Source organism: Aquirufa antheringensis (assembly GCF_023921165.1).
Classification (GTDB): domain Bacteria; phylum Bacteroidota; class Bacteroidia; order Cytophagales; family Spirosomataceae; genus Aquirufa; species Aquirufa antheringensis.
This window is the reverse complement of sequence record NZ_CP049835.1, coordinates 2116467-2231809: the sequence shown is the minus strand read 5'-3', so window position 1 is coordinate 2231809 and position 115343 is coordinate 2116467. Positions and strand designations below refer to the sequence as shown.

The window sequence follows — 115343 nt, the reverse complement described above, 5'->3', positions numbered from 1 at the left end:
GAAAGAATACGGTGAGAAATTATCGGAAGGAAATAAAACGGCGATCGAAGGTGCTTTGGCAGAATTAAAAGTGGCTCACGCTTCTCAAGATTTAGCTGGTATCGATGCTGGATTAGAAAAATTAAACACGGCATGGACAGCGGCATCTCAAGAGATGTATGCTGCAGGAGCTGAAGCAGAAGGCGGTCAAGCAACTCAATCAGCAGATTCAAATGGATCTGACGGAGGAGCGGAAGACGTTTCTTTTGAAGAAGTAAAATAAGCCTAAGCGGTAAATAAAAAGCCCGATCTGTTCTAGATCGGGCTTTTTTTATGCCACATCTCTACTCTCTTATCTATTATCTACAATCCCGTCCCACAACTTCAGCCTAACCTGCAATGACTCCACTGCAGCCTGAGTCGCATTCTGCCACTTAGAATCATCGTTACCACACAAATGTTCCATCATCTTATAGGCTAACTCACTGTGGTGACCACCATCTACTTCGATATGACGCTCTAAGTAATACACTAAAGTTTCTACTTTATCCGGTGAATCTCTTTTTAATTGATCAACAATGACTTGAAACATCTCCGGAATAATGTCCTCTCTACCAAAAGTAAATATGGCCGCAATCTCTTCTATACTTCTATTCTGAATAGATGAAAAAGTAAATGTTAAGAAAGCCTTAACGGATTCAGGGATATTGGATTTAGGGATAGCCAGTAATAATTCATCCAAATTCGCGAAAGATCTTAACTCCTGTAAGAAAGGAGAGGGCATAAACGACAATTCCTCCATCGCTCTTAAGTAAAGTTCAAAATGGCTGATGTAAACACCATTTTGATCCACATCGGACTCTTCCCCTAATACAATCTCATTGATTAAATAACGAACTTCTGCTGGGCCTTTGGGATTCCAAGGCACATCAACAGAGGTAAATTCCTGTTGCAACTTCTTTACTAGGGACATAAAGTCCCATACAGCGAAGACATGGTGCTTCATAAATACCTCAAGTTCTGCGGTACTTTGAATAAAGGAATTGATTGGATGATGCACTAAAGCATCACGTAAAGGGGAAATTTGTTCTTTTAGGCGGTTGATTTGTGTACTCATACTATTCGTGAATGGCACGATCTCGAAGATGCAATCGCTGACCGTTTCTGTTATTTTTTAGGGTTAAAATTTCGGCCATAATGGAGATCGCAATCTCTTCTGGTCCTTCTGCACCTATATCCAGACCAATCGGTGTCGAAATAGGTAATAGCGTAACTAAATCCTGCTTGAAATGGTTTTGGAGCTTTTCAAATCTTTTTTTAGGCCCTAGAATTCCCACATAGGCTGGTGTAATAGCAGCGGAGAGCAATTTTTCCAAAATCTTTACATCCTTTTCCAAATCATGCGTCATCATCACCAGAAAATCAGAAGATTGTACAGGCCAAAGTTCCTCATAACTATAGCGCCCCTGAACAGTAAGATGCGATGCCATTTTGGACAATATCCCTACCCAATTCACGCGCCAAGCCAATCCACTCGCTTGCTGAATAAATCCTTGCGCATCGAATTGATTCCCAAAGACCCATACTGTCATAGGCGCTGGCAAATACTCCGTAAAGACACCATCCGACCATTCACTTCCATGTGAAGCAAATGCATCATCTAATTCAATTTTAAAATTAGCCGATAAATGCATCTGTAAAGTATGAGCTACATTTCCTTCTAAATGACTCTTTAAAGCTTCGACCAGCGCATTAATTTGATCCTGAAATGGATTAATATGAATTTCAATGACTCCTTGACAACCTAATCCAATACCTAAGGCAAACGGATCTTCCTCCCGAGTGTCGTAAGTAATCGTTTTATAATTTTGCGAAAACAAGGCCAATTGCGCCTTTTTTAAAATATCCCCCTCTAAACAACCGCCTGAAATTCCACCCCACCAGTTTCCATCTTCTGCGATCAACATTCTCGCTCCGGGACGACGGTAGGCGCTACCCTCCACACGAACCACGGTTGCTAAGACAAATTTTAACCCTGACTTTTGAAGGTCTTTTACTTGTTGAATGACCGTATAAAGCTCTTTCATAGAAGTGTAGGTAAATGGTGAGAAAGGATATCACACACGCGATCAATCTCTTCATTCGTCGTGAAATAACCTAGACTAAAACGGCCGCTAGCTAACGCATCTTCGTCTGAGTGCCCTAGTGCTTTTAGTACATGCGAAGGTAATTCAGTTTTAGCATTACAAGCTGAACCATTCGAAAACGCTAAGCCGTTTAATACTTGAAACATTTTTTCCCAATCAGCCCCTTTTAGCGTAAAATTAAGAATGGATGGAACGGAATTTTCAGGAGAATTAATCAATGGGAGGTAACTAGAAAGACGCTCTTTGGCATCCTGGTAAAAAGAAGCTTTAGAAAGCCAGTCAGGAATCATCTCCACAGCCTTTGCCAACCCCACGATTAACGGAACTGGTAAAGTACCAGGTCGTAAACCTCGTTCCTGCCCACCACCATAATGAATTGGCTGTAAAGGAACTCGAACAATTAAAGCACCGATTCCCTTAGGGCCATAAATCTTGTGTCCACTAAAACTTAGAAGATGTGGCAATTTAGTCAGCGAGAGTTTTCCTATGGCTTGAGTTGCGTCTGTGTGGAAACAAATACCACGAGCTTCACAAAGGCGCAATACCTCCTCATAGTCTAAAATAGTCCCTACTTCATTGTTGACTAACATTAGAGAAATGAATATCGTCTCTGGACGAATGGCTTTTTCAAGTTCCGCAATATCCGTCAAATAAGTCACCGACCAACCTTCGACCTCTAAGGCATGAAACACCTCTAATACAGCCTTGTGTTCCATAACACTCGTAATGAGGTGTCCTTTCGGCTTTCCTTGCAGAAAACCACGTATTGCTAAGTTAATAGATTCAGTGGCGCCGGATGTAAATACGACTTCGGAGGGTTTTACTTGAAAATAGGTTGCTAATGTTGCACGAGACTGCTCCACCGCTTCTGCGGCTCTCCAACCATACAAATGGGCAGATGAACCTGCATTTCCAAATACTTCTGTAAAATAGGGGAGCATAGCCGAAAGCACCTCCGGGTGAACCGGAGTAGTCGCTGCATAATCAAGGTAGATCGGCTGATGCATCATAGGACAAATATAGGCACAAAAAAAAGCCCCGAAAAATTCGAGGCTCTCTTTCTGTTGAAACAAGAATTACTTCAAGTTCTTCACAACTGCTTTGAAAGCTTCAGGATGATTCATCGCTAAGTCAGCTAAAACTTTACGATTTAAAGTCATTCCAGATTTATTGAATTTACCCATGAACGCTGAGTAAGAAAGACCTTCTTGACGAGCTGCTGCATTGATACGTTGGATCCATAAACCACGAAAATCTCTTTTCTTAACTTTACGATCACGGTATGCGTATTGCAAACCTTTCTCTACTTTGTTTTTTGCTACTGTCCAGACATTTTTTCCGCGACCGTAGAATCCTTTCGCTAACTTAAGGATTTTCTTTCTTCTAGCTCTTGAGGCTACGTGATTGACACTTCTTGGCATAATTTTTTGTTTTTTGAAATGAGGCGAATCGGTTGATTACTTGAGCCTTCTTTCTGGTTTAACAATAACTTAAATTCTAATTAAAGACCTAACAATAAGTTAACGCGGTCCATATCAGATGGGTGAACTAAAGTAGCGTGAACTAAATTACGCTTTTGTTTAGTTGTTTTTTTAGTTAGGATATGGCTATGAAATGCGTGTTTACGCTTAATCTTACCAGTTCCCGTTACTTTGAAACGTTTTTTCGCTCCAGAGTTAGTTTTAATTTTTGGCATTGTTTGATAATTATGTAAAAATTAAATTTTGAAATTTGGAATGCAAAAGTAATGAAAATTACCCTATAATTCCAGCATCCGTATGAAAATTATTTCTTGATAGCTTTAGGGGAGAAGATGATGCTCATACGCTTACCTTCTAATTTAGGCATATCGTCTGGCTTACCTACATCTTCTAAACCTTTAGCGAAATTCAAAAGCAACATTTCACCACGCTCCTTAAACACAATCGTTCTACCCACAAAGTGCACGTAAGCTTTCACTTTAGCACCTTCTTTTAGGAAATTAACGGCATGTTTTAATTTGAAATTGAAATCATGCTCATCCGTGTTAGGACCGAAACGAATCTCTTTAATGACCGTTTTCGTGGCATTGGCTTTGATTTCCTTCTGTTTCTTCTTTTGATCATACTTGAATTTAGCATAATCGATGATCTTACAAACAGGAGGGACTGCTTTAGGAGAAATCTCCACAAGATCTAAATTCTGAGCTCCAGCTAATTCCAAAGCCTTCGCAAAGGGATAAACTCCCACCTCAATATTCTCGCCTACTAAACGAACCTCCTCTACACCACGAATTAACTGATTAATGCGGTATGGCTCTTCTTCTCTTCTGTTTCCTCTGTAATTGTTATTCGGGCGTAAAGCCATAAAATAAAATGGGTTTAATATAGATTAAATCGAAAGCTAAATCAAAATTAACGCAATTGCAAGCAAAAAGCGCATAAGCTCCTATTTTTCATAGGTTAAGGACTGGATTTCTTCTTGTGCCATCGCGATGAAAGCGTCCAAAGTCATCGATCCCACATCTCCGTCACCTTTCTTACGAACGCTGACAATACCTTCTGCTTGTTCCTTTTCACCTACTACAATCATGAAAGGCACTTTAGCGATTTCCGCATCGCGAATTTTACGCCCCATCTTTTCATTCCGGTGATCTACATACCCACGTAAATCTTTCTCTTGTAAGCGTAAGTACAATTCGTTCGCATAATCCTCGTATTTCTCAGAAATAGGAAGAACAGCGATTTGATCCGGTGATAACCATAGAGGGAAATTACCCGCAGTATTCTCGATTAAAATAGCCACGAAACGTTCTAATGAACCAAATGGTGCACGGTGAATCATGACTGGACGGTGTTTCATATTATCTGAACCCGTATATTCTAATTCAAAACGTTGTGGTAATTGATAATCTACCTGAATGGTACCTAACTGCCACTTACGACCCAAGGCATCTTTCACCATAAAGTCAAGCTTAGGGCCATAGAAAGCCGCTTCGCCGTATTCAATTACGGTAGGAAGACCTTTGGCTTCTGCTGAACGAATAATCGCTGACTCAGCCCGATCCCAATCTTCATCGTTACCGATGTACTTTTCTCTGTTCTCTTTATCACGCAAAGAAACTTGAGCTGAATAGGAATCAAAACCTAAGGCTTTGAACACATATAAAACCAAGTCAATTACCTTCATAAACTCGTCCTCTACTTGATCAGGACGACAGAAAATGTGCGCATCATCTTGAGTAAAGCCTCTTACACGCGTTAAACCGTGCAATTCACCACTTTGCTCATACCGATATACCGTACCAAACTCCGCTAAACGCAAAGGCAAATCCTTGTAAGAACGAGGCTTTGTCTTGTAAATCTCGCAGTGGTGAGGGCAATTCATCGGTTTTAAGAAGAATTCCTCATTTTCATCTGGCGTACGAATGGGTTGGAAAGAATCCTTTCCGTATTTCGCATAGTGACCAGAAGTCACATATAATTCTTTGCTCGCAATGTGCGGTGTTATGACAGGAGAATAACCCGCTCTTACCTGCGCACGACGTAAAAAGTTTTCTAAACGCTCACGCAATAATGTGCCTTTAGGCAACCACAAGGGTAGACCCATGCCTACTTTCTCGGAAAAGGCGAACAATTCCATTTCCTTACCGAGTTTACGGTGGTCACGGCGTTTAGCTTCTTCTAATAAGGTCAAATATTCTTCTAATTCTTTCGCTTTAGGGAAAGTGATCGCATAAATACGCGTTAATTGCTTTCGTTTTTCGTCGCCACGCCAGTAGGCTCCAGCCACAGAAAGTAATTTGACGGATTTAATAAAACCCGTATTAGGGATATGTGGTCCACGGCATAAATCCGTGAAATTACCTTGGTTATAAAAGGTGATCGAGCCATCAGCTAAACCATCAATTAATTCTAATTTGTATTCGTCGCCCTTCTCTTGGAAATAAGAAATGGCATCAGCCTTAGAAACAGACGTACGAACATATTCATTTTTCGTACGTGCTAATTCCAGCATTTTATCTTCGATCGCCTTGAATTGATCTGAACCAAATTCTTGCTCTCCTAAGTCGATATCGTAGTAAAAACCGTTTTCAATAGCTGGCCCGATACCAAATTTGGTACCTGGATACAAAGCCTCGATCGCTTCTGCTAATAAGTGAGCAGATGAATGCCAAAAGGTCTTTTTCCCATCTGCATCATTCCAGGTTAACAATTGTAAAGCTGCATCTGCTTCAATAGGAGTGGAGGAATCCACTACTTCACCATTTAAATTAGCCGCTAACACGTTACGTGCTAAACCTTCTGAAATAGACAAGGCTACTTGAAAAGGAGTGATTCCATTTTCAAATTCTCTTACTTGTCCGTCGGGAAATGTAATTTTGATCATTCTAAAAAATTTGTGCAAAGGTACAAATTAAGGCGCAATGTATTGAAATGCGCACCTGATTAATTTTGAGATAAAGAATCTGACGAAACAGCCAGTGAATCTGAAGCAGATTCTGCGCGCTTGATGGGTAATAAACCTTGTTTGGCTAAATCAAAATACACCAATTCCGCTTGCAAGGATTTCGTTTTAGGATATACTTTAAGCACCTGTTTATAGACCAAAGCCGCCTGAGAATATTTTTTCATTTTAACCAAAAAACGAGCCCAATACCGCATAAAATAGGGATCCATCGGGTATTTCTTCAAACTAGCTAAAATGAGTTGCTGGTAGCGCAAGGAGGCAAGCTTTTGTAAAGCCTGATCATAAAACACATAGACTAAAGGCGATTCATCTGCAGGCTTAGTATCCATCAAAGTATAAAGTCGAACAGAATCTGAAACGGCATACTCTTTCACAGCCTTAAAGACGGCCTTATCAAGGGTCGGCAAATGCTCGGCATTAATTTTCTTTATATAATAGCGGCCTAAACTCATCTGCTTTGTGGCAACATAATTTTGAGCCAGTAAAAGACTATTTTGTGGAGAATTCCAATCCGTAATTTCAACCAATTTCGCGCGATCAAGCGAAGTAGAATAATCCTCTACTTTTTGCTTAATCTGGGCTGAAAGTGCTAAATAGGCAGGCTCGCCGGGATTATCACGCAAGGATCTTTCTAGATCCTGGTCCGCTAAACCATAGGCATGCAGAGTCACATAATTTTTCGCACGTAAATAATACAAGTTCGCACTCGGCTGATCTTCCAGTTGCAGGGTTAGAAATTGAATGTTCTTTTCCGCTTGCTGACCTACGGAAATGGCTTGCTGATCTGGTATCTTTTCTCCTTTAGAATCTGGGGAACTTTGGCAAGACCATATAAACAAACACCCTAAAAAGAATACTCTTATAGCCATTTTAATACAAAATCAATCATCCAACGTACTTTCACGCCGTAAGGAGGATAGAAGTTTTTCAGTAAATTAGTTCGTTGAATGACCACTGATTTTTGGTTAGAAAATTCCACAAAACCATAGTGACCACCTGATTTACCAATGCCTGAGTGATTTACTCCACCAAAAGGCAATTCATTATGCCCAAATTGAATCAAACAATCATTGACGACTGACGTTCCCGAACTCGTATGATCCAAAATGTAGTGATTAAACTCCGCATTAGTCGAAAACACATACAAAGCCAGTGGTTTATCTCCCTGACGAATGCTTGCTGTGACTTGTAATTCATCTTGATAGGACATCACCGGTAGGATAGGGCCAAAAATTTCCTCCTGCATGATGCGCATCTCCGGAGTGCAATGAATCAATACAGTAGGCTCAATAAAGCAATCGTCCGCATCGGTCTTTCCACCAAACAACACTTGTGCCCCTTTCTCTTTCGCATCCTCTAAAAGCGAAACGATGCGATCAAAATGACGGCGATTCACAATCCGGGCATAATCTTTACTTTTGGCTACGTTCTTTCCGTAAAAAGTTTCAACCGTCGCCTCTAACGCTTTCAAAAATGAATAATAATTCTTCTCATGAAGATAGAGGTAATCTGGAGCGATGCAGGTTTGGCCATTATTCAAGAACTTACCCCAGGCAATTTTCGCTGCAGCCTCTTCCACATTCACATCAGGGCCCACAATCGCAGGCGATTTACCCCCTAATTCAAGAGTTACGGATGTCAAATGCTTGGCAGCCGCTGCCATCACCACTTTACCAATTGCCGGACTCCCAGTGAAAAAAATATGATCAAATTTCTGCTCTAATAAAAAAGTAGATACGGAGGCATCCCCCTCAAAAACAGCTACTTCACTCGGATCAAATAAGGATGAAATCATCTTTTGAATAAATGCCGCGGTGGCAGGGCTCAATTCTGAAGGTTTCAAAATCACCGCATTTCCGGCCGCAATGGCATGCACCAAGGGACAAATCGACAAATTAAATGGGTAATTCCAAGGAGAAATGATCAAACAAAGCCCTTTAGCTTCGTACTGCACTAATCCTTTCGTTCCCAAAAGCATCAGGGGCGTTGAAACCGATTGAGGCTTCATCCATGACTTCAAGTGCTTAATGGTATGGTTAATTTCTCGCTTTACACCTAACATCTCCGCTATCACCACTTCAGAAGCTGGCTTCTTAAAATCAGCATATAAGGCGTCACACAATTCGTTCTTGTGTTGCATCAAATAGCTTTCGATTTTGCGTAATTTCTCCATTCGCTCGGTAGCAGAAGAAGTAGATAAACGCAATAAAGCGGATTTCTGAAGGCTCAGAACGTCTAAAATTTGATTTTCCATCGTTAAAAAATGAATTGCAATTTTTCTTCTAATTCGTCAAAATAGTAATTGTTCCCACTGGGTTTACGTAGCGAATGTCCGGCTACATACCATAATCCATCTCCTGGATAAACAGCTAAACTAGCCGATTTACAGTTCTGATTCGCCTTGTCTGCAGAGAATTCAGCAATAAAAACGTGGTTCATTAAATCTTGTAATTCATCCCAATTAGCAAAGGTTTTCTGTCCTTCTTCACTGTCTTGATACGTAAAACTCAAGGAGGCAAAAGACATTTCACCCTCGATCTTACGCCAATTTCCTTTGCGATCCATGAATTGAAATCCTAAATAAAGCGGTAATTCACGACCATCGATTTCGAACATCGCTTGCATAAATTCTTGAATTAACGATTCCTGAGGCTCTAAATACAAGGGCACGTTGGGTGTTGTGTCATTCGCTTCCAACGTAATAAAAGGCTCCTGGTCTTTAGGGGAGCAAGATCCTGTCACATATTCTTGGAAAGCAGACATCAAACGATCTCGCCAAACCAAAGGCAATTCACCTTCATAAGTCCAGCTATCATCAGGCACCAAACCATCCGCAATTAATTCTTCACGCGAAAAATCCGAGCGATCAATGTATTGAATTTCAATTGCCACCGAGGGCTTGTCTGTATCAAATTGCAAAAAAGAAAATACAGCTTCTAAATGATAAGGCGCTGGCACATTAATGGGCGACTCATAGAATAGTTTGAAGCTGCGGGATAATTTATTCGGGTTCATCTAAAGGGAATTAAGATACAAAGCTACGGTTTTCGCCGTATCAATTTTAGCACTCGCGGTTTTAATAAAAGAAGGAAGGCAAATGATTTCTTTGGGAATCTCTGCAGAACTGAGCAGCCCCGGCTCTACGGAAAATGACATAGGCATGGAGGATTCCAAAAACAAAACCAATTTATTTCCCCAAAATGCGTCCGGAATTCCAGCCACGAAAAGGGGCAAGGAGGTCAATGAACGATATACTTGTTCAATTTTCTCTGGTTGTAACTTGATACCGCCAGAATTAATGACACGATCTAAACGTCCTTTTAAGACAAATTGACCCGCGGCCACCAGTTCAACCACATCTCTTGTCTCTATCCATTTGTTTTCGGTCGTCGGAGCACAAATCAATAAACAATCTTCGTCAGTCTGAGCGATTTGGACACCTGGCAATGTTTGAAAATAGGACTGATTCCAAGTCCTGTAGGCAATATGGGAAACCGTTTCGGTCATACCATAAGTTTCATAAACAGGAAAACCGTAGTCTTTTCGCAAGCTATCTGAGACAGATGCACCTCCTAAAAGAATACCTTTTGCCTGTTTAAAATAATCGCTGAGGTGAATTCCTGAATCGAGCATAGTCGCCCACTGCGTGGGAACAAAAGAAGTTAAATGAATGTCAGTCGGAGGAATATGGCTTAAGGGGTTTTGGCAAGGTTCGACTAAAATCAAAGATAAATCGTGTACCAAAGCACGTATTAAGACCATTGCTCCAGCTATATACAGAGGAGAAAGGGATAACAAAGCCGCATCTCCTTTTTCTAATTTCAACCAATCTCCAGTCATCTTCGCCGAAACATACAGGCGCTCACGAGATATTACAATGAGCTTTGGTTCTCCCGTTGAACCTGAAGTATGAAAGGTAAATTCCGTTTGACCCGTTCGCCAAGCCTGGCAAAAAGCAAAAACTTGCTGTTCAAATTCTGTTTCAGCAACAGGGAAATCCAAGAAGAGTGAAGCCAGGTGGCGCATATAATTAGAGAATCTTTCCAAAATTAACCAAACATTCTCTAATTTCGTAGGTTAATAAGGGTACACCCTTTAGCAAGCCCCATTTATGTCAGAAGAAGCATTTTTTAATCCCATCAATCCTGATAAAGTAGCCGAAAATCCAGGTTTACTACCGTATGCTCATACAGCAGGAGGAGCGGTTATTAAACCGGACGATATGGGTAAGGTGAAAGGACGTTCTATGCTAGCCATGCGCCAGCAAACGGATCGCCAAATGAACCAGTTGTATGAACAAATGGAGGTTTTGGCACGTCAGGCGAAATTATTAGCCGATCGAAAAGAAATATCCGAGCGCATTTATGATGCTGCCATGGGATTCGAACCCATCATCAGCGAAACCTATTATTTGTACGAAAAAGAGAATGGAGCAGACCTGCTTTCTCTGGTAGCACCAGAAGAATGGGGCCGCTCATTCAAATACAGCCGTTTTTTAGCTAAAGTAACTTTATTAGCCGACCATACGTGGGAGGTTGAATACAACGAATCAAACCAGTAAATCTATGATCTCATCTTTTCCTTGGGAAACCATTAAAACCTACGAGGATATCTTATTTCAATTCTATAATGGAATTGCTAAAATCTCCATTAATCGCCCGCACAAACACAACGCATTTACGCCATTAACGGTGCAGGAGATGTCTGAAGCGATGGAGTTAGCGCGTCAGGACACACGGGTGGGTGTAATTATATTAACAGGTGAAGGTGGAAAAGCTTTCTGCTCTGGAGGCGATCAAAGTGTTCGTGGAGATGGAGGATATGTAGGGAAAGACGCGGTGCCTCGTTTAAATGTGTTAGATCTTCAACGTCAAATCAGAACCATTCCGAAGCCTGTGGTGGCGATGGTGGCTGGTTGGGCGATAGGTGGCGGACATGTTTTACACGTCATCTGTGACTTATCGATAGCCGCAGAAAATGCACGTTTTGGACAAACAGGACCTAATGTAGGTTCTTTTGATGGAGGTTTTGGTGCTTCTTATTTAGCACGAGTAGTAGGTCAAAAGAAAGCAAGAGAAATCTGGTTACTTTGTGATCAATATGACGCGTCAGACGCGCTTCAAATGGGATTAGTGAATAAAGTAGTTCCTTTAGAAGACTTGGAAAAAACGACGGTGGAGTGGTGTGAGAAGATTTTGGAAAAAAGTCCTTTAGCGCTTCGCATGTTGAAATCTGCGTTCAACGCGGAATTAGACGGACAGGCGGGTATTCAAGAATTAGCCGGTAACGCCACACTCTTGTATTATTTATCTGACGAGGCCAAAGAAGGTAAGAATGCCTTCCTCGAAAAGCGTAAACCAGACTTCTCTAAATTCCCTAAATTCCCCTAAATATGAATTATTGGTTAGTTAAATCAGAACCGTTCAAATATTCTTGGGATGATTTCGTTAAGGAGGGGAAATCTGTTTGGGATGGGGTGCGAAATTACCAAGCCCGGAATAATATGATGGCGATGAAAAAGGGCGATTGGGTCTTTTTTTACCATTCAAACGAAGGGATGGAAGTAGTAGGTTTAGCCGAAGTGCAAAAAGAACATTTTCCAGACCCGACCACGGAAGATCCGCGTTGGGTGGTAGTCGAATTAATTCCTGTGAAAAAATTCGCTAAAACCGTAACCCTGAAAACGATGAAAGCTGACGATCGCTTATCCGGTCTAGCACTCATCAAACAATCCCGTTTATCGGTAACGCCCGTCGCAAAAGCAGAATTCGATATTATTTTAAGCCTAGCTGAATAACAGATGAAATCGATCCGTCTACTCTTTGTTTTACTTCTTTGTAGCCTAGCGGCAAACGCTCAAGAAATTAAGCGAATTGAGATTCCTATCGCAGGACAATTAGAAACCTTTTCCATTCCTTTAGGGGAAAAAGGGGTTATCGTATTAACACAAGTAGGCAAATCAGAATTCAACATTCGTAAATTCAACACGAATTTAGAGCAAGTTTGGATGAACCAGGGGAGTATCGAAGGGAATCTTGATTTTGTCACGCATTGCTACGATGGAAATAATCTATACTTACTATTCAGTCGATTTAAAAGCAACAATTATTACATCGTTCGTGTTAACCCGACTGATGGTAAACTAGAAAAATTCCAAATTTTCTCGGTAGAAAAAATGGAAATTTCAAACTTCAAGGCTTTAAATCAATCGCTCTTTATCGGAGGAATTGTGAATAATACCCCGGTTATTCTTTTTACCAATTTAAGTGAAAAAAGAACGCGCATACTTCCAGCTGTGGTTAACGGACAAGCAGAAATCCAGTCCATGGATTTAGATACGACACAACAGCAAATCAATGTGGTCTATTCCGTAGGTAAAAAGGCAAAGAACTACCAACTAATTTTGAAATCCTTTGATGAGGATGGAAATCAATTAGGGCAAATTACGATGAACCCGAAAGAGGAGTACGCTCAAATGAATGCTAAATCCACTCAACTGAACGATTCCTTGCAGGTAGTAGTGGGTACCTATGGCCACAAAGGCTCTATTGGATCCTCTAAAGGACCTAGTTCTCAAGGATTGTATTTCAGTTCCTATCTGGATGGTGATTTACAGGAATCCAAGTTTACAAGCTTTACCCAGTTTACGAACTTCTTTAATTTCTTAGGTGAAAAGCAAAAGAATAAACAAGAGAAAAAGATTAAATCGAAAGAAGAAAAAGGGGAGGAGCTTCGATTGGATTATCGCTTATTAATGCATGAAATCATTAAAAAAGGGGACCATTATATCGTCGTAGCGGAAGCCTTTTATCCGGATTATAAATATGTGAATTATTCTCCTTTTGGTGGAACCTTAGGAATGCTAGGTGGCGGACTCTATTCTCCTTGGAATATGCTTTATAATCCCTATCGTTGGGGCTACGGAAATTACGGATTGTATTCGCCATTTTCCAGCTATTATAGCCCATGGGGATACAGAGGATACAACTCCTATAGTAATTCACAGCAATTTGATGGTTGGATTTATACCCACGCAGTCATCGCTGAATTAGATGAAAAAGGTAACGTATTGTGGGATCAATCCATCGATTTGAATAATATCAAAGAGGATAAGTTGATTCAAAAAATAAAGACCTCCTTACATGGAGATATGTTGACTTTATCTTACCAAAGAGGGAACAACATCATCTCTAAATACATCAGCGCACAAGGTCAATCGGGCGATGAAAAAATACAAGAATTAAGTACTCAAAATGAGGGTGATAAAATCCGCCGTCAAGAAAAATCAGATTTACATTATTGGTACAGCAATCACTTTATCGCTTCAGGCAACCAAACCATTAACAATTCAGAGGAAGGAAGACGCTCCGTTTATTTCCTAACTAAAATCCCATTGAACCCCTAAAATTTGAAAAATTCAGCTTCTATTGCCATTGAAACACCCGCATTTTGGGGTAAAAATTACGAATTAATTGACTCCGGTGGGTTCGAAAAGCTCGAGCAATTTGGGGCTTTTGTGGTGAGACGTCCGGAGCCACAGGCGGTTTGGCAAAAATCATTATCTGAAGAATTTTGGGCTAGTAAGGCGAATGCTTATTTCAAAAAAGAAAAGGGAAGCAATGAACGCGGTGTTTGGGAAGTAAAGAAAGGCGTACCGGATAAATGGTTTATGCCGTATCAATCGGAGACTTTGGATCTAAATTTTAAGATTTCCTTGTCCTCCTTCAAACACGTGGGGATATTTCCGGAGCAAGCATCGAACTGGGAGTTTTTGGCAAAAAACATTCCTTTGTTAAAAACACCGAAGCCTAAAATCCTAAACTTATTCGCCTATACAGGCGGTGCGAGTTTAGCCTGCAAGCAGGTGGGCGCTGATGTCACACACGTGGATTCGGTAAAACCCGTTTTATCCTGGGCAAGGGAAAATATGGAAGTATCAAAGCTAGACAACATCCGCTGGATGGCAGAAGATGCGCTTAAATTCGTGAAACGCGAAGCCAGACGTGGTAATTTCTACCAAGGTATCTTGTTAGATCCTCCAGCCTATGGACGCGGTCCAGAAGGAGAAAAATGGGTATTAGAAGAGCAAATCGATGATATGTTACGTTCTGTGAAGGAGATATTAGATCCGAAAGAACACATCCTTTTAACGAATGTCTATTCCTTAGGCTTCTCTACCTTAGTTGTTGAAAATTTAATGAAAGGTATTTTCAATGTGCCCGAAAAGGCAGAATCAGGAGAGATCTATTTGAACGATGAATACGATAAAAAACTCCCCTTAGGAGTCTTTTATCGCTATCTATATCAGTCTTAGTTTTTCGGATAAATCACGCCTTTAGCAGCTAAAAGCGTGTTTTTCATTAAGGAAACGATGGTCATAGGACCTACACCTTTGGGTACAGGCGTAATATATGAGCATTTAGGAGCTACATCATCGAAATCCACATCACCCTTTAAAGCAAAGCCTGATTTCTTTGTCGCGTCTTCTACGCGTGTTAAACCTACGTCGATCACAACGGCTCCCGGTTTGATGTGTGCTGCTTTGATAAACTCTGGTATACCCAAGGCCGCAATAACAATATCCCCTTGAGAACAAATTTCTGCTAAGTTAGTCGTTCTAGAATGCGTTAAGGTAACCGTGCAGTTACCCACCGGGTGATTACGCTGCATTAAGATGGACATCGGTAAACCCACAATTTGAGAGCGACCTACTACCACGCAATGCTTTCCTGCTGTTTCAATCTTGTAATAAGCTAATAAATCCAACACTCCTTGCGGAGTGGCAGAGATATATGCCGGTAATCCTTTTGCCATGCGACCTATATTGATCGGATGGAAACCATCAACGTCCTTAGACGGATGAATCGTTTCCATCACTTTATCTGGATTAATGTGCTTTGGAAGTGGTAATTGAACGATTAAACCATCCATATCCGGATTGTCGTTCACTTTTTGAACCTCTGCTAATAAATCAGCCTCAGAGATCGATGGATCAAAACGCAACAGGGTAGAGGCAAAACCTAGTTCCTCACATGACTTCACTTTATTGGCCACATAGGTTTCTGAGGCGCCGTTGTTACCCACGAGTATAGCCACGAGATGAGGGGCTTTTTGGCCCGCAGCGACCATTTGTTTTACTTCTTCACCGATCGCGACTTTCATCGTTTCAGCGACCATCTTTCCATCAATAATCTGACTCATATGCTTATTTTTTACGTGCTTTTTTAGGTGCAGGAGCCGCGTCGCCAAGCGCTAAACACTCCTCCAATGTTAAATCTGCTGGTTCGGTTCCTTTAGGGATCTTTACATTGCGTTTACCGATTTGGATATACGGCCCATACATTCCATTTACCACTTTTACCGTTTCATTTTCCGCAAATTCCTTAATAAACTTATTCGCTTCCACTTTACGCTTCGCTTCGATTAATTCAATCGCACGAGCTTGATCAATGGTAGCTAAATTATCCGTTTTGGCTAACGAATAATATTTGCCATTGTGTTTTACATAGGGACCAAAACGGCCTTTACCCGTCTCAATCAAGGAATCCTCAAAATACCCTAATCCACCTGCTTCCGCATCTTTCAAGGCTTGTGCAATCACGGCAATCGCTTGATCCATTTCAATCGTGAAGGGATCGTGGGTATCTGGCAAACTCGTAAACTTGCCATCGTATTTAATATAAGGACCTAATTTACCAGCACCAATAATTACCGGCATATCGTTATGAATACCCACTTCGCGAGGCAATTTAGGGCGTTCTAATAAGGCCAAAGCTTCTTCAAAAGTCAATGTACTCACCGATTGCGTCTTCATTAAATTCGCAAAAACTGGTTTTTCTTCCTCAGAAGATTCTCCTAACTGTACAAAGGGTCCAAATTTTCCCAAACGAACCGATACTAAACGTCCCGTTTTCGGATCTACACCTAATTCACGTCCACCACCCACAGAACTGCGGTTGATAGATTTAGAATCTTCAATCGTTTGGTGGAAAGACTTATAGAAATTCTTCATTAAGACGGTCCACTCTAATTTACCTTTAGCGATGTTATCAAATTCATCCTCCATCTCCGCAGTAAACGTATAATCGACCACGTTTTCGAAGTTTTCGACTAAGAAATCCGTCACCAAAGTTCCGATATGTGTAGGGAATAATTTCGCTTTTTCCGTACCCACCGTCTCCGTTGCCTTATTCCCAGCAATTTCGTTGTTCGAAAGTACCCAAGTTTGGAATTCACGCTCTCTTCCGGGGCGATCTTCTTTCACCACATACGCACGCTTAATGATGGTGGAAATGGTGGGAGCATAAGTCGAAGGACGACCGATCCCTTTTTCTTCCAAAGCCTTCACTAAACTCGCCTCCGTATAACGTGGCGCAGCACGAGTGAAACGCTCTTGCGCCTTCATTTCATCTAATGCTAATACTTGACCGACGTTCAAAGGAGGCAACATATCTTTGTTCTCATCCTCTTCCTCGTCATCCTTGCCTTCTAAATAGGCCTTCAAGAAACCTTCAAAAGCAATCACTTCTCCTTGAGCAGATAGAAGCTCTGGAGTGGTTGAAATATCGATCAAAGCGGTCGTACGCTCAATCAAGGCGTCTGCCATTTGCGACGCAATCGCACGCTTCCAAATTAATTCATATAAACGCTTCTCGCGTGCATCACCTGTGATACTGTGGTTCGCAAAATCCGTCGGACGGATGGCTTCGTGAGCCTCTTGCGCACTTTCTGATTTGGTTTTAAATTGACGACTGTAGTGGAATTTAGCGCCATAAGCTGATTCAATTTCCGCTTTCGCCTTATCACGCGCTTCTTGCGATAACATCGTAGAATCGGTTCGCATATAAGTAATACGACCTGATTCGTAGAGTTTTTGGGCGACAGACATCGTAGTCGCCACGGCAAAACCTAGTTTACGAGAAGCCTCTTGTTGTAAGGTAGAAGTTGTAAATGGAGGTGCAGGAGATTTTTTCGCCGGTTTCGTTTCTAAGCTTTTGATGCTAAACGCAGCGCCTACACATTTTTTCAAGAAGTCTAATGCATCATTTTCTTTGGCAAAAGCCTTCGATAATTCTGCTTTCAACACTTTTTTACCCGGTAAATCAAAATGAGCGACTACTTTAAAAGTGGCCACCGCCTCGTGATTTTCGATTTCACGCTCGCGTTCTACAATTAACCGAACCGCTACCGATTGTACACGACCAGCTGACAAACCTTTTTGCACTTTAGACCAAAGAACCGGCGATAATTCGAATCCAATCAAGCGATCCATAATCCGACGCGCCTGCTGTGCATTCACTAAATCCATATCAATGGTACGTGGCTGGGTGATGGCTTGTAAGATAGCAGGCTTCGTAATTTCGCGGAAAACAATGCGCTTCGCGTTATCCTTTAATCCTAATGCTTCTTTTAGATGCCACGAAATCGCTTCTCCCTCCCGGTCGTCGTCCGTCGCTAACCAGACCTCCTCAGATGATTTCGCTAGACTTTTTAACTCAGAAATGACTTTGGTTTTATCTGCAGACACCACATAAGTAGGAGCAAAATCATTCTCCACATCAATAGCCTTATCTCCTTTAATAGGCAAATCGCGTACGTGACCAAAAGAAGACTTCACCACGAAATCCTTTCCCAAATATCCTTCTATGGTCTTCGCTTTCGCTGGAGACTCAACGATGACTAAATTTTTTGCCATTATGCTGGTTAAAAAATGAAATTCTTAAAATGACCTCAAATATAAGGGCTCTAAATTTAACAAAGAGGCAAAATTTGACGAAAAGCTAAAAAAAATTATTCTGGAATATTTCCAATGCGAATTCTTGAATTAATATTTACTCGAAATCCGATGTAACTAAATTGACCATTGATAAAGTTAGCAATCGCCTCTAATCGAAAGATCTTGAACACCCCATCAAGACCATATCCAACCTCATTATAGAGTAAATTCTGATTCTGAACATAATTAGCGTTAGCAATTAACACTTCCTTTACGTACAATTTTTTCATTCCTAATAAAGGCTTTAACCATAGATTAGAAAATTGAAAGAAGCTCAGTGCTTCGACATAAGCTCCGGCTGTGGAATTTGCATAATGATTCACATTCAATCGCTGATTTGTACCAGAAGTAAAGTTTTGGTAATAACCGACTAAACGCTCCGAAGCTAACATTTCCCCCGCCTGAATTAAGTTTAACGAACCATTATAATGTTTAAAATCGATAAAATAAGCTGGTTTATTTCCAATAAAAGTCCCTGCATTAATTAATAAGCCCATCTTAATCCAAGGGTTCACTTCAATATTATGTAGATAAGACAATTCCACTTGATTAAAATCAGTCAAAGATCCACCCACGTCTTTCCACCCAGCCCGGTATTTCGCTAATAACAGGGGAGAGGAACCCCAATCCGTCAGACGCGTATTCGCTCGGTAACTTTGAGTCAAAAAGGGCCTAAAACCCACTTGTAACTGAGTAATAAAAGATTGATGGGTCGCAAATCCTTCCTGGGTATACTCTGAATTCGTCGGATTATTCGGCTTAAAGTCGCGATTCAAGAAGTTAATCCAATAATAATCCGTTGTGTTATCCATCTGTGAACGTTCCGAATATTCGATTAACGATTTCAAAAAGAAGCGAGCAGAGAAGCGTTTAGTGAAATTCAGCGAAGTGAATTTAGAACGATAAATCTTCATCTGATTGTTCTTCAACAACAGCGTTGACAGTGAATTCATCTCGGGAGAGATCGTATTCTCCGGATTATACTGCGCCACAAAATCCCCATTAGTCACGGTTAGATCGAAAGAATCACCTCGATAGCGTAATCTAACTAGACCCGAGTTTCGGTTTATGCCAAAAGCTCTCCGTCCTAAAACTTCTGCCTCTAACATATGGTAACGCGACCAATGCTTTCTGAAAACTAAAGCTGTATTAGCTACAAATCCTTCTACCGTATTAAAATTGGAATCAAAAACCGGCGATTTATAATAGATTTCAAATGGATAATAATCACGCTTGAATTCCCCAAAATAAAAGGACTTACTTAAAATCAACTGAGATGGATTAAAAGGGGTTACTTTAAAACTATCAATCACCACCTCGCGATTCTTCATTCCCGGAACTTCTGTAAAAAATGCGGGATCCAATCCTATATTTGTTTCAGCCGTTTTATAATAGACTGAATCAATCATCACTAAATTAGAGGTGGGACGTTGCTTCCACTTTCGTAATAAGGATCCGTGTAAATTGGTCAAAAACTGGTTTGCATAGGTTTCATCAAAAGCAACGGCAGAGATATTTAATGTTTCTTTGGCATTTTTGGGCTCTTCAAATAGGCTAGCTTCAAATTTCCATTCTGACGGTTTCCCTATCGTTTCTTGATCCCATACATATTCGCCATCACTTCCTAATAAACCCGCTAAGAGTCGAATTTGCCCCTTTTTAGGAATCCATTTTCCTTGAAAGTTTTGATTTTGCAAATCAAAAGAATAATCGATTGCATCTGCAAATACAGCCCCTTCAAATCGCACCAACCAACCCGCTTCATCTAAGGTTAATGTTCCCTTAAATAAACGGTCGCGACGTATTTTAGGCACTACTTGAAATTGATAGCAAGCTTTACCTTCGACTAAGGTGTCTCCTTTAAAATTAAAATGGTAATAGGATTTCGCTTGATAACTCAAAGGTGAGACGCAGGACGTTCCCACATAATCTTGGTAAAAATCAGGCCAAAGAAAAAGCGTAGGTTTCGTATACTTCTTATGAAAAGTCTGAACAGATTCAATACCGTGGATTAATTGATTCAAATGACCCACTTGCACTTCTGATATGGTTTGATTCCCATACCATTGCCCCATTTGAATCCCTTCTTTAGCGACTAGTCGCTTGCGAGCAATACCAATAACCTGATTAAATCGTGCCTTTTCTTGCACCTTAACACGCATCTTAAAAGAACCAATGGACTTACCATGTTCCTCAGCGGAACTCAAAGCTCTGTCTAGTATGGAAGCAGGACTGAGGGATTGCGCTTGACTTTCATTTGGATCAAAATGAAAAAAACATCCAATCAAAAGCAATATTTTCAAATAGTTCAAGCGATGTGGATCTTAAAATGTTCAAATAGTCCTATTATAAATAGGTTAAATCAAGCAATAAAACAAAGTTCCTAATAATTCCCTAACAAAGGAAATGTTCTCATAAAATAGTGGCAAAATTGAAGCTAATCTATTAATTTTGTAAACATTTTTTACCAAACACTTTTACCATGGCCTTTGACATTGAAATGATTAAAGCTGTTTACGATCGCATGCCGGCTCGCATTGCTGCGGCTCGTGCGTTAACAGGTAAACCGCTTACGTTAACTGAAAAAATTCTTTATAGCCATTTATGGGAAGGAACAGCTTCTTCTGCGTATGCAAGAGGTGCTTCTTATGTAGATTTTGCACCAGACCGTGTGGCGATGCAAGATGCAACTGCTCAAATGGCCTTGTTACAATTCATGCAAGCAGGTCGTCCACAAGTGGCCGTACCTTCTACCGTGCATTGTGATCACTTAATTGAAGCAAAAGTAGCCTCTACTACGGATTTAAAAGTAGCAGTGGATAAAAATAAAGAGGTTTATGACTTCTTATCGTCAGTTTCTGACAAATACGGTATCGGTTTCTGGAAACCAGGTGCAGGTATTATTCACCAAGTAGTATTAGAAAATTATGCTTTCCCAGGCGGAATGATGATCGGAACGGATTCACACACGGTTAACGCGGGTGGTCTTGGAATGATCGCCATCGGTGTAGGTGGAGCAGATGCTTGCGATGTCATGGCAGGTTTAGCTTGGGAATTAAAGTTCCCTAAACTAATTGGTGTTAAGTTAACAGGTAAATTAAATGGTTGGACATCTCCTAAAGATGTTATCCTAAAAGTGGCAGGTATCCTGACCGTAAAAGGTGGAACGGGTGCAGTCGTTGAGTATTTCGGCGAAGGCGCGACTTCTATGTCATGTACTGGTAAAGGAACGATTTGCAACATGGGTGCTGAGATCGGTGCTACTACGTCTACTTTCGGTTACGATGCTTCTATGGCGCGTTACTTAGAGTCGACAGGACGTGCAGATGTCGCTGCTTTAGCGAATGGTGTTAAAGAACATTTAACAGCAGATCCAGAAGTGTATGCAAACCCAGAAAAATACTTTGATCAAGTAATCGAAATCGATTTAGATACATTAGAACCTTATTTGAACGGTCCTTTCACACCGGATTTAGCTACGCCTATTTCTAAAATGAAAGAAATGGCAGAGAAAAACGGCTGGCCTACAAAAATCGAAGTAGGTTTAATCGGTTCTTGTACTAACTCTTCTTATGAAGATATCGCGCGTGCCGCTTCTTTAGCGAAGCAAGTAGCTGCGAAAGGATTGAAGACGAAAGCACAATTCACGATCACTCCTGGTTCTGAATTAGTTCGTTACACGATCGAGCGTGATGGTTTCATCTCGACATTTGATTCTATCGGAGCCACGGTATTCTCCAATGCTTGTGGACCTTGTATTGGCCAATGGGCTCGTCCAGGTGCAGAAAAAGGGGAGAAGAACACGATTGTTCACTCGTTCAACAGAAACTTTGCAAAACGTGCAGATGGTAACCCGAACACGTTTGCTTTCGTAGCTTCACCAGAAATGGTCACTGCTTTAGCGATTGCGGGTGACCTAACGTTCAATCCATTAACGGATACGTTAACAAACGAAAAAGGAGAACAAGTAAAATTAGACGCACCTACGGGAGACGAATTACCTAAATTAGGTTTCGCTGCGGAAGATGCAGGCTATCAAGCTCCTGCAGCCGATGGTTCAGGCGTTCAAGTGAAAGTATCATCTACGTCTGATCGTTTACAATTATTAGATCCATTCGCAGCATGGGAAGGTTCTGACTTGAAAGGGTTGAAATTGTTAATAAAGGCCAAAGGTAAATGTACTACGGATCACATCTCGATGGCAGGTCCTTGGTTGAAATACCGTGGTCACTTAGATAACATTTCGAATAACATGTTAATCGGAGCGGTTAACTTCTATAATGAGAAGACGGACAACGTGAAGAATGCATTAACAGGTGAATATGGTCCAGTTCCAGCTACTCAGCGTGCTTACAAAGCAGCTGGTGTAGGAACTATTGTAGTAGGAGATACAAACTATGGAGAAGGATCATCTCGTGAGCATGCTGCGATGGAACCACGTCACTTAGGTGTTCGTGCCGTTTTAGTGAAGTCATTTGCTCGTATCCACGAAACCAACTTGAAGAAGCAAGGGATGTTAGCCTTAACTTTTGCAAACGAGGCTGATTACGATAAAATCCAAGAGGATGATTCTATCAACATCGTAGGTTTAGGAGGCTTTGCTCCTGAAAAATCATTAACGATCGAATTAGTTCACGCGGATGGTAGCACAGATAGTTTTGCTGTGAACCACACGTACAATGAGCAACAAATCGAATGGTTTAAAGCTGGTGGTGCCTTAAACATCATCCGTGCATCCGTAAAATAATTTGAAATAGGGGCGAAATTGCTTAATTTTGCCCCTTATTATTTAAAATAAGCCCTAACAAACCCATGGCAGCGATTAACGCAGTTAAAATATTTTCTGGTTCTGCATCTAATTATTTAGCAAAGGATATTGCGAAGTATTATGGAAAAGATTTGGGCGCAGTAACGAACCTACGCTTCTCAGATGGTGAAATGTCACCTAGTTTTGATGAATCAGTGCGTGGTTGTGATGTGTTTATCATTCAGTCTACATTCCCCTCTGCGGACAATTTAATGGAGTTGTTATTAATGATTGATGCTGCTAGACGCGCGTCTGCTCACTATGTAACAGCTGTCATTCCGTATTTTGGGTATTCACGTCAAGATCGGAAGGATCGTCCACGGGTAGGTATTGGAGCTAAATTAGTGGGTAATTTATTGACAGCAGCTGGAGCTGATCGTTTAATGACGATTGACTTACACGCTGGTCAAATCCAAGGTTTCATGGACTTCCCAGTGGATCACTTGGAAGGAAATGCCATCTTCGTTCCGTATTTGAAATCATTAAATTTAGAGAACATTCTTTTCGCATCACCCGATGTGGGAGGCGTTGTTCGCACACGTAACATGGCCAAATTCTTCAATGCGGAAATGGTTATTTGCGATAAGCACCGTAAACGCGCTAATGAAATTGCTTCCATGCAATTAATTGGAGACGTGAAAGGCGCAGATGTAATCCTAGTCGATGACTTAATTGATACTGGTGGTACCTTATGCAAAGCCGCACAATTAATTATGGATAAAGGAGCAAATTCAGTAAGGGCGGTTGTTACCCACCCCGTTTTATCAGGTAAGGCGTATGAAAACATTTCTAATTCTGTTTTGACAGAGTTATTGGTGACAGATACCATTCCTCAGAAACAAACGTGTGACAAAATTAAGGTACTTTCAGTAGCTGAGCTTTTTGCGAAGGCGATTGGTCGTATCCGTGATCACGAATCTATCAGTTCATTATTTATTAAATATTAATTTCAACCGTTTCTAGGGGATAGCCAATGTGCGAAAGACTAGAAGCATTAACAAAAACAAGATGAAAAAATTAGAGATTGTAGGGTTTAAAAGAGCGAATCTCGGTACGAAGAGCGCAAATGATTTACGTAACGAAGCAATGGCACCCTGTGTATTATACGGTGGTTCTGAGCAAGTTCACTTTGCTGTTCCAATGATCCTTTTCCGTGAATTATTATATTCAGCGGATGTATACGAAGTTGAATTAAACATTGAGGGTACGAAATACCGTGCGATCTTACAAGATGCACAGTTCCACCCTGTAAACGAGATGATCTACCACGTAGACTTCTTGGAAATCCAAAAAGGTAAAGCGATCAAGATTGCTGTGCCTATTAAAGTAACTGGAAATTCTCCAGGTGTTATCAAAGGGGGTAAAATGGTGCAAAAATTACGTAAGGTAACTTTACGTGGTCAAGCAGAAAACATTCCTGATTTCGTAACAGTTGATATTTCTGGTTTAGACTTAGGTCAAACAGTCAAAGTAAACAAACTACAAGTGGAAGGATGTGAGATCTTAAATCCAATGTCTAACCCAGTAGCAACAATCGATATCCCAAGAGCATTAAGAGGTAAAATCAACGCTTAATTTCAAACGGATTCACAGATTGATAGATAAAGAAAAAGCCCCGCAAATGCGGGGCTTTTTTAATGCCTATAGATATAGGAAACTATTTCTTCGCCACCATCGCTTTCACGATAGGAGCTTTCTCCATCTTCGTTGCAGAAGCGTGATCGTTATCTCCTACGTGAATGTAAGGAGCAATCACTAATGAAACGATGGACATCAATTTAATCAAGATGTTCATAGATGGACCTGACGTATCCTTGAATGGATCACCTACGGTATCACCCGTTACAGCCGCTTTGTGTGGCTCTGAACCTTTCTTATACGTTTGACCATCGATTAGGACACCTTTCTCAAATGATTTCTTAGCGTTATCCCAAGCTCCACCTGCGTTCGATTGGAAAATACCCATCAATACACCTGAAACCGTTACACCTGCTAATAGACCACCTAAAACTTCTGGTCCCATCGTAAATCCTACTAACACGGGAACGATTAAGGCAATCGCACCTGGAAGGATCATTTGGCGAATAGAAGCTTCTGTAGAAATAGCTACACACTTCTCGTATTCTGGTTTTGCTTTGTATTCCATGATACCTGGAATCTCACGGAATTGACGACGAACCTCGTTCACCATTTCCATAGCTGCTTTACCTACTGCTGAGATACACAAAGCAGAGAAGATGAATGGAATCATTCCACCTACAAATAAACCAGCTAAAACATCTGCTTTATAAATATCGATGTGGCTGATACCTGCGATACCTACGAAAGCTGCGAACAAGGCTAAAGAAGTTAAGGCTGCAGAAGCAATAGCAAAACCTTTACCCGTTGCTGCTGTTGTATTACCTACCGCATCTAAGTTATCTGTACGATCACGTACTTCGCTAGGCAATTGAGACATCTCTGCAATACCACCCGCGTTATCCGCGATAGGACCGAAAGCATCGATTGCTAGTTGCATCGCTGTTGTAGCCATCATACCTGCAGCAGCGATAGATACACCGTAAATTCCGGCAAAGTGATAAGAACCGATGATACCTGCTGCCAATACTAAAATAGGCAATACCGTTGATTCCATACCTACCGCTAAACCACCAATGATGTTAGTCGCATGACCTGTACCTGATTTTTGAACGATTGAATCGACTGGACGCTTGCCCATAGCCGTATAGTATTCCGTAATGATCGACATTAAAGTACCTACCACTAAACCAACGATAATCGCATAAAACACATCCATGGAAGTGAAAGTGGTACCACGAAGTGTTAAATACTCTGGTAAGATATTCTTCACTAAGAAGTAAGACGTTACGAATGTAATCGCAATAGAAGTGTAGTTACCTACGTTCAATGCATTTTGAACGGATGAAGTTTCACTAGAGATACGAACAAAGAAAGTCGAAACTAACGAAGCTAGTAAACCTACACCTGCAATTAACATCGGTAATAAGACTGGAGAGAAACCTCCGTAATTATCTGTTACCGAAATTTCTTGACCTAATACCATCGTCGCTAAGATAGTCGCTACATAAGAACCAAATAAATCGGCTCCCATACCTGCTACGTCACCTACGTTATCACCTACGTTATCTGCGATAGTGGCAGGGTTACGCACATCATCCTCCGGGATACCTGCTTCTACTTTACCTACTAAGTCAGCCCCTACGTCAGCTGCTTTCGTATAAATACCACCACCTACACGCGCGAATAAAGCGATAGACTCAGCTCCTAAAGAGAAACCAGCTAATACTTCAATCGCCGTTTTCATCTCTACTGAAGTCAATGCTTGACCTTGTGCGAAGATTTGATAGAAAGCAATAAATAAACCGCCTAGACCTAAGATAGCTAAACCTGCTACACCCATTCCCATCACGGATCCACCTGTGAAAGAAACATTCAAGGCTTTCGCTAAAGAAGTTCTAGCTGCTTCAGCCGTACGAACGTTCGCCTTTGTAGCTACGATCATACCGATATAACCTGCGGTAGCAGAGAAAACTGCTCCAATTAAAAACGCAACGGCAATTAAAGGGGAGGAGTGAATCGGATTTTCCGGTGTTCCCTCTTGTGATCCTAACCAAGCTAATAAAATAGCGGTGGGAATCGCGAAATAGGTTAAAATTTTCCATTCTGCTTTTAAGAAGGCAATCGCACCATCTGCGATATAACCAGCCAACTCTTGCATTTTTTCATTACCGGCATCCTGTTTAGATACCCAATTAAACTTCCACGCTGTGTACAGCAATCCTACTAAACCAAAAGCAGGAACTAAGTAAACAATTTGATTCATAAAGGTTGATTTAGATTATTCCAAAAAAATTTAGCACAATTTAGGTAAATGTGTGCAAATAAACAATTAGAAAGGCAATCGGATCAACACTTTCCATTTTTCAGGCACAACCGTTCCTATCGGATACACTAAATCCAAACCCAAAATTTTCCCTATTCCAGTCAAGCCATAACTAAGCTCTTGGTACTGAATCGTTTGAGAATTCAACGATGTCTGAAGATAGGAATAACCTACTTTTTCCTTTAGGCCATAAAGCGATAAAAAAGGGTTTTGAGTGAGGATAAATTTCCTAGGTTCCCAAGTTATGAATGCTTTTAGATGATCTCCAGGATTCGAAAGGGCATAGTAGGGTAAGGCTAAAAAACTCGATTCACCTGAAGACACTAGCACCTCATTTCCTTTAAAATGTTGGTAATCGATTAAAATAGATGGCTTATGAAGGAAATGAGCAGCTGAAATACGGTAATTAATCGATCCCCAATTCGCTAAAGGAATTCGTTGAGAAACTTGAAATGAGACTTTACTATAGGCATCATCTCCCTGTGCTTGCTCAAAGGTGCTCGTTATAGTAGGCCCCGATTCGTTCGATAACCACCTGGATCCATTGTATCTTCTCCATGTCGCGAAAGGCTGATATCTGATTAAAATGGAGCCATACACTTGTTTACTCGTTGCAAAAGGGAGTCCATTTGACTCAAATTGACGCTCTTTATGAAACAATCCATTTTCCTCCTGATTCACCAGACTTGTACGAGATCGCAACTCCAAAACCGTATTCAAATTCCACTTAGCATTCAATTGTAGTGCATAAGAGGCCTTAATGAAATCTTTTTGGTATAACTTGATATAATTCTGTGACAAGAATAAGGCATAGAAAAGATTAACAGCGGAAGAAATGGGCTCTGTTGAATTAACTTGTTCAATGGTAGAACCACCGGCTAATTGCATTCTTTGGCGATTCTCATCCCAATTTCGCTCCACATAGGCCATCCCGTTCCACGCTTTTCGAGAGAAAGCATAGCGAACATCGAATCCTGTCCCCCAATAATCCGCCAAGCGATAGGTATGTCGGTAATGCAAACCTCTGCCTACTGAATATCCATCTACAGCCGTATAACCCGGCTGAAAACCACTGAGCGTTAATCTAGCCCCTAAGCCTTTTTGACCGTAATTATATACACGACCTCCCCAAATATCCCCATAACGAAATCTTGGCAATGCATTCACCGAGTCCTTTAAGCGTTTCTTTTCGTCTTGTACAGATAAGCTATCAGCCTCTTTATAGCCTTTCGCTTCAGCATCTGTCAATGGAACTTGACGTTCCGCCTCCCAGTATTCCTCCTTTTTAATAGAGGCGGATGAATCAACAGTAATGGTATAATCTGAACTAAACTCTTCCTTTTTCTCTTCCTTATCCATTTCTTTCAGCACCTTCTTCAGCTTTTTACGCGTCAATTCTTTTCCCAAAGCCAGCTTAGGGGAGGCTATTTTTTCTTTATTGATTTCTTTGGCCCAATCCTTATGTAGGCGTTCCTCGATGATAGTAGGCTTAACCACAAAAGCCGGATTCACTTTAATCGAATATTCTTTCACCTGTGTGATGTAGCGAAATATGGCTCCAAAACCCATCGCATCAAAATTCACATTCACATCATAATTAACGGGCATCCAAACACCTTGAAACAGTGCATTCTGCTGCTGAAACGTGTAATAACCCTGGGAATTACGGAAAGCTAAACTGAAAGAATAAATACTCCAAGTATCTTCTACTATGGAGAGAGTACCCTCAAACAAATCATCTGAGGTTGATTTAGGCTTGACTTGAATCTTGGAAACCGTTTGGCCATTCAACTGAAAACTACCTAAATAAGCGAATTTATAGAAGGAGAATGCGGATGGGGAAATAGGGGATACCAGAGAGCCCCAAACCTTAGGTTGATAAAAATTCGTTTGCGTGATTCGTAAATTAGGTGCCCCGGAGTTTTTCAAAACAGCGGGAAGGTTGTTCCGATTCGACAAAACTTTCTCATCAATCTTATTGGGTCGAGTGTAAGTAATCTGATTAATTCCTTCTAATACATAGGTGGAACCCACTTTTATACCTGCTTCCTTTTCCATCTTCTTACCTACAAGGGCATTCATGACCTTAGAAATAGAAGTAATTTTACCTGCTCCTTTGACATAGCCTTTGGCCGTGTATCGATCAATCTCTTTTAAGTGAAAAGGAGCCATGGAGATCATCCGCCGCATCATGCCAATGGCAGGATCCTCTTTTAAACCTCCTACATTGACATCTTGAAGTGTGATGGCTTCTTCTGAAAGTACCACATCGAGTGAAACATCTCCCGCAATCGAAACTTGATGCACTTTGGGTGTATGTCCTAAAAAGCGAAAAACCACCTCGTGCTCTCCCTTAGGTAATTGAATGGCGTATTTACCCTCCTCATTCGCTAAAGTCCCCTTATTCAAGTCACTCACCCAAATCGTTGAAAATGGCATCAATTCGCCCTTATTCGAACGAATAGTTCCGCTAAGTGTCTGTGCCTGAAGGCCTATGCAAGTACTAAGAAGGAGTAAAAATAATTTCATAAGGCAAAAGTAAACGAATGGCGCTAATTCAATTGAATATTTTGACGAACGGCGAGCAGTTAACAAGAATTAACGTAATTTTGTGCGCTATGGGTTATACGCATCGACAACTCTTCCAGAAATTTATGGCGCCCACCTCGGACGCACCTTTGGCATTAGAAATAACCAAAGCGGAAGGCGTATATATGTACGATACCCAGGGGAAATCTTATATGGATTTAATCTCTGGAATTGCCGTGTCGAATGTGGGGCATCGAAACCCTGCCGTCGTTAAAGCCATTAAAGACCAGGTAGATGCCTATATGCATTTAATGGTCTATGGAGAATATATTCAAAGCCCACAAGTGCAACTCGCCGAGGCATTAGTTAAATCCACGGGCTCTGAGTACTTAAATCAAGTCTATTTCACAAATTCGGGAACTGAGGCTGTAGAAGGAGCCATGAAATTAGCCAAACGCTATACAGGCAGAACGGAATTCATCTCTTGTTTTAACGCTTACCATGGTGCAAGTCAAGGAGCTTTGTCCATCGCGGGTGATGAAAACTTCAAAAATGCCTTTCGTCCCTTATTGCCCGGTATCAGCCATATTCACCATGGTTGCATTGCTAATCTCACTAAAATAACCGAGAAAACAGCTGCGGTAGTGATTGAGATCGTAGCAGGGGAGGCTGGTATTAAAACGGCACCCACAGCCTATTTTCAAGCTCTACGCAAGCGATGCGACAAAACCGGAACCTTATTGATAGTAGATGAAATCCAATCGGGTTTTGGGAGAACGGGTACATTCTGGGCTTTCCAGCCCATGAATATCGTTCCAGATATACTTCTCACGGCTAAAGGAATGGGCGGAGGAATGCCGATAGGGGCCTTTTTAGCCAATGAGGAAGTGATGAAAACCTTGAGTTTCGAACCCGTATTAGGCCATATCACCACTTTTGGAGGACATCCCGTTTCGTGCGCGGCATCCTTAGCTACCCTCCGCTATATCATGGATGAACAGTTAATGGCTCAAATACCTGCTAAAAGCAATCAATTCAAAAGCCTTTTACAACATCCGATTATTCACGAAGTGCGGGGAATTGGATTTATGCTAGCGGTGGAGATGCAGGACTTTAAGACCGTGAAAGCCGTGATAGACGAATGTATTCTGAATGGCCTAATAACCGATTGGTTCTTATTTTGTGATAATTCACTACGCATTGCGCCGCCTTTGACCATTACAGAAGAGGAAATAAAAATAGCCTGCAACATCTTGTTACAGGCTATGAATAAAGTGTATTCGCTTAAATAATTAAGCGTGCTTTAATAAAGTTTCAGCTAAAACCGACTTAGGGATATTTCCTCCTACTAAACGTTCTACCATTTCACCCTTTTTGAATACCATCAAAGTAGGGATAGAGCGAATACCTAAAGAAGCAGGTACTGCTGAATTTTGATCTACATTCATTTTCGCTACAATCGCTTGACCTTCTACATCTCCCGCTAATTCTTCCACGATTGGTCCGATCATTTTACATGGGCCACACCACTCTGCCCAAAAATCTACTAAAACTGGTGTATCAGTGCCGATTAACTCTTGAAAATTAGCATCTGTTGCCTCTACGTATTTTCCCATTGTTTGATATATTTTATAAAATTCAAAATTAAAACAAAACCGGCAGAACAATTAGTTCCCGGATTAAAATTTTTACGAAATTAACTTAAAGCCCACATTTTCAAGCTCTTTAAGCTCAGAAATCAAGCCTTTACCAATGCAAACCTGCATTTTACGCGATAAAAAGTCCATCCCGATTTTCTCGTGCTCATCATACACCTCTAAGGTCAACTTCTTATCACCTTTATTTCGCTCTAACGTTTCCTGCAATAAATCCAATAAAGCAGGAGTCAACCGATTTAAGTCTAAACGCAATTTGATCTCTTTTGTTCGATCGGATAAGATTTCTGACAACAATTCGATGGATTGAATCTTGAAGACCATTTGGTCCATATGGCGATTCTTCAATTGATACGAGCCATTTATGAACAATAAACGGTCTTGTGCAATGAAACGTTCAAACTGGATATAATCCTTCGAGAACAAGGCGAACTCATAATTACCTGCATAATCCTCAATCGTAAAAATCATAAACTGATTTCCATTCGCAGAGGTTCTAACGTTTACTTTGGTAACGATACCGGCAAAAGTCTGTGCTACATTCGGACGTAATTCTAATTGACCCGTATTCGAATTACAGAAATTAGCGATCTCTGTTTTGTATTCGTCCAAAGGATGACCAGAAATATAAACGCCCACCACTTCCTTCTCATTCTTCAATTGCTCCATCACAGACCAAGGTTCAGCAGTAGGGATCTTAGGCTGAGCGATGTCATTACCCGTTCCAGCTCCTAATTCACCAAAAAGGGAAGCAGTAGCTTCTGCCTTCAATTCTGCCATACGGGACGAATAGCGAACAATTTTCTCAATAAAATTCGTATTATCCTGTGAATCGATAGCAAAATAATGAGATCGAGCCACTTCAGTAAAACAATCAAATGCCCCAGCAAGTGCAAGCGATTCTAAACTCTTCTTGTTTACCTGACGTACATTGATTCGAGAAACGAAGTCAAAAATATCCTTGTATTCGCCATTTTTCTGACGCTCCTCCACAATTGCATCAACCGCCGCATCACCCACACCTTTGATCGCACCTAGTCCGAAACGGATTTGGCCTTTCTTATTCACCGCAAACGAGCGAGAGGATTCATTTACATCCGGAACTAATAAAGATAAGCCCATCCGCTTGCACTCATCCATGAAGAAAGTGATCTTCTCAATGTTACCTAAAGAGTTCGAAAGTACCGCCGCCATAAACTCAGGTGGGTAGTTTGCTTTCAGGTAACCTGTTTGGTAAGCTACTAAACCATAGCAAGTTGAGTGGGATTTGTTAAAGGCATATTGAGCAAATGCTTCCCAGTCCGTCCAAATCTTATCCAACTTGTCCACAGGGTGATTATTCGCCGCGCCGCCTTCCATGAACTTACCCTTCATCTTATCGATGGTGGCTTTGTCTTTTTTACCCATCGCCTTGCGAAGTACGTCGGCGTCACCCTTCGTAAAATTCGCTAGCTTCTGGGAGAGAAGCATTACTTGCTCTTGGTAGACCGTAATTCCGTATGTATCGCTCAAATACTCCTCCATTTCTGGTAAATCGTATTCAATCTTCTCGCGACCGTGTTTACGGGCAATGTAATTCGGAATGTAGACCATCGGACCGGGACGGAACAAGGCGTTCATCGCAATTAAATCAGAGAATTGATCGGGCTTAAGATCACGTAAGTGTTTCTGCATCCCAGGGGATTCAAATTGGAAGGTACCGTTCGTTTCGGCTCTTTGGTATAATTCGTAGGTTGTTTTATCGTCCAAAGGTAGGTCATCCAAGATGATCGTCTCATTGTGGTTCTGCTTGATTAAGCGAACGGCCTCTTTCAAGATAGAGAGGGTTTTTAAGCCCAAAAAGTCCATCTTAATTACCCCCGCATTCTCAATTACCGAACCGTCGTATTGCGTAATCAATAGACTCACATCTTTCGAAGTAGCTACCGGCAATATATCCGTTAAATCAGAAGGTGCAATGATGATACCCGCCGCGTGAATACCTGTTCCACGAACAGAACCCTCTAAAATTAGCGCATTTTCGATTACGGTAGCTGGCAAACCACCAGCTTCCTTAATGCGACGCAATTCCTTAACCTGTTCTAATTCTTCCGGATTAAGTCCTTCCTTATCGGCTAAACTCTTATCACCCGTCAAAGCCGCATTAAAAATACGGTCTAGTGTAATTTTCGGTTTCTCCGGAACCAGTTTCGCTAAGGCATTGGATTCCTGCAAGGGGAGGTCTAGAACGCGAGAAACGTCCTTAATAGACATTTTCGCAGCCATCGTACCATAGGTCGCAATGTGCGCTACTTGGTTTTTACCGTATTTATCTACGACATAGTCGATCACTTTTTGGCGGCCCTCATCATCAAAGTCCGTATCAATATCGGGTAAGGACTTCCGATCTGGATTCAAGAAACGCTCAAAAAGGAGATTGTACTTAATGGGGTCAATGTTTGTAATTCCCAAACAATAAGCCACCACTGAACCCGCCGCTGATCCACGACCTGGCCCCACATAAACGCCTAAATCACGTCCAGCACTAATAAAATCGGCTACAATTAAGAAGTAACCGGCAAAACCCATCGTTCTGATGGTATGTAACTCAAAGCGCAAACGCTCTTCTACGACCTGGTCAATATCGATGTAACGCTTTTTAGCGCCTTCCATCGTGATGTGCTCCAAATAATCATCCTGACTTAAGAAAGTAGACGGGATTTGGAAATTAGGCAACATCACGTCTTTCGTGAGTTTCAGTGTCTCCACTTTGCCCACAATCTCATTCGTATTATCAATCGCCTCAGGTACATGCGACCAAAGTTTGGTCATTTCCTCTGTCGTCTTGAAGTAAAATTGATCATTATAGAAAGCAAAGCGCTTTCCTTTCATATCAAAATCACCTTCAATATCCTTGTAAGTAGGAGTAGCCTGCTTTTCGCCCGTATTAATACATAATAGAATATCGTGTGCGTTGGCATCTTTTTGGTCCAAATAATGGCTATCATTCGACGCAATCACCTTCACATTATACTTCTTCGCAAAACGCAACAAGACTTCATTCACCGTCTGCTGCTCTGGAATAAAGTGATTTTGTACTTCGATGTAATAATCTTCGCCAAACAAATCCAACCACCACTTAAATTCCTTCTCCGCCGCTTCCTCGCCATCGCGCAAAATCGCTTGTGGCACAGAGGCCCCTAAACAACAAGTCGTGGCGATTAGGCCTTTGTGGTATTTTAAAACGAGCTCCTTATCAATCCGAGGATATTTGGAATACATCCCCTCCATGAAGCCTAAAGAACATAATTTGACCAAATTCTGGTAGCCTTCTGGATTCTTCGCTAAGAACAATTGGTGATAGCGCTTATCCTTTAACTCTTTCGTAAAAACCTGCTTGTGGCGATCATTCACTAAATAAAACTCACAGCCCACAATCGGTTTCACCCCTTGCTTTCCGGCTTCAGCCACAAACTGAAATACCCCAAACATATTCCCGTGATCCGTAATCGCGACAGCGGGCATATTATCTGCTTTCGCCTTTTTGAACATAGACGAAATCTTAGACGCACCATCTAAGAGGGAAAACTGGGAATGGTTGTGCAAATGCGAAAATTGCATAGGGGTTTATTCTTTTATAAAAGGTTCTTTTTCAAAAAATACGGCATTCAAGAAGTCCAAAAAGGGCTTTAATACCTTAGCATCCGAAATCAATTGTTTAGTAAAACCCGGAGAGCAAAGCTCTTTATCCGTGTATTTTTTCCAAAAAAACAATTGTTTCTTCTTTAACAATTCAGCGTCTAGATGATCAGCATCAAATCCCTTAGGTATTCGTACCAAACTTTCACCCACTTCCTCACCAAAAACAGAAACAAACGTAGGATCCTGAATGATTTTACGCAATCCAGCCGCATTATAATCGACTTCTTGACGAAATGCCGCTAATTGTTCCGACGTAGGGGAATACATACCTCCACCTAAAAAGGACGCACCATTAGGTTCAATATGTACATAATAGTCCATCAAACCAGACTTTCGACCACCTTCTGAAAAACTGGCCGAAAACCACGTTTTATAAGGAGCCTTGTTCTTAGAGAAGCGGACATCCCGGTAAATTCGGTAGGAGCAATGCTTCAGCAAAACGCCATCCATATTCTCAAAATCCGCAAACTCTGTAATCAACTCTGTCGTCCAGGCGTCAAATCCTTTTTTCACTTGCTCATATACGGCTTTGTTTTCCGCAAACCATTCGCGCGTGTTGTTCACACGGAGCTCACGCAAAAAGGCCAACAGGCTAGGAGAGAGGGACATCAAATAGGGGGTGAATTTACAAAAACGAATTTAGCGAATTTAGCTCGAATGCCCAAGTACAAATTGCTTGGAGTTATGGTCTATTTTATTGATTTTTGCATAAATTATTTAGACAAGCTATGCGGATCTTAACGGGCATTCAGGCCTCAGGAAAGCCCCATTTGGGTAATATTTTAGGTGCCATTATGCCAGCGGTTGAACTTTCAAAGCAACCCGGCAATGATTCTTTTTTATTTATTGCAGACTTACACACCTTAACTTCCTTGAAGGACGGGGAAAGTATTCGAAGCAACACCTTGTCGATTGCGGCAGCTTGGCTGGCTTTTGGTTTTGATACGGAGAAAAATTACTTCTACCGCCAGTCTAAATTAGCCGCTTACCATACCGAATTAATGTGGTATCTGAATTGCTTTACGCCTTTTCCCATGCTGGCGAATGCACATAGTTTCAAGGATAAATCAGATAAGTTATCGGATGTGAATGCCGGATTATTTACCTATCCCGTTTTACAGGCGGCAGATATCGTATTATATGATGCACAAATTATCCCAGTAGGTAAGGACCAAAGACAGCACATCGAAATGACCCGCGACATCGCGAATTCCGTTAACAAGCGTTATAACAAAGCTATTTTCGTCTTACCAGAAGCACGTATTAACGAAGAGGTGATGACCATTCCTGGCCTAGATGGCGCTAAGATGAGCAAGTCCTTGAACAATTACATTGATATCTTCTTGCCTGAAAAGGATTTATTGAAGCAGATCAAAAAGATTGTCACAGACACCACTCCATTAGAAGAACCTAAAAATCCAGATAACGATATTACGTTCAAACTCTATCAATTAATGGCTTCCCCAGCTCAAGTGGCAGAAATGCGCGCGAATTACGAAGCGGGTGGTTATGGGTATGGTCATGCAAAACAGGCCTTACACGAATTGATGTTAGGATATTTCAAAGAGGCGAGAGAAAAATTCGACTATTTCATCGCACACCCGGAAATTATTGAAGAGAAATTAGCCATCGGCGAAAAGAAAGTTCAACCGATCGCCGAAGCCACCATCGCTCGCATTCGCGCTGAATTTAAATTCTAAACTATGTTTCCATCCTGGGATACCCATTTATTTCAGCTGATTAACGAGGCTCACCAGCCTTGGTTAGACGGACCGATGGAAATCATTTCAGGTAAATTGACGTGGATTCCACTCTATGGAATACTGATATACTTTCTATATAAGCAATATAAAACGGAATGCTGGAAATCTATAATCTATTTAGTTTCCACCGTGGTTTTCGCCGATCAATTCAGCTCCAGTCTACTGAAACCACTTTTCAAACGTCTAAGACCCTGTCACGTCGAGTCATTTCAATCGTGGATTCATTTGCCGGCAGGCTGTGGTGGGCAATTTGGTTTTTGTTCTTCGCATGCTGCCAATTCCTTTGCGATTGCTATCGGCTTTTATTTATTGTCCAAGAATAAGTTCGCTGGCGTAGCCCTGATTCTGTGGGCATCCATTATATCTTATAGCAGAATCTATTTAGGCGCACATTATCCGCTCGATGTAATCGTAGGAGCTTTAGTGGGCGGAATAGGGGCGTGGGGGCTATTTAAAGCCTATGAAAGGTTAATCAAGAAATCATAAGTATCGATTCCATCAGCGAAATCATCGAGGGCTGGGTGTTGACTTTGGCCAAAACCAATCTCTAAACCTACCTTACACTGAATTTTTTCCTCGCGCTCCTGAATCCAGGTTAGCAAAGAAGCATCATCAGAATAACGTTGTACATATAAAACGCCCACGGGGGAAACCAAATCATCATTCTCGGTCACTAACAGATTTCCCAAATCAAAATGAGGAATCTGATTTAACAAGAACAAAGTCCGGTGGTATTGAAAGTTATTAGAGTACTTTGAATGATCTAAAACCCACGTTTCTTTCGTCAACTCATCGAATAAAGGTGTCAAATCATACGACACCGGAACGGCTATCGTCGAAACATTTCTGCAGCCTAAACCATAATAGGTAAAAATGTCCTGCGCTAAACCCTTGAAATCTTCCTGAGTCTCATTCCCCTTTAAAACGGCTAAAGAACTACGGTTCTTCCGAATAATATGCGGAATCGTGGAGAAATAATGCGCAAAATAACCTCCTGAGAAATCACTTCCAGTCGCAATGACCGCATCCAATCCTTGTAACCGCTCAATAATGCTCACTGGCACCGCTGTATCAAACGACTGCATCGCCAGCACATAAAGTTGCATCAAGGCCTTGTCTTGCGAACTCAGTTTCAAAGAGGCTTGATGTCCTGAAGCTAGGACCATTAACACATCGTGCAAACCCACAGCAGGTAAATTACCCGCCAAAACGATCCCTACATTCTTCGATTCAGCTGCTTGAACAGGATGTTTTGCATAAAATTCCTCCCAGGCTTGCAACGAAAAGAATTGCTCTTCAATCGACTGCATCGCGTGGCGAACCAAGGTTTCCGAAAACCAAGGATTCTCATTCACAGATCTATCTATAAATAGTTCTATTTTTTCTCGATTCGATTCATCGGTAAAAAAAGCTTTCAAGAAAGAAATAAGCTGCAAAAAGGAAGCCTTTGGCATAATTATAGGAATTTTACCCTACAAAGGTCGAAAAATTTTCCATTAGTCCATATAAATTATATACTATTCAAATTTATGTTCGTAAATTGCACAATCAAATAAAAACTTTGGTATGGCAATTATCATAACAGACGAATGTATTAACTGTGGGGCCTGTGAACCAGAATGCCCTAATACAGCTATTTATGAAGGTGGTGTAGAATGGACTTGGGCCGGCGGTACTGCTTTAACAGCAATTGAACTAGAAGATGGTTCATCAATGGATGCTAAAACACCTGTTGAGCCTGTCTCCGAAGAATTCTATTATATCGTTCCTGATAAATGTACAGAATGTACTGGTTTCCACGAGGAACCACAATGTGCTGCGGTTTGCCCAGTAGATTGCTGCGTACCGGATCCGGATCACGAAGAAGATAACGAGACTTTATTAGCTAAGAAGGCGTGGTTGCATGCGGAATAAATTTTAAGCTTTGCTTAAAATTTAGAGTAGAGATAATAGAGTAGAGAGTCGAGATATTATATATAATATGAAAAGAGTTCATCGAAAGATGAGCTCTTTTTTTTGTTTTCTGAATTCTCTAAACATAAATACACATCTATGCTCTATACTCTATTATCTATAATCTAGAAAAAAGACAATCAAGTATTCTAAAGCCCAAGCAATCTCGTTTTATATTTTTCCAAGAAGCAAATCGGCGAGTTCGGTTTTTACCCTATTTTATTTCCATTTTTGCAAAATCTTAAATTTTAGGTTTTATTTTTAACCACTTTTCTCTATTTTTTTGCAAAAAGTCGAAAAATAGGTTAAAAATTTGTTGTTAATATTTGGAAAGTACAATTTAAGGCTCCATCTTTGAATCGTAATCAAGCATTATTTACTCTTAAACAATAACCCACATGAAAAAAACGATCCTAACAGCCCTTTTTGCCGCAACAGCATTTTGTGGATTTTCCCAAGAAAAAGAAGCGGAAGCTCCGAAGTTCACTTTTTCAGGCTACATTGATTCATACTATATGTTGAATTTCAATAGCCCCTCTAGCAGAAGTAACCTAGGTGCCTCTGGATACGAAAGAGCTTTCGACCAGAAATCAAATCAATTTTCGTTAGGACTTGTTCAGACGAAATTTGGGTATGCAACGAAATCAGCTGATGTGGTGGTGGATTTAACTTTTGGACCTAATGCAGACCTTGGTCAATATGGAAATGTCATTGGACCCTTGGGCGCAGGAAAAGCAAGTACAGCTTTGGCCATCAAACAAGCTTATTTTAACTGGAAAGCAAGCGACAAATTAACATTAACGGTAGGACAATTTGGTACACACATTGGATACGAAGTAATTGACGCTCCCATTAACTACAACTATTCACTTTCTAACCTCTTCAATAATGGACCGTTCTATCATATTGGTGCTAAAGCGAATTACGCATTCTCTGACAAATTTTCTGCCATGGTTGGATTGGTCAACAATGTGGATAATTTAAATGACAACAACGCGTCTAAAGGATTTATCTACCAAGTATTCACTTCTCCAGCAGCAGGTTGGAATGTATATGTAAATGGTATCAGCTCAAACGAATCAGCTCCTTTATCTACAGGAAAAGATGATTCAGGTAGCTATAACTTGTTAGACTTAACTACATCTTATCAAATCACACCTAAATACCTATTAGGATTAAACGCAGCATACGGATCACAAACAGGTGATTTCCAAGGTGGCGGTAACGTAGGAGATAGCAAAACATGGGGTGGTGTTGCCCTTTACTCTAACTATGCTTTCACAGACAAATTTAGTGTAGGCGGTCGTTACGAAGTATTCGATAACACATCAGGCGCTCGTGCTTTACGCGCAGCAGACGGCTCCGGCACAGATGTAAGCTCTTTCACTTTAACAGCTACATTCACGGCGGCAGAAGGACACTTATTGATCAAACCAGAATTACGTACTGATTCATACAAAACAGCTCAATTCGTAGACGGTGATGACAAAGAGCAAAAATCACAAACGACTTTAGGAATGCACTTCATCTATAAGTTTTAATTATATCCACCCTTAACATTTAAAAACATGACGACACAAAAACCAACCTGGATTCCGTTATTAGTTTTATTAGCGGTAGCCGTCCTTGCATTGTTCACAACCTCAGTTCCTGGCGCTATGCCTACAGAGGGATTAGACACCGGCGATACTGCCTGGATGATTGTAGCCTCTGGCTTAGTATTATTAATGACACCGGGATTAGCTTATTTCTACGGTGGAATGGTTAACCACAAAAACGTGATCTCTACGATGTTACAATCGTTTATCGCGATGGGAGTTATCTCGGTGATTTGGATTGTATTCGGTTTCTCTTTAGCATTCGGTGACTCGTTAGGTGGCTGGATCGGTGACCCTAGAACTTTCTTTATGTTCAATGGCGTTTTTGATCACAAATTATCTTTAGGATCTGCTGATCAATTGAAATTCACTATCCCTTTCGCTTTATTCGCATTTTTCCAAATGAAGTTTGCCGTTATCACTCCAGCGTTAATCTCTGGTGCATTAGCTGAGCGTATTAACTTCCGTGCGTTTGTTCTATTCATGGTTCTTTTCTGTGTGATCGTTTATGCTCCATTAGCACACTGGACATGGCACCCAGATGGTTTCTTGTTTAACTTAGGTGTTTTGGATTTTGCAGGTGGAACGGTAGTTCACATGTCGGCTGGTTGGGCTGCCTTAGCAGGTGCTTTATACTTACGTCGCCGTAAGTCTCACATCGAGTCCAACATCTTGCCTCCAGCTAACATTCCTTACGTGTTATTGGGAACTGGTTTATTGTGGTTCGGATGGTTTGGTTTCAATGCAGGCTCTGCAGTAGGAGCGAATGGATTAGCAGTAACCGCTTTCGCTACAACACACGTGGCAGCAGCAGCAGCTGGATTATCTTGGATCTTATTTGATGTAACTCGTGGTAAGAAAGTTTCTGCCTTAGGTTTCTGTATCGGTGCGGTCGTAGGTTTAGTCGCTATTACACCAGCATCTGGTTTCGTAACGGTACCTGTAGCGATCTTCATCGGTGTGGTTGCTGCGATCGTTTCTAACATTGCTGCACACTGGAGAGCATCTTCTAACCTAGATGACACATTAGATGTGTTCCCTTGCCACGGTTTAGGCGGTATGGTAGGTATGTTGATGACGGGTATTTTCGCAACATCTGCAGTGAACGCAGCAGTAGTAGAGCAAGGTTTATTCTACGGAGAAACTGCCTTATTCTTAAAGCACTTATTAGCCTTAGCAATCGTTTCCGCTTTTGCATTTGGCGCTTCTTATATCCTTTTAGTGATCACGGACAAAATCATTCCGTTACGCGTTAATGAGGAAGAAGAAAGATTAGGTTTGGATATCTCACAACACGACGAGTCGTTAGCTGAGTAATTCAACAACAGCAAAGCCGCAAGTAATGGTTCTTGTGGTTTTGTTTCAATCAAAAAGTCGGAGGCCTATGGTTTCCGACTTTTTTGTTATGCGCCGATGGCGCAAAACAAAAGTGAGATTAGAGATAAGAGAGTATAGATTATAGATATGAAATAAAAAAGGGCTAACGCCCCTTATCTCTACTCTATAATCTATACTCTAATATCTATAATCTCTACTCTAAAACAACCCCTAACATTTCACCCGCCTCACTCAGCGACTTGTAACGAACCTGCTGAACGGTATTGATTTGCAAAGGGTCAAAAGGGACCACTACCCGAACGTAGTTTTCAGAAAAGCCCTCCATCGTACCCGGCGAAGCAGATTCCTCGAACAAAACCTGACCTTTTAAACCGGCTTGGGATTCATAAAAAGCCCGACGCTTTTTATCCGATAAAATATGCAACATTTTCGAACGCTCCGCTTTTTGCATACCATCCACTTTAGGCTGGATATCTACCGCATAGGTATTAGGGCGCTCGGAATAAGGAAAAACATGTAGATAGGAGATATCTAGCCCATTCAAGAATTCATAGGTCTCTAAAAATAATTCAGGAGTTTCACCTGGATGACCCACGATCACATCGACTCCGATACACGCATTAGGCATCACTTCTTTAATAGACGTTACGCGGTCCACGTATAATTCTCGCTGATAGCGGCGTTTCATCAAACGCAAAACAGCGTTCGACCCGGATTGCAAGGGTATATGGAAATGAGGAACAAACTTAGTAGATACCCCTAAGAAAGTAATCATCTCTGAAGTCAGTAAATTAGGCTCGATAGAGGAGATACGAAATCGCTGAATGGATGACTTTTCTTCAATCGCTTGAACGAGCTGAAAGAATGTTTCTACTCGCTTACCATTTTGAATGCCAAAATCCCCGATATTTACCCCTGTCAGGACAATTTCCTTGACACCTTTCGCAGAAATCTCCTCAATTAAACCCAATACTTTCTCTACCGTATCCGAACGGGACTGGCCACGAGCCAAAGGAATCGTGCAATATGAACAAGGATAATCGCAACCATCCTGCACCTTCAAGAAAGTACGGGTGCGATCATTCACAGAATAGGACGCATGGTAATCGAGATCATAACGAATCTCAGACGCTATTAGCTTCGGTAAATCCGCAGATTCACGATGTAAATAGGGGGGAAGTAGCGTAGGCAATTGAAACTTTTCATTCGCACCTAATACTAAATCAACGCCTGGAATAGCCGAAATTTCTTCTGGTTTCAATTGGGCATAACAGCCAATAATCACAACCGTCGAATTCGGATTAACTTTCTTCGCTTCTCGAACGACTTTCTTACACTTCTTATCCGCCTGTTCCGTTACGCTACAGGTATTAATGACAAACAAATCGGGTTGATCCTGAAACTCCGCACGCACAAAACCCATCGGTTCGAGTGAACGAGCGATGGAGCTGGATTCCGCAAAATTCAATTTGCAACCAAGAGTGTAAAAAGCGACTTTTTTCATACCTGAAATCAGGATGCAAAGGTAAAACAAAAATGGCGGGAAAACCCGCCATCTTGTCTATAAAAGTATATAAATGCTAGATAATTGTATTATACATTAGCTGTTTTAACCGTCTTGATAATACGCGCAGCCACTTTATATGGATCTGCCGCTGAGTTCGGACGACGATCCTCTAACCAGCCTTTCCAACCTTTTTCAACTACTGCAATCGGAATACGAATCGATGCACCGCGATCAGAAACACCATAAGAGAAATCGTGGATCGAAGCTGTCTCGTGCTTACCCGTTAACCGCATGTGGTTGTCTGCACCGTACACCTCAATGTGTTCTTTCACAAATGGAGCGAATGACTGACAAATTGTATCGTAAGCAGCTTTATTTCCTGCCGTACGTAAAACGGTGTTAGAGAAGTTCGCGTGCATTCCTGAACCGTTCCAATCTAATTCACCTAAAGGCTTGCAGTGCCAGTTGATCGCAACACCATATTTCTCACCTAAACGCTCTAAAATATAACGGCCTAACCAGATTTCGTCACCTGCTTGCTTAGCACCTTTTGCGAACATTTGGAATTCCCATTGTCCAGCTGCTACCTCAGCATTGATACCTTCAATATTTAAACCTGCATCTATGCACAAGTCCATATGCTCTTCAATTATCTCACGACCGTATGCATTCTTTGCACCTACTGAACAGTAGTAAGGTCCTTGTGGCTCTGGAAACCCGTTTGCTGGGAAACCTAAAGGCTTATTTGTTTCTGGATCCCAAAGGAAATACTCTTGCTCAAAACCAAACCAGAAATCGTTATCATCATCATCAATCGTAGCACGACCATTAGACTCATGCGGAGTTCCGTCTGCGTTTAATACTTCGCACATTACTAAATAACCATCACGGCGTGCTGGATCTGGGCAAACATACACTGGCTTCAATAAACAGTCAGAAGAACCACCTTCGGCCTGCTGAGTAGAAGAACCATCGAAAGACCACATATCTAGGTCTTCTAATTTGCCGCTAAAATTGTTCTCAATTTTAGTCTTAGAACGTAAACTTTGCGTTGGCTTGTAGCCATCCAACCAAATGTACTCTAATTTTGATTTAGCCATGATTTTTAAACTTGATTTTGAAACAAAAATACTTTTTTAGGAATTCGTGTAGCAAAAATATACCACTTTTTAGGAAAAACAATAGTTTAGAACAAAAAAACCTACAAAAACAATCGACGATTTCGCAAAAACTCAAAAAATCCAAATTAAAATCGGAAAATTCAATCCCATTTTTCAATTATTGCGATTTTTTATCCCATCACAATTCGCTATTTTTACCTAGAAATATAATCTTCATATGGCAATTACTAGATTTAAGGCTCTTGAGTTAGCTCAATCCCGCACAGGAACTCCCGTAAAGCTTCCTACAGAAAAGGTTTCGGACTATTATGGCAGCATGACCTTCAGTGATGAAGTGATGCGCTCCCTTTTATCACCAGAGGCTTATTTAAAGATAAATACCGCTATCCAAACGGGTTCTAAGATCGACCGCGATGCGGCAGACGAGGTAGCTGCGGCAATGAAATCTTGGGCTATATCGAAAGGAGCAACCCACTATACACACTGGTTTCAACCTCTAACTGGTACCACGGCAGAGAAACACGACTCCTTCTTTGACATTGATTTAAGCAATGGAAAAGCAGTGGAGAAGTTTAAAGGATCTGCGCTCGTTCAACAAGAACCGGATGCATCCTCCTTTCCTAATGGAGGTATTCGTTCTACTTTCGAAGCACGCGGATATACCGGTTGGGATCCATCTTCTCCAGCCTTTATTATGGAAAACGCGGCAGGAACAGCAACACTTTGTATTCCTTCCGTCTTCGTTTCCTACACAGGAGAGGCGTTGGACTATAAAACTCCCTTACTAAAATCGATCGAGTTAGTTGATAAAGCGGCCACTGCTGTCATTAAAGAGTTTTTTAACCGCGATGTCAGCAAGGTCATCCCGACACTAGGAGCGGAGCAAGAATATTTCGTCGTGGACGAGGCCTTATTTAATGCGCGTCCAGATTTAGTGATGGCAGGACGTACGGTTTTTGGCCATGCTCCAGCGAAAGGACAGCAATTAGAAGATCATTATTTTGGATCTATTCCAAACCGTGTGAATGCCTTCATGGTAGACTTCGAAATCGAGGCACTTAAATTAGGCATGCCGGTGAGAACGCGTCACAATGAGGTGGCTCCAGCTCAGTTTGAAGTAGCGCCCACCTTCGAGGAAGCGAACTTAGCCTGTGACCACAATGCATTATTGATGGATTTGATGTCAAAAGTGGCCTCTAAGCACAAATTCAAGGTCCTTTTCCACGAAAAACCTTTTGCTGGTATCAATGGATCCGGTAAACACAATAACTGGGCTTTAGCGACAGATACGGGTATCAATTTATTAGCACCTTCTTCTAAACCGAAAGAAAACTTACGTTTCTTAACTTTCTTTGTTAACACACTAAAAGCGGTACATGATCGCGCCGATTTATTGCGTGCTTCTATCGCTTCAGCCGGTAATGAGCACCGTTTAGGAGCAAATGAAGCGCCTCCGGCCATCGTTTCTGCTTTCTTGGGGAGTACGATGAGCCAAGTTTTGGACGACATGGAAAACATGGATGGTCTGGATGAAATTCAATTAGAAAAAGGGGACAATGTGTACCTTAAATTAGGTATCAACAAAATTCCATCGTTAATCCTTGATAATACAGATCGTAATAGAACGTCTCCGTTTGCCTTTACAGGTAATAAATTCGAATTCCGTGCGGTAGGATCTTCTGCTAACTCTGCAGCACCGATGACCGTATTAAATACGATTGTGGCTGACCAACTCATCAAATTCCGCAAGGAAGTGGAAGAGGTATTGGAGAAAGGAGTAAAGAAAGAATTAGCCATCATGGAGGTGTTAAAGCGCTACGTGAAAGAGTCGAAAAATATCCGTTTTGAGGGTAATGGTTATTCAGACGAATGGGTAGAAGAAGCTGCTCGTCGTGGTTTGTCTAATTTAAAGACAACGCCTGAGGCTTTAGCGGTATATGCTCGTCCTGAATCGATCGAATTATTCACGAAACATGGTATCTATTCGAAAGAAGAGATGCATGCGCGTCATGAGATCGAATTAGAAAACTATGTAAAAAAGATCCAAATCGAATCCCGTGTGATTGGAGATATGGCAATCAACCATATCGTTTCGACTTCATTGAAATACCAAACGCAATTAGTAGAGAATGTGAAAGGCCAAAAAGAAATCGGCATCGATCCTCAGTACTATGCGCCAACAATCGAAATGATTAAAAAAATCTCAGAATACACCTCATCGATCGTTCGCTTACAAAACGAAATGACTGAAGCACGTAAAGAGGCTAACAACGTAGAAGATTTAGAAGAGAGAGCCGTCTTATATAGCACGAAAGTAAAAGGCTATTTTGAAGAAATTCGCTATAGTGTCGATAAATTAGAACTAATTATCGACGATGATGAGTGGCCATTACCAAAATACCGTGAACTATTGTTAATCAAATAATCCTAAATGTCAACTAACACCAACCCAGGCTTTGACCCAGCAGAAATTGCAGCCTTAAAAAAGCAATGTGAAGCAGAGAAACGTTCATTTGTCTACATTTTAGATGAGGATTTGCCTTCTGGAAACGAACGAGAAATGGTTCACATCCAATTTGTGGGTCAATACGAGAAGCAAGAAGTCATTTATGATGCCATAGTATGCACCCTGCAACTACATTACTCCAGCTTATTATATGAAGCAGCTGAAAGAGAAATCATTCAGCAATATCCCTTGTATGTTCCTTTAGAGAACCGTGATGAAAATTACGAGCCTAATGAGGAATTAGACGAGGAGGTAGAAATGTTAATCCTAGAGGTGATTGAAGACCTAGAGGAAAACGAAGAAATAAAGGTAGCAGAATACATCGAAATCGATCCAGAATTCGAATATGGCGTTAGCATAGAAGCAGCCCTATATGTGCCGGCCTTAGATGATGAGATGTTATCCCAATTTGTTCAGGACTTTAATGGCAACACCTTAAGTTTAGATCCATCTCTTTATACCTTTAACTCAGATGATGAGGACGAGGAGGACGAAGAATAATCAATGAGTATAGCCGTATTTTACGCTCCTAATGCTAAGGATTCCTCTTATTTATCTGAAGAGGAATCCTTTCATGCTATACGGGTATTGCGTTTAAGAGTAGGAGAGACGATCCATCTGTTAGATGGTCGTGGCTCTAAATTTAGTACGTCCATTTCTTCGATTGAAGGTAAAAAAGTCGCTTTCGGCCCTTTAGAAGTGGTCGAATCAGAACCGTCACCTTCTTATAAAATTCATCTTTATGTCGCACCCACCAAGCAAATGGAGCGAATGGAATGGATGGTGGAGAAATGCGGGGAATTTGGTATACATGGGATTCACTTCTTTGCCTCCAAGAATTCGGAAAGGAAAGAGATCAAACTCCAGCGTTTGGAGAAAACTGCCATCTCTGCTTTGAAGCAATCCAAGAACTTGTATTTGCCTGAAATTACGGGCTTACATACGTTTAAGGAAATTGCTGATAAGGAGGGAGGAGAAAAATTATTTGCCTTTATTTCGAACCCGCCGGTTTCTGTGTTAATGAAAACAGCCGCAAAAAATAAAGAATACCACGTAATCGTAGGACCAGAGGGAGACTTTACCCCAGAGGAATCTGATATATTGTCCAAAAATAATTGGAAACCTTTTAGTCTTGGAAAGTCCATTTTACGTACGGAGACGGCTGGAATCGCGGTTTGCCTTGGCCTACATATTTTGAATGCTGACTAAAATCAGTTATTTAACGTAGATGGAGCTTAAAAAAGAAACATTTGCTTCGTAACTTTGTTAGAACATTAAATTTATCTCTCTATTATGCAATTAGTACTGCCGGCTTTCTTCATACATTGGTATGTTTCTTTGTTTAGCCAAACTTTTTTCCTTCACCGTTACTCCGCTCACAAGATGTTTTTGATGAGCAAGTTTTGGGAAAAATTCTTCTATTTCTTGACTTACTTATCGCAAGGTTCATCTTTTTTAAGCCCTCGTGCTTATGCGATTTTACACAGAATGCACCATGCATTTTCTGACACGAAAAAAGATCCACACTCCCCGATGTTCTCAAGCAACGTATTTACGATGATGTGGAAGACGAAAAACATCTACAATGCGGTTTTAAACAGAGATCAAAAGGTGGAAGAACGTTTTGAACATGATTACCCTGTATCTAAAACGATTGAGAAAATTGGTGATTCTTGGATTTCCCGTTTAGGATGGGGAGTGGCTTATGCCTCTTTATACATCGTAGGATACGTATATTTCGATATGCACTGGGCCTTTTTCTTCTTATTACCGGTTCACTTTTTGATGGGACCTGTACACGGAGCTATCGTCAACTGGTCAGGACATAAATATGGCTACCAAAACTATGACAACCACGATCACTCGAAGAACTCGTTAATCTTTGACGTAGTGATGATGGGCGAGTTGTTCCAAAACAACCACCACAAACTACCAAACCGTGTTAACTTCGCTACGAAATGGTTTGAGTTTGATCCGACTTATCCTATGATTAAACTCTTAACGCTTCTAAAGATCATTCGTCCGAATGTGAAACCGGCAGATGCTAAATTCTAAGACAATTAGTCATAAAGGAAAAGAGCCTCGATTGAGGCTCTTTTTTTTATATTTCCGTATCTAAACTAAACTTCTCTAAGTAATCCGAGACCCGCTTCACGAATCCTCCACCCAGCGAACCATCCACCACTCGGTGGTCATAGGAATGGGATATAAACATCTTCTGACGAACGGCTATTATATCTTCTCCATTGTCATTCGTAATAACTGCTGGTTTCTTTTCAATCACTCCGAAGGCTAAAATACCTACTTGTGGCTGCACTATAATAGGCGTTCCCATTAAATTGCCAAATCCACCAATATTAGAAATCGTGAATGTTCCACCTTCTAAATCAGCAGGCTTCAATTTATTGGCTCTTGCTCGAGCAGATAAATCATTCACCTTTTGCGTCAATTCAGCTAATGTCATTTTATCCACTTCGTGAATAACGGGCACAATTAAATTACCATTAGGCAAGGCAACTGCCATACCGATGTTAATTTGAGCGTGTTGAACGATGTAATTACCTTCTACCGAGATAAGCATACCCGGAAAATCCTTTAAGGCATCCGCGGTGGCTTTAAATAGGAGCGGAGTGAAGGTTAAGGCTTCCTTGTATTTGTCTTGAAAATCTTGCTTTACTTTAGCACGCCAATTGACCAGATTAGTTACATCTGACTCTAAGAATGACGTAACGTGAGGTGCAATCCGTTTCGAATCCAGCATACGCTCAGAAATCATCTTCCGCATGCGATCCATTTCAATCACTTCGTCACCTGGAAGACGCATTCCAGCTCCTTGACTTAAGGTTCCGGATGAAATCATCCGCTTCGAGTTTCGAACCGCAATATAATTCAGCACATCTTTCTTGGTGATGCGACCGTCTAGCCCAGAACCGGGGAGTTGGTTTAATTCTCTTTGGGATACATTCTCCGACTGACAAATCTGCTTAATCAAAGGCGAAATCCACGGATTAGTGGACTTTTCGGAGCTTAATTCAGTGGGAGCCAAGCTTAAATCGATTAATGAACTAATCGACTCGTCCATAGAAAAAGTGTCAGCCGTTGATGTGGAGCCACTTTCTACCGCATCAATCACGCAAATTGCCTTACCTATCGTCGCGACAGAACCCACGGGAACTAAAATTTTCTGTAAATAACCCGCCACAGGAGAGGGGACTTCCGTATCAATCTTGTCCGTCGCCACTTCTAAAATAAATTCATCGGCTTCCACATAATCGCCCGGCTGTTTTAACCAATTTAAAACAGTCGCTTCCATGATACTCTCGCCCATTTTGGGCATAATCACCTCTGTAATGGCCATAGACTTAGCTTAAATCGTTTAATAAATATTTACGCAGCAAATTGATACAAGCTAAAGAGCTCAAGTATATATTTTGCATACGTGTTCCTCCTAAGGTTAATTTACGGGTAACAACTCCTGTTGGATGTGCCAAAGCAATCCAAACAGTCCCTACCGGTTTATCTTCGGTTCCCCCGTCAGGCCCAGCAATGCCAGAAGTGGCTAAAGCAAATGTGGATCCAAGTCGCTTCTGAACTCCTATAGCCATTGCCTTGATACATTCCTCTGACACCGCACCATCCGAAGTTAAAATAGCTTCTGAAACCCCTAATTGATCTATTTTCACTTGATTTGCATAGGATAGAATTCCGCCTAAAAAATAAGCAGATGAACCCGGGTTTTGAGTAAACTGATGTGCTAAATGTCCTCCGGTGCAACTTTCGGCTACAGATAAAGTGGCTTTTTCATCCACTAATAATCGTCCTACGACTTCAGCCAGCTCCTCCTTTTCATACCCAAAAATATAGGATTTAATTAACGAATTCACTTTTTGTAATTCCACTTCAACCTCCGCTTGCAAACGACTTAAATCATCTCCAACAGCCGTTAAACGTAATTTAACAATGCCTATTGAGGGTAAATAGGCTAATTTAATATGTTCTGGTAATTGCAATTCCCAGCTCTCAATCAGATCTGATAGATAGGATTCACCGATACCGACCGTCTTAATAACCTTATGGTAAATAACCGGCGTTTGGAAATGCTTCACTAAACGAGGTAGCACTTCTTGTTCCATGATGTTTTTCATCTCAAAAGGAACGCCCGGCATAGAAACCCATAGTACTCCTTTCTCATTAAACCACATCCCAGGCGCTGTTCCTTGACTATTTCGAATAAATTCTGCCTTCGTAGGTAATAGGGCTTGATCTCGGTTAATATCAGATAATTCTCGACCACGTTTCGCAAAGAATTCCGTGACATCTTGCAAAGCCAAGGGGTGCATGGCTAACTCGCAGTCAAAATATTCGGCGAGGATTTTTTTCGTCAAATCATCCTTCGTAGGACCTAATCCTCCGGTAATAAAAACGACATCTGCCCGCAGGGCAGCTTCATTTAGTATTTGGAGTATCTCTGATTTTTGATCGCCCACGGATGATTTCCGTACGGTCTTGATCCCTAATTTATCTAATTCAAGACTGATCCACTGCGTGTTAGTATCTAAGATTTGCCCGTAAAGTATCTCATCACCAATGGTAATAATTTCAGCCTTAACCATTAATTTTCCTTAATTTATACGAAAATACGATTAATTTTACATCCATGAAACATTCTGAAATCAATTTTAAAATACAATTAGACGACCAAAATATCCCCGAGCAAATCTCTTGGTCAGCTACAGATAATCCGAACGAAGGCATCGAAGAAACGAAAGCCATTTTAGTCGCCACTTGGGATCCGTATCACAAAGGAACATTAACATTACCACTTTGGACAAAAGATATGGAAGTGTTAGACATGAAACGTTTTTTCATCGAAATCGTGGGAACGGTTGCGGATGCATCCTTACAAGCCACAGGCGATAATTTCTTCGCTCAAGAATTAGAGGCCACCTGTCGTACGCTATCATCGCATTTACAGAAAGAAATCGTAGCGTTAGAAAAAGGCGCTAAATAAGCATGAAAAAAATACTCCTATTCCTGATATTACCCTTTTTAGGATTCTCACAAGGCATCCATTTCAGTTCGGCTTCCTCTTTACAAGAAGCTAGATCAGAGGCTATCAAGCAAAACAAATTGCTTTTCATGGAGATTTATGCCCCAGATTGCCACATTTGCAATTCCTTTAAAGGCGTATTTACCCAGCCAGCAGTAGGAGCGGTCTACAACAAGAACTTTGTCAATTTTCAATTAGATATTCGCAATCCAGCGAATCAAATGGCACTAAAGCAGGCAGGAATCATTGTAAATGCGACGCCCACGTTTGTTTTCTTTGAACCTAAGACGATGAAAATTGTTCAGGCGAGGATATTTGGAGAAAAGGAGAATTCAGTCGGAATGGTTAACGGCATTGGAACGAAAGCGGCTAATCCGGCTGAGCAAGCAGCTCAATTCCCTAAGCGTTTAGCAGCAGGAGAAAAGAATCCGGGCATGTTGATTAATTATGCTGAATATGCGCGTATAACGGGAGATACGCTAGCAAATATCAAGGCGATGAATGCCTATATCACCTTATTAAAACCAGCCCAGTATAGCTCCCAATCAACCTTCAATTTAATGCAAGTGGCCTTAATGAGCCACGATAATCGACTTTTTGATTATTTCATTCGGAATCTAAACTACTATAATTCCATCTATGACCCATCCGTGGTGCGAATGATTTATGAGAATATTTTCCAAATCACTTTAACCAGTTCGCGTGCTAATCAATTAGGCAATGCAGGCCTGATGAAATTAAAAGCCCAGATGGCTAAAACAGGATTAGATCGTTCCAGTATCGTTCGTAGAACCTGGATGCTTGAATCTGATATGCTTTTCAAGCAACGAAAATCAACGCAAGCGATGAAGGTAATCGATGAATTAATCAACTCGATGCCCGGCGCTTTAGGGCCCAAAGAAAATCAATTCTTGTGCGACTATGTTAAAGGCAAAACAAAAGATGCGGCTGCTTTGAAAAAAGCAAAGTCCAATTGGTGCTTGTACGGAACGAAATAATTAGCGAATAAACGCACGGTAAGTCATCACAATTAAACAAACAATAAACATCAAGATCGAAATCTTATTGATCGTGTGCATCGCGCGTATATTAAAGTTCGCCGGTGCGCCAGGTTTTGGCTTTTGAAACACGCGAATAAAATAAGTGAATACTTCGCCTACTTTGAATTGTTCTCTTAATCTGCTCATTTGTTTATTCGTTTACAGACGGCTCACGCCAATCCCCATGTTCTTTAATTAATTGAATTAACTCATCCACTGCAGAATCCGCAGGCACTGATTTCTTCACTACATCTTGCCCTTTATAGAGCGCAATTTTATCTTTTCCTATTCCTACATACCCATAATCGGCATCTGCCATTTCACCTGGACCATTCACGATGCAGCCCATAATACCAATCTTGATGCCTTTTAGGTGATCGGTTTTCTGTCGAATCATCGCTGTCGTTTCTTGCAGATCAAATAAAGTACGACCACAAGAAGGACAAGAAATGTATTCCGTTTTAGAAATACGCATTCTACTTGCTTGAAGCGTCCCAAAATTTGTCGCATTGCACAAGGCTTCCTTATTTTTGGAATGATTCAGACTTAATAACAATCCATCTCCTAAACCATCAATAAACAAGGCACCTCCATCCGTAGGGGCGAACAACTGAAATTGATCGTCTGAAATAGAACTATAATTCAGCTGGATAATCACCGGATTAATGATTCCCTTTTCAATTAAATGAAAGAAGGCACGTCTGATAGCCGGCATCTGATGTACATTCGAAGAATGAAGAACAATAACTGTCTTTTCATCAAAAGAATCAGCGCCTGCCACTAAATCTGCAGCGTCTAGGGATACGAAATTTAACGTGGAATGCTTGTGAGTAGCAGATTGATAGGCTACATAGTCAAATAAAGGATAGACATAGTCAGAAGGAGTCCAAACCGAAGCATCCTGAATTTGACGTAAGCCATTAGGTAACATAAAATCAAGTGACTGCTGGCCTGTATAAATAAAATCCGCACCTAAATCATTCATCGCCCATTTATCCGGTTCAGGCAAATAGAAATGGCCTATGGCCTTCAGATCGGCAATCGTTATGTTAGACCTAGTTGAGAAATCAGCGATTACGCGAGGAACTTGGTGTCCACCAATCGAAAAAATTTCTGAAGTCTTTCTTCGCGAATGCGCAAAAGGATGAATAGGGGAGTCAAAAGTTACAGAATCGCCAGAAAATAGGGATATAGGATCCTGAGACGCTGCTCGCGTATCATACCGACGCACCAAGTCTTGTGCTACCGGAATTTCAAATTCTGGATCTTCGGTTAAAGAAACACGAATCGTATCACCTAAGCCATCCTCTAATAAAGTGCCAATCCCTACAGCCGATTTAATTCGACCATCTTCTCCATCACCCGCTTCAGTCACACCTAAGTGCATGGGATAAGCCTTAAATCCGCCATCCTTTAATTTTTTACTCAATAGACGGTAGGCTTCTACCATCACCTGTGTATTCGATGATTTCATCGAAAGCACGATATTGAAATAGTTTTCATCCTCACAAATACGTAAGAACTCTAAAGCCGATTCCACCATCCCGTGTGGTGTATCACCATAGCGACTTAAAATACGATCTGAAAGCGAACCATGGTTCGTTCCAATACGCATCGCCGTGCCATATTCTTTACAGATTTTGACTAATGGAAGAAATTTATCTCGAATTCGATCTAATTCGGACGCATAAGAAGCGTCGGTATAATCAATCGTCTCAAAGCGCTTTTTATCCGCATAGTTTCCAGGATTGATACGTACCTTCTCCACGATTCTAGCCGCTAATTCAGCTGCGTTAGGGGTAAAGTGAATATCAGCCACTAAAGGCGTGGTATAACCTCGCTCGCGCAATCCTTTGCGAATATTCTCGAGGTTTTGAGCTTCCTTAACTGAAGGAGCAGTAATGCGAACTAATTCGCATCCAGCATCAATCATTCGAATGGATTGTTCAATGGATCCTTGCGTATCCATGGTATCTACCGTAGTCATGGACTGAATCCGAATAGGAAAGTCTGATCCTAAATAGAGATCTCCTATTTGTACTGGAATCGTACTGCGTCTCTCATACGCATACAGCGATGAAGCATACTGATTTCCATCAACGATAAGGGGATCTATCAAATTCAACATTTTAGACATAACAGGATTAATACGCAAAAATAGGCAATTCTACTTCCAAGAACTCTTTTTATGTCCAATTGTTGCGTAATAATAGATAAAAATATAGCAAGGTATCAAAATGAGGTAGGCACTCTGCGTATTCCCGATTTGGTCCGCTATTTTACCGTATAACAAAGGCATTAAGGCACCACCAGAAATCATCATAATGATAAAAGCACTTCCAATTTTAGTAAACTTCCCTAATCCATTAATTGCCAAAGGCCATAAAGCAGGCCACATTAATGCATTCGCTAAACCTAATAAAGCTAAACATAACACCGAATTAAATCCACTGAAGACGACAGCTCCAATCGAAAACAAAACACCTAAAATAGCGGAATAATTCAAGGCCTTTTGTTGAGATAAGTAGTTGGGAATAAAGAAAATACCTATGACATACCCTGCTAACATTCCATACAAGGTATAGGTGGTGAAGCTTTTGGCAACATCCTGACTAAATCCTTGAGAAACTCCGTAATTAATAATCGTATCACCAGCGATCACTTCAACACCCACATATAAAAAGAAAGCTACCAAGCCTAAAACTAAGCTTGGATAGGACCAAACGGAGGCTTTCGCATTTCCGGCTTCCTCCACGGTTTCCTCCGCTTCTACTTCAGGTAAAGAGGAAAACCACACCCAAACCGCTAATACCACTAAAACAGCAGTCATAATTCCGTAAGGCATAATCACGATGGCTAATTTCTCAGATCCACCCACAGCGCTAGAAAGAAACAATCCCCCGAAAATAAACTGGCTCAAAATACCCGCCACTTTATTGCAAATACCCATCACAGAAATTCTTTGCGCTGCTGATTCCGCTGGCCCTAAAATAGTCACGTAGGGATTCGAAGCTGTCTGCAAGAGCGCTAGGCCAGTTCCTATGACAAAAAGTCCAAACAAAAACATCGGATAATTCTCCATCTTAGCCGCCGGAATGAATAATAATGTCCCCACAGCCATCGCTAGCAATCCCATGGACATCCCTTTCTTAAATCCAGTCTTGGACAAAACCCAAGAGGAGGGAATTGCCATTACGAAATACGAGATAAAGAAAGCGAAAGTAACGAGCAAAGAGTCAAAATTATTTAATTGAAAAGCATCCTTAAAAAAGGCAATTAAAACCGAATTCACCCAGGTCACAAAACCGAATACAAAGAAGAGAATACCGATAATTAATAGAGGTCCGTTAACGTTTTTTGATTGGTTCATAGGTTTAGTATTGATCGTTTAAAGCAAAAATTGGTTGATTTTTTTTCCATTTACCGCGTGTAAAATCAGGTATTTGGATAGGAGCGGAGCCCTTTTTGATTGATTCCTCTGAAAGTGGCGCAATGGCAGACCAAGCCGCCGCATCATACACATCAATTGGTGGTGCTACTTTGGCCTTAATCGCCTCGATAAAGGCTCTTAATACAAAATAATCAATCCCTCCGTGACCTGCATTCTCCGCATCCGCTGCGTGCGCTTTCCATAAAGGGTGATCGTATTTCTCTAAATAAGGCTTGGCTTCTTCCCAACGATGCGCTTTAGGCGAAATACCTTCTAAATAGATCGATTTATTGTCTTCCATCCATAAACCTTTCGTTCCTTGAACTCGGAAGCCTAAAGAATAAGGACGTGGTGAATTCGTATCGTGAGTAATGAGAATGGTTTCCCCGTTGACACATTTGATCATCGTTTGAACGATATCACCGCATTTGAAATCCACTTTCGCATTTGGATGATCCGCGCCTCCTTTTTCTACAATGTAATTATGTAGTCCCAAAGCAGGAGTAGCCATCGCCGTTAGATAAGCAAACTGATTTCCACGATTAATATTCAACATCTCCGCGACAGGCCCTAAGCCGTGTGTTGGGTACAAATCTCCGTTGCGATCGACAGAATGTTGGGTGCGCCATTTGGCCTCAGAAAAACCTTTCTCCCCAAACTCCACACCGCCACCATAGGCCTGTTTTCCATCATTAAATTTCACTTCCCGTAAGTCGTGCTGGTAACCACACTGCACGTGGTTTAAGGTTCCAAACATCCCCTGGCGAACCATATTCAACGTCGCGAGAACATCCCGACGGTAACACACATTCTCCAAAATCATGCAATGAGAACCCGTTTTCTCGTACATATTCACGAGATCCCACGATTCTTTCAAGGTAACAGTCGCTGAAACTTCAACACCCGCATATTTGCCTTGCTTCATCACTTCTAAGGCCATCGGTACATGCCATTCCCAGGGAGTCGCAATCACTACGCCATCGATATCAGTGCGCTTAGCTAAATTTTCAAAATCTTTTTCGGTCTTTCCATAGACCGCGGGAGCTGGTCGCCCTTTCGCAGAAACCATCTTTAAAGCGATGTCAATAGCATTAGGATCGATATCACAAATAGCAACCACTTCAACATCCGGCCGGTACATGGCCATCTCCAGGTGATTTTGGCCTCTTAAGCCCACGCCAATAAAACCTAAACGCACTTTTGTTTGTTCTTCTGGTATCTGTCGTAAGAAAGTAGGGAATAAAGCGGTACCTGAGGTATATACTAAGGAATCAGAGATAAATTTCCTTCTTTTCATTTAGTTTATGATAGGTCTAGCAAGTGTTTAAAAGATGAAATTTAAGGAAAATACTTTAAATTTATAAGAATTTAGAAAAAATGACTGAAGCCCCTCGCGTTACCGTATTCCGTAAAGAACATTTCAATGCTGCACATCGTTTGCATAATCCACTTTGGACAGCTGAGAAAAACAAAGAAATATTCGGTTTATGCAACAATCCGAACTACCATGGACATAATTATGAAATAATTATTCAGGTAACTGGAACAATTGACCCAGAAACGGGTTATGTTATCGATACGAAGTTTTTATCGGATTTAGCGCAAACAGAAGTTTGCAAAAAATTTGACCACAAGAATTTAAATCTAGACGTACCAGAATTCGCAGATTTAAATCCTTCCGCTGAAAATATCGTCATCGTGATTTACAACAAATTAAGGGCTAAACTCCCGACCACACTAGATTTAAAAATCAGATTGTATGAAACAGAAAGAAATTTCGTTGAATTCCCTGCTAATTGATAATGACAATTTCTTGTTAACTGACGAGGAAATTGGAGATAATCATGTAGCCACCTCAATCGAGACACCGATGAGGGAGGATGCTTTTGATATTTCTGATTCTGAGAAAATGGCCATTATCGAATCGCATTTCCGTGAAATCATGTTAACCTTGGGGTTAGATTTAACGGATGATTCTTTACGAGGCACTCCTAAGCGAGTAGCTAAAATGTACATTGAGGAAATCTTCAGTGGTTTAAATCCAGCTAATGAGCCTAAAATAGCTTTATTTGATAACAAGTATCAGTATAATGAGATGTTAATCGAAAAGAACATTTCGTTTTACTCTAATTGCGAGCACCATTTCGTGCCTATCATGGGCAAAACACACATAGCGTATATTTCGTCTGGACAAGTCATTGGCCTTTCGAAACTAAACCGTGTGGTCCAATTCTATGCTAAAAGACCTCAAGTTCAGGAACGTTTAACGATGCAAATTGCTAAACACTTACAAAGAGTGCTAAAAACAGATCACGTAGCAGTATTCATCGATGCAAAACACTTGTGTGTTTCTTCCAGAGGTGTAAAAGATGAGGCTACTTCTACCATTACTTCCTACTATGGAGGAAAATTCCAAGAGGAGAATACCAGAAGAGAATTCTTACAATCTATTCAAGCCTAAACCATGGGAAAATACGTTATTGTTGGGGCTAGCCAAGGAATTGGTGAGTCCATTGCTACTGCTTTGCTTGCTGCTGGTCACGAAGTGATTAATTTCGCTAGAAATCCCTCATCAATCAATGGAGTAGAAAACCATACTTGGGATGCCTTAGGAGCGGATGATTCCGCTATTGCTGCCATTACTGGACCTGTAGATGGAATCGCCTATTGCCCGGGAAGCATTAACTTGAAGCCATTTCACCGCTTGACTTCGGCAGATTTTGAGAAAGACTTTCAGATTAATGTGTTAGGTGCAGTTCGCGTCATTCAGGCACTGTTACCTGCATTGAAACAGTCTTCGACCTCATCTATTGTCCTTTTCAGCACCGTGGCCGTTCAAACAGGCATGGGCTTTCACGCTTCCATTGCTAGTGCGAAAGGGGCTATCGAAGGCTTAACTAGATCATTAGCAGCAGAATTAGCCGCTAATAAAATAAGAGTGAATGCCATTGCGCCTTCATTAACGCAAACGCCTTTAGCTGGAGCCTTACTCAATTCTCCGGAGAAAATCGAAGCTGGTGGAAAAAGACATCCTTTAGGACGAGTAGGCCAATCCGAAGATGTGGCTAATCTAGCGACATTTTTGTTAAATCCTGCCAACTCTTGGATTACAGGACAAATCATTGGAGTGGACGGTGGAATAGGATCGTTAAGAACGAGCTAGGGTTTCATTGAAATGCTTTTGGTTTAAGGCCAAATTCATTTGATTCCATTCTATTTTCTTCGAAAAAGCAGCCTGACGAATCGCGCAATCTGCAATCGAACAGTGACTACAACATTCATCTAAACAAGGATCTGCGTGGACAAATATCTCCACGTGGGTGGCTTGTAATTCCTTCAGCATTTCTTCAAAGCCATGAATCTCTTCATGCGTTCTGTGTAAATCCCAATAACGAGGTAAAGTCAAATGGCAATCGATGTGCAAATCTCCGCCATATTGTTGTACCCGTAGATTATGTAAATCAATCCATTCCTCTTTTTTATTCGCTACGACCCAGTCAGTCACCTTTTGGAATAAGGCTGGATTCGTTTCATCCATCAAAGCAGCTACCGATTCTCTCATTAAGTGTATTCCCTGCCAGCACATAAATCCTGCAAACAAGAAGGAGGCGACAGAATCGACCCAATACCAGTGGGTAAAATAGGTAAGCGCCAAAGCAGCAACCACCAAAATCCCATTATAGGCATCCAACCGTAGGTGCTTACCATCGGCAACAAGAGCAGGAGAGTGAGAGGAACGCCCTTTCTTAACTAAAAAATAACCCATTAAGCCATTAATTCCTGCTGAAACAAAGGAAACGGCCATACCTACATCCAAACTCTTCAACTCAGGAGATGAATACAAATGCTGTGAAGCGTGAAGAAAAATATAGGCAGCTGCTAATAATATGAGCACACCCTCTAATCCAGAGGCAAAAAATTCAATCTTTCCATGACCATAGGGATGATTCAAATCTTTAGGTAAAGAAGCTAAATAGATCGAATAGTAGGCAAAACACGCGGCAACTACATTGATAATCGACTCTAACGCATCTGTTAATAAAGTCGTAGATCCACTTGCATAGTAGACGGCAAACTTCGCTGCCATGATGAGCACCGAAACGACAAAAGAAAGAAGGACAAGCCGCTGTTTCATTAGCACAAAGATAGTATTTTTACCGGATGGAAACGGAAAACAATCCTTGGAAAACACTCAATCAAGAAACGGCTTACGAGAATGCATGGATTAGGGTAGAACACCATGAAGTCTTGAATCCGGCTGGAAATCCCGGTATTTATGGAAAAGTTCATTTTAAAAATACAGCCATATCCATTGTTGCTTTAGACTCAGACGGCTTTACCTATTTAGTAGGTCAATACCGCTATACGCTGAATGCCTATTCCTGGGAAGTGCCGGAAGGTGGTTGTTCCATTGAATCCGGCGAATCTACTTTAGCAGCTGCAAAACGCGAACTATTGGAAGAAACTGGACTTGTAGCCACAGAATGGACAGAACTAGGGGAGGTGTATCTTTCGAATTCGGTGAGCGATGAGAAAGCGGTGATGTATTTGGCCCAAAGCCTCAGCCAACATCAAGCCTGCCCAGAAGAAACCGAACAATTAAAAATACGTAAGTTACCGTTAAAAGAGGCGATTGAAATGGCGCAAAATGGCCAGATTACTGACGCCTTGAGCGTGTTGACGCTCCTAAAGGTCCCAGCTTTGCATTTGCTTTAATTCATCATAATCTGTCAAATCATATTTGACGGGCACTATGCTGACATAATTTTCTGCTAAAGCATCTAAATCGGTGTTATTGTTCAAGTCCTCGTTGTGCAAATCTCCATCCATCCAATAATAAGGCTTACCATATGGATCTTTACGCTCTTCGAAACGCTCTCTAAAGATTGCATTGGCTTGTTTCACCACTTTCACCCCCTGCAATGGCATGGAAGAATGTGCGGGGAAATTCACGTTTAGTGTCAATCCTTTAGGTAATCCATGCACGAGGACTTGTTGACAAATTTTGATGATATAATCGTGGCAATGCGAAAAATCCGCATCTGATGCAAAATCGCAAAGGGAGAATCCGATAGCCGGAATACCCTCCATCGCCGCTTCGATAGCTGCAGACATGGTTCCTGAATATAAAACCGCAATCGAAGCATTTGAACCGTGGTTAATACCCGAAACGACTAAATCAATTTTTCGACCTTTCAGAATTTGGTGTTTACCGATCTTCACACAATCAGCTGGAGTACCTGAACACTTATAGGATTGAATATGATCGCCAAAATTATTCGTCTTCTCCACGCGCAACGGTTCACCCAAGGTAATTGCATGACCCATACCAGATTGATGTGTATCCGGAGCGACCACTACGACTTCGCCCATTTCGGACATGATTTCCGTTAGAACGCGGATACCTTTAGAATAGATCGAATCGTCGTTTGCGATAAGAATAAGTGGCTTCATATGTTGTTATTTTGACTGCAATTTACAAATTTTGGCTATGATTTTACGCAAAGCGACGCTCGAAGACATCCCCCTCATTCAAGAAATAGCAGAAGAAGCCTGGAGACCCACCTATGGCCATATTTTGACAGAGGAGCAGACTTTGTACATGATTCCGATGATGTATGCGTCAGAGGTTATACTTCAGCAAATAGAAATTTTCTCCCTGTTAGAATTGGAGGGAAAAGCGATCGGCTATTGTGCTTTCGAAAAGACCTCTGAGACTGAGGGTAAATTACATAAACTTTATTTGCGACCATCCGTCAAACAAAAAGGCGCAGGAAGCTTTGTTATCGAACAGATCAGAAATCAAGCCCGTTCTATGGGTCTTACATCTATCTATTTAAACGTTAACAAACATAACTCCGCGGTAGAATTTTACCTGAAGAAAGGTTTCATCAAAGACCGTGAAATGATCCTAGACATAGGTAACGGCTATGTGATGGATGATTACGTTATGCGATTAATGCTATAGCTTTCTCGATCAAAGACCTAATTTGTCCCTCCGGATCATTCGAAAATTCGTTCGTGATGCGATTCGCTAAAATAGCATTTAATGAAATCATTTCGTGCCCCATAGCGCCTCCAAAGGCGTAATAGGCTGCGGTTTCCATTTCAATATTCGTAATTTCTTCATCACCTAGCTTAGCCGCAGCGACTTTTTCTAAAAAATCGGGTCTTATGGAATGCATTCTTATCGTGCGACCTTGCGGCGCATAAAATCCTGGTGCCGTTAAGGTAACGCCATTATACGCATTCAAAGGCGCAAATTGCGCGCAAAGAGAAGCGCTAGCTTTGGCTGCATAGAGAGGCAATGGATAATCAATTGCTGAAGTCCAAGCGGCTAAAAAATCTTCAGCTATCGACATAGTAGATTCAAAACCATAGAATTGGGCTAAATTATCAAATCCGATTGCTGCAGTCGAGATCAAAATCGAATCCACTGGGATATGCGACTGAATACTACCCGAAGTGCCGATTCGGATGAGGTTTAAAGATCTTTTTACGGATTTCTCCAAACGCGTTTGAAAATCAATATTAACCAAAGCATCTAGTTCATTCATCACAATCTCCACATTATCCGCACCAATACCACTGGATAATACACCGATCTTCTTACCCCTTAGAACGCCTAAATGAGTCACAAATTCCCTTTTATGAACGATATCAGTGATTTCATCGAAAAAGGCAGAAACAGTAGGAACACGCTCTGGATCGCCCACCAAAATAAGGGTATCCGGAATTTGATCAGGACGTAAGTTCAAATGATAGGAACTTCCGTCCGGATTAATAATCAAGTCTGTGGGAGAGAAATAGGTCATGCGCAAATTTATTGATAATTTTCCAATGTAATAAGCCCCTTATGAAAAGCTCCAAGTCTCAAATACAGGCAAATCTTCGTTCCATTTTGGAAAATACGCTAGAAGAGGCCCGAAGAGAATATCTTTTGGCCAAAGAATCCCGCGACTCTGACACAAAAAGTAGTGCCGGAGATAAATTTGAAACCGGTCGAGAAATGATGCAGCGAGAGATGGATAAGCTAAGTGCTTTGGTAGATAATACACTTAATTCTATTGCCAAATTAGACAGACTTGCTGATTTGCCCGCTTCAGCAGTCATTTCTGAGGGAAGCCTAGTAGAAACAGATCAAGAAACTTATTTTATATCCATCGGATACGGCAAACTCGATTCTATTTACGCCATTTCAATTGAATCACCACTTGGATTGGAATTAAAGGGCAAAAGAGTAGGGGACCGCATCGAAATGCGAGGTCGACATATCACCATAAAATCAATCGTATGAAAAATGCACACTACCTCTATTTAGTTCTTTCCCTGGTAGGAGGGAGCATCACCTTTTACTACGTCTATGAGGGAATGATGCTAAATAACGGAAAATTTGATGTCATTGATTTTGTCCAAAGCACTTGGACAGCTAACCCTTACGCTAAAAGTTTAAGTTGTGACTTTTGGACCGGCGCCATAGCAGGCACCTTTTTTATACTGGTAGAAGGATTACGGATTAAAATCAAATACCTATATCTTTATTTATTGGCAACCGTTTTAATAGGTTTTGCCTTTGCATTTCCCTTATTTTTATTCGTTAGACATAGACAATTAGCCTAATATTCATGGAAGAATACATCAAGACCTTTCCGGAGGCCACACAGAAAATTTTAATCGAAGTGCGTGATGCGATTCGTTCGGTCGTACCGGAGGAAACGGAAGAAACGATGTCTTACGGGATGCCCACGTTTAAATTAAATGGAAATTTAATCCACTTTGCAGCCTGGAATAATCATCTAGGTTTTTACCCTACACCGAGTGGAATCAAGAATTTTGTGCAAGAATTAGCGCCTTACGAGGGATCAAAAGGGGCGATTAAGTTTCCCTATCATTCCCCTATGCCTTTGGAACTGATAAAAGAGATCACCTTATTTAGAGTTCAGGAGAATTTAGCCAAAAAGAAAAAAGGCTCATAATTGAGCCTTCTTTTGTTTTTCAATTTTCTCTGTCCGTTTAAAGGACTTGAATCCTAATTCAGGAGAATAACCCACTGAGTTTTTAGAATAATACCCTTTCTCATTGTAAGGACGTTTCCGTGGATGCTCTTTACATTCAGGGGAGCAGGCGCCCTCCATTTCTTTTAGGCAAGACGGACAAATGGCTAAATGCTCATTACATTCTGGATTAGCACAATTGACCATGTGATCTGATTTCGTATGACAAACATGGCATTCGGATACAACCTCCGGGTTTACCGAATTAACTGGCGTCGCTACTCGGTTATCAAATACATAGCAAGAGCCATCAAAATCCTCTCCACCTTCTTCTAAACCATATTTAATAATACCTCCATGCAATTGATACACATCCGTAAAACCTTTTTCGATTAGATAGGCGGACGCTTTCTCGCATTTGATGCCACCCGTACAATACGTGATAACCTTTTTATTTTTCAAATGCTCTATCTCCTGCACATGATCAGGCAAATCGCGCAGATTCTCCATGTCAAAAGTATAAGCACCTTTGAAACGACCTAATTCGTGCTCGTAATTCGAACGCATATCCACTAACACGACATCCGGGTCATTCTTCAATAATTGCTTGAATTCTTTCGGCTTCAGATGCTTACCCGTTCTAACGCGAGGATCAACCCCTAAATCAGAGTGGACAATTTCACTTTTAACGCGAACGTGTAATTTATTAAACGTATGTGCTTCATGATAATCGATTTTGAAGTCAAAATCTGATCCTACAAAAATAGGATCATTTTCTAACCACTTCATGTAAGCATCGCAATCCGCTTTTAAACCAGAGACGGTTCCATTCAAACCCTCTGCTGCGACGATAATACGTCCCAAAAGGTTATTTTCAATACAAAAAAGGTGATGTTTTACTCGGTACTCTTCCGGATTCGGAATAGGAGTATAGTTATAGTAAAGCAATACACTGTAAGGTTTCATCTTCAACATGATTTACAGATTAAACAAAAAATTAAGTGACGATGGGGAGATTCGAACTCCCAAACCTTAACGGCACTACCACCTCAAGGTAGCGTGTCTACCAATTTCACCACATCGCCAAAAACGGTTAGTAAAATTACCAATTATTTACTTACTTGCCAACAATTACGGAACTCAAAAAAATTAGTACAATGGCTTTAGAAATAAGCGGAAAATTAATCAAGAAATTACCTGAGGTTACAGGAACAGGTAAAAACGGCACCAACTGGATCAAGCAAGAATTTGTGATCGAAACACAAGATCAATACCCTAAAAAGGTGTGTATGTCAGTTTGGGGAGATAAAACACAAGATTTAACGCCAGTTCAAGAGGGCGAAATCGTTAAAGTTCAATTCAACGTAGAATCAAGAGAATACAACGAGCGTTGGTATACAGAAATCCGTGCGTATCGCTTAGATCGCACTGGATCTATTCCAGCAGGAGTGGAGCCTACACCAGCTGCAGGCGGATACCAATTCCCTCCATTAGCGGCTGAGAGTGGGGATGATTTGCCTTTCTAGAGATAGGAGAGTATAGATTATAGAGTAGAGAGAATAGATAAGGGGCCCTAAAGCCCCTTTTTTTATTGAAAAGTCTGGAGGAAATGAGTCCGAAAGAAAAATCGCAATCTATACTCTCTTATCTCTACTCTATAATCTATACTCTCTTATCAAGCTCCATCGCTTGATGCACAATATCCGCCTCAATAAACGTATCTCCATAAGGCTTAAAGCCCAATAAAGCATACAAAGGCATCACGGAAACCTGAGCGTGTAAATAATAATGAGTGCAATCCGGGTATTCTTTAGCGGATTCTGAAAAAATATGCTGAATAATTAGGGAAGCATAGCCTCTACCACGCGCTGATTCCAGCGTAGCGATTCGCTCCACCTTAATTCCTTTATCTGTTTTGCGGTATCGACCGGTTGCCACTGGTGTGGCGTCATCAAACAGTAAATAATGTTTGGCTACTGCATCTAACTCATCAAATTCCTCAGAGGGCAAGCACTTTTGTTCTTTGACAAACACTTCCGTCCGAATGGCAAACACCTGTTCGATTTCTTCTGGACTAATCGCCTGAATGATTCTATTTTTCTTGCTTTCCATATGCCTCGATGATTTTACGCACTAAACGGTGACGAACGACATCTGAACCGTCCAATTCGACAAAAGCAATGCCGTTAATTCCAGAAAGGATGCGTTCTGCTTCTCCCAAACCTGATGTTTGGTTTTTAGGCAAATCGACCTGTGATTTGTCTCCCGTAATAATCGTCTTCGATTGAATACCCATGCGTGTCAAAAACATCTTCATTTGCATGGAAGTGGTGTTTTGAGCCTCATCTAATAGAATAAATGCCTTGTTTAAGGTACGTCCGCGCATATAGGCCAAAGGCGCAATTTCAATGGTCCGATTCTCTAAATAAAATTTCAATTTCTCTGCGGGAATCATATCATCCAATGCATCATAAATAGGACGCAAATACGGATCAATTTTCTCTTTCAAATCACCCGGCAGGAAACCTAGATTTTCGCCTGCCTCTACAGCGGGACGCGTGATGATGATTTTCTTTACTTCTTTATTCTTCAATGCTTTCACTGCCAAAGCCACTGCGGTATAGGTTTTACCCGTACCGGCAGGTCCAATCGCGAAGACGATGTCATTCGTAGTGGCGGCATCGACCAGTTTACGTTGATTCGGAGTTTTGGCCTTAATCACGATTCCTTTATTGCCAAAAAGAAGCACGTCTTTATCCTCCACCCACGGCTGATCCGTTTCTTCACCTGTTGGATTCAAAACCGCATCGATGTAGGCTTGCATGTGCTTTTCTGTGAGGGTAGCATGTTTATCCAAATGAGCCACACATGAGTTCACAATCGCTTCGACTAAAGCAATCTGATCATTCGATCCTCGGACGGTTAATTGTTCACCACGAGCGATGATTTTGGACTGAGGGAAGGCGTTAATCAATAAATTGATATTTGCGTTTGCAACGCCTAAAAAGTCAATTAGAGAGACCTCTGAGAGGGAAATTATTTTTTCTAACAAGTAAAAATGGGTTTAAATCGTATGGGAGTAAAAATAAGAAATTCCTGAAATTTAATATCTTCCTTTATAAGATAATTTTGAAAATTTAACGTAAAATTGTGGTATGGAATCTAACACCCCTTCATCCATTTATAAAAAAGGAAATCAGTCTGCTGGCATTCGTTCGCAGACAGGACCCACGCGTTTAAGCGATTTGGGGCTAGGAAAATTACCTCCGCAAGCGGTTGACCTAGAAGAAGCCTTGCTAGGGGCTTTGATGTTAGAGAAAGAACCTTTGGCAAACGTCATCGAATTATTAAAACCTGATTCCTTTTACAAAGAAGGGCATCAGTTGATATTCGAGGCAATTCAAGGTTTATTCCAAGCTTCTCAACCCGTTGATTTATTGACGGTTAATAATTACTTGAAGCAAAATGGCAGTTTGGAAAAAGCAGGTGGCACCAGCTACTTAGCGCAATTAACTTCGCGGGTTAGTTCCACTTCGAACGTTGAATTCCACGCCAGAATCATTATTGAGCAATATTTGAAGCGTCAGCTAATCCAAATATCCTCCGAAATCCAACGTCTATCCTATGAAGACACGTCTGACGTGTTCCATTTACTGGATAAGATGGAGCAGGAGCTTTTTACCATCGCAGAATCCAATATCCGTAAGAATTACGAAAGTATGTCGGATATCTTAAAGAAAGCTGTGGATGAATTAGAAAAGAAACAATTACAAAAAAGTGGCTTAACGGGTATTCCATCCGGATTTACAGACTTAGACCGCTTGACATCTGGCTGGCAGCGACAAGAATTAATCATTATCGCGGCTCGTCCAGGTATGGGTAAGACGGCCTTCGTCGTTTCGGCTTGCCGTAATGCTGCGGTAGATTTCAATCACTCAGTCGCGTTGTTCTCCCTTGAGATGAGTGCCGTTCAACTTGTGAATCGTATCATTTCTGCAGAAGCAGAAATCGAGGCTGATAAAATCCGTAAAGGAAAATTGGAGCCACACGAATGGCAGCAGCTACATACGAAAATCAATAAATTATTTGAAGCGAATATGTTTATTGATGATACGCCGGCCTTATCAATTTTGGAATTAAGAGCAAAATGTCGTCGTTTAAAAGCCCAAAAAGGCATTGACCTCATCGTCATCGATTACTTACAGCTAATGACCGGAGATAGTTCGGGTAAAGGAGCCAGCGGAAATCGCGAGCAAGAAATCGCCCAAATTTCCCGTGCACTGAAGCAATTAGCCAAAGAATTAGATGTGCCTGTCATTGCCCTTTCTCAATTAAACCGTTCTACCGAGACGCGTGGAGGAAACAAGAAACCGCAACTGTCTGACCTTCGTGAATCTGGAGCCATCGAGCAAGATGCCGATCAGGTAATGTTCATCTACCGTCCAGAATATTATGGCATCACGGCGGATGATCAAGGAAACTCCATCACGGGAATGGGAGAGATCATTATGGCCAAAAACCGTTCCGGTTCACTCGACAGTGTTTGGCTGAAATTCATCGGTAAATTCACTAAATACTGCGATTTAGACTTCCAACCGTTCTCAAACAATGAAGGGGGCAACTTCGACTTAAGTGCACTAGGTGACCAAACATCCGCTTTCGAGTCAAGCAATGATTCTGTTTTCAAAGGAAGTAAAATGAATTTACCACCGGAGGATTATGATCCGTTGAATACTCCGTTTTAAAAAATTGCAATGCAATTTTTTAAAAGTAAAGCACAAATAGCAAAGCAAAAAGTACAAAGTTGGAATTCCCTTCGGGAATACATTTCTGAAGAATAAAAAGGGCGATTAATCGCCCTTTTTCCATTTTATTGCAGTTAGAGTAGAGTTAAATTAGGCATTAGAATATTTTATTGCGCGGTTCAAGAAATTATTGCGCAGCACAATTTCGGAATCGCGTAATGAAATAATCTATGCTCTTAATTTCAACCTCACAATATTCTCCACATGGTGCGTCTGCGGGAACATATCCACCGGATGAACTACATCCACTTCATAAGAAACATCTAATAAGGCTAAATCGCGGGCTTGGGTAGCAGGATTACACGAGACATATACGATTTTCTTCGGTTTGACTGCCAAAATTTGATTCACTACATCTAAATCCATTCCTGCACGAGGAGGATCGGTAATAATGACATCTGGAGCGCCGTGAATAGCAATAAATTCTTCTGTCAAAACCTTCTTCATATCGCCGGCAAAGAAGGTTGCATTCTTGATACCATTTAATTCGGCATTAATACGTGCATCTTCTACGGCCATCTCAACGTATTCGAGTCCAACAACTTTAGACGCGTGTTTCGCTAAAAACAAACCAATAGTTCCTGTACCCGTATACAAGTCGTAAACAACTTCATTTCCTTGCAAATCAGCGTATTCACGCACTAGTTGGTATAGCTTGAGCGCTTGTTTAGCATTCGTTTGAAAGAATGATTTAGGTCCAATTTGGAACTTCAAATCTTCCATTATTTCTACCATAAAAGGTTTTCCATGGTAGCAAACTACGTCTAAATCATGAAAAGTGTCATTTCCTTTTTGATTCACCACATAATTCAAAGAGGTGATCATCGGGAATGTTGACTTCAAATACTCCATGACTGATTTTATTTCCTCTTCTGTGGCATAGGCAAACTGGACGGTGATCATCCATTCGTTTGTAACCGTATTTCGGATAATTAAATTACGTAAAGCACCTTCTTTTTGATTCTTTAATTCATAATAGGAGATACCATTCGCTTCAGCGAAATCACGCACTCCATTGCGAATCGCATTGGATGGATCAGGTTGCAAATAGCAATGATCAACGGGCAAAATCTTATCAAAACGGCCTGGAACATGGAATCCCAAGGCATTCATCGATCCTAAATCTTCTTTACCGATTTCATCTTCCGTCAGCCAGCGGGCACAAGAAAAGGTGAATTCTAATTTATTGCGGTAGTAATAGGTCTCCTCAGAACCTAGAATCGGTTGAAAATCGGGCAATTTCACTTTAGCGATGCGGATCAAATTATCTTTGACTTGTTGCGCTTTAAAGGCGGTTTGAGCTTCGTAAGAAACGTGTTGCCACTTACAACCGCCACAAATGCCAAAATGGCTACAGGCTACGTCTGTACGGTGTTTAGAAAGTGGCTGTATATTGATGGCTTGGGCTTGTTTGAAGCTTTTTTTGGACTTCAATATACGTAAATCAGCGATATCGCCAGGAGCGACAGCACCTTGAACAAAAATCACTTCCTCATTCACTTTGGCAATACACTTTGCCTCAGCGGCAAAATCCAAAATGGCAATTTGTTCCAACACCACTGGGGCTTTCTTTTCTTTTTTCTGACTCATGCTGCTAAAAATGTGCACAAAAATACGGCTTTATGTGGGCAAGCCAACCAATTCAAGATAAAACCTTAACTTCGCGATGAAATTAATTCACATGAAGAATCAAGTAGTTATCATCACGGGAGCTAGTTCTGGAATCGGAAAAGCGTTAGCCTTTGAATACGGCAGAAAAGGAGCTCAAATCGTCATCACGGGTAGAAATGAGCAGAATCTATTGGCTGCAGAAGCGGAATTACAGGAAGCAGGCATAGCTGCAAAAGGCATCGTTTGCGACTCAGCCTCAGAGGAACAAACACGTGCCATGGTAGATCAGGTGATGCACCTGTTTGGCAGAATTGACCTGCTAATCAATAACGCAGGAATCTCCATGCGATCGATGTTTGAAACGGTCGACCTCAAGGTATTGAAACAAGTAATGGATATTAATTTCTGGGGAACAGTTTACGCCACACACGCGGCATTACCCCATATAAAAGCCGTAAAAGGTGGAATTATAGGTATATCTTCTATCGCAGGTTACCGCGGACTTCCCGTCAGAACAGGGTATTCTGCCTCCAAATTCGCGATGAATGGTTTCTTAGAAGCCTTGAGAACAGAGTTATTAGAAACGGGTGTTCATGTCTTAATTGCTTGCCCCGGATTCACTGCTTCGAATATTAGAGCAGCCTCTTTAAACAGTGAGGGGAAAGTGACAGGAGATTCCATGCGGGATGAGGGAGAAATGATGTCTGCTGAAGAAGTGGCTAAACGCATTGCTGAGGCTTATGAATCTAAGAAGAAGACGTTAGTACTCACTTTCCAAGGTAAATTAACCGTATTCCTAAATAAATGGATGAATGGATTTTTGGACAAAATGGTCTACAATACCCTGAAAAAGGAAAAGGATAGTCCCTTAAAATAAAGCTCCCTTCCGCTAAAAGCAAAAGGGAGCCAAAACCCAATTAAATACCACTCTAATCATTTATACCGTAGCATAATTCAATTGAACCTTTTGTAAGAGTTCATTGAATTCCGCTTTTTTATACTCAAAATAGGGAAGGGCTAAATCGAATTCATCGATTAATTGTTTAAAATACTTCCGTTCAAAAACCAAAAATTGTGAATAACTCGAAGTCATCGCAGCATACACATGCTTTTTCTCTTCGATTGCTTCCTCAATTCCAATAAAAACACCTTTCCGATCGATGGTCACAAAGCCAGCCGGTCCTTCTAACACCAGGCTGCCCTCTTGCAGGTAAAATACAAATTCTGCTTTTTGGCCTTGACGAAATAAATATTCATCAGGCAAATAGCGGAGTTCGATTCCACTAGCTAACACTTTTCGTTCCGTATCTGAAAAATTGTTCATGGGCTTAAATAATAAGGCGAAAGTACAGGGATAAACGTTCCCAATACCTGATATTCATCAGTTTTGAACGTGTTAATTATCACGATATTCAACAGCGAATCTCCGGAAATTTGAACATTCCATTAAAAGTATGCACACAGAGATTCTTGAAGAGGTAATTTGCTATCATTGCGGAGATGAATGCCCTGAGACACCCATCATTCATCAGGATAAGACTTTTTGTTGCCACGGCTGCGAACAAGTATATGAATTACTAAATGAAAATCACCTCGACGCCTACTATTCATGTGACCTAAATCCAGGTATTTCACCTACAGACAAGAATTTTGATTTCCTTAACAACAAGGCCTTTAGAGATCGATTAATCACTTTTTCAAATGCTGATTTTTCCAAAGTTAGCTTCCACTTGCCAGCCATTCACTGCCGCTCTTGTTTATATCTATTGGAGAATCTGCAAAAATTGAATCCACAGATAATAAAGACAAGTTTGAATTTTGGGAAGAAGGATCTAACGGTTTGGTTTAAAGAAGATCAACTTAGTTTAGGTGCCTTAGCCACCTTAATTGCAAGCCTAGGTTATGAACCGCATATTTCAAATGCGGAAGAAAAACCACAAAATAATGATCAAAAAAAGCTGTTTCTTAAGCTTGGAATCGCCGGTTTTTGCGCAGGAAATGCGATGCTATTTAGCTTTCCGGAGTATTTAGGGATTGATGATGGCTCTCTTCAGGCTTTATTTGGTTACTTGAATCTTGCTTTGGGTAGCGTGGCCGTATTCTATTCCGGTTCGGACTATTTTAGCCAGGTCTATGCGCACCTCAAATTGCGCAAAATGACCATTGAATTACCCATTTTACTAGGTATTCTGGTAGGATATGGTCGCAGTGTATTTGAAATTTTATCGCATACGGGTGCTGGCTATATCGATTCCGTTTCTGGCCTGATATTCTTCTTATTAATAGGGAAGTGGTTCCAGCAGAAATCCTTTGATTTCCTCTCGTTTGAACGCAATTATAAAGCCTATTTTCCCTTAGTCGTTACTAGAATGGCGAATGGAAAAGAAGAAATAGCTCCCCTTGAAGAAATTCAGGTGGGGGACCGCTTGTTAATCCGCAATCAAGAAATCATTCCAGCAGACGCCTATTTATTAAAGGGCCAAAGTCAAATGGACTACAGCTTCGTCACCGGCGAGAGTGAATTAATTCCAATTCAAGCGGGTCAATCCATCTATGCAGGCGGAAAACACCTAGGAGAGTCTATCGAAATTCAATTGAGCAAAGAATTGAATCAAGGCCACTTAACACAGCTTTGGGAGCAACAAGCTTTTAAAGACCCGCACCACAAGACGGAAAACTGGGAAAACTTTGCGAATAACGTGGGGATGTATTTCACCGGGATACTGTTAAGTCTAGCCACCGCTGCGGGTATTTATTGGTATAATGTAGATCCTAGCCGTTGGTCTAATGCGGTAGTGAGCATTCTAGTGATTGCCTGCCCGTGTGCTTTGGCCGTTTCATATCCCTTTGCTCTCGGACACGGTATTCGCTGGCTAGCTAAATTCCACTTTTTCGTAAAAGATATTCAAACATTCGAACGAATGGCCCAAGTAGACACTTTGGTTTTTGACAAAACAGGAACGCTAACTTTGCAAAGTCAACAAGAACCTAGCGTTCATTTTAACCGTGAAGTAACAGACAAGGAATGGAACGCGATCTATTCCTTGGTTTACCAATCCACGCATCCACTTTCAAAACAAGCCAAAAAATTCTTGCAACAGCGAAGCTTGATTGCCTTTTCTGAATTTAAAGAACATAGCGGAAAGGGACTTGAAGCTACATTTGATGACTTATTTGTCCAAATCGGAAGCGCTAAATACACCTTGAATAAACTCGATTTACCAGAGGGATTTATCAGCTCAGAAACACGCTTATTTGTTTCAATCAACCAAGAGCCCATCGGATTTATCGAATTTCCTTGGGAAAATAGACCTGGTATAGAAGCCATGTTACATAGCTTAAGACATCAATACGAAGTCCATTTGATTTCAGGGGACAAAAAAGAACACGCGGCTCACTTATTGGATTGGTTTGAAGATCAAAATCACGTGAAATTTGAGTGCAGCCCACTGGACAAAATGGAGTATATCCAAGCATTACAAAAACAAGGAAAAATCGTGGCTATGATTGGGGATGGTCTAAATGATGCAGGGGCTTTAAAACAGGCAGCCGTAGGTATTGCCGTTTCAGATGACCACCTACATTTTACCCCGTCGTCTGATGCCATCTTAAAAGGATCGGAGTTGCCTCACCTTGGCGAGTTCTTAAACTACTCCAAATTTGGCCTTCAATTGATCAAAGCAAGTTTCCTTCTTTCGCTTGTTTACAATGGATTTGGATTAAGCTATGCGATTCAAGGGAATTTATATCCTTTGATAGCAGCCATATTGATGCCCATTAATTCCATCAGTATGTTAGTGATAGCCACTTGGGGAATGAATTGGAAAGGGCAAGCTCTAAACCGTTTTAAAATCAGATTAAAAGCTGAGTAAAGTCAGGTTTTGCGAAGGGCTTTGTCCCGAAATTGCAACAAATAAAATGGGTAGGCCATGGAAATAATGTACCTAATGATCGGATTAAGCCTCTTTATGGCGATCGGATTTGTAATTGCCTTTGTTTGGTCTGTTAAAACGGGACAACAAGAGGATTTAATTACTCCAGCCATGCGCATTTTACAAGAAGACGAAAAAAATACGAATCTATGAGCACAAAAACTACCTCATTAGAGCAATTTTATTACGATAATAAGATTGTTCGAAATTTTTCCTTGGCAACCATTCTTTGGGGGGTAATCGGGATGACAGTAGGTGTCATTATTGCCACTCAACTTTTTGCTCCCTCGTGGAATTTAACTCAATACGGAACCTTTGGGCGTCTTCGTCCTTTGCATACCAATGCCGTCATTTTCGCATTCGTGGGAAATGCCATTTTTGCTGGCGTTTATTATTCGTTACAGCGTCTTTTAAAAGCACGTATGTACAGTGATTTCTTATCTAATTTCCATTTTTGGGGTTGGCAATTAATCATTGTAGCTGCTGCGATTACTTTGCCACTAGGTATCACCACTTCACATGAATATGCCGAATTAGAATGGCCATTGGATATAGCGATTACGTTAGTGTGGGTTGCTTTTGGCATTAATATGTTCGGTACCATCTTTAAAAGAAGAGAACGTCACCTATATGTGGCGATTTGGTTCTATATCGCGACCTTTATTACGGTCGCGGTGTTGCACTTAACGAACTCCGTTCAATTACCGATCTCCTTTACTAAATCGTATTATGTCTATGCCGGCGTACAAGATGCCTTAATTCAATGGTGGTACGGCCACAATGCAGTGGCGTTTTTCTTAACGACTCCGTTCTTAGGAATGATGTATTATTTCTTGCCAAAAATGGCGAATCGTCCGGTCTATTCTTATCGACTTTCCATTCTACACTTCTGGGCCTTGATCTTTATCTACATTTGGGCGGGGCCTCACCACTTATTGTATTCTTCCTTGCCAGATTGGGCTCAATCGTTAGGGGTTGTTTTCTCCATCATGCTTATTGCTCCCTCTTGGGGTGGAATGATTAATGGTCTATTGACTTTACGCGGTGCTTGGGATCAAGTACGGGAGAATACGCTATTGAAGTTCATGGTGGTAGGGATCACATCCTATGGCATGGCTACTTTTGAAGGTCCTATGCTATCGTTAAAGAATATTAACGCGATTGCCCACTTTACGGATTGGATTGTGGCGCACGTACACGTAGGAGCTTTAGGATGGAATGGGTTCTTGACCTTTGCGATGTTGTATTGGTTAGTTCCCCGGATCTTCCAAACCACTGTTTATTCGGAGAAATTAGTTAAAACCCACTTCTGGATCGGAACGATTGGTATCGCTTTTTATGCCATCCCGATGTACATCTCCGGTTTTACACAGGGGATGATGTGGAAGCAATTTACTGCAGAGGGCACCTTGCAATACGGTAACTTCTTAGATACAACTTTACAATTATTACCCATGCACATGATGCGCGCTTTAGGGGGGACACTTTATTTAACGGGAGCGGTATTAATGGCCTATAACTTGTTCAAAACGATGAAACAAGGCACCTTATTAGCCAATGAAAAAGCAGAAGCAGCTCCATTAGCTATCATCGAAGAGAAACACGAAAGTGATGGACACTGGCACCGCTGGATTGAAAAACGCCCTATCCAGTTATTAGTGGCTTCTTTAGTGATGATTTTAGTAGGATCTTTGGTCGAATTAGTTCCTACGTTTATGGTCAAATCGAATGTTCCTACCATCGAATCAGTTAAACCGTACACATCCTTAGAATTAGAGGGTAGAGATATCTATATCCGGGAAGGTTGTGTCAGTTGTCACTCTCAGCTGGTACGTCCATTCAGAAGTGAGACGGAACGCTATGGGGAATTCTCTAAATCAGGGGAGTTTGTGTATGATCATCCCTTCCTATGGGGATCTAAACGTACTGGACCAGATTTGCACAGAGAAGGAGGGAAATACCCCGATTCCTGGCACTACCACCACATGAGAGAGCCGAGCAGTATGTCTCCAGGTTCAATTATGCCTAACTACGCTTGGCTTTTAGAACAAACAGTAAACACTTCTGCAACCCAGGATAAGTTAGCCGCCATGAAAAAACTGGGCGTTCCTTATTCAACAGATGAGATTACGAATGCCGTTAAAAACTTGAATACGCAGGCTAAAGCCATCCAATTAAATTTAGCAGCGGAAAAAATTAAGGTAAGCCAAGACAAGGAGATTATTGCATTGATTGCTTACTTACAACGATTAGGTACGGACATTTCTAAAAAATAGCCCTATGTTTAAACAGTTTATAGCTAACATTCCAGGAGCAGATAATTATATGATTTTCTCGCTACTCACTTTTTTTACCTTCTTTGTTCTAGTAGGCATCTACTTGATTTGGATGGACAAAAAGCACCTCGTTGAAATGGAGCATATGCCCTTTAACGATGGAAATACCTTATCTGAGAACTCAAAATCTTAAAATTATGTCAGTTTCTGTTATTGAAATTTGGTTAGTCAGTATGATCCTTGTGACTGGGGTTGTTATTTTAATCGTAACGTTACAGTTGCACGTGGCCCTAAAAAAATTGGCTGAACAGGCAGCACCGGAACCCGCTGAAAAGCAATCCTGGTGGGAGGGATTCTCAGGTTTGAAACCATTGGAAAAAGAAAAAGAGCTTCTAATGGAACACAAATACGATGATATCGCAGAATTAGACAATCCTACACCGCCCTGGTTCATGTATTTATTCTATTTATCAATCCTTTTTGCTGTCATTTATGGCTTGTATTACCATGTCTATTTAGATGGAAATATTCAAGAAACGGAGTACAAAAACGAAGTTACCATTGCGGAAAAAGCAAGAGAGGAATACCTGAAGAAGTTCGCAAACTCGGTGAATGAAGATAATGTCACGGTGGTAAAAGAGGCTAAAGATTTAACAGAAGGATCACAAATTTATTCCACAAATTGCGTAGCTTGTCACGGTGATAAGGGGCAAGGGGGCGTGGGACCTAACTTAACGGATAAGTTTTGGATTCACGGTGGAGATGTAAAGGGTTTATTTAAAACGATTACCCACGGTATTCCTGAGAAAGGAATGATAGCCTGGAATAAAACATTAAATCCCTTACAAATTCAGAAAGTTGCGTCTTACATTCTAACGCTTCAAGGGACGAATCCTCCTGGAGCAAAAGAACCACAAGGAACAGAAACTAAAACACCTTAAATTATGAAAAAAAACGTAGGTAAAATGGATCGCATTTTTCGATTAGCGATCGCCGTGAGCTTATCGATTCTGGCCTATGCTCGAATCATTCCAGCCAATCTTGCTTTAACAGTATACATTGTAGCTGCTATCATTGCCCTAACGGGAATTGTCAGAGTGTGTTTATTGTATAAACCCTTTGGAATAAGTACCTGCCGAGAAAAATCTCCATTTTAATGTAAAAGGGGTCCGGCAACGGACCCTCTTTTTTTATGTCACAATTCAATTTAGATAATGATGATTACCGGGACCATCTGTACAACCAGACAAAGGACGGTAAACGACTTTGGATCTTTCCGGGTCGCATTATCGGTCAATTTTATCGATTAAGAACGTATTTCTCCTACTTGTTATTAACACTTTTGTTCGGCTTACCTTGGCTCGAGTATAAGGGGAATCCCATTTTTCTCTTTAACGTCTTAGAACGGAAATTTATCTTTTGGGGTGTTCCCTTTTTTCCGCAAGATTTTCATTTAGTCGCTTTAGGATTAGTGGCATTCCTCTTATTTGTCAGTTTATTTACCGTGTTATTTGGTCGCATCTGGTGTGGCTGGGCTTGCCCGCAGACCATCTTCATGGAAATGTTATTTCGGAAGATTGAATACTGGATAGAAGGAGATGATAAGGCCCAAAGAAAACTGGCAGAATCCCCTTGGAACACCGAAAAAATGGTAAAAAGAGGCACAAAGCATAGCTTATTCGTGTTGTTATCTTTTGCCATTGCGAATACCTTCTTAATGTACCTCATCAGCAAAAAAGAATGGTTAAAATTAGTGACAGAGCCACCTCTAGATCACGTAGTAGGCTTAATCGCCATTCTTATTTTCACAGCGGTATTTTACTTTGTTTTTGCTCGATTCAGAGAGATGGTGTGTATGGTCATTTGTCCTTATGGCCGTCTGCAAGGCGTATTATTAGATAATAATTCCATTCTGGTTCAATATGATCATAAGAGGGGAGAACCGCGCGGAAAAGGAGAAGATAAAGGAGCGTGTATTGACTGCCATTGGTGCGTTCGTGTTTGTCCTACCGGTATTGATATTAGAAATGGAAGTAACCAATTAGAATGTATTGGTTGCACAGCTTGTATTGATGCATGTGATATGGTCATGGAGAAAACTCATCAGCCTACCGGATTAATTCGCTATGATTCGTTGAACGGAGTAAATTCTGGACAAAAACTGAAATTCACCTGGCGTATCGGTGCTTATAGCACGGTTTTGGCATTAATTGTCGCGGGTTTAACGTATATGTTAGTGACACGCACTCATTTTGAAACGACACTGTTGCGCACACCAGGAATGATTTTCCAGGTCGATGAAAAAACCCAAGAGGTAAGTAATTTGTACCAAATCAAATTATTAAATAAATCGATGGATAAACAGGAGTTCTCTGTCAAGGCTCCGGACGCATTTAACATAGTATGGGTAGGAAAACCCCTACTACAAATTGAAGCTGGTAAATTAGCTAAAAGTGAATTTTTCCTTCGGGTAAAAATAGGCAAATGGAAAAGTGGAGAGAAGGTTCCTGTTACCATAATTGAAAAAGGGGGTGATGAAGAAACCATAAAGACAAGTTTTATACAACCTGAATAAAAATCAAAATGACTAAATTTTCATTTAATTGGGGTCATGGCATTATTGTCACCTTTATACTTTTTGGGGCTTTTATGGCTTATTTCTATGTGAATATGTCGAAAGAAAATATCGAATTAGTAGGTAAAAACTATTATGCAGATGGTCAGGCATTTCAGCAAAAAATCAATGAGCGAGAGCAAACGGAGGCTTTAAAGGTTAAGGCCAGCTTGGAGTTTTCATCAGATTTTCAACAAGCCAAAATTCAGTTTCCGAATTCAGTAGCTACAGGCATTTTAGTTTTTTATCGTCCATCTAATGCAAGTCAAGATAAAACACTCCGCGTTTCGGCTGATTCGGCCGGACTAGTCTTCATCACAACACCCTTTTTAGTAAAAGGCCCCTGGAATGTGAGCTTAAGCTGGAAGAAGGACGGCAAAAACTACATCGAAGAGAAGCGCATTCAAGTTCCCTAATGTATACCTGGTATTATACCTTTCTGATCGGACTAGCTGGAAGCTGGCATTGCTTTGCCATGTGCGGACCCATCGTCTCCCAAATCAATGCGCGAGGACATTCGCCAGCGAGACTATTTTTGTATCCTTTGGGGAGAATAGTGATGTATGGAATCTTAGGTTATTTCGTGGCAGGAATTGGCTCTATTTGGTTATTTCCATCGCTTTGGTCCTATTATTATCTGATAGCTGGGGTATTTATTGTACTCATTCTTAGCCAAAACATAGGGGAGGGTCCGCTCGCTTTTTTACATCAATCCATTGGGAAAAAATTACAAAAAATAGGGGCAACCATGGGGCCCTTTGGCTATTTTTTTTTAGGAATGGCCAATGGTTTATTGCCTTGTGGACTCGTGGTGGCAGGGTTAAGTGTGGCCTTAATTCAACCTCAACCTATCTTAGGAGCTATGTCTATGGTTTCCCTAGGCATTGCGACATTGCCAGCCTTACAGCTATACATTTGGGGTACAGCTAAATTAAAGAAACAGCTGATTTTCCAATACTTGGGCTGGTTAGTCGCTGGAATTCTTTTATTTAGAGGAGCTTGGGGAATCGGGATGGCTTATTCAGACTATTTAGCTCACTCGACTTTGAGCCCTATCATCTGTCATCCCTTTAGTATTTAAGTTTCGCAAGCCCTTCGATATTTTTCAAGGTCATTTCGCCTCCTTTCACATCTAAATACCCCTCTTTCTTAAAGTCACTCAAGGTACGAATGACGGATTCGGTGGCTGTTCCTACGCGAGAGGCTAGATCCTCTCTGGAAAGTTTGATGATTAAAGGTTCCGAGGTATTCGAGCCATAAGTTTCTGCTAATTCGACTAAGACCATAGCAACGCGCATACGCAGACTTTGATAAGCCATTTCAACTAGTAACTTTTCATTCTTTAACAAATAGCTGGTTAAGGCTTTTCTAAAGAAGACTTCCAAATGAATATTTTCTTTTAGTCTTTGCTGGAAATCGACAGCGGATACACTAATAATTTGAGATTCTTCCAAGGCTTCCGCACTTTCGCGGTAGGCCTGGTTTTCTAAGATGTCAACAAAGCCGAAAAATTCCCCTTCTTGTATAAAAGAAGTAATGAAATACTTGCCATCTTTATTGGTGTGGTAGGTTTTCACTTTTCCTTTGGCCAAATAATACAACCGAATCGGATGATCACCTTCCGCATAAATGACTTGCTTTTTTGCATGCGTTTGCGTCTTCTTCTCACCAGTCCAAGTAGTTAAATCTAAAAATGCCAAGGCTTCGTGCACTGCTTTCAAATCCGAAACTGATTCTAAAACCGGTGTCTGCGTTTTTGATTTTTTCAAACGAGCCTCAATGGCTTTTAATAATTCCACTTCTTGGAAGGGTTTCGTCAAATAATCATCCGCACCCATTTCCATCCCCTTGCGCATATCGGCACGATCGGTTTTAGCCGTTAGAAATATGAAAGGAATGGACGATAATTCTGTCTGACTGGAGAAAACCTGCAAAACGCCAAATCCATCTAAATTAGGCATCATGATATCACAAATCACTAAATCAGGATTCCAAGAACGCGCTAAACGCACACCTTCCAAACCATCCGAAGCCGTTTCGACTGTGAATCCAGATAATTCCAATAGCTCTGCGGTGTTCTCTCGAATATCCACACTATCCTCAATAATTAGTATGCGCTTGCTCATCCTGTTAATTCAGAGGTAACTGAATTCGTAGTTCAGTCCCTTTATTTAATTCACTTTTAATTTCTACTTTGCCACCTAATAAACGCACATAACGATCTACCAAGTGCAATCCTAATCCCGTTCCTTGAATAACGGTCGCATTTCCACCTCTGAAGAAACGTTCGAATAAATGCTTTTGGTCCTCCTCACTAATACCAATACCTTGATCAATAATGGCTAAGGTAACCGATTTCTCTTGTGGAATGACACGTAGCACCACCTCTTTCTGTGAAAATTTTAGTGCATTCGAAAGTCCATTGAAAATGACTTTTCGCAGAATCGAAGCATCTTGCACGCAAGTGTAATCTCCCTCTAATTCTAAGCGAATAGCTTGCTGATAAGTACTAAAATCAGATATAATATCTAGTAAAAAGTGTCTCACACTAAATTCAGAGGGATGAATTTCTAATTTTCCATCTTCTAATTTACCCACAGATAAAAACTCTTCTAATATCTCCGTTAAATGACTAACAGATGACTTAATCCGATTAATATGCTGTTCCCTTTTAGGCTGATCTTCTTCCTTTGTATATTTTTCAATCAACGTAGCAGACCCCAAAATGGAGGTTAATGGCGTTCTAAATTCGTGGGAAGCCATCGAGACAAAACGGGTTTTCAAATCCCCTAACACTTTTTCCTTTTCTAAGGAAATTTCAAGTTCTTTTGCATTGACCTCTAACTTGTCCAAGGTATTTTGTAAAGCTTGTGTTCTCGCCGCTACTTCTTGTTCCAAAGTCTCATTTAGTTGATTGATCTGCTGATTCTTTAAGATCAACTCCATCTCGACTTTACGCTTTAAAGTCACATCACTCACGAAGGCGATATAATGCATGCTATCGCTCGCTTTAAAGTGACTTAAGGAGATTTCGATGGGGAATAAGGAACCGTCCTTTCTTTTCGCTTTTAAGTCAAGACCTATTCCCATGGGACGAGAAATGGGTTTTTCATGGCCTAAATTTCCCAAATGACCGTGGTGACGCTCTTTCAAATGATTAGGAATTAACAAGGATATGTTTTCTCCTATTAACTCAGACGATTCATAACCAAAAAGTTTATCTGCAAAACGATTAGAAAGGATCATTTCAAATCGCGAATTCGTTACAATAATACCGATAGCCGCCTCTTGAAAAATGGCTTCAAACTCGAATCCGGCTTGTATTTGATTAGGCATTTGACTGAAATTTGATATAAATATACCCTTTTTTAAGGATGATAGGAAGCAACCGCATGCTTCAAGACATCACTTTTATAAAAATAAATAGTCTTAAATTTTCCCTCGGCATACATCTGACCTTGATCAAAGAAGTGCGGGGAATTAGGGTTACCATTTTGACCGCCTGCTAATAGCGAATATGCCTTTATTTTAGGGCCAAATTCAACCGCCGCAATAAAGCTATTGCCGTTCACCCCATACCATTTTTTCGAGCCTTGAATCGATCGACTCGTGTAAGAGGGTAGTTGGCCCCAAGCTGACGAGGTAAAAGGTACAGGAATACTCGCTTTCGAATCATCCATTTGAAAAGCGTCACCATTGGAAATACGTTGAAAGCGATTTAATTCGCCCCAAGCAACCCGCCAAGTACCAAAATCCTTGTTTAAATCAGCTAAAACTTCCCTTAACGCTTGCACCATTTCTGATCTAGCACCCGTTTTTGCATAGCTTTCCATATTCTGAACAACCTCTGTTTCTCCTCCAAATTGCTTGGGCTTAGGAATTTTAGACATTATTTTCAGTCCCCAGCGAATAGCGATGGTTTGAGCAATTGAACTGGACGACGCATTATAATCCCAGTTTTTCAATTCTTGAACCACCTCGGCTAAATCCGATTCTTGCCCTGCCGCATCTATAAGTGCTGGCAGTAAAGTTTCGAAAGCCATCAAATGTCGATCGTAACCTAATCCAATTAAACCCTGTAAATCCAATTTGCCGGTCTGAGAGAACAATCGAACCGCATTGCGATCACGGAAATTTTCCCCATCTGGCGCCATATAAACGGGATAATTAGTGCGAAGCGGACTCGAAGTTCCTGAAACGGTGAAAGGCGTTGAATTGCAATTTTGAATCCATCCAGAGGTAGGATTGTATACGTGAACGATTTCGTCAACAGAATGAAGTCCTTTCCAATCGATTTGGCTAGAAGAGCCATCCTGAGGCACGCCCCAGTCCTTAGTGGCGTCTCTACGCGGAACGTAATTCCCGTGCCAGTAAGCGATATTACCTTTATTATCAGCATAAACCGTATTATTCGAGGTATTCGCCCTCATGTCCATCACTCGTTTATAATCTTCCAAACCTTTCGTTTTTATGCGAAGCCAGCTTTGCATTAAACTCTTGCGAGCTCTGTTATAGGAGCGAACCGAAATCCATTTGCCATTTCTTGCCGCTAAAACGGGACCTCGGTGGTTAAAATAGGCCTTGATTTTACGTGATCCTAAAGTGATTATTTTCGTTTGAAAAGGAATCCATTTGCCATCTAAAAGATATTGCATCTGTCCGTTCCGCGAGCGTGTTGTCTCTACATAGGCATCCGCCACATCGACTTCAGAGGAGGTATGCATCCAACCATTGTACGGATTAAATCCTTGATAGACAAAGAATTGACCCCAAGTCACCGCTCCATACACCGATAAACCTTCTTCACTTTCTACGTGTACTTCGGGACGAAAATAAAAGGTCACGTGCGGATTAATATAAAGTAAAGAATGACCGGATTTAGAGAGGGAAGGGCCTACTGCGAAGCCATTCGAACCCGTTAATTTTTCGTCTGGAGTTTGGTATTTCACACTAGCGACTTGAGCTGGTAAACCATAAAACAAGGCTGTTTCTTGTTCAGTCACATCTCCCGTAGAAATGGCTCCAATGGATCCATCGGTCCATAATAGGGGATACCAAGGTTCAAAATGGGTTAATAATTTAGGTTTTACTTCCGGATGCTTTTGTAAATAATAATTGATTCCATCGGCGTACGCGTTCAAGAGTTTTTTAAGCCAAACAGGAGCCGTTTTGTATTCTGCTTTGGCCTCCTTCTCATCAATTAACAATTTGATATAGAGGTCATAAGCTAATTCCTTTTCCCCTCTTAGCTCAGACATCCGACCTAATTTCTCGATGTAATTTATCTCCACTCGGTCGAAATCATCCTCGCACTGGGCATACATTAATCCAAAAACAGCGTCCGCATCCGTTTTACCATAGATATGCGGAATACCCCATTCGTCTCGGTGGATTGTTACGCGTTTCGCTTGATCCGTGTACGGATTTGCTTCAGTAGTAAATGTGGAAAAAAGTAACAGGAATAGAATTTTTTTCATAGCTTTTTCATGAGATATAAAAATAGAAAAAAATCGGGTCAGGAGGGTATAAACAATGTAAAATTGTCTTTCTATCTTACAAGAATATTCTAAACCTCTCCTATGAAAATTGTTCGGCTTCTTCCGATACTACTCTTATTGTGCGTTTCCAGCCTTTTTGCACAGTCTAAAATCAAGATTCAAGGGGAAGTGAACGTCCCTTTTTCAAGCATTCGTCTATTTAAAGGTGCTGCATTAGTGACCGGAACGATTGGAAACGAAAAAGGTAAGTTTACGATGGAAGTCGCGCCTGGGGTTTATGATCTTTTAGTTGAAAGCATTGGATATGAGGCTTTAAAGATGACAAATCAATCTTTTACTTCTTCTACAAACCTAGGTATAATCACAGTAAAAGAAAGTAATCAGACCTTGAATGAAGTCGTAGTGAAGGGCCAAAAAGCCTCTATGGAACTCAACCTCGACAAACGGATCTTTAATGTGGGGACTGATTTAGCGAATAAAGGGGCGACGGCATCGGAAATTTTAGGTAACTTACCCTCCATTCAAGTAGACCCAGAAGGGGCGATTAAGCTACGGGGAAGTGATAATGTCCGGATTTTGATTGATGGAAAACCCTCTACTTTAGCTGGAATCAATGGATCTTCTGGATTACAATCCTTGCAAGGGAACCTCATCGATAAAGTGGAGATCATCACAAATCCATCCGCACGCTATGAGGCGGAGGGAATGGCCGGGATTATCAATATCGTGTTAAAAAAGAACCAAAACCAAGGTTTCAACGGCGCCATAGAAACGACGACGGGGTATCCGGAGAATTTTGGAGGAACAGCCATCGTTAATTACCGAAAAAACAAATTCAACTTCTTTATTAACTATGGCGTTTTCTACCGCAGAACGCCCGGCAGAGGAAGTATTTACCAAGAAGTTTATACAGGTAAGCAGACCAATATTTTAGAGCAACGCTCTCAAAACAATGTTACCGGCCTCGTAAATAACGTAAGAGGAGGAGCCGATTATTTCTTCAATGATAAAACCATTTTAACGGCTTCCTACATCTTCAGACGTACAGATGTGCAGCGCATTACCGACTTTAATTACCTGGATTACCGAGGTAATGTCTTCAATTTGTACAGTGATACCTACCGCCAACAGGATGAAAAAGAAGCGGAACCGAATGGGGAATATGCCCTTACTTTCAAGAAAAGTTTTGCGAAAAAAGGCAAAGAATTTAGTGCCGATTTGCGCTACCTAGATTATTGGGAGCGATCGGATCAGACCTACACCCAAAATGGAAAGAAAGCCGATGGATCAGTTTTTCCTGAACTTTCTAAGGTACAAAAGGCCTTAAACGACGAATTCGAACGTCAATGGATTTTACAAGCAGACTACGTAAATCCGATTGGTAAAGAGGCTAAAATTGAAATGGGTGTTCGGACTAGTTTCAGAAATATGATCAACGATTATATCGTGACGGAACAACAGCCCTCTGGCGTCTTTACCGTCATCCCCGGTTTAAGAAACGTATTTAATTACAAAGAAAATATCTCTGCGGCTTATGTCATTTTTGGCAATAAAATGAAGCAATTCTCCTATCAATTCGGGTTAAGAGCTGAGACCACCGATATTCAAACCGAACTCGAGCAAACAGGGGAGAAGAACCCTCGAAATTATGCAAATTTGTTTCCTAGTGCCCATTTTACCTATACTATTACTCCGGACAATTCTTTTCAATTAAGTTATTCCAGACGCGTTAGAAGGCCTACTTACAATGATTTGAGCCCCTTTGTCACCTTCTCTGATAACCGAAACTTCTTCTCCGGAAACCCCAATTTGAACCCGGAATTTACCAATTCATTTGATTTAGGAAACGTACGGTACTTTGATAAGGGAAGTGTTAGCTCGTCCCTTTATTACCGCCATACTTTGGGAAAAATCGACCGATTCAGATCCGTAGACACCTCTGGTTTTGCCAAAACACTACCCGTTAATTTAAGTGATCAACAATCAATGGGAATCGAGATTGCGAGTTCCTATACGTTCACAAAAGCCTATAGAGCGGATCTAAGTATCAATGCTTTCAGAGCAATAACCGATGCGACTAACATCAATGCTGCTTTTAAAAGCGATACGTATTCATGGTTTGTTCGCCATAGTTCCCGCATTAAACTAGGTGCGGTCGATTTTCAAGTGAGAGCAAATTACGAAGCGCCTCAACAAACCCCTCAAGGGACGCGCGGGTATATCGCGTGGGCTGATTTCTCTGCTTCTAAAGATATTTTACAAGGAAACGGGACACTAAGTTTGAGTATTTTAGATTTATTTAGCTCTCGAATTAATCGATACGAGTCCCGTTTCTTAGAACCTACAGATGGTTCTGGTTTTTACACCCGAGGAGAATCGCAAGGCCGATTAACATCCCTAAATTTAACTTTTAATTACCGATTTAAAACAACTAAACAGGCTGCCAAACAACGCCGCAGCTTAATGGACGAAGAAAATTAATCACACCAATGAAAAGAATCATCCTACTTTCTTGCTCCGCTTTAGCGCTTTTTTCTTGTAGCAAACAAGGCAAAGACGACACCTACAAGATTATTTACGAAGACCAAACGAAGGTAGCCGAAAATGCGAAAGCCATCAAAGACAAACAACCTATCAAGCTCATTCCTGGACTCAAAATAGATTTATGGGCATCCGATTCCTTGCTACAAGATCCCGTTGCCATCGCAGTGGATGACAAAGGAGCCATCTTCGTCAATAGCACGAATCGAAATAAAGGGTCCGAATTTGACATCCGAGGTCACCGCGATTGGATGACTGAATCTATAGGTTTCCAAACAGTCGAGGATCGTCGTGCCTTTTTACGCCGCACATTTGCTCCAGAGAACTCCGCTAAAAATACGTGGCTACCAGATATGAATGGCGATGGATCACACGATTGGTTAGATTTAAAAGTGGAAAAAGAAGAAATATACAAAGTGGAAGACCTGAATGGGGATGGCTATGCAGATCAATCCACGCGCGTTTTTAACGGATTTAACGAAGAAGTAACGGATGTAGCGGGAGGTTTATTAGTGCGGAAGAAAGATGCTTTTGTGGCCATTGGTCCTGATTTAATGCGATTAAAACACAAGGGAGGGCAATGGATGAATCCAGAATCGATTTCGACGGGATATGCTGTTCACATTGGTTTTGGTGGACATGGGATGTCAGGTGTTACGGAAGGCCCAGACGGCAAAATCTATTGGCAAATTGGGGATATTGGAGCAAATATTACGGCCAAAGATGGCAAACAATACAAAAATCCCAATTCTGGAGTCATCGTACGTTCGAATCCTGATGGTTCAGAATTCGAAGTCTATGCGAGCGGATTGCGTAACACACACGAATTCGTTTTTGATAACTATGGTAATTTAATCAGTTCCGATAACGATGGCGATCATCCAGGCGAAAGTGAGCGTTTAGTGCACGTAGTGGAAGGTTCTGATGCCGGCTGGCGCTCAAACTGGCAGTATGGAAAGTATACGGATCCACGTAACAACCAGTACAAGGTTTGGATGGATGAGAAGTTATTTGTCCCTCGTTGGGAAGGCCAGGCAGCCTATATCATTCCACCGATTCGCAATTTTCACAACGGTCCTACGGGGATGCTTTGGAACCCAGGAACGGCTTTAGGGAAGCGTTGGACAAATAAATTTTTCTTGGTGGAGTTTGTGGGTAACGCAAATATGTCCCATATCTGGTCCTTTGACTTAAAGCCCAAAGGGGCTTCTTTTGACTTCAAATCAGAAGAAGATGTGGTGAAAGGTATTTTGCCCACAGGTATTCGTTTCGGTCCTGAGGGAGCATTATATGCGTCTGATTGGATTTTTGGATGGGATACCAAGAATTACGGTCGCATCTGGAAAATTGACGTAGAAGAGAAAGAGAATGATTTGAAAGCGGAACGCGAGCAAACGAAGCAGTATATCCAGCAGGATTATGCGAAACAAAGTTTGACACAATTGTATGACTTGTTATTCTACGCAGATCAACGTGTTCGTTTAAAGGCACAATATGAACTAGCGGAAAGAAAGGCAAGCGCTATTTTCGTTAAAGCCATTCAACAAAAAGAGAATCAGTTAGCTCGCGTACACGGAATTTGGGGATTAGGCCAAATCAAGGCAGCAACTGCTATTCAGCCACTTTTAGCAGATACAGACGAAGAAATCGTCGCGCAAGCGGCAAAAGCCTTAGGGGATATTTTCAATGCGTCCTCTGCAGATCAATTGATTCCATTAGTAGCATCGACTAACCCGCGTGTTTCTTTCTTTGCGGCACAGGCTTTAGGTCGCATTCGTTCTGAGAAAGCAATACCTGCCTTGTTGAAATTAATAGAAACTAACGCGGACAAAGATCTGTATTTGCGTCATGCAGCGGTTTTAGCCATTAGCAGAATAGGGCAAGCAGAACCAATGTTAGCTTTGCAAAATTCGCCAAATCGTTCGTTGCGTATTGCGGCGGTTTTAGTGTTACGTCGTTTAGCTCATCCGGGAATTGCGGGATTCCTACAAGATTCGGATGAATACATCGTGGCGGAAGCGGCGAGAGCGATTAACGATGATGAATCCATTCCTGCGGCTTTGCCAGCGTTAGCGGCGACTTTAGCTGATTCGCGCTTGAAAGATGAGGTGATCATTCGAAGAGCCATCAATGCCTGCTTGCGCGTGGGATCAGCGAAAGAGATTGATTTATTGATTGCCTATTCTGAAAGAACGGGGATCTCTGAAGCTTTACGTGCAGAAGCGATTGCGACCTTAGGTTCTTGGGCAAACCCATCCGTGATGGACCGAGTGGATGGACGACACAGAGGTGCTTTGGAAAGAAATCCAGCGGATGTGATTGCGCGTATACAGCCTAAAATCCCGGGATTCTTCGCTTCAGAAAATCCAGACGTTTTAATCGCAACGGCTAAATTAGTAGCAGAGTTACAATTGAAATCATTCACGGAGATTGAGATCAACCTTTTCAAAAATCATCCCAATGCGAAGGTAAGGGCAGCTTTATTAAGTTCTTTGGCAGAACTTCAAACACCTCAGCTAGGCTCGATCTTAGAAAAAGGAATCAGCGATGAGGACAAAAACGTCCGCGGAATCGCCTTAAGCAATTTGAACAAAATTGAACTAAGCGCAACAGAATTACCCGCTATTACAAAACCGATTTTCGAAAAAGGATCGCTTACCGAGCAGCAATCGCTATTGCAAAGTATGGCCAAAATGAAGCCGGCTAACACATCTGCTATTTTAGCTGATTTGATTCAAAGAATGGTCCATAATCAATTGCCGTCTGGGATTAAATTAGACCTAATGGAGGCTGTAGAGGCAAGTAATGAAGAGAAATTAGTGGCTAAATTAGATGCCCTTAAAGTAAAAGGAACACTAACTGACGAATTCAAAGAAGCCTTGTATGGCGGTTCTGTGGCGGATGGACGCAATATTTTTAATTACAATTCAACCGTCCAATGCGTACGCTGCCATATCGTAGGTGGAGAGGGAACGAACGTAGGCCCTAATTTAAAGGGCGTTGCGTCAAGATTAACAAGAGAGCAATTGTTACAAGCTCTGATCGAGCCGAGTGCGCGCATTTCTCCAGGTTATGGTACTACGAATTTTGTCTTAACAGATGGACAAGAAGTTTCAGGCTCGATTATTTCTGAAACGGATGAACTAGTACAATTAAAAACGAACGATGCGGAACCATTGCGCATTCCTGTAACGCGCATTAAATCAAGAGAAAACTTGCCATCAGGAATGCCTCCCATGGGATCTTTGATGAGTAAAAGAGAAATTAGAGATGTGGTGGAATACTTATCATCCCTGAAATAAGCGTATATTTGACCTAATGAAGCTAAACAAAATATACTTATTGTTCATCTCACTCTTGTTTTTGACGTCTATGGCGTCGAAAGTACAAGTGGATGGGATGCAAGCTTCCATTCAAAAAGAAAAATCACAACAAATCCATAAAACCGAGTCATCTGACTATGGTTTTATGGATTTTTTATTCGAAGAGGATACTACGGAGAATGAGGACGATAATTTATTTATTCCTTTTAATTTATATAAAGTCTCTTCGCTATTTTCACCTGTAGATTTCTCCATTTCTAGAACAAAAACAGGTTTTCCCACTAAGGCATTCGCCTTCTTTAAAACACCTATTTTCTTGACTTTCAGAAATATTAGACTGTAAAAAAGCCTACGATACTATCGTATTTTTTACATTTTAATTTATTTGAATATGCCAACCTCATTTGATGAGCATCAGGTGATTCATGAACTGAAGCACTTTTTGCCAGCACAAGCTCCATTAATGGACTTTGTGCACCACAATACCTTGCATGCATTCCAAAACCTAGCGTTTCACGAAGCATTAGCCACCGCGCATGTAAAACTAGGTTACCAAGTCTATTTCCCATTAGAGACCTTTCGTTCGATGTATCAGGAAGGGCGAATCTCGGATGATGTTTTAGAACGCGTTCTAGTACAGAAAAAAGGAAATGCGGAAGCCTGGAAGGGTAAATTACTCTTTGGTGAATATCCTACCGTTGAACCTGGACGAGTGGGAGCTTTACGGGGTATTTGGAAAAGTACCTACGGAATTGACTTAGATTCCTTAGTACATCCTACCTTATTTCGAATTATCGGAAGCTTTTTAGACCAAGGTATTTCCATCTGGAATTTCCCTTTAGAGGGCAAATCCTTTTTAGAAGCAATTCGAACACTTGAAAGCACCAGTTTCGCGAGTATTTTTTACAGTAAGGAAACGAAAAAACTCTTATTAAATCCTGAATTGAGCATAACGGACTTGCTAAAGAAAGTTGTGGGGGATAAGGAAGAACTGTATGAGCAGTATTTATACGATCAACAGTTTTCTCACCAGGGATGGTCAGGAATGGTTTCTACTGTGGAGGATCTACCTCAGACTTTATTGGATACCCGTCTGATTAAGTTAGAAGACTTAATTCTATTTGAATTATTGTTAGAGTTTGATGCGCTGAACTACAAGTTAGACCAATCCTGGTCTCCAATTGGCCATTTCGCGACAGAGAAAATTATTCCCTTGCATGATCCGATTGGTTATTGGGAGAAGTTGGATGTGTTGAGCCTTTGGCAAGAAGCTTTTGAATGGACCTATTATGACCAGGTTTTAAAAGGCTTGCAAATGGAAAAGGTGGACTCCATTAAACCGCATTCGAAAAGCTTCCAAGCGATGTTTTGCATTGATGACCGAGAATGTTCGTTTAGACGTCATTTGGAGGCATTAGATCCAGCCTGTGATACCTATGGAACACCGGGATTCTTTTCTGTGGAGTTTTTCTATCAGCCGGTAGGAGGTAAATTTTATACCAAACTTTGTCCCGCTCCAGTGACCCCTTACTACTTAATCAAAGAGGAGGGAAGCGAGAAAAAGTTAGGAACTGATCTCCATTTCTCGAAGCACAGCCATAATTTCTATACGGGTTGGTTATTTAGCCAAACACTTGGATTTTGGTCTGCTGCCAAGCTTTTCGTAAACCTATTCAAACCATCGATGAGTCCTGCGACTGCCTCTTCATTGAAGCACGTGGATAAATTTTCGACCATTCGGGTGGATTACCAAGCGATGGAAAATGGGCTTCAAGTAGGCTTCCATATCGAAGAAATGGCGGTAAGAGTCGAAAGCTTATTGAAGAGCATTGGACTTGTGGATAATTTTGCCCCTATCGTTTATGTGATCGGTCACGGAGCAAGTTCGGTGAATAATCCCCATTACGCGGCCTATGATTGTGGCGCATGTTCAGGACGTGCGGGTTCAGTTAATGCGCGGGTGATCAGCCAAATGGCCAATAAACCAGAGGTGCGTGCAATTCTAAGTGAAAAAGGGATTCATATTCCGGAAACGACTGTATTCGTGGGAGGTTTACGTGACACGACTCGCGATGATGTCGTTTTCTACGATGAACAAATCACCTATGCAGATTATAAAATAAAGCACGCGGAACACGTAAAATTGTTTGATAAGGCTTTAGATAATAATGCCAAAGAACGTTCAAGGCGCTTTGAGTCCATCAACACCTCAGCGAGAGCAAGCGAAATTCATGAGAAAATCAGAACCCGTTCCGTTTCCATTTTTGAACCGCGTCCAGAACTAAATCACGCGACGAATGCCTTGTGCATCGTGGGTCGAAGAGAATTATCGAAAGGGGTTTTCTTAGATCGCCGTTCGTTCTTGAACTCCTTTGATTACCGCGTAGATCCCGATGGAACGTATTTATTCAACATTTTGAAAGCGGCTGCGCCTGTGTGTGGTGGAATCAATTTAGAATATTACTTCTCTAGAGTGGATGGCGAGAAATTAGGCGCAGGGACGAAGTTACCGCACAATGTGATGGGACTTTTTGGGGTGGCCAATGGAATCGATGGTGATTTAAGACCCGGTTTACCTGCTCAGATGACCGAAGTTCACGACCCGGTTCGTTTGTTGTTGATCGTGGAGCACTTCCCTGAAATTGTATTGAAAACCATCCAAAAGGCCGAAGAAACCTATGAATGGTTCATCAATGATTGGGTGAAACTCGTGTCGATTAATCCAGAGACGAAAGAGTTGTCTGTATTTGAAAAAGGGGAGTTTAAGCCTTACGAACCGCTAACAAAGGATATCCAAGAGATTGATAATTTGGATGAATTATTAGCGTCGTCGCAAGAAAATTTCCCTGTGTATCTACTCAATCAAAATTAATCCAACCATGAATTTAACCCTCCATTTATTTATCTGGGTGCCTATTTTCGGCTTTTTGGTGAGTTTAATTTTACCAAAAAAGAACGAGACACTCATTTCTGTTACAGCCTTTAGCACCTTAGCGATTCAATTAAGTCTCGCAACAGGATTCATCGCTTATTGGCTTTTTACTGGCGCTGAGACGATACAAATCAATGACATTATCCTCTTTAAAAACGAGGAATATGTCTTCCAAATTGATTTTCTATTTGACAAAATAACAGCGGTCTATTTGCTTGTGGGAGCCATATTAACGTTTATGGTGACCTTGTATTCTCGCTATTATTTACACCGCGAAGCGGGGTATAAGCGCTTTTTTAACACCACGCTCTTTTTCTATGTGGGTTATTGTGTGACAACGCTTTCTGGAAATTTAGAGACACTATTCATCGGATGGGAAATCCTGGGAATTTCGTCTTTCCTACTAATTTCTTTCTACCGAGAACGTTATTTACCGGTGAAGAATGCGGTGAAAGTATTCTCTATTTACCGTATCGGCGATGTGGGAATTATTTTAGCGATGTGGGCTAGCCATCATTTATGGGGCCAAAACATTACTTTTTCCCAGTTAAACAATGCTGAATTGGTTCACGAGCATTTGCAAACACATAGTATCATCGGGGTATTTATCTCCTTGATGTTTTTACTTTCAGCCACGGCAAAATCAGCTCAATTACCCTTTTCATCTTGGTTACCGCGCGCTATGGAAGGTCCTACACCGTCTTCGGCCATTTTTTATGGTTCGCTTTCGGTGCATATCGGGGTCTTTTTGATGCTCAGGACGTTCCCTTTTTGGGAGAATCAAACCTCAGTGCGAATTCTAATAGCAGGATTAGGCTTATTGACGGCTTTAGTGGCAACTGGAATTGCCCGAGTTCAATCATCGGTGAAAAGTCAGATTGCCTATGCCTCCATTGCGCAAATAGGTTTGATCTTCATCGAAGTTTCGCTTGGGTTTGAAAAATTAGCCTTGTTCCATTTCGCTGGTAATGCATTCCTACGAACCTATCAATTATTGGTTTCGCCATCCGTGGTTTCCTATTTGATCAGAGAGCAATTCTACCACTTCGAGCCTAGAGCTCTTTCTATTGAGCGATTATTGCCTCTAAAATGGCGTAATACGCTCTATGTACTCTGCCTAAAGGAGTGGAATTTAGATTCGATGTTGTACCAATACCTTTGGAATCCAATGAAATGGGCTGGCAACAAATTGAATTTCTTAAATGGAAAACGGTTGATGGCCTATTTTGTACCGGCTTTTGGCATCAGTTATTACCTGATCAACGAAAACCAAATGAATGTAACTGCCTTGCACTGGCTACCCGTATTTTTTGCAGGAATTGGCTTAGTGCTCGTATTTAAATCCTTTACACAACGCAGGAGTATTCGTTTAAGCTGGATTTTGGTAATCATGAACCATTTCTGGATTGCCTTAGCCATTTCATTAAATGAGAAATTTGATTCCTTCGAGTCAGTGCTCTATTTAAGTGGAATTATGGTAGCTGGGCTTATTGGATACCTTTGCTTGCAACGTTTATTCCAACAAGAAGGCAAAATGACCTTAAATCGTTTCCAAGGTTTATCTGAAAACCATCCTAAAATTGCGCTAATCTTTTTGTTAGCGTGTTTAGGCCTGACCGGATTTCCGATAACACCCACGTTCATAGGAGAGGATTTAATCTTTTCACACATTCACGAAGATCAATTTTTACTTGCAGGCATCGTTTCACTTAGCTTTATCCTGGATGGATTAGCCGTGATCCGTATATATGCCCGCATTTTTATGGGTCCTAATTATAGAACCCATGCCACCTTTTCAAACAGATATTTTTAAGATGAAGAATATACCTAAAGACGGCCTAGCCGGATTAAAAGAGAACTATGCGTCAGACGCAGCCTCTGGATTTATTGTTTTTTTATTAGCGCTTCCTTTAAGTTTAGGGATTGCTAAAGCATCGGATTTCCCTCCGATTATGGGTTTACTTACCGCCATCATTGGGGGTATCGTTGTCAGTTTATTTAGTGGATCACGTTTAACCATAAAAGGACCTGCAGCTGGATTAATTGTGATTGTGGCGGGAGCTGTAGCTGAATTTGGCGGAGGAGAACAAGGCTGGCATTTAGCCCTAGGAGCGATGGTGATAGCGGGTTTAGTCCAAATCCTTTTCGGGGTATTCAAACTGGGCAAATTAATGGATTTCTTCCCCCTTTCTGCCGTACACGGTATGTTAGCAGCGATTGGATTAATCATCATAGGCAAGCAGATTCCAGTATTTTTAGACGTGAATCCAATCCTAGCCAAAGGAAAAGAACCTTTGGAATTATTCGCAGCCATACCTGAATTTATTGCAAATTGGGACCCCAAGGCTACTTTAATCGGTGCAATCAGCTTGGTCATTATGATGGGATGGCCTTATATTAAGAACCCGCTGATTAAAAAAATCCCTGCGCCATTAGTTGTTTTAGCGATTGCAATTCCGGCAGAATTAATCATGGACTTCCAAACCACTGAACCAGGATATGCCCTTGTTCACATTGGGAATTTGGTAGATAATATAAAATTGAATGCCTCTTTTGATGGCTTCAATCAAACTGGAACTTTTATCAAGTTTGTGATTATGTTTGCCCTAGTGGGTACTTTGGAATCCCTTTTGACGGTAAAAGCCATGGATATGTTAGATCCCTACAAACGTAAATCAGATGCGAATAAAGATTTGATTGCCACCGGTATCGGGAATACATTGGTCGCGTTTTTAGGTGGTTTACCAATGATTTCAGAAGTAGCGCGTTCATCAGCTAATATCGCGAATGGGGCCAAAACACGTTGGGCAAACTTCTTCCACGGATTCTTTATTTTAGTATTCGTCTTATTAGCTGCTCATTTAATTGAATTAATCCCCAATACCGCTTTAGCAGCCATGTTAATCACGGTAGGTATCAAATTAACACACCCGAAAGAATTCATCCACACACTTGAAAAAGGAAAAGAGCAACTATTGATTTTCCTGGTGACGATCTTTTTCACTTTGGGGGTAGATTTATTGGTGGGAATTGGAGCCGGTATTTTGACCGAAATCTTAGTCAATTTATTTAACGGCAAGCCATTAAAAGCCATCTTCAGCGCACCTACGGAGGTTTCATTCACTGATGACGCCTACCTTGTCGAGATTTCTGATGCTGCGGTATTCACAAATTACTTGGGAATCAAACGTAAACTAGAAGCCATTCCATCTGGATTCCATGTAACAATTGACCTTTCCAAAACGCATCTTGTCGATCACTCCGTAATGGAAAATTTCGAACACTTTAAGCGCGATTATGAACGCGGAGGTGGATCTGTGACTCTTATAGGGTTAGATTCACACAAATCGCTCTCAGGTCATAAGGCCGCCGCGATGAAACGGAAAAAATAGTAAACCTACTGATAAACCGCCCCTCAAAAAGGCGGTTTATTTTTTTGTAAATAATCGATATCTTTAATGAAATTTAAACCTATGAAAAAACTTGTGCTGCTGCTAAGCTTGCCTCTTTTCTGTTTTTCCCAAACAGAAACCATTCTTAGCCTTCCTAAACAGAAATCCTTTTTTCAAAAGACCGAAAATCTCTATTCTGATTTCAGCGGAGCGAAGATTACGGTACACCCAGAACAATCCTTTCAAAGCATCGATGGATTCGGATTTACCTTAACCGGCGGTAGCGCTCAATTAATTCAGCAATTAGAACCCACCAAAAGAGCGGCTTTGTTACAGGAATTATTTGGACCCAATGGAATCTCCGTTCTAAGAATAGGTGTGGGTGCAACAGATCTAGACGCAACCGTATTCTCCTACGAAGACAAGCCTAGAAAATTCAGCTTAGAACCCTCGAAAGCAGACTTAATTCCCGTTTTACAACAAATTTTAACCATTAACCCAGCGATAAAATTGATGGCCACACCTTGGTCTCCACCCACCTGGATGAAGGATAATGGGGAGAGTAAAGGCGGATCACTTTTGGAAAAGCACTATATAACCTATGCGAATTACCTCGCAAACTACATTCAAGCGATGGAGAAAGAGGGAATTCCTATCTGGGCATTAACGCCCCAAAACGAGCCCTTACACCCAGGAAACAACCCCAGCATGTACATGAGCTCGCAGATGCAGGCGAATTTTATCAAAACAGCCTTGGGTCCTGTATTCAAAAAGCGAAAAATCACGACCAAAATCATCGTATACGATCACAATTGCGATCATCCAGAGTACGCCATTGACTTATTAAATGATGCGGATGCAAAACAATATGTGAGTGGTTCAGCTTTCCACTTGTACAATGGGGATATCTCAGCCTTGAGCAAAGTGAAAGCGGCGCATCCGGATAAAGACCTCTATTTTACCGAGCAATGGACGGGATACAAAGGGGATTTTACAGGTGATTTCATGTGGCACGTTAAGAATGTCATCTTAGGTGCGGTGAATAATCATGCGAAAACGGCCATTGAATGGAATTTAGCGAATGATCCTAGCTATGGGCCACATACACCTGGTGGTTGCACAGAATGCTTAGGTGCGCTAACCATCTCAGGTCAGGATATCATTCGAAATCAATCGTATTATATTGTTATGCAAGCAGCACGATTTGTTCCAGCTGGCTCTATACGCTTAGGAATCGATGTGCCTGAAGGCATTCAAGCGGCTGCCTTTAAGCGTCCGGATGGGAAAGTAGTCTTACTGGTCCAAAACGAAGGCCGCAAAAAGAACCTAAGCATAGAAAAACTAAACCTAGAAATACCGGCTGAATCAGTCTTAACGATCATCCTATGAAAAACTTTAACATTAACCGCAGACATTTTATGAAAGGGGCATCGGCCGCTTTGGCCATGTCTACCTTTGGCGCTTATGGATTAGATTTAGTGAATCCCGCACGACCGTACCGAGTGGCCTTAATTGGCGCTGGATGGTACGGAAAGAGTGATTTATTCCGACTCATGCAGGTCGTACCTGTAGAAGTAGTAGCCTTGTGCGATCCAGATCGAAATATGTTAACAGAAGCAGGAAAGCTCGTTGCTGCTCGCCAAAAATCCCGTAAAACACCGAAATTATACGGTGATTACCGCCAATTATTGAAGGAAAATGAACTAGATATCGCCCTTGTAGGTAGTCCAGATCATTGGCATGCGCTACAGATGATCGATGCCGTGAAGGCCGGGGCACACGTCTATGTGCAGAAGCCTATTTCAGTCGATGTGCTGGAAGGCGAGGCGATGGTCGCGGCCGCTAGAAAATACGGCAAAACGGTTCAGGTGGGAACTCAACGTAAAAGTACACCGCACCTAATTCAGGCTAAAAAGGAGATTATAGACAAAGGCTTTTTAGGAAAAGTGGCTCACGTGGAGATGTATTGCTATTACCACATGCGCAATAATGGTAATCCGCCAGTACAAGCTGTTCCTGACTATTTTGACTACGAAATGTGGACGGGACCTGCGCCATTGCGTCCTTATGATGGTTTACCACACACGCGGTGGTGGAGAACTTTCGAGGAGTATGGCAATGGAATTATGGGCGATATGTGCATCCACATGTTTGATACGGCGCGCTGGATGCTGGATTTAGGCTGGCCTAACCGCGTGAGTTCAGAAGGTGGTATTTATGTCCAAAAAGAGGGCAAATCGAACATCCCTGACACACAAACAGCCGTTTTTGAATACAATGGATTGAACTGTGTTTGGCAACATAGAACTTGGGGCACTCCTCCAGATCCAGAATATCCGTGGGGTTTAACTATTTACGGCGAAAAAGGAACGCTGAGAATGAGCACTATGAAATACGATTTCACGCCTACGGATCCTAAAGGAGAGAAACTGCACATGGATGTGGTCTATGAAAAAGAGAAATATCCAGAAGATTTAAAAGAGGATCGCATTGAATTAAATGCGGCACCAGCTACGCGTGGCCATATGCTCGATTTCTTAGCCGCAATCGATAAAGGTTCAAAACCCATTGCAGACATCGCTGAAGGACATATTTCTACGGCATCCTGTATCATTGCGAATCTTTCCATGAAGTTAGGTCGACCTCTTTCCTACAACCCAGGAACAAAAACCGTATTAAATGACCCAGAAGCAACCGCCTTATTAGCTAGAAATTATCGCGGTCCGTGGAATAGAAATATGCTAGTTTAATGAAAAAGCTCATCCTATTGGCCTTATTGGCCCTTCCAGCTTTAGCACAACAACGCACCTCTGCCCAATTAGGAGAAGATTTGCAGAAATTACGGGTGCTTGGCTCTGTGTTGCATGTGGCCGCACATCCGGACGATGAAAGTACGCATATGTTGACGTGGTTCGCCCAGCAACAACATTGGGAGACGAGCTATTTTGCCTGTACAAGGGGAGACGGCGGCCAAAATCTCATCGGCGACGAGCAAGGTGTTCCTTTAGGATTAATCCGAACACAAGAATTGTTAGCCGCTAGGAGAATTGACGGGGCGAATCAATATTTTTCGCGTGCGTTTGACTTTGGCTTTTCGAAGTCGACGGAGGAAGCTTTGGTGTTTTGGGACAGGCAACTGATTCTATCGGACTTAGTCTGGGTGATTCGAAAAACATGTCCTGATATCATTTTCACGCGCTTTCCACCGGATGCACGGGCTGGACACGGGCATCATTCTGCCTCCGCGGCACTGGCCATTGAAGCCTATAAGGCAGCAGCAGATCCCAAGATGTTCCCAGAACAATTGAAAAAGGGAGTGGACGTGTGGCAGGCGAAACGATTATTGTGGAACACATTCCGTTTCCCGGGTTCGACGGGAAATTCGACTATTTCTGACTCTCAGTTCAAAGTAAATATTGGCGATTATCTGCCCTTTTTAGGCCAAAGCACCGGAGAACTAGCCGCCTACAGCCGGAGCCAGCATAAATCCCAAGGTTTTGGCTTTGCGGTGGACCGCGGAAGAAGCACAGAATACTTCGCCACTTTAGGCGGTGAGGCTCCCAAAGAATTCTTGTGGGATGGGGTAGACGCCTCATGGAATCGCGTGAATCCGAACATCGATGCGCTTATTGTACCCATCATTAAAGACTACAATCCGGAGAAACCTTACGAGAGCATTTCGGCTCTGATCAACTTAAAGAAATCGATTCAAGCGCTTCCTTCTAGCCCTTGGACGCAGAAGAAAATTGCAGAAATCAATGCCTGGGTTGTCAGCGCAGCGGGAGTTTACTTAGGAGCTACGACTTCTCAAGGCATGGTAGCCATAGGAGAGAAGCTTCCTATCAAGACGGAGTTTATCGTTCGTGCGCCTATAAATGTAGATCATGTTAGCATTTCATTTGCTGGAATTGATACAACCATCCTAGGTAAAATTGAACCCTATAAAAAGTATCCTTTCAATCGCGTAATCACGGCCTCCGCGCCCATTACACAACCGTATTGGATACAAGAAGCGAAAGCCACAGGACATTTTAATGTGAGTGATCAACAGAAGATCGGTCAAGCTAAGGTAGATCCAGCGTATACCGCAAAAGCAATCTTCCACATTCAAGGGGAAGAATTTTCCCTAGAGAAACCGGTACAAGAATTGATCATCGACCCAGTGAAAGGAGAGATCTTGCAGCCTATCGCCGTGACCCCTAAAACGGTCTTTCGCTTAAGTTCTAACGTAGTATTATTGCCAAAAGGCAGCAAGACAACAAAAACGATTCAACTATCCATCACGGCATTAGCCGCTTTAAAGCCTGGCCGAATGGAGGTGAAGTCGGGGGCATCGGTTTTGGCAAACATCAGTCTAAAAGAGGGAATGAAAGCAGGGGAGAAGCGGGAATGGCCTGTCTCTTTCAACGAGGCAGTCGTACCTGACGGAAAAATAACCAGCAACCTCCAATTACATATTTACGCTGGGAGCGAAAACTGGATCGATTCACTCGACTTGCAAACCATTGAATACCCACACATTCCGACCCAACGCTATTTCACACCAGTGAACTTGAGCTTATTGCACATCGACTTCGCGAAAAAAGGTAATCGCTTAGGCTATATCAAAGGCGCCGGCGATAAGGTCCCAGAGGCATTAAAGCAGATGGGATACGAGGTCGACTTCTTAGGGGAGAAAGACTTAACGGCAGCGAATCTGCAGAAATACGATGCGGTGCTTACCGGTGTGCGTGCTTACAATACCAATGACTATTGGGAAAACGCTTATCCTGAGATCATGAAATACATCGAGAATGGCGGCAATTATGTCGTTCAATACAATACGGCCAGTTTCTTAGGGCCTATGAAGTCGAGTATGTCGCCTTATCCCTTGCTGGTTTCGCGTAACCGGATTACAAAAGAAGAAGCGAAACCCGCATTCCTTTTGCCGTCGCATACGCTCCTCAACAGCCCAAACAAAATCAGTGAAACAGATTTCCAAGATTGGATCCAAGAACGCAGTGTTTATACAGCGGAGACCAATGATCCACATTTCGAATTTCCTCTCGGGTTTACCGATCCGAATGAAGCAGAAAACAAGGGAAACATCGCTGTTACCAAATACGGAAAAGGTCAATTCATTTATACCGGATTGGTTTTCTTCCGGGAATTACCGGCTGGCGTTCCAGGCGCCTACCGTTTATTAGCTAACTTACTCGCAAAACCCTCAAAATGAAATTACCACTTATAGCTCTTTGCCTTTTTACTTTTTGGGCAAATGCCCAGCAACAGCCGATTATCCGCAAGGACAAAATAACGATCGCACGCGATTCTTACGGGGTTCCACACATATTTGCGCCTACAGATCCAGAAGTAGCTTATGGTTTAGCCTGGGCGCATTCTGAGGATGACTTTAAGACGATTCAGACGCTTATTCTAACCGGTAAGGGCAAGTTAGGCACACACCTTGGCAAGAAAGGCGCGCCGGTGGATTTTGTTTTTGGCTTATTGAATACGCGCAAGGTGGTGGATCAGCAGATCAAGGCGATGGATCCTCGCTTTCTGCAATTAGTGCAGGGCTACCTGATGGGGCTAGAAGCCTATGGGAAGGCACATCCATCGGAAGTAGTGAACAAGCACGTATTTCCTATTGCGATAGAAGATTATATAGCGACGACGATGTTTTCGGTGGCTATTTTCTGTGGAGTGGATAAGGCTTTGCCCAAAATCCTCGATGGCTCCATTCCCTCGCTTCCCGGCTTTACCGGAGAAGGGAGTAATGCCTTTGCCATTAAGAGCTCGAAATCGGCTACTGGCGAGCCGATGTTAGTCATTAACGCGCATCAGCCCATCGAGGGCGCTACGGCTTTCTATGAGGCTCATGTGCAATCGGAGGAGGGTTGGAATATCTTGGGTGGTTTGTTCCCGGGCGGTCCATTGATCTTCCACGGGGTGACACCTAATCTCGCTTGGGCGCATACGGTAAATTTCCAGGACAAAATCGACGTCTATCAATTGAAGACGGACAAAGCGCATCCGGGTCAATACGAGGTGGATGGCGAATGGTTGCCTTTGGTAAAAAGAAGAATAAAGCTGAACATTAAAGGGATTCCCTTCTCGGTCTCTAAGATGGCCTACGAATCGATTTATGGCCCCACGGTGAAATCGCCCAAAGGTGGCTATTTCTCCTTACGTCTTCCGTCTCTAATGGACGCCGGTGCTCTTCAGCAGTGGTATGCGATGAACCGCTCTACGAACTTCACGGAATTCAAGGCAGCCTTGAACCAGAATCACCTGCCTATGTTCAACATTATGTATGCAGACAAGGAAGACAACATCTTCTATATCTCCAATGGGAAGATGCCTTATCGTAATCCTAAGTTCAACTGGGCCTCCACACTACCAGGAAATACGCGGGAGACACTTTGGGAAAAATTCAAACCGCTGAATGAATTACCGCAGCACTTGAATCCGGCAGCTGGGTATTTGTTTAACACGAATCACTCGCCCTTTATGGCTACGGCCGTTAATGAGAATCTAAATCCTGCGAACTACGATAAATACGACGGATACGAGACCTACCATAATAACCGTTCACAGCGGGCTAAGGACTTAATTGACACCTACGACAAAATAGGTTGGGAAGATTTAAAGCGCATCAAGTTCGATCGTCAATTGCCAGCGAAGATTTTATACCCCTATGGATACGATGCTTCGGTGCTATTTACGCTTGATGCTTCTAAATATCCTGCTTTGGCCACTATTATCCGGGGCATCCAACAATGGGACCACGTGACCAATATCGAAAGTATAGGCGCTTTGTATTATAACATTGCGTATTATGGGGCCTCTAAAATACGCAAAAACGCATCGAAAGATCCATTAACAGAATCGGAAGCAGTCGAGCTAACGCAGTACGTGCACGATTTCTTACTGAAGCACTACGGCCGCTTGGACGTGACGCTAGGGGAGTTCCAACGGTTGAAAAGAGGAGATCAAGATTGGCCTCAAGCTGGAATGCCAGATGTGTTAGCGGCGGTCATGTCTGAGCCAATGGGCGAATCACAACGTAAGATGAATTCAGGGGATGCCTACATCGGTTTTGTGAAGTTTCCTAAAAGCGGAGGTTTGCCACTGATTGAGACGGTGAATACCTTTGGAGCGAGTTCACATCCAGAGTCGAAACACTTCGCGGATCAACGCGAACTGTACCAGGCTCAGAAGACGAAGGTGATGACTTTAGATAAAGCGGAAATACTGAAAAATGCGGAACGTATTTATCAGCCGGACTAAATTATAAGGAATCAGTCACCACAGGCTGATCATCGGGTTCGTGGGTATTTCGGCCATCGGTCGGAATACCATCCCCAATTACCTCGTAACTAAGCTGATCTCCCGCGCGGGTTACCTCCAGATTGTACAAGAAAGTACCCTCTGGCTCTTTGGTTTTCAAGATACCTGTATAGAGCGAATCACTCTTTTGAACTAAGGAAACATCTAGGACACTTACACCTGTAATCTGCTCTTTTTGAAGATTTTGCAACCACAATTCACGCACTTCACCCTCGATTTCAGCAGAGGTTTTTTCACACGAATTTAAGATGAACACGGAGGCCAAAGCCACTATAAATACTCTAATCATGGTGCAAAAATGGGCATTTTTCGCGAAAAAAGGAAAAAGAAATCCCAATTTAAAACCTCAACCCATCATCCTTACCCGTCGCGAAAGCCTTCGAGTAATCGATTTTGCGAACCTGCCCAGCGATGTAATTAATCCCTTGCAACAAATGATTCAAGTAGGTCGGTTCTTGGTAGTTTTCTTTCGCGTGGCCTAGGGTGGTGACCCAGATGTGTCCGCCTTGGAAGTGTTGGGTCCAGACCGCTGGGAAATAGTCTCCGTAAACGCCTTTGTGTTTTGTGATGAGGTCTTTTTGGGACGGATCTAAGGTAGTCACGTCATGCATCATTAGTGTTTGGATGCCGGGGTAAAGTTCAAAGCCAAAATAGCATTCGTCTTCTTTCGACCATTTTAAGGGTACACCTTGTAGGGATGGGTGCGATGGGGCGATGTTGATGACCGAGAAAGGCTGGAACTTGGCGTGCCAGGAGAACGTTTCGCCTACCATCGATTTGAACCAGCTCCATTTGCGTTCTGTTCCCGTCACCGAGTGCACACCCACGAATCCGCCACCAGCTTCGATGTAGCGGCGGAAAGCGACGCGCTGTGCGTCTGTGTCGAAGACGTCGTTGTTAGTGGAGGTGAAGATGATGACTTTGTATTTGGCCAAATTCTGTTCTTCAAACACCACCGGATCAGCCGAAACATCCACTTGAAAGCGATTTTCAGTGCCTAACTTCTGAACTGCAGCCACGGCTGAGGGAATGTTATCGTGCACATAGCCAGGGCCATTTTTCGTGTACACAAGAACCGAAAAAGAAGTCTTTTGCGCGAATGTAGCAAAAGCAAAAAGCAGAAATAATGTCGTTAATCTCATTTTACGCCGTATTTATCAATTAAATAGATGATGGCTGCCATATTCACGGCGCCTAAATGCAATTCTCTTTTGTTCACGTTTTCGAACACATCCGTCTTTGCGTGGTGCAGATCGAAATAGCGTTGGCTGTCTGGGATTAGTCCAGCTAAGATGGATTCTTTATTGATGCCGGCCATCGGGGCAATGTCCGTACCGCCACCACCAAAAGTAATCTCAGATCCATAAGGTTTTAATAGGGGAGTCCACGTTTGAAATCTGGCGAATTGAGCAGGAGGGGCCGTAATTCCGATGGAACGAGGAGTGAAGCCACCCTCATCGCTTTCGATGACAAAGATGTGGTTCTCCTTGTTAATTTTAGCTTGGTTTGCATATTCCTTGCCACCACGCGCGGCATTTTCTTCATTTGCGAATAGGACAAAACGGATGCTACGCTTTGGTTTGTAGTTTAACGCTTTCATGACGCGCAACACTTCCATCGTTTGGACGATGCCGGCGCCGTCGTCGTGTGCACCCTCATTTACATCCCAGCTGTCTAAGTGACCGCCTAAGGTGATGTATTGGTCTGGAAATTCAGATCCGCGGATTTCTGCAATTACGTTGTTGTCATCCGCATCTGGAAGGAAGAAACCGTAGGTTTGAACTTGGGCTTTGATGGTTCCTTTTTTGGCCAAAGCATACAATAGCTGAGCATCATTCGGACCTAAAGCCACCGCTGGAATCTTCGGATATGCTTCATCATACACCATCACACCGGTATGCGGCTCATTATCCGGCGCCGTGCTCAGTGAATGAATTAACACCGCCACTGCACCATATTTTGCTGCTTTACTTGCACCAGAACGGCGAAAAGCGCCACTCTCGCCATAGGCTTTAAAGGTCTGAATCTTCGTCGGATCAAAAACACTGTGGAAATAAACAATCTTGCCTTTCACCTCTTCCTTGCGCTTCTCTAATTCTTCGAAACTAGCCACTGCGACCACTTCCGCCTCGATTAATCCATTGGAGCCTAGCGAATTTCCTAAGGCCAAAGCCGCCAACGGCTGCATTCTCGCCTCTCCATTCACGCCTGTAATCGCCACAAAATCATTCCCTCCACGCTTCCAATTCGGTGTTTTCACCGGCTGCAAGAACACTTTATCTGGACCCATCGCCTCTAAACTTTTCTTACCCCAAATCACCGCATTCTGCGCCTGTGGAGAACCGGCTAAACGCCCGCCAATCTTTTTGGTTAACTCATACAATAAGTCATAAGCCTTTCCGTTCGTCAGAATCTCATCAGACATCTTCTTGATGAACAGACTATCGACATTGGATTGTGCGTTAGAAAAGAGGGGGAGAAGTAATAAGGGTAGGAAACGTAATTTCATAGTCGGTTAATAAATAGTGATTTTAAAGATAGTAATTATTCGGTAAATTTAGTTGCTAGTTGGCAGTGTAGCTCAGAGTATAGATTATAGAGTATAGATTAGAGATAAATTATGCTGACAATTACACTTCTCTATTCTTGTGTATCCTATCTTTACTCTATGCTCTCTTATCTATAATCTCAATAAATATGAAAAAACTACTAATACTCTTAACCCTTTGTTCTCTAAATGCCAAAGCCCAATCCTTCCAAGGCATACTCAAAAAAGCCACCGAAATCGCTTCCGGCGCCACTAAAACAGGCTTAAGTTCAGATGATATTGCCAATGGCCTCAAAGAAGCCTTACGTGTAGGAGCCGAAAAAGGTTGTGCAAACCTCGCAAAACCAGATGGATTCTTTAAAAATGCTGCCCTTAAAATCCTCATGCCACCAGAAGCCGCCAAAGTAGAAAGCACACTGAGAAGTGTAGGCCTAAACCAATTAGCGGACGATTTTATCCTCAGCATGAACCGCGCGGCAGAAGATGCTTCTGCTACCGCCGCACCCATTTTCGTAAATGCCATCAAACAAATGACCATCACAGATGGCATCAACATCCTCCGCGGTGATGAAACAGCAGCTACTTCTTATCTACGTTCAAAGACCGCTACGGAATTAAAATCCAGTTTTAATCCGATCGTAAAAACATCCTTAGATAAAGTAAATGCCACCAAATACTGGGAAAAAGCCATCACAGCCTATAATGCCATTCCTTTCAGCAACAAGAAAATCAATCCAGACTTGAGCGCTTATGTAACCGAAAAGGCGATGGAAGGAATCTACAGCGAAATAGCAAAACAAGAAAAAGATATCCGTGCGAATCCGATGGCACGGACGACTGAGCTGCTGAAGAGGGTGTTTGAAAAGTAATGGTAAATGGTGAATGGTAATTGGTGAATGAGGTGTTTTCATAACATTACCCTTTGCTGCTTTGTTAAACTAATCGTATGGAGCATAATAGAATCAATTACATCGATTACAGTTTAACCGATCTTGAACAGGACTGCTGGAATAGATTAGTCACTGGAGCCACTAAAAGCAGAAATCCTTTTCATACGCCATGCGTGGCTACTTTGGCTAATGGCGAAGTGAATATGCGGACGGTTGTTTTACGTAAGACTTTGCCTACAGAAAGAGAATTGCGTTTCCATACGGATATCAGAAGCCCTAAATGGAAAGAGTTAATACATAATCCTTCTATAAGCGCGCTATTTTATGATTCCGAAGAGCGCATTCAATTACGCGTAAAAGGAAAAGCGGTATTACATCATACGGATGATATGACGGCCAAAGCCTGGCAAACCACCTCTCTATCCAGTCGAAAATGCTATTTAACACTCCAAAGCCCGTCCAGTTTTGCTAATTCATCGACCAGCGGACTACCAGAAGACATCGAACAAGAGAACTTTACGCTAGCAGAAAGTGAAGTGGGTTACGAAAACTTTGGCATTGTATCCATTCATGTTCAATCGATCGATTGGTTGTGGTTGAATCATGCGGGGCATAGAAGAGCTTTCTTTGACTATGAGGAGGGGAGATTTCAGTGGATGGTGCCTTGAGTTGGTTTTTCACACTCTATCAATTAAATTTCAACTATGATTAATAATTTATTGAAAACAGCAGTAGGCAGACTACGCACTATCGCATTTTTAGAAGGTTGCTCGTATTTGCTTTTGGGTTTTACGATGATTTTAAAATACAAATTTGGTATTCCACAGCCTAATTACGTGGTGGGTTTAGCACATGGAATTCTATTTGTCCTTTATATCGTTTTAGTGCTTCAAGTTTCGTTTTTACAACGATGGAACTTAGTGAAAATCTTTTGGGCTTTTATAGCTTCACTCGTACCTTTTGGAACTTTTTATGCAGACAAAACAATTTTCAGATAATTGTTTACACCATAAAACCTTACGATTGCACTCGTTTATCTCGTATTTAGAGGAGCAAAAAAAAACACCATCTATATTGAAATAGATAGTGTTTAATTTTTAAGAAGTGATCCCGCTGGGATTCGAACCCAGGACCCATACATTAAAAGTGTATTGCTCTACCAACTGAGCTACGGAATCATTCAAGCCGAGGCTTGGTATATAAAAATGGTTCACTCTGGAACCGAAAGGAAGTTCAACCACTGGTTGACCTTCGTTTGCAAAAGAGTAACTTTTTCCCCTTATTGCGGTGCAAAACTAGCACCCTTTTTTAAATAATGCAAGCTCTTTCTCTAAATAAAATTATATTTCTTGTGATTTTTTCTTTTGGTTTTGGCCAAAGAGCTTATTCCCAAATAGATAGAAATCAACTCGCATTAGCAGATTCTTTGTTTAAGGCGAATAGACTTTTGCGTGCGGAGAAAATTTACGTGTCCCATTTAAAGACCAAACCGCGCGATTCCGAAAATATTAAATTAAAACTGGCCTATATCGCGAAAGCAAAAAACGATTGGTTGAAAGAACTTTACTATTTATCTAGCATACAAGCGACGAATGCGCGGCCGGAAATATCGAAGCGTTTGGAGGAAATAGGTGAGAAGCAGGGGCTGAACGGCTTTAAAATGAGCCTTTGGGATCAGATTTATTGGCTTTACTTTAAATTCTTCCCTTTCCTGCTAGGCTTTCTCTTATTGATAGCCTTGTATGGGGCTGGAATTTTGACCTATTCCGTCTTTCAAAAGAAAGTGATCCGCAGCAGTCAATTCACCTATTTAATCCTTTACATCGCATTTATTGGGCTTTTTGCGAACTTTCCGGGCTTTTTAAATTATGGGATTATTACCAAAGACAAATCCTACATGCGCGACTTTCCGTCCTCTGCCGCTCCGGTGGAACGCCTCTTAAAGAAGGGAAATCGGATTAATTATTGGTTTACCCGTGATATTTGGGTGTATAGCCTGATTGAAAGTCAGCAAGGATACGTGAAAGAAGATGACTTCTTGCCTATTAACTAGAATCTAGAGGTGCAAGATTTGGAAACTTAAGTCCAAAATGATTTCGCGGTCCGTCTCCGCACTGCCGATAACCCCTTTTACTTTTAAATCAGCGTTCTTCACCGCCTCGATAATACGAACAACCTTCGCCAAAGGGTAATTTCTCGCCGCTGTCGTATAATCACGGACGAAATAAGGATTCACTCCAATCAGCTTCGCAATCTCCCCGTCAGAGACATTTCCCACGTCGTGAACCTGTAATACTTTAGAGAAGAAGTTAAATAACAAGACTAGCATGGGCGCTGCAGGATTCTGCTTCGCGTTTTCTGCAAAGTGAAAGGCAATTTTCTGGGCTTTTTCGGTGTTGCGCTGGATGATCGCTTTTTGGAACTCAAAATAATTGTATTCCCGGCTAATACCAATGTATTTCTCCACCTCTGCAGAGCCTACCTCAGCACCCGCTGGCACATTCACAGCTAATTTATCCGCCTCGTGCGCCATCCTAGACAAATCCGCACCCACATAAGAAACCATCAATTCGACCGTAGAAGGTTGAATTTTGATCCCTTTTTGGCCCAAATAATCCACTAACCAAGCACCCAATTTATCTTCCGATACTTTCTTCGATGTGACAATCACACCGTGCTTCACCAGCGCAGAAAACACCTTTGATTTATCAGAAAGCAAGGATTTAACGGTCAAAACCAGTAGGGTAGAGGGCGTCGGATTCGCGCAATAATCTTCCCAAACCTTTAAATCATCCTCTTTAGCCTTCGCATTTTCCTTCGCTTTCGCCATCGCCTCGATGAACGCCGCCTCCTTCACAATCACGACCTGACGCTCCGCCATCATCGGATACCGACGCGCCGTCGCAATAATAGATCCTAGACTATGATCTTTGCCAAAAAGGACAAATTGATTAAAACTCTGCTGATCCTCCGGCAGCACCTGCTTTTCAAAAGCATCCACCAGCTGATCAATCAAATAGGGCTCATCACCATGCAACAAATAAATAGGAGCCAGTTTTTTCTGCTTAATATCCTTTAAAACTTCTTGAGCGCTCTGTTGCATAGATGAATTTAGTTAAACAAAAATAGGCAAAAGCTAAGGGATGGAAAAATATCTCAAGTATTTCCCGTAGGTTTGCAGGCAAAAAAACAGCTCAAACCATGTCAATTGCAAAAAATAACGTCGTATTCATCTCGTATCAACTAGCTTTTCCAGATGAAGAAGGACAACCAGATGTCGTAGAAATCGTAGACGAAAAAGAACCAATGGTTTTTATTCACGGCCTTAGCGGCTTACCTGAAGCGTTTGAAAAGAACCTTTTAGGCTTAAACGAAGGCGACACGTTCGATTTCAGTATCTCAGCAGAAGATGCTTACGGTAACGTGGATCCGAACGCGATCATCCAATTGCCTAAATCTATTTTCCAAGCCGAAGACCAATCTGCAGACGATATCTTACAAATCGGAAACTTCATCCCGATGACGGACGACCAAGGAAACCGCATGCAAGGTTTAGTCGTTTCCATCGAAGGAGAAACCGTTACCATGGACTTTAACCATCCTTTAGCGGAGAAAACCTTAATGTTCCAAGGAAAAATCTTAAAAATCAGAGAAGCTACTCCAGACGAACTTGCCCACGGCCACGTGCATGGGGAAGGGGGAGTTCATCATTAAAACAAAAGGGGATCGAATCGATCCCCTTTTGTTTTAATAGAGTAGAGAGAGGGGAGAGTATAGATTATAGAGTAGAGAGTAGAGAGAGTAGATTAGAGCTTAAAAAATACTATTTCTATTCTAATCGATTGCATATTATCTGTGCTCTATACTCTCTAATCTCCACTCTAATATATCCATCAAAAAAGGGGCTAAAGCCCCTTTTTTGATTCCACCTTTATACTTTGTGCTTTATGCTCTATGCTTTAAATCTATGCTCTCTACTCTATTATCTCTACTCTCGTTTCATATTCAGAATTATAGCTCAGCTATAATTCTGAATATGAAACTACTTCCACCCCAAACTTCCGCAAAAAGTCAACCCCTTCATCAGACGCTAAACCCTTGTAGGCGGCATAGGAATTCAAGAAGATCACTTTCTTAATCTTCATGCTAAAAATAATACGAGCACAAGAGATGCAAGGGGATAAAGTAACGTAAATTGTAGAACCTTCGACTGAAACACCGTTCTTAGAGGCATATAAAATGGCATTTTGCTCTGCGTGCAAGGCTAAAGAACAACTTCCTTTCGAATCACGAGGACAACCATCCTCGCCAAATTCATCATCACAATTGTGAGTTCCTGCGGGAGGCCCGTTGTAACCGATCGAAATAATGCGGGTATCTTTGGTTAATACACAACCCACTTGAGCGCGGGTGCAATGAGAACGAAGCGCCAGATTCTGAGCCAGTTCCATAAAGATTACATCAAACGAGGGCTTTTTCATAGGCATAAAAAAATCCCATAAAGGGATTTTATGTAGCGGGGAGCAGAATCGAACTGCCGACCTTTGGGTTATGAATCCAACGCTCTAACCATCTGAGCTACCCCGCCAAATTATGGTGCAAAGGTAAGCGTTCCCACCGTAGAACACAAATATTTTCACAATACTTATTAATTTTGCACAGGATTTGGGATTTAGCCCAGAGTTAATACCTTTGTTTACAGGTAGTTTTACAGGTAGGTTTACTAGTTCATTTATCCCCGTTCATATGTCACAAACTCCATATACTTTTGAATATGAGATAAAAGCGTCGCCTAAGGTGCTTTATCCTTACTTAAGTAGTCCATCCGGATTACAACAATGGTTTGCAGACAAAGTGATTGTTCGTGGAAGTGCAGAATTGCATTTTTATTGGGATAATGAGAACCATCCAGCCTTGGTTTTACCTGGGAAAGCCAATAAATCAGTCAAATTTGATTTTAAAAGAGGGAATTCTGAACCAGGAAAGCACATTATTGAGTTAAGCCTGGATGTGAGTGAGGTTTCGAATACGACCTATCTAACGGTTATCGATGGGGCTTCGACCTTTAAAACGGATGCGGATGCAGAAGAATTGTGGGATTATTTAATCGACAAACTGAAAGAAATAGTAGGGAGTTAGGATGCGTAAGATTGATAAATTAGTACTGCAGGCGTTTTTTGGACCATTTTTTTTGACACTTCTTGTTGTCATCTTTATTTTCCTGTTGCGTTTGGTTTTATTTTACTTTGCTGATCTCTTTGGCAAGGATTTAGGGGCATTTGTGTACGTGGAGTTGTTTTTTTACTTCTCGTTAATCACCATTCCCTTAGCGATGCCGTTGTCGGTATTGCTTTCTTCGTTGATGACTTTTGGGAAATTAGGCGAAAACTTTGAGTTGACGGCACTGAAGAGTGCGGGCATCTCGATTTTCCGAATTATGCGTCCTATTTTAACCGTGGCGGTGTTTTTGAGCTTGTTTATGTTCTGGTTTATGAACGTGGCTTTGCCTTGGGCGAACATCAAAGGTTGGAGTTTACTCTATGACATTAAGACGACTAAAACGACGTTGAACATCAAGGAGGGCATATTCTATACGGATTTGACAGGCTATTCTATCAAAGTAGGGAAGAAGTACCCGGATAATAAGACCCTGAAGAACCTGATTATTTATGATCATACACACAATGATGGAAATCGCCACGTGACTTTGGCGGATTCTGCGCTGATGTATACTATTATGAACAAACGCTATTTAGTGTTTGAACTGTTTAATGGCAAGGATTATTTAGAAGATGCGGACCAAGGTTCGGTGGTAAATCCGACGGAATTAGCGGTGCATGATTTCAAGAAAAGCAAGGTGGTGATGTCGCTGGCCGTGTTTGATCTCCAAAAAACGGATGAGCAACAATTCGCCCACCACGAGATTATGCGCAATAATTACCAGCTGGCGGATGATGCAGATTCCTTAGCCAATACGATTTCAACCGTTAAAAAGGGCTTTTTCAAGTCATCTTCCATTAATTTCCTTTACCAGGTGACGCCGGTGAAGAAAACCTTGCAATTCTTTCAGAAAACGGATTGGATCAAGCCTCGTTTAGCGAAGGGTTTGGCGGCTAAAAATCCTGTTCCCTACGATCTAGCAGCGCAACAAGCGAAGAACATGATGACGGCTGGCGAAACGAATAAGGCCATTTTAGAGGATTATGAATCGAAATTAAATAAGACGAATCTAGAATGGCACCATAAGTTCACGAATGCCATTGCCATTTTGGTGATGTTCCTGATTGGTGCACCGCTAGGAGCCATTATTAAGAAGGGTGGATTCGGCGTGCCGGTCGTGGTGGCGGTTTCTTTCTTCATATTATTGTACATTTTAACGCAGCAAGGAGATAAGATGGCCAAAGAAGGCGCCTTAATCATCCAGATAGGGGCGTGGCTCGCGAATGGCATATTAGCTTTAATAGGAACCTACTTCCTCAAGATCGCCTTAGCTGATTCGCGTTTGTTTGAAACAGACTTCTATCGAGTGGTTTGGGACAGACTAAAAGGTAAATTCGTAAGCGTAAAAACAGACGCCTAAAACATTTGCTTTATAGCAAGAAAAAGAGTACTTTTGCAAATTCAATAAATATTTTAAACTTAAACTGGTAAAAGATGTATTTGTCACCTGAGAAAAAACAAGAAATTTTCGAAGCAAAAGGTAAAGCAAAGTCTAAGATCGATACTGGTTCTTCTGAATCGCAAATTGCGTTATTCACGTACAGAATCAATCACTTGACTGAGCACCTTAAGAAAAACAAGAAAGACCACAGCACACGCTTAGGACTTTTAAAATTAGTAGGTAAGCGTCGTAGCTTGCTTGATTATTTAACACGTACAGATATCTCACGTTACCGTGCGATCATCGCGGAGTTAGGTATTCGTAAATAAGATAAAAAAGGGCTTCATTTCGATGGAGCCCTCTTTTATTTCCCCGCTGTAAACGTTTGAACTGTTCAAACAACATCTTAAATCACGCGAGGTTGCGTGAAATTTATTCAGAAACGTATGTCATTTAACATCATTACAAAGCATATTTCAATGCCTGACGGCAAAGAAGTCTCGATTGAAACAGGCAAATTAGCCAAGCAAGCGGACGGAGCAGTCGTAGTCAAATCAGGAAATATGATGTTGTTAGCTACTGTAGTGGCTAACAAAGAGGCCAAAGAAGGAGTTGATTTCCTTCCTTTATCAGTAGACTATCAAGAAAAATTTGCGTCAAATGGACGTATTCCAGGATCATTCTTAAAAAGAGAGGCGCGCCTTTCTGATTACGAAATCTTGATCTCTCGTTTAGTAGACCGCGCATTGCGCCCTACTTTCCCAGATGATTACCACGCAGATGTTCAAGTACTAATTAACTTGATCTCAGCAGATTCAGAA

Annotated in this window: 104 protein-coding genes and 3 tRNA genes (2 of these 107 cut by a window edge); 60 read left to right on the top strand and 47 right to left on the bottom strand. The window is 41.6% G+C overall.

Going from position 1 to position 115343, the window contains the following annotated elements:
- Positions 1 to 262, top strand: partial view of a molecular chaperone DnaK gene (gene dnaK / locus G9X63_RS10065; protein WP_252622848.1) — the 3' portion only. Its footprint begins 1631 nt before the window's first position; the window shows 262 of its 1893 coding nt (coding positions 1632–1893); its start codon lies beyond the left edge, outside the window; its stop codon occupies positions 260 to 262.
- 69 nt (positions 263 to 331) lie between these two features.
- Here the strand turns inward: dnaK and G9X63_RS10060 are convergent, their stop codons facing one another.
- The 11 genes from G9X63_RS10060 to G9X63_RS10010 all read right to left on the bottom strand — a co-directional run bounded on the left by G9X63_RS10060 (position 332) and on the right by G9X63_RS10010 (position 10601).
- Entirely contained in the window at positions 332 to 1096 is a 765-nt protein-coding gene (locus G9X63_RS10060) for a DUF3050 domain-containing protein (RefSeq protein ID WP_252622846.1), read from the bottom strand.
- Between the two features lies 1 nt (position 1097).
- Positions 1098 to 2066, bottom strand: coding sequence for an XdhC family protein (locus G9X63_RS10055; RefSeq protein ID WP_252622844.1), 969 nt, complete (start codon positions 2064 to 2066; stop codon positions 1098 to 1100).
- Entirely contained in the window at positions 2063 to 3136 is a 1074-nt protein-coding gene (locus G9X63_RS10050) for a cysteine desulfurase family protein (protein ID WP_252622842.1), read from the bottom strand. Before G9X63_RS10050 ends, G9X63_RS10055 begins: the two co-directional genes overlap by 4 nt.
- A 66-nt stretch (positions 3137 to 3202) precedes the next feature.
- The gene (gene rplT / locus G9X63_RS10045) at positions 3203 to 3547 is read right to left on the bottom strand and encodes a 50S ribosomal protein L20 (protein WP_130896642.1); all 345 of its coding nucleotides are present in this window, start codon (positions 3545 to 3547) and stop codon (positions 3203 to 3205) included.
- An 80-nt stretch (positions 3548 to 3627) separates the two neighbouring features.
- Positions 3628 to 3822 (bottom strand): 50S ribosomal protein L35, encoded by a 195-nt coding sequence (rpmI, locus tag G9X63_RS10040; RefSeq protein ID WP_130896641.1) that lies wholly within the window; start codon positions 3820 to 3822, stop codon positions 3628 to 3630.
- 89 nt (positions 3823 to 3911) lie between these two features.
- On the bottom strand, positions 3912 to 4472 hold the full coding sequence (gene infC / locus G9X63_RS10035; protein ID WP_130896640.1) for a translation initiation factor IF-3: 561 nt from the start codon (positions 4470 to 4472) through the stop codon (positions 3912 to 3914).
- 81 nt (positions 4473 to 4553) lie between these two features.
- Positions 4554 to 6494, bottom strand: coding sequence for a threonine--tRNA ligase (gene thrS / locus G9X63_RS10030; protein WP_130896639.1), 1941 nt, complete (start codon positions 6492 to 6494; stop codon positions 4554 to 4556).
- Positions 6495 to 6553: 59 nt separating this feature from the next.
- The gene (locus tag G9X63_RS10025; protein WP_252622840.1) at positions 6554 to 7444 is read right to left on the bottom strand and encodes a hypothetical protein; all 891 of its coding nucleotides are present in this window, start codon (positions 7442 to 7444) and stop codon (positions 6554 to 6556) included.
- Positions 7435 to 8829 carry an aldehyde dehydrogenase family protein gene (locus tag G9X63_RS10020; RefSeq protein ID WP_252622838.1) on the bottom strand — a complete coding sequence of 465 codons (1395 nt, stop codon included), beginning with the start codon at positions 8827 to 8829 and terminating at the stop codon, positions 7435 to 7437. Before G9X63_RS10020 ends, G9X63_RS10025 begins: the two co-directional genes overlap by 10 nt.
- A gap of 2 nt (positions 8830 to 8831) precedes the next feature.
- The gene (locus G9X63_RS10015) at positions 8832 to 9590 is read right to left on the bottom strand and encodes a hypothetical protein (RefSeq protein ID WP_130896636.1); all 759 of its coding nucleotides are present in this window, start codon (positions 9588 to 9590) and stop codon (positions 8832 to 8834) included.
- On the bottom strand, positions 9591 to 10601 hold the full coding sequence (locus G9X63_RS10010) for an AMP-binding protein (protein ID WP_252622836.1): 1011 nt from the start codon (positions 10599 to 10601) through the stop codon (positions 9591 to 9593).
- Between the two features lie 85 nt (positions 10602 to 10686).
- Here G9X63_RS10010 and G9X63_RS10005 point away from each other — a divergent pair, with 85 nt between their 5' ends.
- From G9X63_RS10005 to G9X63_RS09985, 5 genes are read left to right on the top strand one after another with little or no spacing between them, the layout of a single operon-like run.
- A complete protein-coding gene (locus tag G9X63_RS10005) occupies positions 10687 to 11136 on the top strand; it encodes a DUF2452 domain-containing protein (RefSeq protein WP_130896634.1) in 450 nt (149 codons plus the stop codon).
- A gap of 4 nt (positions 11137 to 11140) precedes the next feature.
- On the top strand, positions 11141 to 11965 hold the full coding sequence (menB, locus tag G9X63_RS10000) for a 1,4-dihydroxy-2-naphthoyl-CoA synthase (RefSeq protein ID WP_130896633.1): 825 nt from the start codon (positions 11141 to 11143) through the stop codon (positions 11963 to 11965).
- Between the two features lie 2 nt (positions 11966 to 11967).
- Positions 11968 to 12372, top strand: a complete 405-nt coding sequence (locus G9X63_RS09995; protein WP_130896632.1) for an EVE domain-containing protein — start codon at positions 11968 to 11970, stop codon at positions 12370 to 12372.
- Positions 12373 to 12375: 3 nt separating this feature from the next.
- Positions 12376 to 13980, top strand: a complete 1605-nt coding sequence (locus G9X63_RS09990; RefSeq protein ID WP_130923395.1) for a hypothetical protein — start codon at positions 12376 to 12378, stop codon at positions 13978 to 13980.
- A 3-nt stretch (positions 13981 to 13983) separates the two neighbouring features.
- Positions 13984 to 14889, top strand: coding sequence for a class I SAM-dependent rRNA methyltransferase (locus tag G9X63_RS09985; protein WP_236633915.1), 906 nt, complete (start codon positions 13984 to 13986; stop codon positions 14887 to 14889).
- Here the strand turns inward: G9X63_RS09985 and G9X63_RS09980 are convergent.
- The 3 genes from G9X63_RS09980 to G9X63_RS09970 all read right to left on the bottom strand — a co-directional run bounded on the left by G9X63_RS09980 (position 14886) and on the right by G9X63_RS09970 (position 20654).
- Positions 14886 to 15776 (bottom strand): bifunctional 5,10-methylenetetrahydrofolate dehydrogenase/5,10-methenyltetrahydrofolate cyclohydrolase, encoded by an 891-nt coding sequence (locus G9X63_RS09980; protein ID WP_130896630.1) that lies wholly within the window; start codon positions 15774 to 15776, stop codon positions 14886 to 14888. The genes G9X63_RS09985 and G9X63_RS09980 overlap by 4 nt on opposite strands.
- A 4-nt stretch (positions 15777 to 15780) precedes the next feature.
- Positions 15781 to 18270, bottom strand: coding sequence for a type I DNA topoisomerase (topA, locus tag G9X63_RS09975; RefSeq protein WP_252622834.1), 2490 nt, complete (start codon positions 18268 to 18270; stop codon positions 15781 to 15783).
- Between the two features lie 95 nt (positions 18271 to 18365).
- Positions 18366 to 20654 (bottom strand): DUF5686 family protein, encoded by a 2289-nt coding sequence (locus G9X63_RS09970; protein ID WP_252622832.1) that lies wholly within the window; start codon positions 20652 to 20654, stop codon positions 18366 to 18368.
- A 179-nt stretch (positions 20655 to 20833) separates the two neighbouring features.
- Between G9X63_RS09970 and G9X63_RS09965 the strand changes: the two genes are divergently transcribed.
- From G9X63_RS09965 to G9X63_RS09955, 3 genes are all read left to right on the top strand, one after another.
- On the top strand, positions 20834 to 23098 hold the full coding sequence (locus G9X63_RS09965) for an aconitate hydratase (protein WP_252622830.1): 2265 nt from the start codon (positions 20834 to 20836) through the stop codon (positions 23096 to 23098).
- 65 nt (positions 23099 to 23163) lie between these two features.
- Complete coding sequence (locus tag G9X63_RS09960) at positions 23164 to 24105, top strand: ribose-phosphate pyrophosphokinase (protein WP_130896626.1); 942 nt, start codon at positions 23164 to 23166, stop codon at positions 24103 to 24105.
- A 61-nt stretch (positions 24106 to 24166) separates the two neighbouring features.
- On the top strand, positions 24167 to 24733 hold the full coding sequence (locus G9X63_RS09955) for a 50S ribosomal protein L25/general stress protein Ctc (RefSeq protein ID WP_130896625.1): 567 nt from the start codon (positions 24167 to 24169) through the stop codon (positions 24731 to 24733).
- Positions 24734 to 24815: 82 nt separating this feature from the next.
- Here G9X63_RS09955 and G9X63_RS09950 read toward each other — a convergent pair whose 3' ends face one another.
- Positions 24816 to 27002: a sodium-translocating pyrophosphatase gene (locus tag G9X63_RS09950; RefSeq protein WP_130923399.1), complete on the bottom strand. Its 2187-nt coding sequence runs from the start codon at positions 27000 to 27002 to the stop codon at positions 24816 to 24818.
- Positions 27003 to 27068: 66 nt separating this feature from the next.
- Complete coding sequence (locus G9X63_RS09945) at positions 27069 to 29591, bottom strand: DUF5686 and carboxypeptidase regulatory-like domain-containing protein (protein ID WP_252622828.1); 2523 nt, start codon at positions 29589 to 29591, stop codon at positions 27069 to 27071.
- 89 nt (positions 29592 to 29680) lie between these two features.
- Between G9X63_RS09945 and G9X63_RS09940 the strand changes: the two genes are divergently transcribed.
- On the top strand, positions 29681 to 30883 hold the full coding sequence (locus tag G9X63_RS09940) for an aspartate aminotransferase family protein (RefSeq protein ID WP_252624876.1): 1203 nt from the start codon (positions 29681 to 29683) through the stop codon (positions 30881 to 30883).
- On the opposite strand, the gene trxA is transcribed toward G9X63_RS09940, so the two are convergent.
- From trxA to G9X63_RS09925, 3 genes are all read right to left on the bottom strand, one after another.
- On the bottom strand, positions 30884 to 31207 hold the full coding sequence (gene trxA, locus G9X63_RS09935) for a thioredoxin (protein ID WP_130896622.1): 324 nt from the start codon (positions 31205 to 31207) through the stop codon (positions 30884 to 30886).
- Between the two features lie 72 nt (positions 31208 to 31279).
- Positions 31280 to 34846, bottom strand: a complete 3567-nt coding sequence (gene dnaE / locus G9X63_RS09930; protein WP_252622826.1) for a DNA polymerase III subunit alpha — start codon at positions 34844 to 34846, stop codon at positions 31280 to 31282.
- Positions 34847 to 34852: 6 nt separating this feature from the next.
- On the bottom strand, positions 34853 to 35536 hold the full coding sequence (locus G9X63_RS09925) for a DUF2461 domain-containing protein (RefSeq protein WP_252622824.1): 684 nt from the start codon (positions 35534 to 35536) through the stop codon (positions 34853 to 34855).
- A gap of 119 nt (positions 35537 to 35655) precedes the next feature.
- Between G9X63_RS09925 and trpS the strand changes: the two genes are divergently transcribed.
- Positions 35656 to 36627, top strand: a complete 972-nt coding sequence (gene trpS, locus G9X63_RS09920) for a tryptophan--tRNA ligase (protein ID WP_130923403.1) — start codon at positions 35656 to 35658, stop codon at positions 36625 to 36627.
- A gap of 3 nt (positions 36628 to 36630) precedes the next feature.
- Complete coding sequence (locus G9X63_RS09915; protein ID WP_252622822.1) at positions 36631 to 37176, top strand: phosphatase PAP2 family protein; 546 nt, start codon at positions 36631 to 36633, stop codon at positions 37174 to 37176.
- Here the strand turns inward: G9X63_RS09915 and G9X63_RS09910 are convergent.
- The gene (locus G9X63_RS09910; protein ID WP_252622820.1) at positions 37149 to 38144 is read right to left on the bottom strand and encodes an acyl-CoA reductase; all 996 of its coding nucleotides are present in this window, start codon (positions 38142 to 38144) and stop codon (positions 37149 to 37151) included. The genes G9X63_RS09915 and G9X63_RS09910 overlap by 28 nt on opposite strands.
- A gap of 112 nt (positions 38145 to 38256) precedes the next feature.
- Here G9X63_RS09910 and G9X63_RS09905 point away from each other — a divergent pair, with 112 nt between their 5' ends.
- The 3 genes from G9X63_RS09905 to G9X63_RS09895 all read left to right on the top strand — a co-directional run bounded on the left by G9X63_RS09905 (position 38257) and on the right by G9X63_RS09895 (position 41558).
- A complete protein-coding gene (locus G9X63_RS09905) occupies positions 38257 to 38604 on the top strand; it encodes a 4Fe-4S dicluster domain-containing protein (protein ID WP_130896616.1) in 348 nt (115 codons plus the stop codon).
- 437 nt (positions 38605 to 39041) lie between these two features.
- Entirely contained in the window at positions 39042 to 40184 is a 1143-nt protein-coding gene (locus G9X63_RS09900; protein ID WP_130896615.1) for a porin, read from the top strand.
- A 27-nt stretch (positions 40185 to 40211) separates the two neighbouring features.
- Positions 40212 to 41558 carry an ammonium transporter gene (locus G9X63_RS09895; RefSeq protein WP_130896614.1) on the top strand — a complete coding sequence of 449 codons (1347 nt, stop codon included), beginning with the start codon at positions 40212 to 40214 and terminating at the stop codon, positions 41556 to 41558.
- A gap of 214 nt (positions 41559 to 41772) precedes the next feature.
- Here the strand turns inward: G9X63_RS09895 and mtaB are convergent, their stop codons facing one another.
- Positions 41773 to 43083, bottom strand: coding sequence for a tRNA (N(6)-L-threonylcarbamoyladenosine(37)-C(2))-methylthiotransferase MtaB (gene mtaB, locus G9X63_RS09890; protein ID WP_252622818.1), 1311 nt, complete (start codon positions 43081 to 43083; stop codon positions 41773 to 41775).
- An 89-nt stretch (positions 43084 to 43172) separates the two neighbouring features.
- On the bottom strand, positions 43173 to 44186 hold the full coding sequence (locus G9X63_RS09885; protein ID WP_130923407.1) for a glutamine synthetase beta-grasp domain-containing protein: 1014 nt from the start codon (positions 44184 to 44186) through the stop codon (positions 43173 to 43175).
- A 238-nt stretch (positions 44187 to 44424) separates the two neighbouring features.
- Here G9X63_RS09885 and G9X63_RS09880 point away from each other — a divergent pair, with 238 nt between their 5' ends.
- From G9X63_RS09880 to G9X63_RS09865, 4 genes are all read left to right on the top strand, one after another.
- Positions 44425 to 46632, top strand: coding sequence for a glutamine synthetase III family protein (locus tag G9X63_RS09880; RefSeq protein ID WP_130896611.1), 2208 nt, complete (start codon positions 44425 to 44427; stop codon positions 46630 to 46632).
- A 6-nt stretch (positions 46633 to 46638) separates the two neighbouring features.
- Positions 46639 to 47214, top strand: a complete 576-nt coding sequence (locus G9X63_RS09875; RefSeq protein ID WP_130896610.1) for a hypothetical protein — start codon at positions 46639 to 46641, stop codon at positions 47212 to 47214.
- 3 nt (positions 47215 to 47217) lie between these two features.
- A complete protein-coding gene (locus G9X63_RS09870) occupies positions 47218 to 47922 on the top strand; it encodes an RsmE family RNA methyltransferase (protein WP_252622816.1) in 705 nt (234 codons plus the stop codon).
- An 84-nt stretch (positions 47923 to 48006) separates the two neighbouring features.
- Entirely contained in the window at positions 48007 to 48768 is a 762-nt protein-coding gene (locus G9X63_RS09865; protein ID WP_130923411.1) for an acyl-CoA desaturase, read from the top strand.
- Positions 48769 to 48814: 46 nt separating this feature from the next.
- Here G9X63_RS09865 and G9X63_RS09860 read toward each other — a convergent pair whose 3' ends face one another.
- Positions 48815 to 50071, bottom strand: coding sequence for a dihydrolipoamide acetyltransferase family protein (locus G9X63_RS09860; RefSeq protein ID WP_130923412.1), 1257 nt, complete (start codon positions 50069 to 50071; stop codon positions 48815 to 48817).
- A gap of 4 nt (positions 50072 to 50075) precedes the next feature.
- A complete protein-coding gene (locus G9X63_RS09855) occupies positions 50076 to 51326 on the bottom strand; it encodes a competence/damage-inducible protein A (RefSeq protein ID WP_130923413.1) in 1251 nt (416 codons plus the stop codon).
- A gap of 44 nt (positions 51327 to 51370) precedes the next feature.
- Between G9X63_RS09855 and gldC the strand changes: the two genes are divergently transcribed.
- Positions 51371 to 51724, top strand: a complete 354-nt coding sequence (gldC, locus tag G9X63_RS09850) for a gliding motility protein GldC (RefSeq protein ID WP_130896605.1) — start codon at positions 51371 to 51373, stop codon at positions 51722 to 51724.
- Positions 51725 to 51726: 2 nt separating this feature from the next.
- On the top strand, positions 51727 to 52761 hold the full coding sequence (locus G9X63_RS09845) for a thioredoxin family protein (protein WP_252622814.1): 1035 nt from the start codon (positions 51727 to 51729) through the stop codon (positions 52759 to 52761).
- Here G9X63_RS09845 and G9X63_RS09840 read toward each other — a convergent pair whose 3' ends face one another.
- The 4 genes from G9X63_RS09840 to G9X63_RS09825 are packed head-to-tail and all read right to left on the bottom strand — an operon-like array spanning position 52762 to position 57530.
- Positions 52762 to 52950 (bottom strand): DUF6728 family protein, encoded by a 189-nt coding sequence (locus G9X63_RS09840; protein WP_130896603.1) that lies wholly within the window; start codon positions 52948 to 52950, stop codon positions 52762 to 52764.
- A gap of 4 nt (positions 52951 to 52954) precedes the next feature.
- Positions 52955 to 54931: a (E)-4-hydroxy-3-methylbut-2-enyl-diphosphate synthase gene (gene ispG / locus G9X63_RS09835; RefSeq protein WP_420840749.1), complete on the bottom strand. Its 1977-nt coding sequence runs from the start codon at positions 54929 to 54931 to the stop codon at positions 52955 to 52957.
- A 39-nt stretch (positions 54932 to 54970) separates the two neighbouring features.
- Positions 54971 to 56173 (bottom strand): sugar MFS transporter, encoded by a 1203-nt coding sequence (locus G9X63_RS09830; protein WP_252622810.1) that lies wholly within the window; start codon positions 56171 to 56173, stop codon positions 54971 to 54973.
- 4 nt (positions 56174 to 56177) lie between these two features.
- Entirely contained in the window at positions 56178 to 57530 is a 1353-nt protein-coding gene (locus tag G9X63_RS09825; RefSeq protein ID WP_252622808.1) for a Gfo/Idh/MocA family protein, read from the bottom strand.
- Positions 57531 to 57610: 80 nt separating this feature from the next.
- Here G9X63_RS09825 and G9X63_RS09820 point away from each other — a divergent pair, with 80 nt between their 5' ends.
- From G9X63_RS09820 to G9X63_RS09810, 3 genes are read left to right on the top strand one after another with little or no spacing between them, the layout of a single operon-like run.
- A complete protein-coding gene (locus G9X63_RS09820) occupies positions 57611 to 58033 on the top strand; it encodes a 6-pyruvoyl trahydropterin synthase family protein (protein WP_130896599.1) in 423 nt (140 codons plus the stop codon).
- Positions 57993 to 58694 carry a GTP cyclohydrolase I FolE gene (gene folE, locus G9X63_RS09815; RefSeq protein WP_252622807.1) on the top strand — a complete coding sequence of 234 codons (702 nt, stop codon included), beginning with the start codon at positions 57993 to 57995 and terminating at the stop codon, positions 58692 to 58694. The genes G9X63_RS09820 and folE overlap by 41 nt, the downstream gene beginning before the upstream one ends.
- Before the next feature lie 3 nt (positions 58695 to 58697).
- Complete coding sequence (locus G9X63_RS09810; protein WP_252622806.1) at positions 58698 to 59396, top strand: SDR family NAD(P)-dependent oxidoreductase; 699 nt, start codon at positions 58698 to 58700, stop codon at positions 59394 to 59396.
- On the opposite strand, the gene G9X63_RS09805 is transcribed toward G9X63_RS09810, so the two are convergent.
- The gene (locus tag G9X63_RS09805) at positions 59382 to 60368 is read right to left on the bottom strand and encodes a cation diffusion facilitator family transporter (RefSeq protein WP_252622805.1); all 987 of its coding nucleotides are present in this window, start codon (positions 60366 to 60368) and stop codon (positions 59382 to 59384) included. The two genes, G9X63_RS09810 and G9X63_RS09805, sit on opposite strands and share 15 nt — an antisense overlap.
- A gap of 26 nt (positions 60369 to 60394) precedes the next feature.
- Between G9X63_RS09805 and G9X63_RS09800 the strand changes: the two genes are divergently transcribed.
- Positions 60395 to 60949: an NUDIX domain-containing protein gene (locus G9X63_RS09800; protein WP_130923421.1), complete on the top strand. Its 555-nt coding sequence runs from the start codon at positions 60395 to 60397 to the stop codon at positions 60947 to 60949.
- Here the strand turns inward: G9X63_RS09800 and surE are convergent.
- Positions 60920 to 61687: a 5'/3'-nucleotidase SurE gene (gene surE, locus G9X63_RS09795; protein ID WP_130896594.1), complete on the bottom strand. Its 768-nt coding sequence runs from the start codon at positions 61685 to 61687 to the stop codon at positions 60920 to 60922. The two genes, G9X63_RS09800 and surE, sit on opposite strands and share 30 nt — an antisense overlap.
- A gap of 37 nt (positions 61688 to 61724) precedes the next feature.
- Here surE and G9X63_RS09790 point away from each other — a divergent pair, with 37 nt between their 5' ends.
- Positions 61725 to 62201 (top strand): GNAT family N-acetyltransferase, encoded by a 477-nt coding sequence (locus tag G9X63_RS09790; RefSeq protein ID WP_252622804.1) that lies wholly within the window; start codon positions 61725 to 61727, stop codon positions 62199 to 62201.
- On the opposite strand, the gene G9X63_RS09785 is transcribed toward G9X63_RS09790, so the two are convergent.
- Positions 62182 to 63048, bottom strand: coding sequence for a nucleoside phosphorylase (locus G9X63_RS09785; protein ID WP_252622803.1), 867 nt, complete (start codon positions 63046 to 63048; stop codon positions 62182 to 62184). The genes G9X63_RS09790 and G9X63_RS09785 overlap by 20 nt on opposite strands.
- 41 nt (positions 63049 to 63089) lie before the next feature.
- On the opposite strand from G9X63_RS09785, the gene G9X63_RS09780 reads away from it, so the two are divergent.
- Genes G9X63_RS09780 through G9X63_RS09770 form a run of 3 tightly spaced genes read left to right on the top strand, consistent with a single transcriptional unit; the run spans position 63090 to position 64209 of the window.
- On the top strand, positions 63090 to 63530 hold the full coding sequence (locus G9X63_RS09780; protein ID WP_130923424.1) for a GreA/GreB family elongation factor: 441 nt from the start codon (positions 63090 to 63092) through the stop codon (positions 63528 to 63530).
- Positions 63527 to 63853, top strand: coding sequence for a DUF2834 domain-containing protein (locus G9X63_RS09775; RefSeq protein ID WP_252622801.1), 327 nt, complete (start codon positions 63527 to 63529; stop codon positions 63851 to 63853). The genes G9X63_RS09780 and G9X63_RS09775 overlap by 4 nt, the downstream gene beginning before the upstream one ends.
- A 5-nt stretch (positions 63854 to 63858) precedes the next feature.
- On the top strand, positions 63859 to 64209 hold the full coding sequence (locus G9X63_RS09770; RefSeq protein ID WP_130896589.1) for an iron chaperone: 351 nt from the start codon (positions 63859 to 63861) through the stop codon (positions 64207 to 64209).
- Here the strand turns inward: G9X63_RS09770 and trhO are convergent.
- The gene (trhO, locus tag G9X63_RS09765; RefSeq protein ID WP_130923426.1) at positions 64204 to 65193 is read right to left on the bottom strand and encodes an oxygen-dependent tRNA uridine(34) hydroxylase TrhO; all 990 of its coding nucleotides are present in this window, start codon (positions 65191 to 65193) and stop codon (positions 64204 to 64206) included. The two genes, G9X63_RS09770 and trhO, sit on opposite strands and share 6 nt — an antisense overlap.
- A gap of 36 nt (positions 65194 to 65229) precedes the next feature.
- Positions 65230 to 65312 (bottom strand) — tRNA-Leu (locus G9X63_RS09760).
- Between the two features lie 72 nt (positions 65313 to 65384).
- On the opposite strand from G9X63_RS09760, the gene G9X63_RS09755 reads away from it, so the two are divergent.
- Complete coding sequence (locus G9X63_RS09755; RefSeq protein WP_130896587.1) at positions 65385 to 65753, top strand: DUF3127 domain-containing protein; 369 nt, start codon at positions 65385 to 65387, stop codon at positions 65751 to 65753.
- Between the two features lie 136 nt (positions 65754 to 65889).
- Here G9X63_RS09755 and G9X63_RS09750 read toward each other — a convergent pair whose 3' ends face one another.
- Both G9X63_RS09750 and G9X63_RS09745 read right to left on the bottom strand, forming a co-directional pair.
- Positions 65890 to 66339, bottom strand: a complete 450-nt coding sequence (locus tag G9X63_RS09750; protein ID WP_252622799.1) for a GNAT family N-acetyltransferase — start codon at positions 66337 to 66339, stop codon at positions 65890 to 65892.
- The gene (locus G9X63_RS09745) at positions 66320 to 67279 is read right to left on the bottom strand and encodes a PhoH family protein (protein ID WP_130923428.1); all 960 of its coding nucleotides are present in this window, start codon (positions 67277 to 67279) and stop codon (positions 66320 to 66322) included. Before G9X63_RS09745 ends, G9X63_RS09750 begins: the two co-directional genes overlap by 20 nt.
- A gap of 103 nt (positions 67280 to 67382) precedes the next feature.
- Between G9X63_RS09745 and dnaB the strand changes: the two genes are divergently transcribed.
- On the top strand, positions 67383 to 68972 hold the full coding sequence (dnaB, locus tag G9X63_RS09740) for a replicative DNA helicase (RefSeq protein ID WP_130896584.1): 1590 nt from the start codon (positions 67383 to 67385) through the stop codon (positions 68970 to 68972).
- Positions 68973 to 69200: 228 nt separating this feature from the next.
- On the opposite strand, the gene rlmD is transcribed toward dnaB, so the two are convergent.
- Positions 69201 to 70622 carry a 23S rRNA (uracil(1939)-C(5))-methyltransferase RlmD gene (gene rlmD / locus G9X63_RS09735; protein ID WP_252622796.1) on the bottom strand — a complete coding sequence of 474 codons (1422 nt, stop codon included), beginning with the start codon at positions 70620 to 70622 and terminating at the stop codon, positions 69201 to 69203.
- Positions 70623 to 70713: 91 nt separating this feature from the next.
- Here rlmD and G9X63_RS09730 point away from each other — a divergent pair, with 91 nt between their 5' ends.
- Positions 70714 to 71520, top strand: a complete 807-nt coding sequence (locus G9X63_RS09730; protein WP_130923471.1) for an SDR family oxidoreductase — start codon at positions 70714 to 70716, stop codon at positions 71518 to 71520.
- Between the two features lie 60 nt (positions 71521 to 71580).
- Here G9X63_RS09730 and G9X63_RS09725 read toward each other — a convergent pair whose 3' ends face one another.
- Positions 71581 to 71967, bottom strand: coding sequence for a cyclic nucleotide-binding domain-containing protein (locus G9X63_RS09725; protein WP_130896582.1), 387 nt, complete (start codon positions 71965 to 71967; stop codon positions 71581 to 71583).
- A gap of 130 nt (positions 71968 to 72097) precedes the next feature.
- Between G9X63_RS09725 and G9X63_RS09720 the strand changes: the two genes are divergently transcribed.
- From G9X63_RS09720 to G9X63_RS09680, 9 genes are read left to right on the top strand one after another with little or no spacing between them, the layout of a single operon-like run.
- Positions 72098 to 74515: a heavy metal translocating P-type ATPase gene (locus tag G9X63_RS09720; protein ID WP_252622795.1), complete on the top strand. Its 2418-nt coding sequence runs from the start codon at positions 72098 to 72100 to the stop codon at positions 74513 to 74515.
- A 57-nt stretch (positions 74516 to 74572) separates the two neighbouring features.
- Positions 74573 to 74728 (top strand): cbb3-type cytochrome oxidase assembly protein CcoS, encoded by a 156-nt coding sequence (ccoS, locus tag G9X63_RS09715; protein ID WP_130896580.1) that lies wholly within the window; start codon positions 74573 to 74575, stop codon positions 74726 to 74728.
- Positions 74725 to 76851: a cytochrome-c oxidase, cbb3-type subunit I gene (gene ccoN / locus G9X63_RS09710; protein ID WP_252622794.1), complete on the top strand. Its 2127-nt coding sequence runs from the start codon at positions 74725 to 74727 to the stop codon at positions 76849 to 76851. The genes ccoS and ccoN overlap by 4 nt, the downstream gene beginning before the upstream one ends.
- Before the next feature lie 4 nt (positions 76852 to 76855).
- Positions 76856 to 77044, top strand: a complete 189-nt coding sequence (locus G9X63_RS09705) for a hypothetical protein (protein ID WP_130896578.1) — start codon at positions 76856 to 76858, stop codon at positions 77042 to 77044.
- 4 nt (positions 77045 to 77048) lie between these two features.
- A complete protein-coding gene (locus tag G9X63_RS09700; protein WP_252622793.1) occupies positions 77049 to 77792 on the top strand; it encodes a cbb3-type cytochrome c oxidase N-terminal domain-containing protein in 744 nt (247 codons plus the stop codon).
- 3 nt (positions 77793 to 77795) lie between these two features.
- The gene (locus tag G9X63_RS09695) at positions 77796 to 78008 is read left to right on the top strand and encodes a YgaP family membrane protein (protein ID WP_130896576.1); all 213 of its coding nucleotides are present in this window, start codon (positions 77796 to 77798) and stop codon (positions 78006 to 78008) included.
- A 35-nt stretch (positions 78009 to 78043) separates the two neighbouring features.
- Entirely contained in the window at positions 78044 to 79426 is a 1383-nt protein-coding gene (gene ccoG / locus G9X63_RS09690; RefSeq protein ID WP_252622792.1) for a cytochrome c oxidase accessory protein CcoG, read from the top strand.
- Positions 79427 to 79434: 8 nt separating this feature from the next.
- Positions 79435 to 79881 (top strand): FixH family protein, encoded by a 447-nt coding sequence (locus tag G9X63_RS09685; protein ID WP_252622791.1) that lies wholly within the window; start codon positions 79435 to 79437, stop codon positions 79879 to 79881.
- On the top strand, positions 79881 to 80546 hold the full coding sequence (locus G9X63_RS09680) for a sulfite exporter TauE/SafE family protein (RefSeq protein WP_252622789.1): 666 nt from the start codon (positions 79881 to 79883) through the stop codon (positions 80544 to 80546). The genes G9X63_RS09685 and G9X63_RS09680 overlap by 1 nt, the downstream gene beginning before the upstream one ends.
- On the opposite strand, the gene G9X63_RS09675 is transcribed toward G9X63_RS09680, so the two are convergent.
- The 3 genes from G9X63_RS09675 to G9X63_RS09665 are packed head-to-tail and all read right to left on the bottom strand — an operon-like array spanning position 80536 to position 84942.
- Positions 80536 to 81591, bottom strand: coding sequence for a response regulator (locus G9X63_RS09675; protein WP_252622787.1), 1056 nt, complete (start codon positions 81589 to 81591; stop codon positions 80536 to 80538). The genes G9X63_RS09680 and G9X63_RS09675 overlap by 11 nt on opposite strands.
- A gap of 4 nt (positions 81592 to 81595) precedes the next feature.
- Positions 81596 to 82801 carry a PAS domain-containing sensor histidine kinase gene (locus G9X63_RS09670; RefSeq protein WP_130923437.1) on the bottom strand — a complete coding sequence of 402 codons (1206 nt, stop codon included), beginning with the start codon at positions 82799 to 82801 and terminating at the stop codon, positions 81596 to 81598.
- Positions 82802 to 82833: 32 nt separating this feature from the next.
- Entirely contained in the window at positions 82834 to 84942 is a 2109-nt protein-coding gene (locus G9X63_RS09665; protein ID WP_252622785.1) for a penicillin acylase family protein, read from the bottom strand.
- A gap of 102 nt (positions 84943 to 85044) precedes the next feature.
- On the opposite strand from G9X63_RS09665, the gene G9X63_RS09660 reads away from it, so the two are divergent.
- The 10 genes from G9X63_RS09660 to G9X63_RS09615 all read left to right on the top strand — a co-directional run bounded on the left by G9X63_RS09660 (position 85045) and on the right by G9X63_RS09615 (position 104423).
- Entirely contained in the window at positions 85045 to 87444 is a 2400-nt protein-coding gene (locus tag G9X63_RS09660) for a TonB-dependent receptor (protein ID WP_252622783.1), read from the top strand.
- 8 nt (positions 87445 to 87452) lie between these two features.
- The gene (locus tag G9X63_RS09655; protein ID WP_252622781.1) at positions 87453 to 90806 is read left to right on the top strand and encodes a HEAT repeat domain-containing protein; all 3354 of its coding nucleotides are present in this window, start codon (positions 87453 to 87455) and stop codon (positions 90804 to 90806) included.
- Between the two features lie 16 nt (positions 90807 to 90822).
- A complete protein-coding gene (locus G9X63_RS09650; RefSeq protein WP_252622779.1) occupies positions 90823 to 91170 on the top strand; it encodes a hypothetical protein in 348 nt (115 codons plus the stop codon).
- A 48-nt stretch (positions 91171 to 91218) separates the two neighbouring features.
- Complete coding sequence (locus G9X63_RS09645) at positions 91219 to 93699, top strand: YbcC family protein (protein ID WP_252622777.1); 2481 nt, start codon at positions 91219 to 91221, stop codon at positions 93697 to 93699.
- A gap of 7 nt (positions 93700 to 93706) precedes the next feature.
- Entirely contained in the window at positions 93707 to 95572 is a 1866-nt protein-coding gene (locus G9X63_RS09640) for a proton-conducting transporter transmembrane domain-containing protein (protein ID WP_252622775.1), read from the top strand.
- Between the two features lies 1 nt (position 95573).
- The gene (locus G9X63_RS09635) at positions 95574 to 97151 is read left to right on the top strand and encodes a SulP family inorganic anion transporter (RefSeq protein WP_252622773.1); all 1578 of its coding nucleotides are present in this window, start codon (positions 95574 to 95576) and stop codon (positions 97149 to 97151) included.
- An 81-nt stretch (positions 97152 to 97232) separates the two neighbouring features.
- Complete coding sequence (locus G9X63_RS09630) at positions 97233 to 98540, top strand: glycoside hydrolase family 30 protein (protein WP_252622771.1); 1308 nt, start codon at positions 97233 to 97235, stop codon at positions 98538 to 98540.
- Positions 98537 to 99901 carry a Gfo/Idh/MocA family oxidoreductase gene (locus G9X63_RS09625; protein ID WP_252622769.1) on the top strand — a complete coding sequence of 455 codons (1365 nt, stop codon included), beginning with the start codon at positions 98537 to 98539 and terminating at the stop codon, positions 99899 to 99901. The genes G9X63_RS09630 and G9X63_RS09625 overlap by 4 nt, the downstream gene beginning before the upstream one ends.
- Positions 99901 to 102366 carry a PIG-L family deacetylase gene (locus tag G9X63_RS09620; protein ID WP_252622767.1) on the top strand — a complete coding sequence of 822 codons (2466 nt, stop codon included), beginning with the start codon at positions 99901 to 99903 and terminating at the stop codon, positions 102364 to 102366. The genes G9X63_RS09625 and G9X63_RS09620 overlap by 1 nt, the downstream gene beginning before the upstream one ends.
- Complete coding sequence (locus G9X63_RS09615; RefSeq protein WP_252622765.1) at positions 102363 to 104423, top strand: penicillin acylase family protein; 2061 nt, start codon at positions 102363 to 102365, stop codon at positions 104421 to 104423. The genes G9X63_RS09620 and G9X63_RS09615 overlap by 4 nt, the downstream gene beginning before the upstream one ends.
- A gap of 1 nt (position 104424) precedes the next feature.
- On the opposite strand, the gene G9X63_RS09610 is transcribed toward G9X63_RS09615, so the two are convergent.
- Genes G9X63_RS09610 through G9X63_RS09600 form a run of 3 tightly spaced genes read right to left on the bottom strand, consistent with a single transcriptional unit; the run spans position 104425 to position 106992 of the window.
- Positions 104425 to 104772 (bottom strand): hypothetical protein, encoded by a 348-nt coding sequence (locus tag G9X63_RS09610; protein ID WP_252622763.1) that lies wholly within the window; start codon positions 104770 to 104772, stop codon positions 104425 to 104427.
- A 49-nt stretch (positions 104773 to 104821) separates the two neighbouring features.
- A complete protein-coding gene (locus G9X63_RS09605; RefSeq protein WP_252622761.1) occupies positions 104822 to 105625 on the bottom strand; it encodes a ThuA domain-containing protein in 804 nt (267 codons plus the stop codon).
- Positions 105622 to 106992, bottom strand: a complete 1371-nt coding sequence (locus G9X63_RS09600) for a M20/M25/M40 family metallo-hydrolase (RefSeq protein WP_252622759.1) — start codon at positions 106990 to 106992, stop codon at positions 105622 to 105624. The genes G9X63_RS09605 and G9X63_RS09600 overlap by 4 nt, the downstream gene beginning before the upstream one ends.
- 188 nt (positions 106993 to 107180) lie before the next feature.
- Here G9X63_RS09600 and G9X63_RS09595 point away from each other — a divergent pair, with 188 nt between their 5' ends.
- The 3 genes from G9X63_RS09595 (at position 107181) to G9X63_RS09585 (ending at position 108919) form a co-directional block, all read left to right on the top strand.
- Positions 107181 to 107900 (top strand): DUF4197 domain-containing protein, encoded by a 720-nt coding sequence (locus tag G9X63_RS09595; RefSeq protein ID WP_252622757.1) that lies wholly within the window; start codon positions 107181 to 107183, stop codon positions 107898 to 107900.
- Between the two features lie 77 nt (positions 107901 to 107977).
- Positions 107978 to 108589 carry a pyridoxamine 5'-phosphate oxidase family protein gene (locus G9X63_RS09590; protein WP_252622755.1) on the top strand — a complete coding sequence of 204 codons (612 nt, stop codon included), beginning with the start codon at positions 107978 to 107980 and terminating at the stop codon, positions 108587 to 108589.
- A 36-nt stretch (positions 108590 to 108625) separates the two neighbouring features.
- Complete coding sequence (locus G9X63_RS09585) at positions 108626 to 108919, top strand: DUF3817 domain-containing protein (protein WP_252622753.1); 294 nt, start codon at positions 108626 to 108628, stop codon at positions 108917 to 108919.
- Positions 108920 to 109026: 107 nt separating this feature from the next.
- Here the strand turns inward: G9X63_RS09585 and G9X63_RS09580 are convergent.
- Positions 109027 to 109099 (bottom strand) — tRNA-Lys (locus G9X63_RS09580).
- Between the two features lie 173 nt (positions 109100 to 109272).
- Between G9X63_RS09580 and G9X63_RS09575 the strand changes: the two genes are divergently transcribed.
- Positions 109273 to 109974 carry a hypothetical protein gene (locus G9X63_RS09575; RefSeq protein ID WP_130896475.1) on the top strand — a complete coding sequence of 234 codons (702 nt, stop codon included), beginning with the start codon at positions 109273 to 109275 and terminating at the stop codon, positions 109972 to 109974.
- 3 nt (positions 109975 to 109977) lie between these two features.
- Here the strand turns inward: G9X63_RS09575 and holA are convergent, their stop codons facing one another.
- Positions 109978 to 111024: a DNA polymerase III subunit delta gene (holA, locus tag G9X63_RS09570; protein WP_252622751.1), complete on the bottom strand. Its 1047-nt coding sequence runs from the start codon at positions 111022 to 111024 to the stop codon at positions 109978 to 109980.
- A 98-nt stretch (positions 111025 to 111122) separates the two neighbouring features.
- Here holA and G9X63_RS09565 point away from each other — a divergent pair, with 98 nt between their 5' ends.
- Positions 111123 to 111635, top strand: coding sequence for an FKBP-type peptidyl-prolyl cis-trans isomerase (locus G9X63_RS09565; RefSeq protein ID WP_252622749.1), 513 nt, complete (start codon positions 111123 to 111125; stop codon positions 111633 to 111635).
- A 308-nt stretch (positions 111636 to 111943) separates the two neighbouring features.
- On the opposite strand, the gene G9X63_RS09560 is transcribed toward G9X63_RS09565, so the two are convergent.
- Positions 111944 to 112402 carry a deoxycytidylate deaminase gene (locus G9X63_RS09560; RefSeq protein WP_130923798.1) on the bottom strand — a complete coding sequence of 153 codons (459 nt, stop codon included), beginning with the start codon at positions 112400 to 112402 and terminating at the stop codon, positions 111944 to 111946.
- 33 nt (positions 112403 to 112435) lie between these two features.
- Positions 112436 to 112509: transfer RNA gene (locus G9X63_RS09555), tRNA-Met, on the bottom strand.
- Positions 112510 to 112667: 158 nt separating this feature from the next.
- On the opposite strand from G9X63_RS09555, the gene G9X63_RS09550 reads away from it, so the two are divergent.
- The 4 genes from G9X63_RS09550 to pnp all read left to right on the top strand — a co-directional run.
- A complete protein-coding gene (locus tag G9X63_RS09550; RefSeq protein WP_252622747.1) occupies positions 112668 to 113060 on the top strand; it encodes an START-like domain-containing protein in 393 nt (130 codons plus the stop codon).
- 1 nt (position 113061) lies between these two features.
- Positions 113062 to 114501, top strand: a complete 1440-nt coding sequence (locus tag G9X63_RS09545) for an LptF/LptG family permease (RefSeq protein WP_130923800.1) — start codon at positions 113062 to 113064, stop codon at positions 114499 to 114501.
- A 74-nt stretch (positions 114502 to 114575) separates the two neighbouring features.
- The gene (gene rpsO, locus G9X63_RS09540; RefSeq protein ID WP_130896464.1) at positions 114576 to 114851 is read left to right on the top strand and encodes a 30S ribosomal protein S15; all 276 of its coding nucleotides are present in this window, start codon (positions 114576 to 114578) and stop codon (positions 114849 to 114851) included.
- Between the two features lie 117 nt (positions 114852 to 114968).
- Positions 114969 to 115343: the start of a polyribonucleotide nucleotidyltransferase gene (gene pnp, locus G9X63_RS09535; protein WP_130923801.1), read on the top strand. 1779 nt of this gene lie beyond the right edge of the window; only the first 375 of its 2154 coding nucleotides appear in the window; its start codon is at positions 114969 to 114971; its stop codon lies off the right edge, out of view.

Excerpts from the sequence above, each read along its gene's own strand:
- G9X63_RS10020 (WP_252622838.1), bottom strand. The coding sequence starts at position 8,829 with ATGGAAAATCAAATTTTAGACGTTCTGAGCCTTCAGAAATCCGCTTTA.
- G9X63_RS09940 (WP_252624876.1), top strand. The coding sequence starts at position 29,681 with ATGGGTTATACGCATCGACAACTCTTCCAGAAATTTATGGCGCCCACC.
- G9X63_RS09725 (WP_130896582.1), bottom strand. The coding sequence starts at position 71,967 with ATGAACAATTTTTCAGATACGGAACGAAAAGTGTTAGCTAGTGGAATC.
- G9X63_RS09900 (WP_130896615.1), top strand. The coding sequence starts at position 39,042 with ATGAAAAAAACGATCCTAACAGCCCTTTTTGCCGCAACAGCATTTTGT.
- rpmI (WP_130896641.1), bottom strand. The coding sequence starts at position 3,822 with ATGCCAAAAATTAAAACTAACTCTGGAGCGAAAAAACGTTTCAAAGTA.
- G9X63_RS09770 (WP_130896589.1), top strand. The coding sequence starts at position 63,859 with ATGGAAGAATACATCAAGACCTTTCCGGAGGCCACACAGAAAATTTTA.
- G9X63_RS09680 (WP_252622789.1), top strand. The coding sequence starts at position 79,881 with ATGTATACCTGGTATTATACCTTTCTGATCGGACTAGCTGGAAGCTGG.
- G9X63_RS09860 (WP_130923412.1), bottom strand. The coding sequence starts at position 50,071 with ATGGCCATTACAGAGGTGATTATGCCCAAAATGGGCGAGAGTATCATG.
- G9X63_RS09675 (WP_252622787.1), bottom strand. The coding sequence starts at position 81,591 with ATGAGCAAGCGCATACTAATTATTGAGGATAGTGTGGATATTCGAGAG.
- G9X63_RS09705 (WP_130896578.1), top strand. The coding sequence starts at position 76,856 with ATGTTTAAACAGTTTATAGCTAACATTCCAGGAGCAGATAATTATATG.
- G9X63_RS09785 (WP_252622803.1), bottom strand. The coding sequence starts at position 63,048 with ATGACCTATTTCTCTCCCACAGACTTGATTATTAATCCGGACGGAAGT.
- G9X63_RS09585 (WP_252622753.1), top strand. The coding sequence starts at position 108,626 with ATGATTAATAATTTATTGAAAACAGCAGTAGGCAGACTACGCACTATC.
- G9X63_RS09665 (WP_252622785.1), bottom strand. The coding sequence starts at position 84,942 with ATGAAAAAAATTCTATTCCTGTTACTTTTTTCCACATTTACTACTGAA.
- G9X63_RS10050 (WP_252622842.1), bottom strand. The coding sequence starts at position 3,136 with ATGATGCATCAGCCGATCTACCTTGATTATGCAGCGACTACTCCGGTT.
- G9X63_RS10010 (WP_252622836.1), bottom strand. The coding sequence starts at position 10,601 with ATGCGCCACCTGGCTTCACTCTTCTTGGATTTCCCTGTTGCTGAAACA.
- G9X63_RS09840 (WP_130896603.1), bottom strand. The coding sequence starts at position 52,950 with ATGAGCAGATTAAGAGAACAATTCAAAGTAGGCGAAGTATTCACTTAT.
- G9X63_RS09605 (WP_252622761.1), bottom strand. The coding sequence starts at position 105,625 with ATGAGATTAACGACATTATTTCTGCTTTTTGCTTTTGCTACATTCGCG.
- G9X63_RS09895 (WP_130896614.1), top strand. The coding sequence starts at position 40,212 with ATGACGACACAAAAACCAACCTGGATTCCGTTATTAGTTTTATTAGCG.
- G9X63_RS09695 (WP_130896576.1), top strand. The coding sequence starts at position 77,796 with ATGAAAAAAAACGTAGGTAAAATGGATCGCATTTTTCGATTAGCGATC.
- G9X63_RS09810 (WP_252622806.1), top strand. The coding sequence starts at position 58,698 with ATGGGAAAATACGTTATTGTTGGGGCTAGCCAAGGAATTGGTGAGTCC.
- G9X63_RS09990 (WP_130923395.1), top strand. The coding sequence starts at position 12,376 with ATGAAATCGATCCGTCTACTCTTTGTTTTACTTCTTTGTAGCCTAGCG.
- G9X63_RS09955 (WP_130896625.1), top strand. The coding sequence starts at position 24,167 with ATGAAAAAATTAGAGATTGTAGGGTTTAAAAGAGCGAATCTCGGTACG.
- G9X63_RS09960 (WP_130896626.1), top strand. The coding sequence starts at position 23,164 with ATGGCAGCGATTAACGCAGTTAAAATATTTTCTGGTTCTGCATCTAAT.
- G9X63_RS09820 (WP_130896599.1), top strand. The coding sequence starts at position 57,611 with ATGACTGAAGCCCCTCGCGTTACCGTATTCCGTAAAGAACATTTCAAT.
- ispG (WP_420840749.1), bottom strand. The coding sequence starts at position 54,931 with ATGTTGAATTTGATAGATCCCCTTATCGTTGATGGAAATCAGTATGCT.
- G9X63_RS09645 (WP_252622777.1), top strand. The coding sequence starts at position 91,219 with ATGCCAACCTCATTTGATGAGCATCAGGTGATTCATGAACTGAAGCAC.
- G9X63_RS09925 (WP_252622824.1), bottom strand. The coding sequence starts at position 35,536 with ATGTCCCTCTCTCCTAGCCTGTTGGCCTTTTTGCGTGAGCTCCGTGTG.
- trxA (WP_130896622.1), bottom strand. The coding sequence starts at position 31,207 with ATGGGAAAATACGTAGAGGCAACAGATGCTAATTTTCAAGAGTTAATC.
- G9X63_RS09910 (WP_252622820.1), bottom strand. The coding sequence starts at position 38,144 with ATGCCAAAGGCTTCCTTTTTGCAGCTTATTTCTTTCTTGAAAGCTTTT.
- G9X63_RS09610 (WP_252622763.1), bottom strand. The coding sequence starts at position 104,772 with ATGATTAGAGTATTTATAGTGGCTTTGGCCTCCGTGTTCATCTTAAAT.
- rlmD (WP_252622796.1), bottom strand. The coding sequence starts at position 70,622 with ATGAGTCAGAAAAAAGAAAAGAAAGCCCCAGTGGTGTTGGAACAAATT.
- G9X63_RS09945 (WP_252622828.1), bottom strand. The coding sequence starts at position 29,591 with ATGAAATTATTTTTACTCCTTCTTAGTACTTGCATAGGCCTTCAGGCA.
- G9X63_RS09775 (WP_252622801.1), top strand. The coding sequence starts at position 63,527 with ATGAAAAATGCACACTACCTCTATTTAGTTCTTTCCCTGGTAGGAGGG.
- dnaB (WP_130896584.1), top strand. The coding sequence starts at position 67,383 with ATGGAATCTAACACCCCTTCATCCATTTATAAAAAAGGAAATCAGTCT.
- G9X63_RS10055 (WP_252622844.1), bottom strand. The coding sequence starts at position 2,066 with ATGAAAGAGCTTTATACGGTCATTCAACAAGTAAAAGACCTTCAAAAG.
- G9X63_RS09865 (WP_130923411.1), top strand. The coding sequence starts at position 48,007 with ATGCAATTAGTACTGCCGGCTTTCTTCATACATTGGTATGTTTCTTTG.
- G9X63_RS09620 (WP_252622767.1), top strand. The coding sequence starts at position 99,901 with ATGAAAAAGCTCATCCTATTGGCCTTATTGGCCCTTCCAGCTTTAGCA.
- G9X63_RS09590 (WP_252622755.1), top strand. The coding sequence starts at position 107,978 with ATGGAGCATAATAGAATCAATTACATCGATTACAGTTTAACCGATCTT.
- G9X63_RS09755 (WP_130896587.1), top strand. The coding sequence starts at position 65,385 with ATGGCTTTAGAAATAAGCGGAAAATTAATCAAGAAATTACCTGAGGTT.
- G9X63_RS09545 (WP_130923800.1), top strand. The coding sequence starts at position 113,062 with ATGCGTAAGATTGATAAATTAGTACTGCAGGCGTTTTTTGGACCATTT.
- G9X63_RS10015 (WP_130896636.1), bottom strand. The coding sequence starts at position 9,590 with ATGAACCCGAATAAATTATCCCGCAGCTTCAAACTATTCTATGAGTCG.
- G9X63_RS09630 (WP_252622771.1), top strand. The coding sequence starts at position 97,233 with ATGAAAAAACTTGTGCTGCTGCTAAGCTTGCCTCTTTTCTGTTTTTCC.
- G9X63_RS09750 (WP_252622799.1), bottom strand. The coding sequence starts at position 66,339 with ATGGAAAGCAAGAAAAATAGAATCATTCAGGCGATTAGTCCAGAAGAA.
- G9X63_RS09980 (WP_130896630.1), bottom strand. The coding sequence starts at position 15,776 with ATGAGTCAGATTATTGATGGAAAGATGGTCGCTGAAACGATGAAAGTC.
- G9X63_RS09600 (WP_252622759.1), bottom strand. The coding sequence starts at position 106,992 with ATGAAATTACGTTTCCTACCCTTATTACTTCTCCCCCTCTTTTCTAAC.
- G9X63_RS09730 (WP_130923471.1), top strand. The coding sequence starts at position 70,714 with ATGAAGAATCAAGTAGTTATCATCACGGGAGCTAGTTCTGGAATCGGA.
- G9X63_RS09720 (WP_252622795.1), top strand. The coding sequence starts at position 72,098 with ATGCACACAGAGATTCTTGAAGAGGTAATTTGCTATCATTGCGGAGAT.
- G9X63_RS10025 (WP_252622840.1), bottom strand. The coding sequence starts at position 7,444 with ATGGCTATAAGAGTATTCTTTTTAGGGTGTTTGTTTATATGGTCTTGC.
- menB (WP_130896633.1), top strand. The coding sequence starts at position 11,141 with ATGATCTCATCTTTTCCTTGGGAAACCATTAAAACCTACGAGGATATC.
- G9X63_RS09915 (WP_252622822.1), top strand. The coding sequence starts at position 36,631 with ATGTTTCCATCCTGGGATACCCATTTATTTCAGCTGATTAACGAGGCT.
- folE (WP_252622807.1), top strand. The coding sequence starts at position 57,993 with ATGAAACAGAAAGAAATTTCGTTGAATTCCCTGCTAATTGATAATGAC.
- G9X63_RS09905 (WP_130896616.1), top strand. The coding sequence starts at position 38,257 with ATGGCAATTATCATAACAGACGAATGTATTAACTGTGGGGCCTGTGAA.
- ccoG (WP_252622792.1), top strand. The coding sequence starts at position 78,044 with ATGTCACAATTCAATTTAGATAATGATGATTACCGGGACCATCTGTAC.
- G9X63_RS09700 (WP_252622793.1), top strand. The coding sequence starts at position 77,049 with ATGTCAGTTTCTGTTATTGAAATTTGGTTAGTCAGTATGATCCTTGTG.
- G9X63_RS09950 (WP_130923399.1), bottom strand. The coding sequence starts at position 27,002 with ATGAATCAAATTGTTTACTTAGTTCCTGCTTTTGGTTTAGTAGGATTG.
- G9X63_RS09635 (WP_252622773.1), top strand. The coding sequence starts at position 95,574 with ATGAAGAATATACCTAAAGACGGCCTAGCCGGATTAAAAGAGAACTAT.
- G9X63_RS09550 (WP_252622747.1), top strand. The coding sequence starts at position 112,668 with ATGTCACAAACTCCATATACTTTTGAATATGAGATAAAAGCGTCGCCT.
- G9X63_RS09830 (WP_252622810.1), bottom strand. The coding sequence starts at position 56,173 with ATGAACCAATCAAAAAACGTTAACGGACCTCTATTAATTATCGGTATT.
- trpS (WP_130923403.1), top strand. The coding sequence starts at position 35,656 with ATGCGGATCTTAACGGGCATTCAGGCCTCAGGAAAGCCCCATTTGGGT.
- G9X63_RS09790 (WP_252622804.1), top strand. The coding sequence starts at position 61,725 with ATGATTTTACGCAAAGCGACGCTCGAAGACATCCCCCTCATTCAAGAA.
- holA (WP_252622751.1), bottom strand. The coding sequence starts at position 111,024 with ATGCAACAGAGCGCTCAAGAAGTTTTAAAGGATATTAAGCAGAAAAAA.
- G9X63_RS09685 (WP_252622791.1), top strand. The coding sequence starts at position 79,435 with ATGACTAAATTTTCATTTAATTGGGGTCATGGCATTATTGTCACCTTT.
- ccoN (WP_252622794.1), top strand. The coding sequence starts at position 74,725 with ATGAGCACAAAAACTACCTCATTAGAGCAATTTTATTACGATAATAAG.
- G9X63_RS09875 (WP_130896610.1), top strand. The coding sequence starts at position 46,639 with ATGTCAACTAACACCAACCCAGGCTTTGACCCAGCAGAAATTGCAGCC.
- G9X63_RS09855 (WP_130923413.1), bottom strand. The coding sequence starts at position 51,326 with ATGGTTAAGGCTGAAATTATTACCATTGGTGATGAGATACTTTACGGG.
- G9X63_RS09885 (WP_130923407.1), bottom strand. The coding sequence starts at position 44,186 with ATGGCTAAATCAAAATTAGAGTACATTTGGTTGGATGGCTACAAGCCA.
- trhO (WP_130923426.1), bottom strand. The coding sequence starts at position 65,193 with ATGAAACCTTACAGTGTATTGCTTTACTATAACTATACTCCTATTCCG.
- dnaE (WP_252622826.1), bottom strand. The coding sequence starts at position 34,846 with ATGCAATTTTCGCATTTGCACAACCATTCCCAGTTTTCCCTCTTAGAT.
- topA (WP_252622834.1), bottom strand. The coding sequence starts at position 18,270 with ATGGCAAAAAATTTAGTCATCGTTGAGTCTCCAGCGAAAGCGAAGACC.
- G9X63_RS09780 (WP_130923424.1), top strand. The coding sequence starts at position 63,090 with ATGAAAAGCTCCAAGTCTCAAATACAGGCAAATCTTCGTTCCATTTTG.
- G9X63_RS09595 (WP_252622757.1), top strand. The coding sequence starts at position 107,181 with ATGAAAAAACTACTAATACTCTTAACCCTTTGTTCTCTAAATGCCAAA.
- G9X63_RS09560 (WP_130923798.1), bottom strand. The coding sequence starts at position 112,402 with ATGAAAAAGCCCTCGTTTGATGTAATCTTTATGGAACTGGCTCAGAAT.
- G9X63_RS09825 (WP_252622808.1), bottom strand. The coding sequence starts at position 57,530 with ATGAAAAGAAGGAAATTTATCTCTGATTCCTTAGTATATACCTCAGGT.
- G9X63_RS09880 (WP_130896611.1), top strand. The coding sequence starts at position 44,425 with ATGGCAATTACTAGATTTAAGGCTCTTGAGTTAGCTCAATCCCGCACA.
- thrS (WP_130896639.1), bottom strand. The coding sequence starts at position 6,494 with ATGATCAAAATTACATTTCCCGACGGACAAGTAAGAGAATTTGAAAAT.
- G9X63_RS09650 (WP_252622779.1), top strand. The coding sequence starts at position 90,823 with ATGAAGCTAAACAAAATATACTTATTGTTCATCTCACTCTTGTTTTTG.
- G9X63_RS09800 (WP_130923421.1), top strand. The coding sequence starts at position 60,395 with ATGGAAACGGAAAACAATCCTTGGAAAACACTCAATCAAGAAACGGCT.
- G9X63_RS09870 (WP_252622816.1), top strand. The coding sequence starts at position 47,218 with ATGAGTATAGCCGTATTTTACGCTCCTAATGCTAAGGATTCCTCTTAT.
- G9X63_RS09615 (WP_252622765.1), top strand. The coding sequence starts at position 102,363 with ATGAAATTACCACTTATAGCTCTTTGCCTTTTTACTTTTTGGGCAAAT.
- ccoS (WP_130896580.1), top strand. The coding sequence starts at position 74,573 with ATGGAAATAATGTACCTAATGATCGGATTAAGCCTCTTTATGGCGATC.
- G9X63_RS10060 (WP_252622846.1), bottom strand. The coding sequence starts at position 1,096 with ATGAGTACACAAATCAACCGCCTAAAAGAACAAATTTCCCCTTTACGT.
- rpsO (WP_130896464.1), top strand. The coding sequence starts at position 114,576 with ATGTATTTGTCACCTGAGAAAAAACAAGAAATTTTCGAAGCAAAAGGT.
- surE (WP_130896594.1), bottom strand. The coding sequence starts at position 61,687 with ATGAAGCCACTTATTCTTATCGCAAACGACGATTCGATCTATTCTAAA.
- G9X63_RS09625 (WP_252622769.1), top strand. The coding sequence starts at position 98,537 with ATGAAAAACTTTAACATTAACCGCAGACATTTTATGAAAGGGGCATCG.
- rplT (WP_130896642.1), bottom strand. The coding sequence starts at position 3,547 with ATGCCAAGAAGTGTCAATCACGTAGCCTCAAGAGCTAGAAGAAAGAAA.
- G9X63_RS09655 (WP_252622781.1), top strand. The coding sequence starts at position 87,453 with ATGAAAAGAATCATCCTACTTTCTTGCTCCGCTTTAGCGCTTTTTTCT.
- mtaB (WP_252622818.1), bottom strand. The coding sequence starts at position 43,083 with ATGAAAAAAGTCGCTTTTTACACTCTTGGTTGCAAATTGAATTTTGCG.
- G9X63_RS09995 (WP_130896632.1), top strand. The coding sequence starts at position 11,968 with ATGAATTATTGGTTAGTTAAATCAGAACCGTTCAAATATTCTTGGGAT.
- G9X63_RS09965 (WP_252622830.1), top strand. The coding sequence starts at position 20,834 with ATGGCCTTTGACATTGAAATGATTAAAGCTGTTTACGATCGCATGCCG.
- G9X63_RS09845 (WP_252622814.1), top strand. The coding sequence starts at position 51,727 with ATGAAAAAAATACTCCTATTCCTGATATTACCCTTTTTAGGATTCTCA.
- G9X63_RS09805 (WP_252622805.1), bottom strand. The coding sequence starts at position 60,368 with ATGAAACAGCGGCTTGTCCTTCTTTCTTTTGTCGTTTCGGTGCTCATC.
- G9X63_RS09565 (WP_252622749.1), top strand. The coding sequence starts at position 111,123 with ATGTCAATTGCAAAAAATAACGTCGTATTCATCTCGTATCAACTAGCT.
- infC (WP_130896640.1), bottom strand. The coding sequence starts at position 4,472 with ATGGCTTTACGCCCGAATAACAATTACAGAGGAAACAGAAGAGAAGAA.
- gldC (WP_130896605.1), top strand. The coding sequence starts at position 51,371 with ATGAAACATTCTGAAATCAATTTTAAAATACAATTAGACGACCAAAAT.
- G9X63_RS09670 (WP_130923437.1), bottom strand. The coding sequence starts at position 82,801 with ATGCCTAATCAAATACAAGCCGGATTCGAGTTTGAAGCCATTTTTCAA.
- G9X63_RS09640 (WP_252622775.1), top strand. The coding sequence starts at position 93,707 with ATGAATTTAACCCTCCATTTATTTATCTGGGTGCCTATTTTCGGCTTT.
- G9X63_RS10005 (WP_130896634.1), top strand. The coding sequence starts at position 10,687 with ATGTCAGAAGAAGCATTTTTTAATCCCATCAATCCTGATAAAGTAGCC.
- G9X63_RS09660 (WP_252622783.1), top strand. The coding sequence starts at position 85,045 with ATGAAAATTGTTCGGCTTCTTCCGATACTACTCTTATTGTGCGTTTCC.